Below are 115,343 nucleotides of genomic sequence, written 5' to 3' on the forward strand. Positions count from 1 at the left end.
TCGCCTGTTACGTCAGTTGTACGGAAGTAGAACTGTGGACGGTAACCTTTGAAGAAAGGAGTGTGACGGCCGCCTTCGTCTTTAGAAAGTACGTATACTTCAGACTCAAACTTAGTGTGTGGGTTGATAGAACCTTTCGCAGAAAGTACTTGACCACGTTCAACGTCATCACGCTTAGTACCACGTAGAAGTGCACCAACGTTCTCACCTGCACGACCTTCGTCAAGCAGTTTACGGAACATTTCAACACCAGTACAAGTAGTAAGAGTAGTCTCTTTGATACCAACGATTTCTACTTCGTCACCTACACGTAGGATACCGCGCTCGATACGACCAGTTACAACAGTACCACGACCTTGAATTGAGAATACATCTTCAATTGGTAGTAGGAACGGTTGGTCAACTGCACGCTCTGGCTCAGGAATGTAAGAATCTAGTGCTTCTGCAAGCTCAACGATCTTGTCTTCCCACTGCTTCTCGCCGTTTAGTGCGCCAAGTGCAGAACCTTGGATAACTGGTAGGTCATCACCTGGGAAGTCGTATTCAGAAAGAAGTTCACGAACTTCCATCTCAACTAGCTCAAGTAGCTCTTCGTCATCTACCATGTCACATTTGTTCATGAATACGATGATGTAAGGGATACCAACTTGACGACCAAGTAGGATGTGCTCACGAGTTTGAGGCATAGGGCCGTCAGTCGCAGCAACAACTAGGATACCGCCGTCCATTTGTGCAGCACCAGTGATCATGTTTTTAACATAATCCGCGTGTCCTGGACAGTCTACGTGTGCGTAGTGACGTGCTGGAGTGTCGTACTCAACGTGAGAAGTTGCGATTGTGATACCGCGCTCACGCTCTTCTGGAGCGTTATCGATAGATGCGAAATCTTTAGCAACACCGCCGTATACTTTTGCAAGAGTAGTACAGATAGCAGCAGTTAGAGTTGTTTTACCGTGGTCAACGTGGCCGATAGTACCAACGTTTACGTGCGGTTTCGTACGTTCAAATTTTTCTTTAGACACAATCGTGTTCCTTCCTAGTTATGATTCGCCACGTTCATTATTGAGCGAGACGCGCCAGAAATTGCTATTTTATGCGCCAACTCTCGTTAGCGCAATATTTGGACGCATTGTTCTTTCAAAAAATGAAAAAAAATGCCTTCCTTTTGTTTAACCACGCTCTGCAATGATTGCTTTTGCAACATTGTTAGGCACTTCAGCGTACTCACTAAACTCCATAGAGTAAGAAGCACGACCTTGTGTCGCAGAACGTAAATCAGTTGCGTAACCGAACATGACAGACAACGGAACTTGTGCACGAATTATCTTCAGGCCAGCTGTCCCCTCGTCCATACCTTCGATGATGCCGCGACGACGGTTAATATCGCCAACAACGTCACCCATCCAGTCTTCTGGAGTAGTTACTTCAACTTTCATCATAGGCTCAAGCAGAACCGGTTGCGCTTCAAGTGCACCCGTTCTGAAAGCCATAGAGGCAGCGATTGTAAACGCCATCTCACTTGAATCTGTTTCATGGTAAGAACCATCATATAGTGTAGCTTTGATATCCAAAACTGGATAGCCAGCAAGCACACCATTGTTCATCTGCTCTTCAACGCCTTTAGCAACTGAAGCGATAAACTCTTTCGGTACGATACCATTGGCAATTTCATCCACAAAGACAAAGCCTTCGCCAGCTTCTGATGGTTCTAGTTTCAGCCATACGTGACCGTACTGACCTTTACCACCATGTTCACGGATAAATTTACCTTCCGCTTTCGCTGTACCACGAATAGTCTCACGGTAAGCCACTTGCGGGTTACCAACGTTGCAGTTCACGCTAAATTCGCGCTTCATACGGTCAACGATGATATCTAAGTGTAGTTCACCCATACCAGAAATCAGAGTCTGGCCAGTTTCCGCATCCATATCAACGCGGAACGATGGGTCTTCCGCTGCTAGTTTACCTAGAGCGATAGTCATTTTGTCTTGATCAGCTTGAGAGCTTGGCTCTACAACGATCTGAATAACTGGATCTGGGAACTCCATGCGCTCAAGAACAATCTTATGGTTCTGGTCACAAAGGGTTTCACCAGTAGTCACATCTTTCAGGCCAATGATGGCTGCGATGTCACCTGCTCGTACTTCTTTTACTTCTTCACGCTTGTTTGAGTGCATTTGAACAATGCGACCTAAGCGTTCACGTTGTTTCTTCACAGAGTTATAAGCTGTTTTACCGCTTTCAACAACACCAGAGTAAACACGGATGAAAGTTAAAGTACCAACGAATGGGTCTGTTGCAATCTTAAATGCTAGCGCTGAGAACGGTTCTTTGTCGTCTGCGTGACGCTCTGCTTCGTTCTCATCTTCATCGATACCTTTAATTGCAGGTACATCGACTGGAGAAGGAAGGAAATCAACAACTGCATCTAGAACAGCTTGTACACCTTTGTTTTTGAATGCACTACCACAAGTAGCAAGTACGATTTCATTATTAAGGGTACGAGTACGAAGACCTTGTTTGATTTCAGCTTCTGTTAGTTCACCTTCTTCAAGGTACTTATCCATCAGCTCTTCATTTGCTTCTGCAGCAGCTTCAACAAGTTCTGTACGATATTCTTCAGCCATTTCTTGCATGTCTGCAGGAATATCTTCGTACGTGAAAGTCATGCCTTGGTCAGCTTCATTCCAGTTAATTGCCTTCATCTTGATAAGATCGACAACGCCTTGGAAGTTTTCTTCAGCACCAATGTTCAGTTGAATTGGAACAGGAGTTGCGCCTAAGCGGTCCTTGATCTGTTCAACTACGCGCAAGAAGTCAGCGCCGGTACGGTCCATTTTATTAACGAAAACCATACGTGGAACTTGGTACTTATCAGCTTGACGCCATACTGTCTCTGACTGAGGTTCAACACCAGATGAGCCACAGAACACAACAACTGCACCATCAAGCACACGCAGAGAACGTTCTACTTCGATTGTGAAGTCAACGTGTCCAGGAGTGTCGATGATGTTAATACGGTGGTCCGAGAACTGAGCTTCCATACCACGCCAAAACGTAGTGGTTGCTGCTGAAGTGATCGTAATACCGCGCTCTTGCTCTTGCTCCATCCAGTCCATGGTTGCTGCACCATCGTGAACTTCGCCGATTTTGTGAGAAAGACCGGTATAGAACAGAATACGTTCACTTGTGGTTGTTTTACCTGCATCTACGTGAGCAACGATACCGATATTACGGTATTGCTCTATAGGAGTTTTACGAGCCACGGTTGAATCCTCTTATTAGAGACTTAGGGACTATTGCTATGTCTAGATTAGGCGTTAAAAGCGATGCTTCGCTAAAAATTGCTTGCCCTAGAAATAGCAATAGTTCCTAGCATAAGCATAGGAACTAAAGAAGTGCTGCAAGGAACCTTGCAGCACTAAAAAGGTATTACCAACGGTAATGTGCGAACGCTTTGTTTGCGTCAGCCATGCGGTGAACGTCTTCACGTTTCTTAACCGCAGTACCTTTGTTCTCAGACGCGTCTAGCATTTCAGCAGCTAGGCGTTGAGCCATAGATTTTTCACCACGCTTACGCGCAGCTTCAACTACCCAACGCATAGCAAGAGCGTTACGGCGAACCGGACGAACTTCTACAGGTACTTGGTAAGTTGAACCACCTACACGGCGAGATTTAACTTCTACCGCTGGGCGAACATTTTCAAGAGCTTCTTCAAATACAGCTAAGTGGTCTTTACCAGACTTCTCAGCCATTGAATCTAGTGCAGTGTAAACGATTTTTTCTGCAGTAGATTTCTTTCCGTCAACCATAAGGATGTTAACGAATTTTGCCAGCAATTCAGATTTGAACTTAGGATCTGGAAGGATCTTACGCTGACCTATTACGCGACGACGTGGCATGGATATTCTCCGTTGTCTTCTTCAGGTTTTTTCCAAAACTTTTCAGAATAATAAATAAAATAGTGTTTGGCCTTACTTAACGATTTCTTTTTAAAAAAGAGAATCAATTAAGACTTAGGACGTTTCACACCGTACTTAGAACGACCTTGTTTACGGTCGTTAACGCCAGCACAGTCAAGTGCGCCGCGAACAGTGTGGTAACGAACACCCGGAAGGTCTTTTACACGACCGCCACGGATTAGTACAACACTGTGCTCTTGTAGGTTGTGGCCTTCACCGCCGATGTACGAAGTTACTTCGAAACCGTTAGTTAGACGTACACGACATACTTTACGTAGTGCCGAGTTAGGTTTTTTAGGTGTAGTAGTGTAAACACGAGTACATACACCACGTTTTTGTGGGCACGCTTCTAGTGCAGGCACGTTGCTTTTAACAACTTGCTTTACACGAGGTTTGCGAACCAACTGGTTAATAGTTGCCATTAACTAGCTCCTGAAATTTACTTGAAAGTAAGCTTTGTGAAAAATCTATCCCTAATCACAAGTCGTAATTAGGGACGCAAAATTCTATTCAGCAGTGGGAGGTGTGTCAAGAAATATACAGATCTTTTTTAGCCGTCTAGAGCTCAGGATGGTCTACTTTTAACCAAACTGATAAAACACAGCTACCAAGTGACTGATTTGTCGTTCAAAACCGTCAGTTTAACGAAGCCATCGAAGTCAACTTGATCAATGGTACTTGAGACAAGTAGTTGTAAACCTCGGCTATCGAGATCTGGTTTTAACACCGACACCTGCTCTACTGCGCAGATTTGAGTGAATAACTCATGATTGGGAAGGCAAACATACACCGCATCTTCCACCAAAAGATACTGATCTTGTGGCTGAGAATAGGTCAATGCGAGTTTAAGTTTGTCGACTGATTTTACAATATGAAGCATAGCGTCCCCTAGAAAGTCAGTATCTGTTGGCACTGAGCTAACTTCTGCGTTAACTCGTCGGCTTCAACGGTGGTCACATCGATCAGCAGGTTGTCTGCTGAAAGACCAAACTGACTCAGACTACGCTGACACACATACACCTGTTCGATGTCGTACAGGTCCATAAGTTTGAATGCAGAGATGTAGTCACGCGATAGTGTTTCGTCGGGCTGCTGCGCTTTGAGAAGCTGTGTCACGCCATCGCCAACAAAGAACACGGCAATGTCTTCACTATATGCGGACGCAGCAAGCAGGGCGTCTAACCCTTCTCTACCCGCAGCGGTCGTATGAGGGAAACTGTTAAATATAAAGGCTAACTTTCTCAAAACTGCACAACCCTATCTTGCGTTAGTAGCGCTTCCGATAAGCTCCCTAATCCGGCTTGAGTAAATCCAGTGGCTAGGTTAGAGGCACTTAGTTGATGTTGCTCTGCTTCTTCAGAGCTAATCACTCCGCGTCTTAGCGCAGCTGCCACACAGGTTTCAAGGCTAACATCGTGTTCATCAGCCAGCTTTTGCCAAGCAGAAGCTAAATCAAATTCATCGTTAGCCGGTACGGTAAGGTCTGAGCCGTTACTGACGCCATCTTGATAGAAGAACACACTGTGAAGTTTGTGGCCCTGTTTAATCAGAGCCACGGCAAACTGGTAGGCACTTCTTGCTGACTGTGAGCCATAGACTGGCCCATTCACTAGGAGTGTATAGCTTAGCAACCCTCTTCATCCTCTGTTTTACGTTGGCGGATGTATAGGTACACGGTGTGCTTAGAGATGTTCAGTCGCTCAGCAACGCGGTTGATCGCGTCTTTAATATCGAAAATACCTTTGTCGTACAGCTCCATCACGATCTGACGGTTCTTAGTATTGTTCGATACCGATTTGTCAGCGTTAATTTCTTCAATGGTGCGTTCAACCGTTTGGTCGACAAGTTCTTCAACGTCACTAGCGAAGTTAACCGATGATGCGGCTTCGTCTGCGTCTTGTGTAGGCATGAACGATTGCAGCACTTGTGAGAATGGCGCGTCTAGATTCACGTTAATACACAGTAGGCCAATCACTCGGTCTTCACCGTTGCGGATAGCAACCGTGATCGACTTCATCAACACTCCGCCTTTAGCGCGAGTGAAGTATGAACGTGAGAAGTTACGCTTAGAACCTTCAATATCTTTTAGCATCTTCAATGCAAGATCGGTGATCGGCGAGCCAACCTGACGACCTGTATTTTCGCCGTTGGCAATTTTAATCGCAGAAGTATTGAGGTCTTCTAAAGAGTGCAAAACGATTTCACAAAACGGACCAATAAGGCTCGCAATACCGTCAACAACGGCCTCATAAGATCTTAGAATGATTTTATCGTGTTCACTGAATGGCATAACGTGGACTGATTCCATTTCAAGTAACACATCTGCATTGACTGTTTCTGTAGTAGTCACTTATTCCTTACCTTCGTGTGAAAAATCAACAAATTTATGTAAGTTTATCAGAAAATTTTAATTGCACACCTAGCTAACATTGCAACTAGTGATTTAGAACAAGTTTAAAAATCAAATACTCATCTTCAAATCATAAAAAAAGCCTAACTCAAAGTTAGGCTTTTTATTCAATCAACGTATTTTAGTACGAGGCTTTTAACCGATATTACTGTGCAGGAGCTGCTTCAGCGTTATCGATGTTTAGTAGTTCTACTTCGAATACTAGCGTTGAGTTAGCAGGGATAGTCGGTGTGTCTTGCTCACCGTATGCTAGCTCTGGCGGGATAACGAACTTGTACTTAGAACCAACTTGCATCAGTTGTACGCCTTCAGTCCAGCCTGGGATTACGCGGTTAAGTGGGAATGTTGCTGGTTCACCACGGTCGTAAGAGCTGTCGAACTGAGTACCGTCTGTTAGCGTACCTTTGTAGTGAACTTGAACAGTATCAGTGTCTTTTGGAGAAGCGCCTTCGCCAGCTGTCATTACTTGGTAAAGTAGGCCAGATTCAGTTTGCTCTACGCCTTCAGTCTTTGCGAACTCAGCGCGGAAGTCATCACCTGCTTTCTTAGTTTCAGCTGATTTCTCTGCCGCTTGTGCTTGCATAGTTTCAGCAACACGCTTGTCTAGAGCTTCAAGAGCTGCGCGAGTTTCTTCTTCGTTCAGTGCAGTTTTCTCTGCGAATACGTCTTCGATACCTTGAAGAACCATATCTTTGTCTAGGTTAATACCTAGCTCGCTTGGCTTATCAATGCTTGTGCTTAGGTAGTTAGCGAAAGATACGCCGATTGCGTATGCCGCTTTGTCGTCTTCTGTTTTAAAGTTTACTGCTTCAACTTTAACTTCTTCAACCTGTGGAGCTTCTGCCTTTGGTTCTTCTTTCTGACAACCAACTGCTAGCATAACCGTTGCGGCAAGCAGTGATACTTTTAAAACTGATTTCATTGAATTCTCCAATTAATGGCCAAGCCATTGGTTATTGTGCACAAATCTAATGATTAGATTGGTGTGAATACGTTAGTTATAACAATATACTAGTCATATGTCTTTCGACACAAACCGGATTATTAGATGTGATGCGAATATTTTTCCACTCATTGCTATGTACAATTGTCATCGCCTTGTTAAATGGATGTTTTTTCTTCCAAGATGATGAGCAACGTTGGGAAATTGAACCCAATGGTGCCACCAGCTTTGCCCTTAGCAGAGATGGACGCTTCGCCCTGCTCTACTCTCAGAAAAAACAACTATTGCTTTGGGACCTTGCCGAAAACAAAGAGTTAGCTCAACTCGGCCCACAAGATCAATTAGAAAACCAAGTATCGCGTATCCGTATCTCGGACAATGGCCGCTTTGCCATTACCGCAAGCCAGATGAACTTCGCCGTTTGGGACCTCTCTTGGACTCAAGCACAAGGGCTTTGGTCTATCTCCGATGGCTTAATTCGCGATGTCGATATCTCTAGCAATGGTGAAAAAGTATTGCTTGGCCTGTCTAATGGCAAAGCGATCTATGTGGACTTAGTCACCGGACGCCGTCTTGAGTTCCTTGCTCACCGAGAAAAAGTTAATTCTGTTTCCCTTTCTTCCAATGGTCGCTACGCATTATCAGGTGGCAACGACTATAAAGCCTACCTGTGGGATACCGAGTCAGGCTTGGTATTACGCACCTTTGAGCATGAACAAAGAGTAGTACGAGTCACGCTACAACGCGATGGCGAGCTGGCTTTTACCTCTGATGGCGGCAATCAAGCGATGATTTGGGATCTTGAAACGGGCGAACCTCAAGCGCAATTGCAAAGCTGGTCTCGACAGTTGATTTTTTCGAGTGCTCGTTTTTCTGATGACGGCAGCATGTTGGTGACGGGCACGCCATCCAGCCAAGTGAGTGTGTGGAATACTCAGGATGGCAAACGAATTTCTCGCCACGATGCTGAGCCACTAAAAGATGCTCGCCCTCCTCGTGCGGTAGTGTATGATGCAGCCTTTGATGATAAGAACCGTGTGATATCGGGCACCTCTGCGGGCATTGCCCAAGCTTGGAATGTGGATTAAGAACGATGACAGAAAAGCGAGTTGAACAACTAGAAAGCCGCGTAAATGACCTAGAGTGTCAGCTAGCTTTCCAAGAACAGACCATTGAAGAACTCAATGAAGCGCTTAGCCAACAACAAATGTTAATCACGAGAATGCAAGATCAGATGAAGTTCGTGGTTGGCAAAGTAAAAAATATGGATGGCTCTAATCTAGCTGACGCATCAGAAGAGACGCCACCTCCACACTATTAAGTGCGGTTCAAAATAACCAATTAAATCTAACGACGCATATCGTTAGTTTCTCGTCCTCAATGTGTAAACACATTTCAGGACGGGACATAGAAAACTAAAAGGGCGACAGATACTTATCTGTCGCCCTTTTGTTTATTTCATCTCAGTGAATAAGCTAAAGCCAATTAAGCCGATACCAACTTAGTCGTCGGCATAAATCTTCACTTCAACACGACCTTGAGTATCAACGCTTGCACGATACATTCCTGAGCTGTTCATACCAAAATGTATATCGCCTTGGCCATCGATAGCGATCAAGCCACCTTCTCCACCCATGGTTTTCAATTCACCTTGAATGATCGTTTCACAAGCGGTGTGCACATCTTCTTTCAGATAACGCATTCGTGCTGCGACATCACTGGCGACCATTTTACGTAGGAAGAACTCACCCATCCCGGTTGTTGAGACGGCAACATTGCCATTTTCAGCGATGGTTCCTGCACCAATGATCGGAGAGTCACCCACACGACCGTATTTCTTATTGGTCACGCCACCGGTACTGGTTGCTGCCGCTAAGTTACCCGCTTGGTCTAATGCGACCGCACCAACCGTGCCGTACTTTTTATCGTCAGGGTATTTCTCAGCTTGCTGTTCATCATATTTCGCTTCAGACAGAGCAAAGATGCCTTTCTCTTTCATCGACTGAAGTTGGTCATAGCGGCGCTCAGTAAAGAAGTAGTCTTGCTCGGTAAAGGTGTAGTCATGCTCAAACGCAAACTTCTCGGCACCTTCACCAATCAGCAACACATGGTCGCTTTTCCGCATCACATCACGTGCAAGCTCAATTGGGTTTTTGATATGGCGAACGCCTGCAATAGCACCTGCATCCATTTCGCGGCCATGCATCACAGAAGCGTCCATCTCAACAAATTCATCATGCGTTAAAACAGAGCCCCTACCGGCATTAAAGTGCGGGCTGTCTTCCATCACCTTAACCGATGCCACTACCGCATCCAGAGCATCACCACCCGATTGCAATATTTGATAACCAGCCAAAACCGATTTTTCCAAAGCCTCGGTAATACCCGCTTTTAATTCATAGCTCATTTGCTCGCGCAAGATGGTTCCTGCACCACCATGAATGGCAATTGAAAAAGGCTGTGACATACAAACTCTCCACTGACGTCGTCTTATAATGTTGTGCTATCAATACCACATCCATGGTTCGATGTCTGATAACGAAAACCAAACTTTTACGAATGCTTAGATTTGCGGACACTTAGTTTGGTAGAGAAAAGCGAGGTCAAAAAGCGAGACTCCTAAACGCAAAAAGCCTCCACAAGGGAGGCTTTCAAGATTCTTAAACTAAACCGTTAATTCGGTATTAGTGAGAACCACAGCTACCGCCGCCGCAGCAGCCGTCTTTTTTCTCTTCACCGTGGTCATGGCCTTCGCCACCACAGCAACCGCCTTCGTGGTCATGATCGTGGTCGTGACCGCCACAGCCGCCTTCTTGGTGTACGTGACCGTGTTGAACTTCTTCTTCAGTCGCTTCACGAACCGCTACAACTTCAACGTCAAACGTTAGAGTTTGGCCAGCTAGCATGTGGTTACCATCAACAACAACTTCGTCGCCATCTACTTCAGTAACTTCAACTGGGATTGGACCTTGGTCAGTATCCGCTAGGAAACGCATGCCAACTTCGATTTGCTCAACACCTTGGAATACGTCAGCAGGAACACGTTGAACTAGTGCGTCGTTGTGTTCGCCGTATGCGTCTTCTGGAGTAACAGTTGCAGAGAACTTGTCGCCAGCTACTTTGCCTTCAAGCTCTTTTTCAAGACCTGTAATTAGGTTGTTGTGACCGTGAAGGTAATCTAGTGGAGCTTCTGCAGTTGATTGGTCAACTACTACGCCATCTTCAAGTTTCACTTGATATGCAACACTAACTACTACGTTCTTTTCAATTTTCATGAGAGCTCCAAGGAGGTTTGGACTAAGCTCGAACAGTTGAGCTTAGGAAAAATTCTGTACTGGGATATTATGGGGATCAATTAACGAAACTCAATCATTCTGGCTTAAAAATACCGATCATTTCTTGATTCGCGTGTTCAGATTTCTCTACAGTTTTCGGTTTACGCTGTTCTGTGAAGTCACAATCGACACATTCCACCAGCTCGATATTATTTTCAATCCACCAACGGAGTGTGTCTTGAGTACTGCAACTTGGGCAGCTTGCCCCTGCGATAAAGCGTTTTTTCTGTTTCACGTTCATATCCTTTACTACTCTGGATTCGCGGTTCTTCCCACTCACTTTATTGATAAGTTAAGCAGAGACCGCGTTTATTATTAGGTTAGTTCTATAGTCTGTTATTTCTATGCCCAAGCTCTATTTCTAAGCTCAAGCATGAGTTATCACTTCAAGCTACTGCCAATAGTTTCGAGATTGGTGATCGTTTTCCATCTCGTGTCCAAAGATCTCTTCAAGTTCTTTACGAGCCTCTTTCGCTCTTTGGGCTAACTCGGCATCTTCGTTATGCTGAGGCAGCAACTCTTTCAGCATACCATTATCCAACTTTCTAAAGTGTGCTTCTGCTCGCTTCGCTTTATATGGATGCATGCCAAGTTCAGTCAATGTTTGACGACCTAAATCCAATGCTCCAAGGAAGGTTTCACGCGAATAGTTACTCACACCGTGGTTAAGTAGTTGATACGCTTCAACACGGCTTCGTGCACGCGCCAAGATCTTTAAGCGTGGGAAGTGCTGCTTACATAAATCGACGGTTTTCATGATTTCATCTGGGGAGTCAGTACACAACACAATCGCCTCTGCTTTATCAGCACCGGCTGCGCGTAATAGCTCTAGGTGAGTCGAGTCTCCGTAAAACACCTTGTAGCCGAACTTTCTAAGGATGTGTATTTGGCTGGCATCACTTTCAAGGACAGTGATACGAATCTTGTTGGCATACATCAGACGACCAATGATCTGACCAAAACGACCAAAGCCCGCAATAATCACTCGAGGGCTGCGATCAACCACATCCGAAGACATCGCACTTTCACTGATTTGATTAAGCTGACGTGCAAAGAATCGGTCTTGCAGTTTAAGCATCAATGGCGTGGTCACCATAGAAAGGCTCACAACCACCAGTAAGAACGACACTTGTTCGCCACTTAAGATGCCTTGAGCACTCGCCGCAGTAAAAATAACGAAAGCGAACTCACCACCTTGGCTAAGGATCATCGCCATTCGGCTGCGTGCTTTAGCTTGAGTGCCGAAGATACGAGCCAGCGCATACAGCACCAAACCTTTCAATACGACTAGCGACGACACTGCAATAAGTATTGCGAATGGGCTTTCTGCCAGTAGACCTAGGTTTACCGCCATACCCACAGAGATAAAGAACAGACCAAGCAGTAAACCTTTGAATGGATCAATCGCGATCTCAAGCTCGTGTCGATATTCACTTTCAGCCAGAAGTACGCCCGCTAGGAAGGTACCTAATGCCATCGACAAGCCAATCCGTTGCATGATCACAGCAATACCAATCACAAGTAACAGCGCCGCGACGGTGAATAACTCACGCACACCACTCATCACTACGTATCGGAAAAGTGGTCTCAACAAGAAGTGGCCACCGACCAGTAGGCCAATCACGCCACCCAGCATCCACAGCATGTCAGCCCAGCTACCGCCGGTATTACCCGCAAGTAGAGGCAACATTGCTAGCATTGGAATAACAGCGATATCTTGGAAAAGCAGTACTGCAAAGCCCGACTGCCCGGCTTCTTTGCCGCCGAGCTCTCGCTCTTCAATAACACGCAAGGCAATCGCAGTCGAAGACAGCGCCAAACCCATACCTATCACGAGACTGGTTTGCCAGGTTAATCCAAATAGACAGGCGATGGCGGTAATAATCAAGGTGGTGATCAACACTTGCGCCCCCCCTAAGCCGAGAATAGGCGCCCGCATCTGCCACAGTTTTTTGGGGTTAAGCTCTAAACCAATAAGGAAGAGCAGCAGCACCACCCCGAACTCTGAGAAATGTAGAATGGCCTCTACGTCACTGATTAGGCCAAGCCCCCATGGACCAATAGCGACACCCGCTAATAAGTAACCTAATACTGAACCTAAGCCTGCTCGCTGCGCGATAGGAACCGCAACCACAGCCGCCGCTAAAAATATAGCGCTACTTTGTAGGAAATCATTAGTCAGAGCCATCATTCGCTCCTATATCTTGTAGCGGATCTCGCAACCAATTTCGATATTCTTCAGCGTGTTGGTAACGCGTCATATCCGAGACATTTCTAGCCCAATGTAAAACTAAAGGTGACATCCAGTGCATCTGGCACAAAGCGGCAGTTAGCTCAAACGGTTGCAAGATCTCTTGTAAGGGATACTTATTATAGCCTGCAGCACCAAACGCCTCTTCTTTACCACCCGTGGTGATAACACTGCGCCAATGCTTACCCTTAAGTGCACTTTGCTCACCAAACGCAAAGCCCTTGCCTAACACGCGATCAAACCACTCTTTTAACAATGAAGGGCAGGAATACATAAACAGAGGATGCTGAAACACGATCACATCGTATTGAAGGAGCAATTCATGCTCATAAGGCACATCGATAAAGAAGTCTGGGTAGATGGCGTAGAGATCATGAACTTTGACATGACCGAGCGACTCTACCTTCTTAACCATCATCTGATTAGCAATAGAGGTTTGCGGCTCTGGGTGCGCGTAGATGATCAACACCTTTGGCACGACTTTGTCTGTCGAGGGAGTATTACTCATTCCTTTGAAACATTCCTTTGAGGGCTAAACGGTGGCAAGGCCACAAGAATTTAAGCAAAAGTTATTAATATGTTATTGGCATCATAACGCAAATTGCATTGTGATCGACTTTTATCTGGTTTCAGCCTACTATGCAGGCGTCTGTTCACCTCTAATTTCTATGCTATTTCAATTATGATTACTTTCTCTGATATTCAATTGCTACGCGGCGGTAAGCCACTCCTCGACCAAGCATCTGCGACTTTTCACCCTGGCGACAAGATCGGTTTGGTTGGTAAAAACGGCTGTGGTAAATCTACGCTATTCGCCTTAATTAAGGACGAACTGTCTATTGATGCGGGCTCATTCAGCAAACCTGCCCATTGGGAAATGGCTTGGGTTGCTCAAGAAACCCCTGCATTAGAAAGAACAGCAATTGAATACGTGATTGATGGTGACCGTGAATACCGCGGCCTTGAAGATCAACTAGAGAAAGCTGAACAAGCCGACAATGGCACATTGGTAGCAGAGATCCACGGCAAGATTGAAACCATTGGTGGTTACAGCATAAAGGCACGTGCTGCCGAGTTACTGGATGGCCTAGGCTTTAGCCAAGAACAAATGACATGGAACCTGACTCAATTCTCAGGTGGTTGGCGTATGCGTTTGAACCTAGCGCAAGCCCTACTGTGTCGCAGTGACCTACTGCTACTCGATGAGCCTACCAACCACTTGGATTTAGACGCAGTAATGTGGCTCGAGCGTTGGTTACAAAGCTACCCTGGCACGCTAGTGCTTATCTCGCACGATAGAGACTTCTTAGACCCTATCGTCAACCGCATCGTGCACGTTGAAAACCAACAGCTCAATGAGTACACGGGTAACTACTCATCGTTCGAAACCCAACGAGCGCAAAAACTGATTCTGCAACAAGCGATGTACCAAAAGCAGCAGAAACAGATGTCTCACATGCAGAGTTACATTGACCGTTTCCGTTACAAAGCTTCAAAGGCTCGCCAAGCGCAAAGCCGTATTAAAGCGCTAGAGAAAATGGAACAAGTGCTGCCTGCTCAGTTTGATAATCCATTCAGCTTTGAATTTAGAGAACCAGACGCACTACCAAACCCAATCATGATGATGGATGAAGTATCAGCGGGCTATGATGACAATCTGATTCTAGAAAAGATTCGCTTGAACCTAGTACCGGGCAGTCGTATTGGTTTGCTTGGCCGAAATGGCGCTGGTAAATCAACACTGATTAAACTGCTTTCTGGCGAACTGAAACAGCAAGGCGGTGAACTGAGTTATTCGCAAGGCGTTAAGATTGGTTACTTTGCACAGCACCAGTTAGAAACGTTGCACCCAGAAGAAACACCGCTGCAGCACATGATGCAGATTGCCCCTAAACACACCGAGCAACAATTGCGTGATTACCTAGGTAGCTTCGGTTTCCAAGGTGAAAAAGCACTTGATAAAGTAGCACCCTTCTCAGGTGGTGAAAAAGCGCGTTTAGTTCTGGCGCTACTGGTATGGCAAAAACCAAACCTGTTGCTACTCGATGAACCAACCAACCACTTGGATCTCGACATGCGTCAAGCGCTGACTTTTGCCCTGCAGACATTTGAAGGCGCAATGGTTATCGTATCGCACGACCGTTACCTACTGCGTGCGACTACCGATGATTTATACCTTGTACACGACCGCCAAGTCGCACCGTTTGATGGTGACTTAAGCGATTACTACAAGTGGCTAACCGAACAGCAGAAAGTTGAGCGCAAAGAAGCACAAGCATTGGCACCAGCAAAAGACGGCGCCAACAGTGCAGCAGCGAAAAAAGAGCAGAAACGAAAAGAAGCCGAGTTCCGTAAACTGACGGCACCACTTCGTAAAAAGCTCACTCAATTTGAAAAGCAGATGGATAAATTAACGCAGGCTCTTGAAGAAGCCGAACAAGAATTATCCGACACTTCACTGTATGAAGCTGAAAATAAGGCTAAACTGAATAAAGTACTCGCTCTCCAAGCGAGCAGTAAGTCACAGCTAGAAGAAGTTGAAATGGATTGGATGTCCACTCAAGAAGAGCTTGAGCAGATGGAACAGGATATGGATAGCTTATGAGCCCAGAGCACGCCCCAATATCACTAACACTGGAACGACTATGGCAATTTAGCCTTCAGTATTACAGTGTGCGCGGTGTAAAGGATGCGTGCTTAGCTTTGCAAAACCAGTTCCACGGCAACGTCAATCTACTGCTGCTTCTCAAATGGCTTGATGAGCAGCAATTGTCTTTTGCTGAAGAAGAGTGGCATAAAGTTCAACAGTGTTTAAGCCGCTCTGAAACCCTGCTTCATAGCTATCGAGAGCTACGTAAACATCTCAAAGCACACGTTGTCGACTCTCTATACCGTGAAGCGCTAAAGTTTGAGTTACAGCTTGAAAAGCAACAACAGTCCGATCTGGTCGACTGTATAAACTCCCTACAACTGTACGCTAACCAGCAATCACCGCTCACTTTTCAGTACTGTCGTTTATTAGGGGCTGAAAACCTCTGCGACGCTTTTTCTGAACCAGCACCACAGCCCTAGCTCGTTCTCTTTCCCTTTTATTCAATCAAGATCCAAGCTTAACCTTGATATTATTCAAACGGTTACCCATAGTCTGTTTTTGTATCTCGTATAAGTGAAGCCTTGCGCTTATGCCGAGAATCAACCAAGCTCAAATAAAAACGTGGGCGTTTCGTTACAAACTCAACACGTTATCAAAACCCGTATAAAGAAGCATGGATCGTTTTTATGACAATATTTACCGCAGCTGCTGGTCTCTCTAATCCGCACTTACAAACCTTAGTACCACGGTTTATTAGGAAGCAGGCGCTGTTTCATCCTCACTGGCAAACCTTAGAAACACCCGATGGTGACTTTCTTGATCTTGCTTGGAGCGAATCACCAGACGGTGACACCTCAAATAAAAATGATCGCAGTAGCAAGCCGATATTCGTTCTATTCCACGGTTTAGAAGGTAGCTTTGAGAGCCCTTATGCCAATGGACTGATGAATGCGTTTGCTAAAGATGGTTGGTTGTCCGTGATGATGCACTTCAGAGGCTGCAGCGGAAAACCCAATCGCCTGGCTCGCGCTTACCATTCAGGTGAAGTCGAAGATGCGCGCTTTTTTCTAAGACACCTGCACGCCCAGTTTCCGAATAACCCTAAGGTTGCGGTTGGTATCTCTTTGGGCGGCAACATGCTGGCGAACTATTTGGCTGAGTACGCGGACGACCCATTGCTGTCGGCGGCGACGATTGTCTCTGCACCTTTTGACTTAGCTTGTTGCTCTAGTCGTATTGAGCGAGGTTTCTCAAAGCTCTATAAAAAGTACCTGCTCAACTCTCTCAAATCGAATGCCTTGAAAAAGATTAAGCTGTTGCAAGAAAAGCTCGGTATCACCGCCGAAACCATTAAGAAGATAGACAAGCTGTATGAGTTTGATGAACGGATTACTGCGCCTCTGCACGGGTTCAAGAATGCTCAGGACTACTATGCTCAGTGCTCAGCACTTCCTAAACTTAATAAGATTAAACTACCGACTCAGATCATCCATGCCAAAGACGATCCGTTTATGACAGACGACGTAATTCCAAAGTTCGTGTTACCTGACAACATCGACTATCGCCTGTTTCAAAAAGGCGGCCATGTGGGGTTCATTACCGGTAGCACGCTCAAACCAAGGTTTTGGTTAGAAGAAGCATTACCCGCCTACTATGAAAGTATTCAAGATTCGGCATAATGACCGAGCCTTTTTTAAGGACTAAGTAGTAGACGTCACTAAACACAGTAATCAACACATCAATAAACCTATTTATGAACATAAAAGAGAGAAGTATTTATGATCATCCCATGGCAAGACATTGCACCAGAAACACTGGAAAACCTCATCAAAGAGTTCGTGCTGCGTGAAGGCACAGACTACGGCGACGTAGAGGTTTCACTGCAAAACAAGATTGATCAAGTGAAACATCAATTAGCTTCAGGAGAAGTCAGCATTGTGTTTTCTGAGCTCCATGAAACCGTTGATATTCAAGTCACAAAACGCTTCTAAGCTGCGCTCATAAAGGAGCCGTGTTATAGTGGTAAACGATTGCTAACAAGTAAGTTACTCAAAAGACAAGGGTTGTCATGTCCGCTAAACATCCAATTATTGCGGTGACGGGTTCATCTGGAGCCGGCACCACCACCACCTCAGAAGCCTTCCGTAAAATGTTCAATATGATGGACGTGAAGGCCGCTTGGGTTGAAGGGGATAGTTTCCATCGCTTCACTCGCCCAGAGATGGATGTCGAGATCCGTAAAGCGCGCGAGCAAGGTAAGCACATCAGCTACTTTGGTCCTCAAGCCAACGACTTTGGTGCGCTAGAAGAGTTCTTCCGTAAATACGGTAACGAAGGTACAGGTAAAGTAAGAAGCTACCTACACACCTTCGATGAAGCCGTGCCTTACAATCAAATGCCGGGCACCTTCACGCCATGGCAAGAGATCCCTGAAAACTCCGATGTGATGTTTTACGAAGGCCTGCACGGCGGTGTGGTTGATGGCGACATTAACGTTTCTCAACACGTCGATTTGCTGATTGGCATGGTACCTATCGTAAACCTAGAGTGGATTCAAAAATTCGTTCGTGACACCCGCGATCGTGGCCACTCACGCGAAGCCGTAATGGACTCGATTGTTCGTTCGATGGATGATTACCTTAACTACATTACCCCGCAATTTTCGCGCACTCACATCAACTTTCAGCGTGTTCCAACCGTAGATACATCTAACCCTCTCAACGCCAAAGGGATTCCAAGTTTAGACGAAAGCTTCGTTGTTATACGTTTGCGCGGCATCAAAAACGTCGATTTCCCTTACCTTTTAGCTATGATTGATGGCTCATTTATGTCTCGCCACAACACGCTTGTGGTACCAGGAGGGAAGATGAGTTTTGCTATGGAGCTCATTGTAAGGCCGATCCTACAACAACTCATCGAAACCGGAAAAATTGGTTAACAGAGCACCATTCTGGTTGATTACTTTTCATACCGTGATCATGTGCACAATTTTGCGTAAAAAATCGTAGCTTGGTCACGATTAAAATCAAGAAATAGTACCTGAAAAAGGATACTATTCTTAAACGAAACACAAGATAGCTTGCAGCGCTCAACGAGTGCTCTTATCCTACAAGTCAATCCAGGCTTAGCTAAAATACGGAAAGCGGCAAGCATACCCTGCAGAGGAAGTGAGATATTATGGTTCTAGGTAAACCTCAAACCGATCCAACATTAGAGTGGTTCCTTTCACACTGTCATATTCATAAGTACCCATCAAAAAGTACTTTGATTCATGCTGGTGAAAAGGCAGAAACCTTGTACTACATTGTTAAAGGTTCTGTGGCAGTTCTTATCAAAGACGAAGAAGGTAAGGAAATGATTCTTTCTTACCTAAACCAAGGCGACTTCATCGGTGAGCTAGGCTTATTCGAAGAAGACCAAGAGCGTACAGCTTGGGTTCGTGCAAAATCTCCTTGTGAAGTAGCTGAAATTTCTTTCAAGAAATTCCGTCAACTTATCCAAGTGAACCCAGACATCCTAATGCGTCTATCAGCGCAAATGGCAAACCGTCTACAAGTAACTAGCCAAAAAGTTGGTGACTTAGCGTTCCTTGACGTAACTGGTCGTATCGCACAAACGCTACTAAACCTAGCAAAACAACCAGATGCAATGACTCACCCTGACGGCATGCAAATCAAGATCACTCGCCAAGAGATTGGCCAGATCGTTGGTTGTTCTCGTGAGACAGTTGGTCGTATCTTGAAGATGCTAGAAGAGCAGAACCTAATTTCTGCACACGGTAAAACTATCGTGGTATATGGCACTCGTTAATCTCGATTAACTGAGCCTAAAATTTGAAAGCCACCAAATGCAAATTTGGTGGCTTTTTTGTTTTCTAAAGATCTACAAAGAAAATACGAATGAAACACCTACAGCTTCGAAGCGCAAACACTCTCGAAGCGAAGCCTATCTGCATCTTTAGGGTAAAGTCCGTACTCGTATCTTTCTTTAACCGTTAGTGCTTTCGAAGATCTTGTCAGCCGATGCTGCCACAAAACCGGTATAAAGCTCACCATTAGCCATCGCATAACGCTTAGCGAACTCATAGAAGCCTCCAGGAATCATCTCATTGCCCTCAACAAATGAAACTGGGACTTTATCTGCCATTGTTGATGATTGCTCTAATAAGACCTCTGGAGAGCCTTTAACCTGGCCACCAGATGCATTGATCGTGAAGCCTGATTCGCTCAAATAATCATTCACTGCCTGCACTTCATCAAAAGCATCGAGTTGATTAACGCTCACTGTAAAGTGGTTGGCACCGTAACCATGAGCTGCGAGCCAAGACGCGTATTCACTCTCTTTTGCAAGCACTTGGAAATCTGCGAAGCTCAAGTCCCATAGACGACCACCAAACAAGAATTCATGGCCTTGAAGCTTGCTTACGTCGACTTGCTCAACCAATTTAGCAACGATCTGTTGTAAGTCACTTGAACACTCTTCGACCTTCAACTCACTAATGAACACTTTAGGTTGATTTGGATCTGGGTGCTCGTAATGCTTCGCGACTAGCTTCTTACTCTCAAACAAGTAATCGCCACACGCTTTATAACCTAGCTCAAGGAAAGGCTTAGCCAATGTTTCAATACCTAGCGGAGCAACATTGAAAGTACGCAGTGCAATGTGATCATTAATCAGAGCTTCGTCTTCTTTCAGCAAGTGATGTACTTTCTCAGCCGATGGACAAAGCCTGTGAATGTAATCGTCCCAAAGTGATTTAAAGAGTAGATCGGGCGTCATGGTGACTCCTTGTCAGAGGTTCTAGCAAGCTAGTAATTTGGATTAGAGAGGGAGAGGCTGGACACAGAGTCAGCAGCCATCAGCCTGTGACATACTTGTTCTATTATTATCTACCGCCCAATCTAGGTGTCGGACGTGATGTAAAAAGGAAGCGATAACGCCGCTTCCTTATTACACAATTAACCAATGAATCTGTTATTCATGAACCTAGAGATCATAAGCTTGTGATTCATCAAGTTATAGCTTAAAAGCCAAAACTACAGCTCAATACCTGGGCTAAACGTAGCTGGCAGTTGAGTCTCACCACCTTCCATTGACGCCATTGGGTAAGCACAGTAGTCAGCGGCATAGTACGCACTTGGACGCAGGTTACCTGAAGCACCCGGACCACCAAATGGTGCATCACCACTTGCGCCTGTTAGCTGGCGATTACGGTTAACAATGCCCGCACGGATATGGTCAACGAAGTATTCCCACTCTGAATCGTCTGTTGAAACTAAGCCTGCAGACAAACCAAAACGTGTGTCATTAGCCAGTTCAACCGCTTGCTCTAGTGACTGGTAACGAACCACTTGCAGTAATGGACCGAAGTACTCTTCATCTGGCAGTTCAGCAATGTTGGTTGCATCGATAATGCCCGGAGAAACAAACGCCGCTTGACCCGCTTTTGCTTCAACTAGGCTTACACCACCTAGCGATTGCAGATTAGCTTGCGCATCCAGAATGAACTTAGCCGCCGCTTCAGAGATTTGTGGTCCCATGAAGGGTGCTGGCTCAGCGAATGGCTGATCGACACGAATCTTCAAGGTCGCAGCAACGAGCTTATCCAGCAGTTGATCGCCCTTCTCGCCAACAGGCACATACAAGCGACGCGCACATGTACAACGTTGGCCCGCACTGATGAAGGCCGACTGGATAATGGTATAAACCGTCGCGTCAGCATCACCAAATTGGTCAGTGATCACCATAGGGTTGTTGCCGCCCATCTCTAGCGCCAACATTTTGCCCGGTTGACCAGCAAACTGACGGTGAAGGATATGACCGGTATTAGCACTGCCCGTAAATAGCACGCCATCAAGACCTTTAGTATCAGCCAGTGCGATACCGGTTTCTTTAGCGCCTTGCACTAGGTTAATCACGCCAGCTGGAAGGCCTGCTTCTTGCCACAGTTTCATCGCAAACTCACCCGTCCAAGGTGTCTGCTCTGACGGCTTAAATACCACGGTATTACCCGATAGCAATGCCGGAACAATATGACCGTTAGGCAGATGACCAGGGAAGTTGTAAGGACCAAATACCGCCATTACGCCTAATGGGCGATGACGCAGTACGATTTGGTTGCCTGCGGCTTCACGTGAAGCTTCACCCGTACGTTCGTGGTAAGCGCGAATAGAGATAGCGATTTTACCCGCCATCGCACCCGCTTCAGTGCGAGTTTCCCAAATCGGTTTACCCGTCTCTTTTGCAATAATCTGTGCAATTTCTTCGCTGTTCTCTTTTACTTTCTCAGCAAAGTTCAACACGATCGCTTCACGCTCTGCAAAGCTCAATTTTTTCCAAACCAAGAAAGCGTCACGCGCCGCTGCTACTGCAGATTCAACCTGTGCTGGTGTTGCACTATCGCCTTGCCACACGACTTCATTATTGTATGGGCTTACTGATGTCATGGCGTCGCCTTGACCTGCCACCCACTGTCCTGCTATCCACTGAGTCATACTTCTATCCTTAAAATCTTCGACAGATAATCGCCGCTCTTATTGAGCCAACATGCGAACGAATTCGCCTTCTTTTACTTCAAGAGCGCTTGCTACTTCAGATGATAAAATCACTGTGTCGCTTGCTTGGTCATACGCGCCTTTCGCGGCTACTGCGCGGAAGTTCTCAAACGAGGTATTACCAATTAGGAAGTCTTTAGAGCTTGAATGCTCTGCAATTGTCACTTGAGCTCGAATCGCATGACGCACTGATTCGATATTTCTTAGATCACACTCAACCGTTGGTCCCGCATCAAAGATGTCGACATAGCCACGGTTGGTGAAACCTTCACGTTCCAGCAACTTAAGTGCAGGGCGCGTATTGTCATGAACCTCTCCAATCACCGCCTGAGCTTCTTTGCTCAGCAAGTTCACATAGATAGGTAACTTCGGCATTAGGTCAGCAATGAAGCCTTTCTTACCAATACCCGTTAGGTAATCGGCGAGCGTAAAATCAATCGAGAAGAAATGCTCTTGCAGCCACTGCCAGAAAGGAGAGTTACCTTCCGCATCCGATACACCACGCATCTCAGCAAAAATCGTTTTCGAGAAACGCTCTGGGTGCTCTGACATGATCAAGAAGCGACACTTAGACATCAAACGACCATTCAATCCACCACGGAAAGCCGGGCGCAAGAACAGTGTGCAGATTTCACTGCATCCGGTGTAGTTATTGCCAAAAGTCAGCAGCTTAACGACGTTATTCACGCCAAGCTTTTGCGATGAGTGAACCACTTTACTGATGTGGTAAGAGTAAAAGGGAACATCCCAGCCAATTGAGGCTTCGATGCCTGTCGTGCCTGCGACTTCTCCCGTTTCAGTGTCGAAGCCAACCATTAGGTAGCCTTCATCACCAGGTTCAGTCACGTCTTGTTTAGCAAAGCTGTATTCAGAATGAGTAATACGGTTGGTTAACAGTTCTTCGTTAACCGGAAGAGATGTGAATCCGTGACCAGATTCAACCGCGCAGGTATGCAGCGCATCGTAATCAGATAATTTTATTGGGCGAACAACTAGCATCAATATTCCCTCCAGATGCAAAACAGGCCCAAAACGAGAATCTTGGGCCTTTAGCAGTACGTCATGGGATCGCTCTAATGGCGATCATTCCTATGACGCCGCTCAGGCTAAACTAGCGTAGCGATTGCTTTGTCTAGTTTTGATAAACCTTCTTCAATTTCTTGTGTAGTGATAACCAGTGATGGAGTAAAACGAACCACGTTTGCACCCGCAACCAGTACCATCAAGCCTTGTTCGCCTGCTGCTACTAATACATCACGAGCACGACCTTGCCATGCTTCATTAAGTGCAGCACCTAGCAATAGGCCTTTACCGCGAACTTCACTGAATATTTGGTATTTGTCGTTAATCTTAGCTAAACCATCACGGAACATTGCTTCACGTTCTTTCACGCCAGCTAGCGTTTCCGGTTGGCTAACGACATCAACAACCGCTTCTGCAACGGCACACGCCAGTGGGTTGCCACCGTAAGTAGAACCGTGCGTACCGACTTTTAGGTGCGTCGCGAGTTCGGTGGTCGTTAGCATTGCGCCGATTGGGAAACCGCCACCTAGTGATTTCGCTGTACTTAGGATATCTGGTGTCACACCTAGGCCTTGGTAAGCGTAAAAGTTACCCGTACGGCCATTACCTGTTTGCACTTCATCAAAGATAAGCAGCGCATTGTGTTTGTCACACAGCTCACGAACTGTGTTCACGAACTCAGATGTTGGAGAGATGATACCGCCCTCGCCTTGCAGAGGTTCCATCATGATTGCACATGTGCGATCTGATATGTGCGCTTCTAGCGCGGCAATATCGTTGTAAGGCAGGTGAGTTACATCGCCCGGTTTAGGACCGAAGCCATCAGAGTAAGCCTCTTGACCACCCACAGTTACGGTAAAGAAAGTACGACCGTGGAAACCTTGTTTGAATGCAATGATTTCAGACTTCTCAGGACCGTGAACATCCGCTGCCCAACGACGAGCTAGCTTAAGTGCTGCTTCGTTCGCTTCTGCACCAGAGTTCGCAAAGAATACTTTTTCTGCAAAACATACGTCAGTTAGCTTCTTCGCTAGACGCAGTGCAGGTTCGTTAGTCATTACATTACTTAGGTGCCAAATCTTGTTTGCTTGCTCGGTAACAGCATTAACCATTGCTGGGTGACAGTGACCCAAACAGCTCACAGCGATACCACCAGCAAAGTCGATATACTCTCGGCCTTGTTGGTCCCAAACGCGTGCGCCTTCCCCTTTTACTGGGATCATTTCCATTGGGTTATAACAAGGCACCATCACCTCATTAAACAGACTACGTTCTACTTTATTTTCCACTGTCATCGTACATTCCTTCTCGATACCGCAAGCTTCGCAAATAAGCGTAATGGTTCATAAGTGAGACAAAGATATTTTGTCTCGCCATAATCCCGCCGCAGCATTATATTTACATTTAATTAACCTTTTCAATAGTAGATTATTCTTTAGCCATCCCTTACAACCAGCTAAACGTCACTACCTATGACTATTTATGCATCAATTAATCTGTTTTATGAAGCTTTTTTTACCTAAACGTATAACCAGCAACAGCAAAGCCTTACTGGCATTGCGGTATATTGGGTTCGAGACGAAATAACGCGAATAATTTTGCATAGGCTAAAAACTTAGCCTGACGAGGGAGAAATGTTATAAAAAGTGATCGGCGTCAGAGGGATGAAGACGCGTAGCGCCCGAATTTAAACGCTTAACGGGTAATGGAATACGTTAAACTGGCTTATTTAGACGGAGAAAGAGTCAAATTTAAACACTCAGCGTGCTAGGAAGTTAGCGAGAAGCTGGTGTCCTTGCTCTGTTTTAATCGATTCAGGGTGAAATTGGACGGCATCAATCGGCAAGGTTTTGTGTTGATAACCCATGATCTCATCCATGCTACCATCTTCAAATTCCGTCCAAGACGTCAGCTCAAAACAGTCTGGTAATGTGCCGTTTTTCACCACTAAAGAGTGGTAACGAGTCACAGTCAGAGGGTTATTGAGACCTTGAAAAACACTCTTCCCGTTATGACGAATAGGCGAGGTTTTACCGTGCATCACTTGTCTGGCTCTCACCACTTCACCACCAAAGACTTGAGCAATGGCTTGATGACCAAGACACACACCTAAGATCGGCAGCTTACCAACGAAGTGTTCAATCACCTGCAGCGAAATTCCCGCATCATCGGGCGTACATGGGCCCGGCGAGATAACAAGATGGCTAGGATTTAGCGCTTCGATGCCCGCAATATCAATCTCATCGTTGCGAACAACTTTTACAGTTCCCCCTAACTCACAGAAATACTGATACAAGTTATAGGTAAAAGAGTCGTAGTTATCGATGATAAGTAACATGGGTCGAAATCGTTTGCTAAATACTAAAGGATTGGGAGATATAGGGGCGGTATTGTGCAATACTCATAGCGAAAGGCAAGTGGAAACTGCATTTCGCCAATAATTAAGGCCAACCTAAGTTGACCTTAATTGTTTACAGATAGCGTTAAGTTATCTGAATTGGCTTACTTGTATGGCAAGCCAATCTATTTGTGATTGAGCTACTTACGACGACGCCACATTGCTAAGCCAAATAGTGACATAAGAGCACCGAAGCCAAATGAACCGCCTACTCTTAGCTCAAGAACGGCAGGATCATGATCCGATGAACGGAAGTGATCTTGGTACTTAGGTAGGTCACCTTTGTACTCTTCGTTGTAGTCAAACAACGTCGACTCACCACCATTGATGTGCCAATCGGTAGCATCGACAACCCTATCTTTCAGGCTTTCGCTGATCAGCAGGTGGTCTAGAGCGCCAACTTCATCATTGTATGAGTAGCTCCAGCTGTCTGGGTGCTTTTGAGCCACAGCATTGATATAACCGTAGTTCTTCGTAATCACCGCACCGCTATCACCAAACTGCTCAACACCATCAATGTAGGTATTACGAGCTGCTTTGATCTGCTTGCCGTATTTCTCTTCCGAGTAATCGGTTAGCACCAGCATTGGATCTTCCATGCCGTACGAGTTCATATCACCCAGGATCACTTTGTGACCTTTGATGCCATCGAGCGCTTCACCTAATGCAACCGCCGCAGCAACACGGAAGTTCTCACATGAACCTTGCTTATCGGCATCAACGCCGCCTTGGCCGCCTTGGCCGCCCTGCTCAATCGGAGCAGCATCTTCCCAACACTTAGAGCCTTTCGATTTAAAGTGGTTGATCGCTACGGTGAGTTTCTCTTTGGTGCCTTTAACTTTAAAGGTTGGCGCCAATGAGTCACGTTGGTAGTTCTTACCGTCTTCAATCACCTTGCCTGAATCGTCTAACACCTCTGGTGCTTGTTGGCTTGGCATCGCGATAACACGGCTGTCTTTAAGCTTAACCACCTTCTTACGGTAGATAACACCCGTTGTGATAACGTCAGTACCAATAGAGTCCATCTCGTCGGTTACGCCGTCTTCGTTCGAGTCGACAGCCACAAAGGTATAACGGTCTTTCTTACGCTCAATGCGATCATTCAGTTGGTTTACAAGTTGCTGAATGGCAGAGCCTTCACCAAAGCCATTGTTCTCAATTTCCATCAAGCCAATGATGTCTGCATCTAAGCGAAGAATCGCGTTCACAATCTTCTCTTGCTGCATCTCAAACTCAGTGATGGTGTTCGCGCCACGGTTATTGCCGTGCTGATTCGCGTCGCCACCAAATGGAGAGTTGAAGTAGTTCAATACGTTGAAGGTCGCAATACGTAGGTCGCCTTCATCCATGTCTGGTTTGTCGGTACGCGGATCGTTACGCACATAGTTTTCAGCCGAGATCTGGTTAGTCGCAATTAAACGGTACTCACCGTAGCTGTAAGTCAGCACGCCTTCTAGGCCAACAATGGTGTCATCAATGCGGATGTAATCTTCTGTTGAACCATCTTGGTCGATATCAGTGCGGCCAAAATCTGGGTAGAAAGGGACTTGTCCATCAGCCGCTTTTTGATCGGTTTCAACGAAAAGACGGCGGTCTGCGTTGTCTTCAGTTTGCTGCTTCGCTTCGTCAGATCCCGCGGCGAAAAGCTGGTTCGGCTGCATGTTAATACGCTCATGCGCCAGTACCATGTTGTTACGACGACCTGCGTAGTCATAACCAAAGGTACGCGTCACACGCATATCAAGCGCTTCGGTTGTTTTCACCAACATGCCTTCGTAGCGTTCAAGCGTTGCAGCGAAATTCTCGTCACTGTCTAGCACTTCAATCGCCGTAGCTTCAGGTGCCTGCTGCTCGCCCTGTTTTAGCCATTGGTTGTTTTCTACTTTCAGCTGAGTGTGGCTGTAGTATTCTTGAACCTTGCCTTTCACACACACTACATCACCGGCTACTAGCTCTGAGCTCGACTGGTTGATATGAATAAATAGACCCTCAGAAGTGCTTGAGTTGAAATCATCCTCAAGTGCTTGCAGGTAGAAGCCTTTAGTTAGGCCTGTTGTTACCGCACTTACCACACCTTTTACGAAATATTCATCGTCGGTGATGTATGGGTAGCCATCGATGAATGGCGATGTAGCGCCCTCACCTTGGATTTCTTGAATGGTGGTGAATACTGGGTCAGAGCCATCTTGTGTACAAGTGAACGCTTCTGGCAGTTCAACGCTGTCTAGTGAACCTAGGCCTTCAATGCTGTCTTTTGGTAGCGATACCCATTGTGAAGCATCAAACGTCGCAGAAGGTGTTTGTGTCGCACGAACCAAAGTAACATCTTTGCCCCAGTCCACATCGCCCATCAAACCAACAACATCATGTACCGAGCCGTCTGAATTCAAGATAGCCAGCGGGTCGTCACCATTATGATTGGCGATAGAGGCATTAATGATGTCAGCTTGAGCTTTAATCTCATCACTCGCACTAGAATGTGCGACCACGAGTACTTCACCGGGTGCTAAAACGTGTCCATCTAAAGGTAAAGTGGCACCCCATGATCCGTTGCCATTGGCAGATTTCGCCAATGAGTAACCATCTAAACTAATGCTGCTATCGCCACTATTGGCAATCTCAACCGCTTTGTTATAGCTGCCGCCTTCCACATATTGTGAAATAAACAAATCAGCGTGTGCGCTTGTAGTTAACAAGCTACCAATTGCCACTGCTAGCAATGAAGGTTTGTGTAAAAGAGCCATCCGTTTCACCTGAGTTCATCGAGTTATAGTCACTGCCATCTATGGGCAGTCATGTATTTTGTGGTAACTATCAGGTTTATTTATGAAAGGAATAAGTCAGTTGGCAAGAAAATGAGGAACTTATCACTTTGGAATCATCAATTGTTTGGCACGTTATATATTTCCAACATATATAGAAACGAGTGTAATTTTATAAAGCTTGAGGGTACCAAATAAGATCATCTGCACAGCATTACAGCGATGGATATGCTAGCTAAATACTGGGTAAATTATCAATTCAAACAAGGGGGTTTCGAGGAAGGCAAATGGAATGGGCATGAAAAAGCCCAAAGTAAACAACAGCTACTTTGGGCTCAAATTCTCAAGCGAGTTGTGTTAGTTCACCCTATGGGCGAGTAACAAAACCTACTGCTTCGTATGCTTTTTTCAGTGTCACTGCAGCACGTTCAGAGGCTTTTTCAGCACCGGCTTTCATTACTGCGTCCATGTAGGCACGGTCAGCACGGATACGGTGATATTCAGCTTGAATCGGCTCAAGCATCTCAACCAATGCTGCGCCTACGTCTTTCTTGAACGGACCGTACATTTCAACGCCTTGGTACTGCGCTTCGATCTCTTCGAACGTTTTACCTGTCGCTGCAGAGTACAGACCCATTAGGTTAGAGATACCCGCTTTGTTTTCCCAATCGTGAGCAATGCGTGGTGGTGTTTCTGCATCGGTTTGCGCTTTGTTGATCTTCTTGATGATCGACTTAGGCTCTTCTAGCAGAGTAATCACGTTCTTACGGTTGTCGTCCGACTTAGACATCTTCTTCGTCGCGTCTTGCAGGCTCATTACACGTGCATTCACTGTTGGAATGTAAGGTTCTGGTACTTGGAAGATTGGCGTTTCAGGACCGTAGATGTTGTTGAAGCGAGTTGCGATATCACGCGCTAGCTCTAGGTGTTGTTTCTGGTCGCTACCTACAGGTACTTGGTGAGCACCGTAAAGCAGGATGTCTGCAGCCATCAACACTGGGTAGTCGTATAGGCCTACGTTTACGTCGTTTGAGTGACGTGCAGACTTATCTTTAAACTGAGTCATACGGCTCAGTTCACCCATTTGTGTGTAACAGTTAAGAAGCCAACCAAGTTGAGCATGCTCTGGTACGTGTGACTGAACAAATAGCGTGCTCTTCTTTGGATCAACACCGACAGCAAGACAGATTGCTAGTGCGTCTAGAGTCGCTTCATGCAGTGCTTTCGGATCTTGGCGAACCGTAATTGCGTGAAGGTCTACAACACAGTATTGGCAATCGTAATCATCTTGCATCTGTTGCCATTGACGTAGAGCACCCAAGTAGTTACCGATACTTAGTTCACCAGATGGTTGAACACCACTCAATACGATGGGCTTGCTCATGGTTTTAATTCCTTTGCTTATTCGCTAAGTTTATTGAACGCTTAGCTTCTTAACTTAAATATAGAAAAGCCGCACAGCTCTTCTGTACGGCTCATCCAGTGTACTCATTGATAAGTATTTTGCTAGTAGGTTAGCTAACTTTTGTCCGCTTTATGCTGAAACTAGAACGACATCTAGTAATTGCGCGACGTTATCCGCGACATAGTCAGGGTTTGATGCTGAAATCGGCTCGCCGTGGTTATAACCGTAAGTCAGACCAAACGAGTGACAACCTGCATTCTTAGCCGCTTTAATGTCGTTGCTTGAATCGCCAACCATCAACATCTCTTCCGCTTTTACATTGTGCTTTTCTAGCAACCAGTTCAGCGCGACTGGGTTCGGTTTTTTCTCTGGGAAAGAGTCGCCACCCAACACATCAACAAAGTACTTATCAATACCGTGTTGCGCCAGAACGTCTGGTACAAACTTCGAAGGCTTGTTAGTGACCAATGCCATAGTAAAGCCCGCTTTGTGCAGCTCTGCCAGCGTCTCTTTTACTGATGGGTAAAGGTGGCTCAGCTTATGACCGCCCTGCTCGTAGAAATCATCGAACAAGATACGCGCTTTTTTCAGCAGCTCTGGCTCTAAGCTTGGGTCAACAGTTAGGTTGCGACTAAGCGAACGACCGATAAGAACATCAGCACCATTACCTACGTAGTCGCGAACTTGTTCTTCGCTCACTGAAGGGAAACCCAACTCCTGACAAGCTTGGTCAGCAGCAACGGCCAAATCAGGCACGCTGTCTAACAAGGTTCCATCCAAATCAAAGGCGATCAGTTTTATTGAGCTTAATGACATCTTACTTTCCTATTTATTATGTTCGTCTTATGAGTTGAGCTATAAGACGTAAAAAAGGGGCAAATTAGCCCCTTAATATTCAATCTATCTGTAGTTTTACGATTATGCGTTTACTTTTGCAAGCTCTGCACGCATCTCATCAATCACTTCTTTGTAATCTGGTTGATTGAAGATAGCTGAACCCGCAACGAACATATCTGCGCCCGCTTCTGCGATTTCACGGATGTTATCAACCTTCACGCCGCCATCAATCTCTAGGCGAATGTCACGGCCTGACTCATCAATCAGCTTACGAACAGCACGCAGTTTATCTAGCGTATGAGGAATGAAAGATTGACCACCGAAGCCTGGGTTCACAGACATCAGTAGAATCATGTCTACTTTGTCCATGATGTAATCTAGGCAAGAAAGCGGCGTTGCAGGGTTCAGTACTATACCCGCTTTACAGCCGTGCTCTTTGATTAGCTGTAGAGTGCGATCGATGTGCTCTGACGCTTCAACGTGGAAGGTAATCATTGATGCACCTGCTTTAGCAAACTCAGGCACGATGCTGTCTACTGGCTTAACCATCAGGTGAACATCGATAGGAGCAGTAATACCGTAGTCGCGCAGAGCTTTACAGATAGGCGCGCCAAAAGTCAGGTTAGGTACGTAGTGGTTGTCCATCACATCGAAGTGCACAACATCAGCACCAGCTGCGAGTACTTTTTCTACGTCTTCACCAAGACGAGCAAAATCTGCAGACAAAATCGATGGAGCGATTAGAAAATCTTTCATACCAAACCTCTTAAGAGTGAGTAAATTGCGAATATCACCGCCTTGGTGACATCTCATACACAAATACAAGACTCAATCCCAAGACTATTTGGTGTGCAATTCTACCTAAGCACCTAAGCAGATCCTAGCAGTTCGAAAGATTAGTTTAAGAAAGTATCCGTTGGTCACTCAATTTAATGAGTTTGGCGGATATTCTGACCATTACTGTTCCGCTGATGCGTGCTGCTGGTTTTTCTCTTTATGGAAAAGCGCCAATAGCTCATCAACTTTATTACGGCCAGCGCCATTGCGGCTGATGGTACGTTTCACCTTAACCACGTTCAACTCCGCACCATGATATAAGCGACGAGTTAATGTCGTATCGTGGTTTGAAATCAAAACAGGAATACCGCGTTCCATCGCTGCTTTTTCAGCAACATCCGCCAGTGCAGCTTGGTCATCTAAGCTAAAGCCATTACCTGCGTAAGAGGTAAAGTTAGCCGTGTTCGACAGCGGTGCGTATGGAGGATCGCAGTAAACCACACAACCTTTACGCGCGCGGCTAAAGGTTTCATGGTATCCCTCACAGACGAAGGTGGCCTTTTTCGCTTTCTCGGCAAAAAACTCCAGCTCAGCTTCTGGGAAGTAAGGTTTTTTATAAGAACCAAATGGAACGTTAAAACCGCCCTTCTTGTTGTAACGACACAGGCCATTGAAGCCGAATCGGTTCATATACAAGAAAGCCAACGAACGATACATGACGTTATCTGTACCATTGAACTCAGCGCGAATATCTAAGAAGGCTTCTTTGCGGTTGTTCTCAGGACAGAACCAGCGCTTCGCTTCCGTGATATAAGTTTCAGGATCGGTTTTAAGTAGGTTGTACAGGTTGATAAGATCGGGATTGATATCTGCAAGCAGGTACTGCTCAAAGTCAGTATTCAGAAATACTGAGCCGGCACCGACAAACGGTTCTACCAATTTACGAGCAGGTGGCAGGTGACGTTGGATGTCTTCAACTAGGCCATATTTACCACCAGCCCATTTTAGAAAGGCACGCTGCTTTTTCATTTACTGCTCTATCTATCAACTCAAAAATAAGGCTGCGGAATGTAACATATTTTGAGGCTAAGCTCAGGGTTATTTCGCACGTTCTATCTCTCGATGTACTTGATTCATCGATTTTGCCCAAGGTTCCAACTGTTGAAGTGGTTTTGATAACGCACTTACCGCGTCTCTCGCCACTTGAATCGTTGGGTAATCTTGATAAGTGATAATAAACCACTTGGTGTCGTTGCGAAGTGTTGGGTAAATACGAACCTTGTTCTCAAGGTCATACTCTTCAATGAAAGATTGGACGTCTTCCAATGAGGTCATCGCACTCAACTGTAGGGTATAAGCTCGCGGCGAGATAGCTTGTAACTCTTCGCGAGAAAATGAGAAGGTGATTTTCTTAGTCGGTGGCGTGGACTGGGTTAGGTCTGCTGCTTCATCGGCTGAAGGCTGTGACTCCACTTTGTCTGCATCTGACTGCGAACTCACCGCGGCAGCTGTGTTTTCTTCAACAGCAGCATCAATCGCACTGGTATCAGCACTTTCAGGTTTATCATCAAGCAAGGCATCAACCACATCAGAGGTGATTACGACACGCTGCTGATCTTGTTCGACTTCCCCAACACTCGCGGTATCTTCAACGACAGTAGGCGGCAAAGATGAGCTATCGTCGTCAGCGCCTTGGTAACTCATGTCAGCTTCGGTTTCAGAATCTACCATTCCGTCGATACCAGCTTGCTCGGTACCACTTTCCACTTCAAAAGTTGGGATAGCTGTCTGTTCAATCGGTGCGATAAGCGACTGCGCTTTATCGTCTGGTGTTGGCTGACTGAACATCCACCAATAGCCGCCACCAATTAAAACCAACAACAAGGCCACCACAATCGCGATATTGATCGGTGAGCCAATAATTGAGCGAATAATAATCCTTTTTTCCACTTTCAATTCTCCTAAAGCCATTAACTCACCGGGCAGAGGTTGCGCTTTACTAAACGCACGTCGCACGCGAGTTTCAGACTCATCATCAACATATCTAATCACCAGTGATTCAAAGAAATGTTCAGCTTCTGGTTGCGAAAGGTCATCGATCTCAAGATCGATAGGCTTGTGTTGTTGACCGTAACTCAAACGCGTTAACAACGTATCTAAGTGGCCAGGTTCCGAGAAGAGAACGATATTGATCGTCCATTGAGGGTTTGATTGAGCTTCTAGTACCAACATCCATAATTCGGATACCAATAGCTCAGAAAGTCGTTGGGCATCATCAACGACGATAACCACACTGCACGGCTCTCCATCCAGTAACCTTGTCAGGCTATCTGATAAAGAATCATGTTGATTAAACAGCGGGTCAGAAACAATTTGGCTAAGAATAAGTGCGCGACGTTGTTGATCGTCCTGGCTTGGATGACAAAGCAGTAAACACTGATTTTTTTCTGTCGACCATGCTTCAAGATAACGCTGAGCCAACCAAGATCGGCCAGAGCCAACTTTACCAGCAACCGTCACAAGATTTGAACCAAAGTTAGTCAAAAGCTGTAAGCGCTCTAGCAGCTCAACTTGAGACTCTAACTCCAATACTCTTAATTCATGAGCCAAACTCATTGGGGATCCCTACTGATAAGATCGATCAGTAAAACGCTTCAGTTGCCTAGAGTTTAGTTAGGCAACCTCACAACCAAATTTAAAGAGTACGGCAGAAATCGATCGCTTGTTTAATGATGTCTTGAGGCACATCAGCAACCACTTCAGCAGTACCAATACTTGTTGGTAATACCAAACGTAACTGACCAGACAGCACTTTTTTATCGCGCATCATATGCTTCATAAAGTCTTCAAAAGACATGCTTTCTGGCGTATGGATTGGTAGTTTCGCATTCTTGAGTATAGAAATAATTCGCTCAAGTTGCTGCTGAGAGATCAGCCCCTGTAATTGAGCTGTTTTAGCTGCCATTACAGTGCCTGACGACACAGCTTCACCATGTAGCCAATTACCATAGCCTAGTTCTGCTTCAATCGCATGACCAAATGTATGACCTAGGTTCAATAACGCTCTGATTCCTGACTCTTTTTCATCTAGAGCCACCACTTCAGCCTTAATTGCACAACAACGAGCAATCGCGGTGATCAGTGCTTCTTCATCAAGTTGACAAAGTTTCTCTAGATTCTGCTCCAACCAATCAAAGAAGGCTTCATCGTAAATGATGCCGTATTTGATCACCTCAGCAATGCCCGCTGCAAACTCACGCTCTGGAAGCGTTGATAAACAGTTGGTATCGATGATCACAGATTTCGGTTGGTAAAAAGCGCCGATCATATTCTTACCAAGAGGATGGTTTACTGCGGTTTTACCACCAACAGAAGAGTCCACTTGAGAAAGAAGGGTCGTCGGGATTTGAATGAAATCAATACCACGTTGGTAACAAGAGGCAGCAAAACCGACCAAGTCACCGATTACACCACCACCTAAAGCAATCACCACCACATCGCGGCTGTAATTTCCTTCAAGCATGTAGCTCATCACTGAATTGAACGTTTCAAGGGTTTTGTACTGTTCACCGTCTGGCAGCTCGAGAAGAGATGTCTGACAGCCGACTTGATCCAATAGCGATAAAATTTTATCAGCATAAAGAGGCGCTACTGTCACATTACTGATAACAACAACTTTCTGCTTACCTGATAAAAAAGAAAGGTACGCCGGGTCTTCAAATAACCCGGCGCCAATAGAGATAGGGTAGCTACGCTCAGCTAGATTGACCGTAATCCGTTCCATGGGTTTGCTCTCCGAAAAAATGAACTTAACGTTCTTCTAGCATTTTTACGATCTGGTTGGCTACCACTTTTGCACTTTGGTCGTCAGTACGAACTGTGTAGTCCGCCACTTCTTCGTATAGTGCGTTGCGAGATACAGCTAGATCTTCTAGCACATCACGCGGGTTGTCTGTTTGAAGTAGAGGGCGTTTCTTGTCGCGGTTAGTGCGAGCAAGTTGCTTTTCAATTGTTGTCTCTAGGTATACAACAATGCCTCGTGCAGATAGACGGTTACGGTTTTCTTTGCTCAACACTGAACCACCACCTGTCGCAAGAACAATACCTTGTTCTTCTGTCAGATCATTGATTACAGATTCTTCGCGCTTACGGAAACCTTCTTCGCCCTCAACATCAAAAACCCATGCGATGTCTGCGCCAGTGCGCTCTTCGATCACAGTGTCAGAGTCTAGAAACTCCATATGAAGTTGGGAAGCTAGGTGTCTACCAATTGTACTTTTGCCGGCGCCCATTGGGCCAACAAGAAAAATATTGCGTTTCTCAGCCATGTTTTTAGCAGTAATTTACAACGTTAATTCAATGACATCGCCACAAGGTAGGTCAGTACAAGTACTGAAATTAAAAGGCCCGTGGCACCGATTCCTCACAGATAATTCGTGATAAGACCCGAAATTATCAAGGTTAGGTGCCACTAATGCAACTTTATTTTTAATCTAATTGTTCATTACTGAATCACAACTTTGGGTGTGACAAAAATAAGTAGTTCACTTTTACCCACATTTTCATAGCTGCGACGGAACAATGCGCCCAAAACTGGCAGGTCCCCCAACAGAGGAACTTTATCCACTGTACTGCTCACGCTGTGCTGAAATATCCCGCCAAGCACGACAGTTTCACCATTATTAACAAGCACTTGCGTACCTATTCTTTGCGTATCAATGGCGACCGCTTCACCGGTTCCAGTTTTTACCACTTGCCCTGGCCTATCTTGAGTCACGCTCAAATCCAATACCAAACGATTATCGGGCGTGATCTGCGGTGTCACCTTAAGACTCAACACGGCTTTCTTAAATGCAACCGACGTAGCGCCACTTGAAGATGACTCTAAGTAAGGAATTTCAGTACCTTGCTCAATATAAGCCGGCTTTTTATTGGTGGTGATTAAGCGTGGACTAGAAATGATTTCAGCTTTTGACTCTTGTTGCAGTGCCGACAGTTCAAGATCGAGTAAGGTATCTGAACCCAGTTTGGCCACCTGAAACGCAATACTCGAGGCGTTCGGCGATGTTGCCCCTAAATTGACGTTGAGATAGTCATCAATCACGCTGCTGCCGCTATCGTCGTCATACGGCGTAATCGCTGATGGGTGGTTACCTTCGATTGAGCCACCAACGGTGAAGCTTCCGTTGGTTGAGGAAACGCCCCAGCGCACGCCAAGCTCATCAAGATTACCCTCAGTAACCGTGACAATACGTGCCTCTATCTGTACCTGCTTCACGGGAATGTCTAACGATTCAATGATGCCTCGGATCACGGCAATGTTTTCTTCCAATTCACGAATGAGCAGTGAGTTGGTGCGCTCATCAATGGTAATCGAACCACGATCGGACAACATGCTGACCGCACCTTCACCTCCAATCATGTCAGCGATATCGGTGGCTTTAGCAAAGTTAATCTTGATGATTTCCGATTTAAGCTCCCCTAACTCCTCTTCTAAGCGCGATTTCTCTAACGCTTGTTGCTCTCGAAGGTCGAGCTCCGCTTTCGGCGCGACCAAGATAACATTGCCATCAACACGCTTATCCAAGCCTTTAACTTGCAAGATAATGTCGAGAACTTGCTGCCAAGGTACGCCATCTAAGCGTAACGTCAGGTTTCCGGCTACCGAATCAGACACCACGAGATTGAAGTCGTTGTAATCGGCAATCAGTTGCAGGACATTTCGTACCGGGATATCCTGGAAGTTAATCGATATCAGCTTGCCCTCTTTCTCTAGAACGCTTTTTTCTTTGGTCGCTTCATCGAGCACCGGTTTGCTGATCACCACCTCAATAAAGCGCCCCTTTAGGTTGTATTCATACTGATAGTCATTGCTAATCGTCGCTAGAAGCCGAGTGCTTGGTGTCTCTTTATAGACTTCAATGCCTTCAACCAAGGTAGCGAAATCCTTCACATCCAGCAGGTAGAGCTTGTCATCATCAACTTGAGTATTGATTAGCTCGATACTTAACCCTTCCTGAGCTCGTTGAACATCCACCACTGCTGTGCTGGTCGCCAGCTCAATAATGATGACGGCGTCTTTATCCTTATTGACCCTAAAATCAATATTCTCCAATTTGTTAGGTAAGCTCTCGGCATGGCTGAGCACGCTAACAACCAACATCACAGACACAGCAAAACCTTGTAGAGCCTTGCTCACTAATCCACTTATTCCTTTAATCATATTTACATCTCATATCCACATCATGTGACATTGGTTTACTTCAGAGCCAGCCTAACGTTGCGCTTATGCCAACAACCTAAGCCATCTGGAAGAGTTTCATTAATCTGAACGTATTGGCTCGTCACCTTAGTAACTCGGCCATTGTTTAAGCCGATAAACTGGCCTTTCTTGACATTTACCACGTTGCCTTTGGGTGTTTGCACTAAGCCAAACACGCTTGAGCCACTGCCCATCACGCCTCTTAAACGAAGCTTACTCAGCGGGTACTTCTCTAACTTGCCATTACGAGAACGGGCGCTGGGTTGCCAACAGTCTTTCTTAACCAAGGGTTGGTTTTGCACAATGGCTTCTTTAGGCAGTTCAAAGGGAGGACGCAAAGATCGGCGCTGATAAGTCGCCGCCGTGAATTCAGTTGCTGGGACAAGTTGCTCGACATCTTTTCTCGCCTTGGCTTCAACCTGCGCCACAAAATCTTGCAGTGAGTCTTGATTAGCTTTGCAGCCTGACAACGCAAGCATCAATACGATTGAGTAAAACGCGCTATTGGGTTTCATCATTAACCTCCGATTTAAACTGGTAGGTATAAGCTCGAACCCTAAAGTGCAGCGTGCTACTTTCTTGACTGACTCGCTGCCAATTCACATCATCAAAGCTAATAATACGCGGCAGCTTGGCGATGGCAGCAGAGAAGTCACCAATCTCGTGATAGTCACCTGTCAGCTCTATATTGAGAGGCAATCGATAGAGAAACTCTTTATTCTGCTTTTGCCCCCAATCAATTCGCGTGAAGGTCAGCGCGTTATCTAAGCCGAGCTCATTCACTGAGGCCAGCATGCTGGCCAACTCCTTTTGAACTGGTAGCTGCTCTAATAGATAATCGTAGCGACTGGTTAGCTCATCCAACTGGCTCTGCAACTTAGGCAAGGCTGCAACCTTATTCGCCTTTATCCTCAAGGTCGTTTTTAAGGTCTGCTCCTGTTGCTTCATCTGTTTCAGTTCCTCGTCGAGCGGCAGCAGATACAGCCAAGTGCCAACACCTTGGATTAACACCATCAACACCAGAATCACGAGAAGCTGAGGCAACAATGGCCATTCGGTGATCTCATCAACATCGAGATCTTGCAAGCTCATCCTGTTTTGCCTACTAATCCTATTTTGAAGGTTAGCCATGATGCGCCCCCTTATCTTTTCTGCTCGCGGTTGTGTTTTCTAAAGACACAGGGCTAAACACAAAAGAGACCTTGAAGGTCTGAAACTCTTTATTGAAGCGCTTGCGGTTATGAACGATAGAGTGCATCTCGACCCCTTTCAAAGAATCTGAACGTTCGAGGTTGTCCAACATGGTGGCGAGACGAGCAGTGCTGTCGCTGATGCCCGACATTTCAATCTCCTGACCATTCATCTTTATCTTGTCGACATAGACACCCTCTGGAATCAGCTCCGGCATCAAGTTCATGAAGTCGGTGGTCTTATTACGGCCAAGCTGCAGCGACTCAACCACATCAAGTCGAGTCAGAATGGCTTTGTGTTCTTGCTCTGCGACTTTTAACGACTGAATTTGTCGGTCGAGCTCAGCAATGTACTGATTGAGGTAATTGAGGCGAGCTTGCTGCTTGGCTTGTTGATCGTGAAAATAGTGACCAACCGCCCATTGCCCTATAAGCGCAATGATGACGCCAAGAATGACCAGATGGATAAAACGCTTCTTGTGCTGAGCACGAATCTCATCACGCCACGGCAGCAGGTTAATTTGATGCAACATGCTTCTCTCCCTGCCACTTGAGCCCACTCATCGCCATACCCGCCGCGATACCAAAGTGTTGCCAGTCAATCGGCAGTCGGCGTCTCTTGGCGACCTTATTCTCAAATAAAGACAAAGGATTCAATGACTCGCAGCTCAACTGAAAATGGCGTTCTAGCTCTTCGGTTACCATAGGGATGCTGGCGCCCTCGCCCATCAACCAAATCCCTGAGATAGGTTGCTGCGCATTTCCCGATGAATAGAGCTGCAATTGACGCTTGAGCTTCTCAATCAGGTTAACAATGAATTGATGTGTCTCTTCCATAGTACCGAACACGCTCTCGATATCACTCGGGTCATCTGAGCTGCGAAGATCTTGAGTGCCAAAGGCGATGTCTTTATAGAAAGGCGCCGAATTCTGCGGGATAACCCCTAGCGAGGTTTGGTCGATTCCAACATCCACTAGCAACCAGTTTTTCTTATCGGGATACAGGCGCGAGGCCAATTGCCAGATATTAAGTAGCCCATGCGCCTGTGTATCCACCACCACAGGTTTGAAGCCAGCCTTGGTTAATGCATCCGCTCGGCTATCCACAACTTCTTTACGAGTGGCGTATACCTGATAACTGCTTGTCGAACCTTTACCAAATCGTTTGTCTTCCAGCTTTACAAAATCTAAACTCAGCTCCTCGATAGGAAAGGGAGATTGATGGGCGAAGGTTTGATAGATAGAAAACTCTTTTTCTCTGTCTTCTAACTCACTCTCTATTTGCAGTACTTTGCTGATTACCGTGTTATCAGGTACCGAAATGGCGACGTTGCGACAGCCAAAAGGCAGTCCTTTCCTAAGTTCTTTAAGTTTCTTAACAGTTTTCTGATACTCCAAAGTATGGTTAGCTGTAAAAATGTCGTCCGAAATCGGCAGCTCTTTGTATCCCACTAGGGCATACAACTCCCCCACGGGTTTTAGTACCACGGCTTTGATGCTGTGATGATTTATATCTATACCTGTAATTAATGATGAACCCATGTGACCTAGCTCCTGAAGTGCCAAGCATTTCGTTGATTATCTAGGGGTTGTGATTATTAGTTAAATAAGCGTTAATAAACGAAAGCTAAGTTTTTAGCCTAGAGTACAAGGGTTTGCTGCTTATCAGCCTTAACTAATCAGGGATTATCCGGTGAAGTTCATAAAGCGATTATTCATATTTACATTGATTTGCATGATTCTTGGAGTCAGTACAATTTTCGGGTTTTATTTTTACGTAAAACCAGAGTTGCCTGATGTTGCCACTTTGCGCGACGTAGAACTCCAAACGCCGATGCAAGTCTTCAGTCAAGACGGTAAGCTGATCTCTCAATTTGGTGAAAAGCGTCGTAATCCAGTCACTTATGACGAGATTCCTCGCCACTTAGTTGAGGCTCTGATTGCCACCGAAGATAGCCGTTTCTATGAACACCCAGGTATTGACCCAATCGGTATCACACGTGCAGCACTCGTGGTTGCAATGTCGGGTTCAGCCAAACAAGGTGCTAGTACCATTACTCAGCAGCTTGCGCGTAACTTCTTCTTATCTAATGAGAAAAAGATTATGCGTAAGATCAAAGAGATCTTCATTGCGATCCACATTGAGCAACTTCTTAGTAAAGAAGAGATCATGGAGCTTTACGTCAACAAGATCTTCCTTGGTCACCGTTCGTATGGTTTTGGCGCGGCAGCACGTGTTTACTTCGGTAAAGATCTTCCTGATCTCACGCTGAGTGAAATTGCGACCCTTGCGGGTATGCCAAAAGCACCTTCGACAATGAACCCTATTTACTCTGTTGAGCGCGCGACTAACCGTCGTAACGTTGTATTGCGTCGTATGTTAGACGAGAAATACATCACTCAAGCAGAGTTCGATGACGCTCGTAGCGAAGAGCTTATCTCGAAATACCACGGTGCAGAGATCGAACTGAGCGCGCCATATGTTGCTGAAGTTGCACGTGCTTGGATGGTAGAACGCTATGGTGAAGAAGCTTATACATCAGGCATGAAGGTCTACACGACCGTTGATTCGAAACTGCAAAAAGCAGCGAACCAAGCCGCAATTAAGAACCTACTTGGCTACGATGAGCGTCACGGCTACCGTGGTGCTGAAAAAGTATTGTGGCAGACTGCGCAATCAGCGTGGGATCAAGAACAAATCGTTAAACACCTTAAGTCTCAACCAACCTATGGTGACCTAGTCCCTGCTGTTGTTACCGCGGTTGATTCGAAAAGTGCTCAAATTTGGGTTAAGAACCAAGGTGAAGGCACTATCGAATGGCAAGGCATGAACTGGGCGCGTAAATTCCTAACGGATAACCGCCAAGGACCAGCGCCTTCTCAAGCGAAAGAAATTCTGGCGGTTGGTGAACAAATCTGGGTTCGCCATGAAGCCGTTACCGGCGATGAAGTCTCTGAAGAGCCGACAGAAGAGTCAGCGACTGCAGAATCAGAAACACCGATTGTATGGCGACTAAGCCAAGTACCGAATGCGAACACAGCATTTGTTGCAATGAACCCGAACAACGGCGCGGTATTGTCGATGGTCGGTGGCTTTAACTTTGTCCACAACAAGTTCAACCGTGCAACGCAATCTATTCGTCAGGTGGGTTCTGGTATCAAACCCTTTATCTACTCAGCAGCGATTGAGAAAGGCTTAACGCTAGCCTCACTGATCAACGATGCACCGATTAACCAATGGGATAAGAGCCAAGGTACCGCATGGCGACCAAAGAACTCGCCACCGACTTACGTGGGTCCAACTCGTTTACGTATTGGCTTAGCTCAGTCTAAAAACGTAATGGCGGTACGTGTACTGCGCGAAGTAGGCCTAGATGATACTCGTAACTACCTAACTCGATTTGGTTTTGATATTGACGAAGTGCCTCGTTCAGAGACCATTGCTCTGGGTGCGGGTAGCTTAACGCCAATGAAAGTAGCTCAAGGTTACTCAGTATTCGCTAATGGCGGCTACTACGTTGAACCTTTCTACATCAGTCGCATTGAGACACCATTTGGTGAGACTGAATTTGAAGCGACACCAAAAGTGGTTTGTAAAGACGATTGCCAACAGCAAATGACCTCAGACCCAATGGCTGATGAGTTTGCAGAGCAAGATGTGGATGCCAAAGTACAATACGCACCTCAAGTTATCTCTGAACAGAACGCATTCCTTGTTCGTGAAATGATGTACAGCAACATCTGGGGTGGCGGTGATTGGAGCGCTGGCACTGGTTGGAACGGTACTGGTTGGCGTGCACAACCGTTGAAGCGTCGTGACATTGGCGGAAAAACGGGTACCACCAACGATTCTAAAGATACTTGGTACAGCGGCTACGGCCCTGGCATGGTGGCTACGGTATGGGTTGGTTTTGATAACCACAACCGAAACCTAGGCCGTACTAAAGCGAACTCGAACCTTGGTAAAAATCAGATTACTGGTGCAGAAGCTGGCGCGAAAACAGCAGAACCTGCATGGGTTGATTTTATGGGTACGGCGTTAGCGGGTGTTCCTGCTGAGCGTAAAGAAATTCCGGAGAACATCGTCCGTGTTCGAATCGACCGTGAAACTGGCTTACTGACCAACAAGTTCGATAGCTCATCAATGTTCGAGTACTTCGAGAAAGGCACAGAGCCAACCGAGTACATCACTGAACGTTTCAATGATGACATCTACTCAACCTCATCAGGTGAAGCAGTAGAAGAACTGTTCTAACTAAGGTTTGTAGAACCTAGTAACATGAACCAACAAAAAGGGTTGATATGCATTCATATCAACCCTTTTTTTATATCTATATCTGACCAGACTAGGCTCTAAATTCAAGCGCTAAGCCGTCTTCTCCAGTTGAGTTCGAATCGTCTCAGCCAATTGCTCGAAACGTCCCTTCAATGGAGAGCCCGGACGGTAGGCAACAACAATGCGACGTGAAGGTGTTGGATTCACAGCAGGTACGTAACACACACCGTCTTTCTGCTTCTCTTTCGGCACCGATAGCTGAGGAAGCAAGGTAATCCCCGCCCCCGCCGCGACCATGTTACGCAGCGTTTCTAAGCTGGTTGCCTTAAAGCGCTCATCATCTTTGGCGCCCGCAGCAAAACAGAAGCCCAAGGCTTGGTCTCTCAAACAGTGACCGTCACCTAGCGCAAGTACGGTTTGTCCATTTAGCTGCAGCATATCGACAGTGTCTTGCTGAGCCCACTCGTGGTCACATGGAACGGCAACACTTAACGGCTCGTCATACACATCGATCTCTTTGAACACCGCCGTTTCATCAACCGCAGCCAGTACTAAGCAATCAAGCTTGCCATCTTCAAGTTGGCTCACTAACTGATGGGTCTGAGCTTCATGCAGGTAAAGCTCAAGATCTGGGAAGCTCTCTTTAAGATGAGGAACAATCTTAGGCAAGATGTAAGGACCCACGGTTGGAATAAAACCAATGTGCATTGGCCCCGTCATCGCTTCACCGTGTCCACTCGCCATATCTTTAAAAGTTTTCACTTCATTGAGAATACGCTTGGCTTGTTCAACAAGTTGTAACCCTGATTCTGTAAATATTACCTTCCTTGGACTACGCTCGGTTAACTGAAGTCCAATTTCATCTTCGAGTTTGCGTATTTGACCGCTTAGTGTCGGCTGACTGACAAAGCACGCTTCTGCCGCTTTTCGGAAGTGTTTATGCTCTGCGAGCGCCACCAAGTATTCAAAGTCACGAATATTCATGATCAGTCTCTTACCTCAGGTTTTAATAAGAACAAGGGGTTTCATAGAAACATTTAAAAGAAAAATGCTCTTGATAGAATTTACCTATCAAAACCATAACATCAAACGATTAGAGCTATCAAAGAATTTATCTAATAATGGGCTCAACAAAACGAAACAGAGCAACGAAAAACGTTAAGCTCTAATAGAACAAAATTAAAAATACTATTTAAGGAAATCAATATGTTTGCATCTAAAGAAGGTCAATCAATCCCTCAAGTAACATTCCCAACTCGCCAAGGCGATGCATGGGTTAACGTAACGACAGAAGAGCTTTTCAAAGACAAGACAGTTATCGTATTCAGCCTACCAGGCGCGTTTACGCCAACATGTTCTTCAAGCCACCTACCTCGTTACAACGAACTACATTCAGTGTTCAAAGAAAACGGCGTTGATGACATCCTTTGTGTTTCTGTAAACGACACGTTCGTAATGAACGCATGGAAAGCAGACCAAGAAGCGGAAAACATCACATTCATCCCTGATGGTAACGGTGATTTCACAGACGGCATGGGTATGCTAGTTGAGAAAAACGACATCGGCTTCGGCAAACGTTCATGGCGCTACAGCATGCTGGTTAAAAACGGCGTGGTAGAAAAAATGTTCATCGAAGAAGACGTACCAGGCGACCCGTTCAAGGTTTCTGATGCAGACACTATGCTGAACTACCTTGCTCCTGAGCACAAAGAGCAAGAGTCAATCACAGTATTCACTAAGCCAGGCTGTCCTTTCTGTATGAAAGCAAAACAGAACCTAATCGACAAAGGTCTGAACTACGAAGAAGTGGTTCTAGGTAAAGATGCAACAACAGTAAGCCTACGTGCAATCTCTGGTCGCACTACCGTTCCTCAAGTATTCATCGGTGGCAAACACATCGGTGGTAGTGAAGAACTAGAAACTTTCCTAGGCTAATCGCTTCATCGCCGATATAGGCTTAGAAGTATCAGCTAACCCACCCTCTTGTGGGTTAGCTATTCCAAACACTCTTATCTGAGTTTTGGGAAAAAGAATATAGCTGGTGACTCGCCTGTCTTTTACTAACCTATAGTTAGCAATAAAAGCAGAGTCACAAGCTAAACCTAATAAAACAGAATCACAAAACTGACCCGCAATCCTGACTCTCAAAAAATCATCAGAGTTGGAGGGGTTCGTTCAAACCAAATTTAGCCATTGCGAGAAAATTATTATGAAACAAGTCAATGTAGATGTAGCAGTTATCGGGGGCGGTACGGCAGGTTTAGGTTCTTACCGCGCTGCAAAAGCACACACTGACAGTGTCGTGATGATTGAAGGTGGCCCTTACGGTACAACCTGTGCTCGCGTTGGTTGTATGCCATCTAAACTGCTTATTGCAGCTGCAGAAAGCGTACACCAAATCGAGAAAGCTCCGGCTTTTGGCGTTCACCCACAAGGCGATATCGTGATTAACGGTCGTGAAGTGATGGAGCGAGTGAAGTTTGAGCGTGACCGTTTTGTTGGTTTTGTTTTAGAAGGCGTTGATGAAATCCCAGAGCAAGACAAGATCTCTGGTTACGCAAAATTCTTAGACGATAACACGCTACAAATTGATGACCACACGGTTGTCACCGCTAAGCGTATTGTTATCGCGACCGGTTCTCGCCCTGCATACCCTGCCGTTTGGAATGAGCTTGGCGATCGCCTGATCATTAACGACGACGTGTTCAGCTGGGATGATTTACCAGAATCGGTTGCGGTATTTGGCCCTGGTGTTATTGGTCTTGAGCTTGGTCAGTCACTGCACCGCTTAGGTGTGAAGACCAAACTGTTCGGTTTGGGTGGTCAAGTTGGCCCAGTAACTGATCCAGAGATCATGACTTATGCAGATAAAGCTTTCAATGAAGAGTTCTATCTCGATGCCGACGTGAAAATCGAAAGCATGAAGCGCATTACCACTGAATCGGGTGAGCCACGTGTCGAAATCCAGTTCATCAATAAACAAGGTGAATTAGAAACTAACGTCGTTGAATACGTACTAGCAGCAACAGGTCGTCGCCCTAACACTGACAAGCTTGGCTTAGAGAATACCTCTCTAGAGCTTGATGAACGTGGTGTGCCAATCGCAGACCACTACACGCTACAAACATCACTACCATCAATATTTATCGCTGGTGATGCGAGTAACCAACTGCCTCTACTGCATGAAGCAGCAGACCAAGCTCGTATTGCGGGTGACAATGCAGGTCGCTTCCCAGAGATTCGTGCAGGCCTACGCCGCTCTAAAATCTCGGCAGTATTCTCTGACCCGCAAATCGCGATGGTTGGTGAAACCTACAAAGAGATCACCACACGCTTGGGCACATGTGGCTGTTTCGCAACGGGTGAAGTGTCTTTCGAAAACCAAGGTCGTTCTCGAGTGATGCTGCGCAACAAAGGTATTCTGCACGTATACGGCGAGCAAGGTACAGGCCGCTTCCTTGGTGCTGAGATGATGGGACCAAACGCAGAACACTTGGCTCACTTGTTAGCATGGGCACACCAGAACAAGATGACGGTTTCTGAGATGCTAGACATGCCGTTCTACCACCCAGTAATCGAAGAGGGTGTACGAACTGCCCTACGTGACCTGAATGCGAAACTGCACCTAGGCCCAGAGATGGTGAAACACTGCCTAGATTGTGGCCCGGGCTGTTAATCTCAGACTAGCGCCAGTCAATTAGCAGTTAACAAACGTTAGATACTAAAAAGGAAAGCCATTGGCTTTCCTTTTTGTTTTTGGCAACGAGTAAACTATAGATTCCCGATTACGCTCCTTCGTCGCTCTCGGGAATGACAGCAATTTTCATACACGTCTAGGCGAAGCTAACCAGAATAACGGTGCTTTTCAAAACGCGTCTAAACTGAAGCAAATCAAAGTGACGCATCAGCTAAACCAAAACTAAACTCGTCATTCCAGAACCGAGGGACGAGGTATCTGGAATCTCTTGAAGCCATTGCGTCACTAAAAGCTTTAAGCAATTACTTCTCAGCAGCAATCACAGAGATCTCAACAAGTAGCGCTTCGCGAGCCATGTCGCCAGTCACACATGCGCGAGCTGGAGCGTGACCTTCTGGTACCCATGCATCCCACACTGCATTCATTTCTTGGAAGTCTTTCATGTCTTTCAAGTAAATCGTTGCTGACAGCATGTGCTCTTTGTCGCTGCCTGCTTGCTCAAGTAGCGCTTCTACTTTATCTAACATGGTTTGAGTTTGTTCAGTGATGTCTTTAGTTGCATCAGCACAAACTTGGCCACATAGGTAGATAGTACCGTTGTGTTTAACAATACGGCTCATACGTTGCTTGGTTTCTTGGCGCTCAATCATCGACTTTCTCTCTCTGTGTCACCGTGATCCAATATCTTGTGACGTGTTATTATCAGGGCAACAAGCATAACGCGAATCAAACCCAAGATGACATGCATTCATTGCAATAAAAGTGAAAAAATCCGTAACAAACTCGGTCGCTGCCAGCGTTGCATGAATCAGCTGATGGTGTTGTCGATTTTGAGTTGGGGAGTATGGTGGCTGTTTTTCAGAGAAGACCCAAAAACCATCAATGCCATCGCGTTGATGATGGCCGCTTTCGCGTTCAGTGGCTTGCTGTCGTTGCATTGGATAATGAAGTTTGTGGTGCTGCCTTTAAGGAACAAAAAGCGTTAACAGAGAGACGTTGCTCGATAAGCGATAAAGGCTAGGTGCCCAATTAAATGACCCGACCTAGCAAGCCATCATCATTTCCCGAACAGCAGATAGAAAAAAGCCCCAGAACCAATCGATTCTAGGGCTTTCTTAGAAAATTCTAAGAAAAAGCAGTGGTACTTTAATAGACCGGGCTTTTCTTAGTTTGTTCCCAAAAAAGATCAGATTTTTGATCTTTTTTTTAGGAGCTATAAAATCAATGCCTTATGCAACATTAACCTTAGCAATTATCTGCTCTACCAAGTTCACTTCCAATGCCACTTCATCACACGCATGTTGACGAGGACACTGGTCACAATCTTTCAGTACCTTCTCAGGCAGCAGAGATTTCGATGTTGGTAAGAAATCATGCTTCATAAAGAACTCTGGAGTACGAGTCAGCACAAACACCTTCTTGATGGCCATTTGTCGCGCTTTCTCAACCAAGTGCTGCACAATTGCGGTACCCTGCCCTTGACCTTGCCAGCCAGCTTCGACACCCAGTGAACGGATTTCCGCTAGGCCAGAGTCATACACATAGAGTGATGCACAACCTGTCACCTCACCATGATGCTCTGCGACCGCAAACGAGCCAATATCACGCACCAGTTCATTACGAGAACGAGGTAGGTTTTCACCCATGTTCGCCCAGTAAGCGACCATACCTTCCAACGCTTCAATATCGGTCAGACGAGCAGGACGAACCTTGACGATGGACGTATCACGCTGTGATAAACGTTTCTCAGCTTGGTCAACCGCGTAAGCCACTTGCTGTGGAGATACACCGCCTAGCGCGCTACGTTTTTCAAGACACGATTCAATGGTCAGGATGTCATACACATCTTCCTCAATCACCTCAGAGAACTCTTTCATCTCTGCGATGGTTAATTCTTCTAATGCACAGCCTTTAGCAATCGCCGCCACTACCGTCACACCAACAATATGGTGAGCTTCACGGAAAGGAATCCCTTTCGCTACTAGGTAATCAGCCAATTCAGTTGAGTTCGCGTAGCCTTGTTTCGCGGCTTCAAGTGTACGTTCGCCGTTCACTTTAATGCCGTCAAAACAGAGTGCTGCCATTTCCATACAATCATTCCAAGTATCTAAAGCGTCGAACAGACCTTCTTTATCTTCTTGCATGTCTTTGTTGTACGCCAAAGGCAGAGCTTTTACTGTCATCATCATTGCCGCTAATGAACCGTAAACACGGCCAGTTTTGCCACGGATAAGCTCTAGCGCATCTGGGTTTTTCTTTTGTGGCATCAGAGATGAACCTGACGTCACGGTATCCGCTAACTCGATGAAGTTTGATTCACCTGAGTTGTAGAAAATCATATCTTCTGCAAGACGCGAAAGGTGAAGCATAGAGATAGAAGCAATCGACATTAGCTCCATCACATGGTCGCGGTCAGAAACTGAATCTAGAGAGTTGCGCGTTGCACGACGGAAACCTAAGTTGTGAGCTAACTCTTCACGGTCCATCGGGTAAGCTGTTCCAGCAAGGGCACCAGAACCCAGCGGACATGTGTCTAGACGCTTAATCGCATCATTCAAACGTGAATAATCACGCTCAAGCATTTCAACGTAAGCCAAGCACCAGTGAGCAAAAGTTACCGGCTGAGCACGTTGTAAGTGAGTGTAGCCAGGAAGCACGGTTTCTTGATGCTGAGAAGCAACGTTCACCATTTGGCTTTGTAGGCGATCCAATGCCAGTAGCAGTTGGTTACCTTGCTGACGACACCATAGTTTCAGGTCTGTCGCCACTTGGTCGTTACGAGAACGGCCAGTGTGAAGTTTTTTGCCCAAGTCACCGACTTTGCCGATAAGTTGCTGCTCAACCCAGCTGTGAATATCTTCTGCATCAGAACGTAGAATCTGTTCAGGATCTTCCATCACCTCAAGTTTTAGCTCATTCAGCGCTAACTCAAGCTTCTGTTGCTCTTCTTCTGTTAATACGTTGACCGACAGTAGAGCTTTAGACCAGGCAATTGAGCCCACAATGTCTTGCTCAGCCAATCGGTAATCAAAACGAAGAGAATCGTTAAAATCTTTGAACCGGGTGTCTGCTGCTTGGGTAAATCTACCGCCCCATAATGCCATTGTGTATCTCCTAATTGCACAGTGCTCACTGTTTTTGCAAATGATAATTCTGATTAAGATTCAGTATTTTTCTGATGGTTTAAACTTACGGCAATTCAAAATGAAAATAAAGTATTAATTCATTATTTTCACATATTTATTCACCAACAGTTCAATCCATTGATTATTTTTAGCGTGGAGCGCGAATTATATGCCATCCGATAGGAAAAACCGAAGCTGATTTATTAGGCAAATAGAAAGTAAAAAGCCCACTCACTAATCAATAGTGAATGGGCTTTGCATAATAATGTCTGTTTACTAACCTTCAATCTTTCATCAAAGGCTAGATCACTAACTCATTGTTAGGATTACTTTTGGCTATTCAAAGCACGGATACGGCTTGATAGCGAGTAAAGGCGGATGAAGCCTTCAGCATGGCTTTGGTCGTAAACTTCATCTTCACCAAAGGTTGCAAACTCTTCTGAGTACAGGCTGTTGTCAGAACGCTTCTGAGTCACCGTTGCATGGCCTTTGTAAAGCTTGATAACCACTTCACCATTCACGTCTTGTGCTAGCTCTTCTGTCGCGGCAAGGATTGACTTACATAGTGGAGTGAACCAACGACCATCGTATACAAGGTGAGAAGCCTTAACACCGAGCTCTTCACGGAATTCGAATGCCGCTTTATCAAGAACCAGTTGCTCTACTGCACGCAGTGCTTCCATCATGATTGTGCCACCCGGAGTTTCGTAACAACCACGAGACTTCATGCCAACAAGACGGTTCTCTACGATATCGATACGACCAACACCGTGCTTAGCACCTTTCTCGTTTAGGTAAACCAGTGCGTTGTATGGCGTCATTGTTTCGCCATCAACCGCAACCACTTCGCCTTTTTCAACTTTAAGCGTCACTGTTTCAGATTCGTTTGGCGCTTGCTCAGGGTCTACAGTCCAAGCCCAGCAATCTTCGTTAGGTGCATTCCATGTGTTTTCTAGAACGCCGCCTTCTGTTGAGATGTGCCATGCGTTTGCATCACGCGAGTAAATCTTAGTAAGAGAAGCCGTACAAGGGATGTTACGCTCAGCCAGGTAATCTAGACACTCTTCACGACTCACTAGATCCCATTCACGCCATGGTGCAATTACGTGTAGATCAGGTGCTAGTGCAGCAAATGCGCCTTCAAAACGAACTTGGTCATTACCTTTACCAGTACAGCCGTGACACAGTGCGTCTGCACCTACTTTACGTGCGACTTCAACCTGTGCTTTCGCGATGATTGGACGCGCCATCGACGTACCTAGTAGGTATTTACCTTCGTAGTAAGCGCCCGTTTTCAGCGTTGGGTAGATGTAGTCAGCAACCATCTCTTCTTTAAGGTCTGCGATGTAACACTCAGATGCACCAGAAGCTTTTGCTTTCTCTTCGATACCAATCAACTCTTCGTCGCCTTGACCAACATCCGCAACAAACGCAACCACTTCACAGTCATAGTTCTCTTTCAACCATGGAATGATTACTGATGTGTCTAGACCGCCAGAGTAGGCTACTACAACTTTCTTTACGTTAACTTTGCTCATTTTCTTTCTCCTAGTTTCCATACTGCACATGGCGGTCAGCGTTGGAAATGACTTCATAATTATATGTTTATTTAATTTGTCTAAATTCTTTAAGTAGTGACTCGTTGTGAGACCTACTGAGGTAAAAACTGTGTTCCTATGCTTTTACCTGAAAACAGTTGTGTTAGCTTTTCTGGGTATCGCCAAGTGGCAACTTCGATTGGTCGTCCAAGGTCGTTAGCGGCTTCTAGTGCGGCTTGAACCTTAACGATCATGCCGTCGGTAATCACTTTGCCTGTAATAAGGTCATCAGCTTGTTGTTGATTAAGGCTTGGAATGAGGTGACCTTTGCCATCCAACACACCACTTACATCAGAAAGCAGTACCAGTTCAGCATCAAGCGCGCCTGCAACGGCAACCGCAGCTTGGTCGGCATTGACGTTCATCAGTTGGCCTTGCTCAGTCAGACCAATCGAGCTAATGATAGGCAGTGCGCCCGCATTAAGAATCGCTTGCAGAACGGTTGAGTCGCCCGGCTCCGCTTTTCCTACCGCCCCCAGTTCAGGGTTCAGTTCGCTCACTTTGCATAAACCACCGTCTGCTAGGCTTAAACCAACGGCATTGATACCGTCTTTAATCGCCTGACCTTGAAGTAATTTATTCGCCGTGCCCGCTAATGCACCAGCGATCACTGGGATCTGATCATAAGGAGTAACACGTAGCCCTTCTTTCTTAACGGTTTCGAGGTTCAACTTATTCATCAAATCATCAACAAGGTAACCGCCGCCGTGAACAATCACGATTGGTCGTTGTGCCTGTTGTTGGTAAGCAGAGATAGCACCAAATAACTTGCTAAGTGTTTCACCACAAGATAGCGCAGCGCCACCTAACTTGATGATTAATGGTTGATTATTAAGGCTCATATCTAGATTTCCTTACACTAACGCAGTTAATGGCGCAAAACCATAACGTAAATTCAAACACTGCATCGCTTGGCTAGATGCACCCTTTAATAAGTTATCAATCGCTGAAACAACGATGATGTGATGACCTTGAACCTTCCAACCTAAGTCGCAGAAAGGCGTCTGCTCTACATCTTGAATTCTTGGCAGTGTCTCTTCGAGAAGTCTCACTGCAGGTTTACCTTGGTAAGCTTGCTCGAAGGCATCTTGTATCTGTTGTTCTGTCACGCCTTCAGCCAATTTCATGGTAATGGTTGCCAAAATGCCACGCTTAAAGTTGCCGAGGTGCGGGGTAAAAATCACATCACATCCTAAATGTGCAGCCATTTCAGGTTGATGACGGTGATTGAATACACCATAAGCTTGCAAGCTCACTTCGCAGAAGCTGTTGACCATCGTCGCCTTGCGGCCTGCACCAGTCACACCGCTGGTTGCGTTAATCACTGGCCATTGGTTTTCATCCAGTAACTTGGCTTCAACCAAAGGCTTAATCGCCAGTTGTGATGCGGTTGGGTAACAACCCGCGACAGCGACAAGCTGAGCTTCTTTAATTTCTTGTTCGTTCCACTCAGCTAAACCGTAAGCCGCTTTGTCTAGCCATTGTTCGTGTTGATGTTCAAAACCGTAAAACTCTTGATAGAAGTTTTCGCCTTTAACTCTGAATGCACCCGATAGGTCGAAGACTTGGCAATCGTTCTCTAGAAAAATTGGCGCTAGGTCGTGACTGACTTCGTGTGCCGTTGCTAAGAAAATCACATCAGATTGTTTAGCTACTTCTTCCGGATTTGTTAAAGGTTGTACTGGCATATCAATCAAGCCAGCTAACTTACCGTGCAGTGCCGCAATAGGTTTACCTGCGTCTACACTATTGGCTGAGACATATAAACCTGATAGCGTGAGCTCAGGGTGTCTGTTTATCATTAGAGCCAGTTCTGCTCCTGTGTAGCCGCTTGCGCCAATGATCGTGGTTTTCAACATCTCAACACATCCATTTTTGAGGTAAGTTACATTTCAAATTTGACTATTCATACTTAATTTTTAGCTTTATTTGATTTCTTATGCATTAAATATGATTTAATATGTGTTTTACCGACTTATGGTTTTCCTGTCAATAGTAGAAGTGAAGTTATTATGCAATTACCGAGTTTTCTTGAGGTCTACAAAGGCCTAATTTCCACAGACTCTATTAGCTCGACCGATCCAAGCTGGGATCATGGCAACGAGAAAGTGATCGAAAAAATGGCTCAATGGTTTAAAGACGTAGGCTTTAGCGTTGAAGTCGTGGAAGTCGAACCCGGCAAGCATAATATGGTCGCTAAGATGGGATCGGGCGAAGGTGGCTTGCTACTCGCAGGACACAGCGACACAGTGCCATTTGATGAAGGACGTTGGAACTTCGACCCTCACGCACTAACAGAGCACAACAATCGCTTCTATGGGTTAGGCACGGCCGATATGAAAGGCTTTTTCGCTTTCGTTTATGAAGCGGCAAAGAAGATGGATTGGAGCAAACAGACCAAGCCGCTATATGTATTGGCAACCTGTGACGAAGAGACCACCATGCTGGGTGCGCGTCATTTCACTGAAAATGCACCGTTTAAACCGGATTACTGCATTATTGGTGAGCCAACCAGCCTTGTGCCGATTCGTGGCCATAAAGGCCATGTTGCTAACGCTGTGCGAGTAACGGGTAAATCAGGTCACTCTTCTGATCCTGCATTAGGTGTCAACGCCATCGAGATCATGCATGAAGTGTTGTTCGCTTTAATGCAACTGCGTGACAAGCTAGTCAAAGAGTATCACCACCCGGGTTTCGCAATTCCAAGCCCCACTCTAAACCTTGGCCATATTCACGGTGGCGACAGCGCGAACCGTATCTGTGGTTGCTGTGAGCTGCACTACGATGTACGTCCTTTACCGGGTATCAGCTTAGATGGTTTGGATAACATGCTGCGCAGCGCACTCAAAGAAGTAGAAGCAAAATGGCCGGGCAGAATTGAGATTACGCCACTGCACGAACCTATCCCGGGTTACGAGTGCCAACATGACCATCCATTTATCGGTGGCATGGAATCAGTTTGCGAAACTGAATCACAAACCGTGAACTACTGTACAGAAGCACCTTTCCTTCAAGAACTTTGCCCAACCTTAGTGCTGGGTCCAGGCTCAATCGACCAAGCTCACCAACCAGATGAGTTCCTAAGCTTCGATTTTATCGATCCAACGATTGATGTTCTGAGTAAGTCGATCCGCAAATATTGTTTCTAGTTATTACTTTTCTTCCAATATTTTCGTATAAAAGCTACCCGAAAAGGTGGCTTTTATTCTGTTATCCCAGACACAGCCTGATCTTGTAATTAAATTTCACTTTAATTCCGAACTATTGGGAAATTTACTTCTCCCGCATTTCGAAAACTAATAATTGCAAACTTAGAATGCTTTATTTGACTAGATACAGCACTTTTCGCTAGATTGTGTACTTAACAAGGAACAATGGATGTAATTTTTTTACGAGGCAGGATGACAATGAACGAGAAATACGCCGCTCTCAAGAGTAACGTAAGCATGCTGGGACGCTTGCTAGGTAACACAATCCAAGATGCACATGGTGACGTTATCTTAGAGAAAGTGGAGACTATCCGTAAACTTTCCAAATCCGCCCGCGCAGGCAACAAAGCTGACCGTGACAGCCTAGTTGAAGAAATCAAAAACCTGCCGAACGAACAACTCACTCCTGTTGCTCGTGCATTTAACCAATTTCTCAACCTCACCAACATGGCAGAGCAGTACCACACCATCTCTCGCCACTGTGAGGAGCATGTTTGCGAACCAGACGTGCTGCAATCTCTATTTTCCAAATTAAACCAGAATGACATCAGCAAGCTAGATGCGGCTCAAGCCGTTCGCGACCTGAACATTGAACTCGTTCTGACTGCACACCCAACAGAAATCACTCGTCGCACCATGATCAACAAATTGGTTAAGATCAACGAGTGTCTGTCTAAATTAGAATTAAGCGACCTATCACACAAAGAGCGCGTGAAAACAGAACGTCGCCTAGAGCAACTTATCGCTCAAGGTTGGCACTCAGATGTGATTCGTCAGCAACGCCCTACGCCACTTGATGAAGCGAAATGGGGCTTTGCGGTTGTTGAAAACTCACTTTGGGAAGCTGTACCAGATTTCCTACGTGAAATGGACGGCCGACTAAAAGGCTACCTTGGTGAAGGTCTACCAATTGATGCGCGCCCGGTACACTTCTCATCTTGGATGGGCGGTGATCGCGATGGTAACCCATTCGTAACGCACACCATCACCAAAGAAGTACTGCGCCTATCTCGCTGGAAAGCCGCTGACCTTTACCTAGGTGACGTAAACGAGCTGATTACCGAACTATCGATGACTAAGTGTAATGATGCCGTTCGTGAACTAGCGGGTGATGAGCATGAAGCTTACCGAGCAATCCTAAAGAGCCTACGTACTCTGCTGAACAACACGTTAGAAGTGCTGGATGCAAAACTGCATGATGCTGAAGTACCGAAGAAAGAAACACTACAGAACATCGAGCAACTTTGGACACCGCTTTACGCGTGTTACCAATCGCTGCACGAATGTGGCATGGGCGTAATCGCAGACGGTTCTCTACTTGATACCTTGCGCCGCCTAAAAGCATTCGGTGTACACTTAGTGCGTCTCGATGTTCGTCAAGAAAGTACACGTCACTCAGATGTGCTGTCTGAACTGACTCGCTACCTAGGCATTGGCGACTACGACCAGTGGAGCGAGCAAGACAAGATTGCTTTCTTAACCAATGAATTAAGCTCTAAGCGCCCACTACTTCCTCGTGATTGGGAGCCATCTGAACAGGTTAAAGAGGTTTTAGACACCTGTAAGGTCATCGCTGCTCAACCTCGTGAAGCCTTCGGCGCTTACGTGATTTCTATGGCTCGTACTGCATCGGATGTACTGGCTGTTCACTTGCTGCTGCAAGAGTGTGGTTGCCCGTATCGCATGGACGTGTGTCCACTGTTCGAAACGCTAGACGACTTGAACAACTCAGAAGCAGTGATGAAACAGCTAATGAGCATCGACTTGTACCGTGGCTTTATCCAGAATCACCAAATGGTGATGATCGGATACTCTGACTCAGCGAAAGATGCGGGCGTAATGTCTGCAGGTTGGGCTCAATACGATGCAATGGACAAACTGGTTAAGGTTTGTGATGAAGAAGGCATTGAACTGACTCTATTCCACGGTCGTGGCGGTACGGTTGGTCGTGGTGGTGCTCCGGCGCACGCTGCTCTTCTTTCTCAGCCACCTAAGAGCTTGAAAGGCGGTTTACGTGTAACAGAGCAAGGCGAAATGATCCGCTTTAAACTTGGCTTACCAGACGTTGCTGTAAACAGCTTCAACCTTTACGCAAGCGCGATTCTAGAGGCGAACCTTCTGCCGCCACCTGAGCCAAAACAAGAGTGGCGCGACCTAATGGAAGTGCTATCTCAAGTATCTTGTGAGGCTTACCGCAACGTGGTTCGTGGCGAAGAGAAATTCGTACCTTACTTCCGTCAAGCGACACCTGAACTGGAGCTAGGTAAACTGCCTCTTGGCTCTCGCCCTGCGAAACGTAACCCGAACGGCGGCGTAGAAAGCCTACGTGCGATTCCATGGATCTTCTCTTGGAGCCAAAACCGTTTGGTACTGCCTGCATGGTTAGGCGCTGGTGAAGCGATTCAGTACTCTGTAGATCAAGGCCATCAAGCCCTGCTCGAAGAGATGTGTCGCGAGTGGCCGTTCTTCTCTACCCGTCTCGGTATGTTGGAAATGGTGTACTCGAAGTGCAACATGGAAATCGCTAAGTACTACGACCAACGCCTTGTTGACGAAGAGCTATTACCATTAGGTGAGTTACTGCGTGAACAGCTGCAAAAAGACATCAAAGCCGTGCTAAATGTTGAGAACAACGAGAACCTAATGCAGAGCGACCCTTGGGGACTTGAGTCAATCCGCCTACGTAACATCTACGTTGAGCCACTAAACATGCTTCAAGCTGAACTGCTTTACCGTACTCGTAAGTGTGAAACACCACCAGCAGAGCTTGAAGAAGCGCTAATGGTGACGATTGCAGGCATTGCAGCAGGCATGCGAAACACTGGTTAATTAGTGATTCCTACCATTCAACAGACAAAAGGTCGCCTAGTGCGACCTTTTTATTTCACAAAATAAGCAATACTGAGTTTTTTGTCAGTTTTTTGGGTTATTTTGTCCATGTATTCTACTTTATGCTTATTATTTAGATATACTACTGCTCCGCTGCGGAAACACTCCAAAAAATAATCTGCAGCATCTTGACCAATAAACTGGTCAACCTAGGTGATAAACGGCTTTGTAAGGTGACATAACCAACCGATGAGTTGGTGCTACTTAGACATAACCAATATAACGTGCCATTAGAAGCACACTTGTTGTTTAAGTATTTGTTTACTGTTTACCATTTGGATTTCAGACATGTCATTACCACACGTAATTCTAACCGTTTTAAGTACACGCGATGCTACTGGTTACGATATCACAAAAGAATTCTCCGCAAGCATTGGTTACTTCTGGAAAGCTAGCCATCAACAAGTTTACCGCGAGCTAAATAAAATGGCTCAGAACGACCAGGTAACTTGCGTGCTTGAGCCTCAAGAAGGCAAACCTGATCGTAAAGTTTACTCTATCACTGATGCTGGCCGTGGCGCGCTAGGTGAATGGTTTGAACAACCAACTGCACACCCAACCGTTCGTGACGAGTTCTCAGCTAAGCTAATGGCTTGTGCTGTACAACCTTCTGACGCTTACCGTGTACAACTTGCTGAGCTAGTAGAAGAGTCTCGCAAACTGGTTTCTCACTACCGTGAAATCGAAGCAGCTTACTACGCAACGCCATCGACACTAGACAAGCAAGCACGCCTTGAGCGTCTAACACTTCGTCGTAACCTACTTATCCGTGAAGCATGGATTGTATGGGCTGAAGAAGTACTGCTTGAACTTGGCGCTCTAGCTTAAGTTAAGCTAGAAAAGCAAAAGGCTTGAACTCTATGAGTCCAAGCCTTTTTTGTATCTATAGGATTTGAAATGTTACTGCCAGAGGCTTTTTACAAGTGCTTAGGCTTTACTTCTTAGACTTTTCTTACAGCGCAGCGACTTGCGGACGAACACCTAGCGTATGGCAAAGTGCATAAGTCATTTCTGCACGGTTTAGCGTGTAGAAGTGGAAATCTTTCACACCTTCACGGCTCAGTGTACGAACCATATCAATTGCTTGGCTAGCACCAACAAGCTGACGAGTCGTTGGATCATCATCCAAACCTTCAAACTGCTTCGCCATCCAGCCCGGTACTTTTACGTTGTTCATCGCAGCAAAGCGAGATGCTTGCTTGAAGTTAGAAACCGGCAGAATGCCCGGTACAATCTCAACATCAACGCCAGCCGCTACACAGCGGTCACGAAAGCGTAGGTAGCTCTCTACATCAAAGAAGAACTGAGTGATGGCACGGTTGGCACCCGCATCCACTTTACGCTTTAGGTTAATAAGATCAGATTGAGCGCTTTTTGCTTCAGGGTGAACCTCAGGGAATGCCGCTACTGAGATATCAAAATCGTGGCGAGATTTAAGTAGCTCGACTAGGTCAGATGCGTACATCTCTGGCGCGCCGCCGCCTGCTGGAATATCACCACGTAGCGCAACAATACTCTCGATACCATTTGCCCAGTAATCGTCGGCAATTTGAATCAGCTCTTCACGGCTTGCATCAATACACGTTAGGTGCGGTGCAGCCACTAGGCCGGTTTGGTTTTTAATTTCTTTAATGATTGAGTGGGTACGGTCACGTTCACCCGAGTTTGCACCGTAAGTTACCGATACAAATTTTGGTTGAAGTGTTTTAAGGCGGTGAACAGAGTTCCACAGGGTCTCTTCCATCTTCTCACTGCTCGGTGGAAAAAACTCAAATGACACATTGATGTTGTCAGAAAGCTCAGCGATATTCTGATTTAAAGCGTCGATATGACTAGCGTGTGTGTATCCCATCTTACTCTCCCTGTGGCAAAAGCAACCACTAAAAACTCAAATCCTTAAACGACGTTTAGACGTCTATATGTCTGTAGAATGTATTGAATACGATTTAATGTCAACAGATCCATTATGAATTTTTCTCAAGTAGATCGTGAGTAAAACTCAAGTCGTTAGATGGGTCGCAAAGCAGAAATAATGTAGAAAAAAGGCTGAAAAACACATCGTGCTTTCAGCCTTATTTATCTTAGTGAATAGTATGCCATTTAGACACTAAACCAACCGATCTGAGTATCAGAACAGGCTAGACATTCTGTTTAAATCAGATTGAATTGCACCTGCCGTTACTTCACGACCGGCACCTGGGCCACGAATAACCAATGGATTATCTTTGTACCATTTGCTCTCAATCGCAAAGATGTTGTCGCAAGGCAACAAGTTCGCCAGAGCATGTTCTTTAGACAGTGCTTCAACGCCTACGGTTGCCTTACCGTTCTTCTCCAAACGCGCTACGTAACGCAGAACTTTCTGTTGAGAGTGCGCTTTCTCTAAACGCTCAGCCAGCTCTTCGCTCAGTACAGAAGCTTTGTCGAAGAAGTCATCCACAGATAGATCTTGCAGCTCTGCAGGTACGAGCGATTCCACTTTTACGTTTTCAGGTTCGATATCCAAACCAGATTCACGCGCCAGAATCACCAGCTTACGCATCACGTCTGAGCCATCTAGGTCAGCACGAGGGTCAGGTTCCGTAAGGCCTTGTTGCCATGCTAAGTCAACCAACTCGCTGAACGGCACGGTGCCATCAAACTGTTGGAACAACCAAGACAACGTGCCCGAGAAAATGCCAGACAACGCAATGATGTCATCGCCACTTTCACGTAGGTCACGTACCGTGTGGTTAATCGGCAATCCAGCACCCACTGTCGCGTTGTACAACCAATGACGGCTGATCTTAGCGAAAGCATCTTGTACTTGATGGTAATACTCGCTCGATGCAGAACCTGCCACCTTGTTCGCCGAGATTAGGTGAATACCTTGTTGTGCGATTTGCAGATACTTTGCTGCAAGCACTGGGCTCGCAGTCACATCCAGAACCACTGCTTCGTCATAACCTTGAATAGAGCCCAAACGCTCTAACCAGTCGTTACCATTGTTAGCAATAGCTTCGTCGTCAAAGCGCTTACCTACCGAAGTCGCATCAATGCCTTGATCGTCGAACCAATAGGTTTGGCTATCAACCACGGCAACCAATTCAAAGTTCATTCCACGGCGCTTTTCAAGTTCCGCTTTTTGCTCAGCAAACAGGCTTAACCAGCTTGAACCAATATTGCCCTTACCACACAAGGCAATCGCAACACGCTTCTGCGCTTGGAACAGTTGAGAATGAATGCCTTTCACTAGACTTGATGTTTCACTCTTACGAATCACAGCCACCAAGCTTAAGCCTGAGTTCGCTTCTGAGATGAACTCAACCGGCGAGCTCTTAAGCTGCTGGTAGAAACCGTAGCAATGATTAGGGTTCTTAGTCACACCCGCACCCACTGCAGCAATCAGAGAGAAACCTTCTTTTAGCTTAATCTCAGCTTCAATCGCATGGTCTTGGAGATATTCTAATGCACCACCAGCGATCTCTTCTGTGTAGGCAAGACGCAAACAGTGTTGATCCGGTTCAAGCTCATAAGCAAGCGGCTCAAGTTGAGCACGCTTAAGCCCTTCAAGCACTTCACTCTCTAGACGGTCGAAATCATGGCCGTGACCAAAGGTCAGTTGCACGATAAGCACTTCATCCAAAGAGGTAATGATTTTTGCGCCACGACCCGATGCCAGTACACGCTCGATCTGTGTAGAGCCCGCCTCCGGCTGATAGCTGCAGCGTAAGCTGAGATCCATCGCACTTTGAGCCACAGGCTGTAGCGTTCGGCTGTGAAGCACTGGAGCGGCAAGACGAGCCAATTCGCTGGCTTCATCAAGGCGAAGTAGAGGCAATAGACACGCATCTGAAACCAGACGAGGGTCAGCGCTGTAAACGCCTGCCACATCACTCCAAATCGTCACGCGTTCAACTTCAGCCAAAGCACCAATCACGGTTGCTGAGTAATCCGAACCGTTACGGCCAAGCAATACCGTTTCACCCTCGCAGTTCTGAGCCATAAAGCCCGTAATCACCACGCGGCAATGTGCATGCTGCGCCAAGGCTTCTTTGATCAGAGGGTAAGAACGTGCGCGGTCGACTTCAGGCTGAGCGCCCACTTCTGCACGTAAAAAAGCACGCGCATCTTGAGCAACGGCTTGTAAATCATGCTGGCACAACAAAGCCGCGAGTAGACGTGAAGACCAAACCTCACCGTGTCCAAGCACTTTTGCTTTTTGTGCTTCGCTCAAGGGAGCCGTTAGCTCACCCAAAGCGGTAAATTCTTGTTGAATGGTTGAAGTAAGTTGTGCGGCTGATTCACCCTCAAGCAGTGCTTCAATCAGATCGAGTTGGAACTGACGAAGTGCTTGTAGGCATTCATGGGCAATACGACCATCTTTGTCGAGCGCTTCAACAAATTCAATCAAACGGTTGGTTGTTTTGCCTGCTGCCGATACCACCACCAAATCAGATGCTGATGAGTATTCTCTAAGAATGTTGACCACGCGTTGGTAACATTCAGGATTCGCTAAACTGCTGCCACCAAATTTATGTAGCTGGCGAAAGGTTGCCATTATTAACCCTCCCCTTCAGCGATAAAGCGCTGTGTTCTTTCAAACGCTTGCTTGAGGTCATCGATTAGGTCTTCTGCATCTTCAAGGCCAACAGATAGACGCAGTAGTTGCTGAGAAACACCCGCTTCTGCTAAGGCTTCTTCACCCATCGCGCGGTGAGTCATCGACGCAGGGTGACAAATCAGGCTTTCAACACCGCCCAATGATTCTGCCAAAGAAAACAGCTCTAACTTATCAACAAAGTATTTAAGCGCCTCGAATGAGCCCGCAAACTCAAAACTGAGCATGGAACCAAAGCCCGATTGCTGTTTCTTCGCGATATCATGACCCGGATGTTCAGGAAGGCTTGGGTGGTAAATAGTGCCAACAAGATCTTGTTGCTGCAGAGACGCTAGAATTTCACGTGAGCTTTCTTCGTGAACTCGCATACGCGCACCTAGCGTACGAATACCACGTAAAGTCATGTAGCTATCAAATGGTGTGCCGGTCGCACCAATACAGTTGCCCCACCATGCTAACTCTTCAGCGTGTTCTTCTGTCTTAGTGACCACAACGCCACCAATAACATCTGAGTGTCCATTGATGTACTTAGTGGTTGAGTGGATAACAAAATCAGCACCCAGCTCTAAAGGCTTTTGGAACACAGGTGTCAAAAACGTGTTGTCGACAGCAACCAGAGCACCAACCTCTTTCGCTTTACGGCAAGTTTCTGCAATATCAACCACGCGAACCAGTGGATTCGATGGGGTTTCAATTAAGATCAACTTTGGCTTAAGCGCGAGCGCCGCATCCAGCGCTGCTTGATCCGATTGATCAACGAACAGAACTTTGAAGTCACCTTTTAGCGAGCGAGTGTTAAACAGACGGTAAGTACCGCCGTAGCAATCGTGCGGTGCAATAATAAGATCATCGCCGCCTAAGAAAGCCGAAACCCATAAGTTAAGCGCCGAAGTACCACAGTTAGTCACAACCGCGCCTTTGCCTGATTCAAGCTCAAACAGTGCCGTCTCTAATAAACCGCGGTTTGGGTTACCAGAACGGGTGTAATCGTACTTTGGCACTTCACCAAAAGCGGGAAACCCATAGTTAGTCGAAAGATAAATGGGTGGGACAACGGCATGGTGTTGCGTGTCTGACTCGATACCAGTACGTACTGCGATTGTTGCTGGCTTCCGGCTGCTCATAGGTGCTTCCTTACAAGTTTTGCGTCTGAGAATCACAGCGGCTTGTCGGCATTTTGCGGCTGTGTTAGATATATGTTATTCACTTTACTTTCATAAACGTGAGACGTCAACACTTCTAGACGTCTATATGTCTTTGCTTATGGCAGTAAATCCCGCTAAAATCACCACTATTAATTTATTCTAACAACTAAAGTGATGAAGGTACGCAATGGCCGACTGGAATGGTGAATACATAAGCCCATATGCTGAGCATGGAAAGAAAAGCGAACAAGTAAAGAAAATTACAGTTTCTATCCCTCTAAAAGTGTTAAAGGTTCTTACTGACGAGCGTACTCGCCGCCAGATTAATAACCTACGCCATGCAACAAACAGTGAGCTACTGTGCGAAGCCTTTCTACATGCGTACACAGGCCAACCACTACCAACGGATGAAGACCTTCGTAAAGACCGCCCAGACGATATTCCTGCTGAAGTGAAAAAGCTGATGACAGAGATGGGTATCGAGTTCGAAGCGTTTGACGAAGAATAAAAACAACTCAGTCACTGCCTTCATTATTGATTCGCTCTAGCTGAACCTTATTTATCACATCGCGCATAGCTTTTTATGATTGCGCTGTGAATGATAGACATAAAAAAACCGACTCCAGATGAGTCGGTTTTTTATTATTCTTTTTGGCTCAATAGAGCAACAGCTATTAAGCCATATAGTTAGCAGGCATCTCGATACGAGCTACGCCAGATTCAACAGCCGCTTCCGCAACTGCTCGTGCTACGCGAGGAAGTAGACGTGGGTCCATTGGCTTAGGAATGATGTAACCCTTACCGAACTCCAGTGCAGTCTCGCCCGCAGCTGCTAGTACTTCAGCTGGAACTTCTTCTTTCGCCAGTTCACGAATCGCTTTAACCGCCGCTAGCTTCATTTCGTCATTAATTTCGCTCGCACGCACGTCTAGTGCACCACGGAAAATGAATGGGAAACAAAGTACGTTGTTTACTTGGTTAGGGTAATCACTGCGGCCTGTACCCATGATTAGGTCAGAACGAACTTCGTGTGCAAGCTCAGGCTTGATCTCTGGATCTGGGTTTGAACATGCAAACACAACAGGCTTATCAGCCATCAGCGTTAGTGCTTCAGCAGGCAGTAGATTCGGCCCCGATACACCCAAGAACAGGTCAGCGCCTTCGATAACATCTTCAAGCGTACGCTTATCAGTGTTATTTGCGAACAGCTCTTTGTATTCGTTTAGGTCATCACGACGAGTATGGATCACACCTTTACGGTCAAGCATGTAGATTTTTTCACGCTGAGCGCCACACTTAATCAGTAGTTCCATACAAGCAACCGCCGCTGCGCCAGCACCTAAACAAACGATCTTACACTCTTCAAGTTTCTTACCTTGAAGCTCGATCGCATTCAGCATACCCGCTGCCGTTACAATCGCAGTACCGTGTTGGTCATCGTGGAATACCGGAACATCACAACGTTCAATCAGGCGACGTTCAATCTCAAAACAGTCTGGTGCTTTGATGTCTTCCAGGTTAATACCGCCGAATGTATCTGCGATATTCGCAACTGTATCAACGAACTCATCGATTGTGCGGTGTTTTACTTCAATATCGATAGAATCTAAACCAGCAAAACGCTTAAACAGGAGCGCTTTGCCTTCCATAACAGGTTTAGAAGCAATAGGGCCAAGGTTACCTAGGCCAAGAATCGCTGTACCGTTAGAGATAACTGCAACCATGTTGCCTTTACCTGTGTACTTATAAACGTTATCAACGTTCTGTGCGATCTCGCGAACAGGCTCAGCCACGCCTGGGCTGTATGCAAGTGCTAGGTCTTCTGCAGAGTTTGCAGGCTTCGTCAGTTCTACGGCAATTTTGCCTGGAATTGGGAACTCATGGTAATCAAGAGCTTGCTGACGGAATTGTTCTTGAGGTGATAATTCTTGAGAGGATTGAGCTTGGCTGCTGTCTTCAGACATAGGTGTAGGTTCCTAGGATATTATTATTTGGGGGATCTTGTTCATGTTAATGGATGTACTTCAAAGTTCCTAGGTGGTTGAAGCCTCTGTCTCATTAAAAAACGAGATTTCACTACTAATAAGACCAGTGAGCAGTTGAAATTACTATCGCTTGTTGAACTTTCGTGCTGAATTTTGGTGCAGAGAGATACGCAAGGAATTACCCTGCAATAAAAAGGTAGGCAACTTATCGTTAGACGGGATTGAAGCTTGAATGAAAGTCAGTGCTTTCTCAAATTGCAGGCAACAAAAAAGGACACCGAAGTGTCCTTTTTCATGTCTAAATAGCGAGAATTACTTCTTGCTAGAAAGAGCACCGAAACGCTTGTTGAAGCGATCAACACGGCCGCCAGTATCTACGATACGTTGCTTACCAGTGTAGAACGGGTGACATTTGTCACATACGTCTAGGTGGATTGATTCTTTTGCTAGCGTTGAGTTGAACTCAAATGTGTTGCCGCAAGAACAAGTTGCAGTAACTGCTTTGTATTCTGGGTGGATTCCAGCTTTCATGGGATAACCTCAAGTAGGCCGTGTCGCTATACGATTCTAAGCCGCACACCACACGTAGTTTAAAAAAGAAATAAAGACACCGCATCGACACAAAAGAGTGATGAAGCCATACCTTTAAGGCGCAGTATAGTAATGAATCTATAAAGCAGGATCAACCGATTTGATACATTTTTCACCAATTCTCTCTTTATTTCCTTTATCGGCCTGAGATTTCGGGCTGTCGTTGTCGGTATACGCTAACTCGCCACCTTCATCCAAACTGCTTCTCGAATTTAACCGCCTTATCCTTTAGACTGTTCGCTCTCGTCAACTCAGATAAAGCCGTCCCTTTATGCGTCCAATGATTGCCCGTGTGGCACTGCCGGTTCCACTCGACAAGCAGTTCGATTACAAGATTCCAAACCACCTATTTCCGATTATTGGTGGACGAGTCTCTGTGCCTTTTGGACGACAAACCTTAACCGGCATTGTCACGGCTCTGGTTAACGAATCTGAATTCGAGCTAGACAAGCTCAAACCGATTAAAGCCTTGTTAGATAATCAGCCTGTTTGGCCGGAATCTGTCTATTCACTATTAATGTGGTGCAGTCAGTTTTATCAGTACCCTCTTGGCGAAACCTTTGTTAACGCCCTTCCGAGCGCTCTAAGAAAAGGCAAAGCCGCCGACTTCGCGACGCTGGTTGAGTGGCAGTTAACGCCATCAGGCAAAGACCAACTGATGCAAGGTTTTGGTCGCGCGGTCAAGCAAGCCAAAGTGATGCACATGCTTGAACACGGCCCGGTTCCTCATCAAGAGTTCATTGATGAAGAAGTTGGCAGCGCCGTACTCAAAACGCTAGAAGAGAAAGGCTGGATTGAATCGGTAGAGAAAAAGCCAACGCGTCAGCCGTGGCCAGTTGATCTTGAAAACGACCAAGACAAGCCTAAGCTCAATGCCGAACAAGCCATCGCGATTGCGACCGTAAATAGCCAAACCGACTTTGGTTGCTTCCTGTTAGAGGGCGTTACTGGCTCAGGTAAGACCGAGGTTTACCTTAATATGATTAAGCCGATTCTCGACCAAGGTAAACAAGCGTTAGTGCTCGTGCCCGAGATTGGCCTCACCCCTCAAACGATTAACCGCTTTAAGCGACGCTTTAATGTACCTGTTGAGGTTATCCACTCAGGTTTAAACGATTCTGAGCGACTGAATGCTTGGTTATCGGCGCGCGATAAAATAGCGGGCATCGTGATTGGTACCCGTTCGGCTCTGTTCACGCCGTTTGCTGACCTAGGTATTATCATTGTCGATGAAGAACACGACGCGTCTTATAAACAGCAAGATAGCCTGCGCTACCACGCTCGTGATGTGGCGATCATGCGTGCGCACAAAGCGCAGATTCCAGTTGTGTTAGGCTCGGCGACTCCGGCCTTTGAGACGCTGCACAACGCTCAGATCGGCAAATACAGTTATCTCACCCTGACTTCACGTGCGGGTGTCGCACTGCCGACCACCAATAAGGTGTTGGACGTTAAAGGTGAATATCTAGAAAGTGGTTTGTCTGCGTCGTTAATTGCAGAGATGCAAAGACACCTCAAAGCTGGCAACCAAGTGATGCTATTCCTCAATCGCCGAGGTTTTTCTCCCGCATTGATGTGTCACGATTGTGGTTGGACAGCCGAGTGTAAACGTTGCGATGCTTACTACACCTATCACCAATACAGCAATGAGATGCGCTGCCACCACTGTGGTTCTCAGCAGCATATCGTGCACAATTGCCAAGGCTGTGGATCTGCAAACTTAGTGACAGTGGGTGTAGGGACCGAGCAGTTAGAAGCTCAACTTGGTCAACTATTCCCTGAATACAAAACCATTCGTATTGACCGCGACAGCACCCGCCGTAAAGGCAGCTTAGAAAGCGCACTCGAGTCGATTCGTAAGGGTGAATTCCAAATTCTTATCGGCACGCAGATGCTCGCTAAGGGTCACCATTTCCCTGACGTGACACTTGTGGCGTTATTAGATGTGGATGGCTCTTTATATAGCAGTGACTTCCGAGCGTCTGAACGTCTTGCCCAGCTATTCATCCAAGTCGCGGGACGAGCAGGACGAGCAAGCAAACCCGGTGAGGTGATCTTACAGACTCACCACCCAGAACATGGGTTGCTGCAAGCCTTGCTACACAAAGACTACAACCACTTTGCTCAGACGGCGCTGGCAGAACGTAAGCAGGCAATGTTACCGCCTTATACCTTTATGACACTGTTTAGAGCAGAAACCAATGACACACGCTTGGTGGAAGAGTTCTTGCGTCAGGTTCGTCACACATTGGAATCGCACCCGCTGTTTGATCAATATTGCATGGTGTTAGGACCAACTCCGGCTCCGCTGGCTAAGCGAGCGGGCAAATCGCGCTGGCAGTTAATCTTACAAACTCAGACCCGCTCGTTAATGCAGAAGCTATTAATGAGTGCCAAGCCGGCCATCAATATGTTACCCGCTGCGAAAAAAGTTCGCTGGTCACTCGATATTGAGCCGCAAGATTTGAGTTAAACCCACTTGGGTTAAAACTAATGATAAGTTTGTTCACAAATATTTCATATTTCTCGTGAGCAACTTCACACTAGTCATGTGATTTTTGTTAATCTAGCCGTAACTTTACACGGATTAAACGAATAAAATATTGCAATAAAAAAAGTGTTAGCAACACTTTCATAATATCTATTCGATTACATTTATTATTCACGCCTTAGATGCTTAGGCGGCAAAGGAACTTAAAAGAGGGTTTAATTTATGGCGACAATGAAGGATGTTGCCCAGCTAGCAGGCGTCTCAACAGCCACGGTATCACGTGCATTGATGAACCCTGAGAAAGTCTCAGTTTCGACTCGCAAACGAGTGGAAACAGCAGTACTTGAAGCTGGATACTCACCCAATACATTAGCTAGAAACTTACGTCGCAACGAATCAAAAACCATCATCACTATTGTTCCTGATATCTGTGACCCTTATTTCGCCGAGATCATTCGTGGTATCGAAGATGCCGCAGTAGAAAATGATTACCTTGTTCTACTGGGTGATAGCGGCCAGCAAAAGAAGCGCGAGTCTTCGTTTGTTAACTTAGTTTTCACCAAACAAGCCGACGGCATGTTGCTGCTGGGTACTGACCATCCGTTTGATGTCAGCAAACCTGAACAAAAGAATTTACCGCCGATGGTAATGGCGTGTGAGTTTGCCCCTGAGCTTGAACTGCCTACGGTACACATCGATAACCTGACCTCTGCCTTTGAAGCGGTGAACTACCTAGCTCAGTTAGGTCATAAGCGTATTGCTCAAATTTCAGGACCAGTATCGGCAACACTGTGTAAGTTCCGCCAACAAGGCTACCAGCAAGCGCTGCGTCGCGCCGGAGTCTCAATGAATCCAGCCTATAGCACGGTCGGTGACTTCACCTTTGAAGCGGGCGCTCAAGCGGTTCGTCAATTACTGGCACTTCCTGAACAACCTACAGCTATCTTCTGTCACAACGATGCGATGGCGATTGGTGCGATTCAAGAAACGAAGAAGCTGGGCTTGCGCGTTCCTCAAGACCTATCGATTGTCGGCTTCGATGACATCCAATTCGCTCAATACTGCGATCCACCGCTAACCACCATTTCTCAGCCTCGTTATGAGATTGGACGCCAAGCGATGTTGATGATGCTTGATCTATTAAAAGGCAACGATGTGCAAGCAGGTTCGCGTCTGCTTGAAGCTAAATTAGTGGTTCGAGGCAGTACAGCGCCACCTCGAATATAACCCTTAGAAATACCCTTATAAATCTGCGGCACATTTTGATGTGCCGCTTCCATTTCTGCACTATTATCCTCGCGCAATCTGGATTACCATGAGGGCAGAATCAGCAACTATTGAATTGTCTTGTGGCTAATAGAGATTATGTAAAGCGCGGTCGTGGCACGAAAAAACCGACCAAAAAACAAGCCCCTCGCCGTAAACCTTGGCGCAGTGGTCTTTTGGCGATCCTCCTTGCCGGTGGTTTTGGTTACGGACTTTACCTATTGAGTAATGATCCTGAGCCGCCTGCACCAACGCCTGTGGCAACCAAACCAAAACCTAAGCCAAAACCAGCGAAAGTGATTCCGCCGCCTCCTGAAGAGAAGTGGGACTACGTTGAAACGCTGCCAAGCCGCGAGATTGAAGTAAAAGCCAAAGAGCAACAGATCTCTAAGATCCCTTACATCATGCAGTGTGGCGCTTACAAAACCTCGTCGCAGGCAGAAGCACGTAAGTTGGATATTGCCTTCCAAGGTATCTCAAGTGAGATCCGCAAGAAAGATGGCAGTAGCTGGTACCGTGTGGTTTTAGGGCCATACAAGTTGAAGCGTGACGCAGAACGCGATCGCCATAAGCTGCAACGAGCGAAAATTGAACCTTGCGCTATTTGGAAAGACGGGTCTTAATCAACTCAATATATAATAGGGGGAAGAGGATTCCCCCTATTGCTGTTTGAAAGCGTTCAATAGTTCATCGCACAAGCAATACCAGTATGTTAATCAAAAGAGTGCGTTTTAACGAAACTGAGGTACTTGTTCGTAGTACTCAAGCCCAAAGTCAGTCAGGTAGACCTGCTCCTTATTTATCTCGATGTAACCAAAAAAATCCAAGTGCGCTAAAACGTTAGGAAATGGACGTTTAAGAAAAACGTTAACCGAGTTTTTTAGATGTTCTGTTGAACACTCGCCCGCCTCCTGATACATCAGATGATGCAGTATAGACAGCTCATCCAGATCCATATCTCTATTAAAAAAACTGATATTGTCACTATTCATCACACTACTCCTTATGCAGTGAATACCACTGATTAGTGAACATCATTCCTTATAAATCAAACAAAAAGTGTTAACCATTTCACGTTAGAAATTTGTTTTATCTTTTTTTATATTTATCACAAACTATTAACCCACCAACCCTTGCCACACATAGGCTCAACAGGTAATGGATATTTGAAATAACTGGTAACATTTAGTTTTTTTGATATGGCATACTATTAAAAGTGGCACTTGAATTCATGATAGTGGAGCCACATATAAGTAGTAACCATAAATAATAATCAAAAGAGGTCGACTCGTGACTACCATTGTATCTGTACGTCGTAATAATAAAGTCGTCATCGCGGGTGATGGACAAGTATCTCTGGGCAATACAGTAATGAAGGGCAACGCCCGTAAAGTACGTCGCCTATACAACAACAAAGTACTGGCCGGTTTTGCTGGCGGTACGGCTGATGCTTTCACGCTATTCGAAAAATTTGAAAGCAAGCTGCAAATGCACCAAGGCCATCTCACCAAAGCGGCAGTTGAGCTAGCGAAGGATTGGCGAAGCGACCGTGCTCTACGTAAGTTAGAAGCACTGTTAGCAGTAGCGGATGAGACCGCTTCACTGATCATCACAGGTAACGGTGACGTAGTTCAACCTGAGAACGACCTGATTGCGATCGGTTCGGGCGGAAACTTCGCTCAAGCAGCCGCTACTGCACTATTAGAAAATACTGATTTAGATGCGCGTGAAATCGCAGAGAAGTCGCTGAACATTGCAGGCGACATCTGTGTCTTCACCAACCATCACCACACTATTGAAGAACTAGAAAGCACCGTTGAGCTGCCAAAGCCAGAGTAACGACCGCTTCCATCAATAACGTTGTATTCAACAGTGATTAAAGAATTAAGGAAAAACCATGTCTGAGATGACTCCTCGCGAAATTGTTCACGAACTCAATCGCCACATTATCGGCCAAGACAACGCTAAGCGCTCAGTGGCTATCGCTCTTCGTAACCGCTGGCGCCGTATGCAGCTTGAAGAAAGCCTACGTGTTGAAGTATCACCAAAAAACATCCTGATGATTGGCCCAACGGGTGTAGGTAAAACTGAAATCGCTCGCCGCCTAGCGAAATTAGCAAACGCGCCTTTCATCAAGGTAGAAGCGACTAAGTTCACCGAAGTGGGTTACGTTGGTAAAGAAGTTGAAACCATCATCCGTGATCTAACGGACGTTGCGATCAAGATGACGCACCAACAAGCGATGGAAAAAGTACAATACCGCGCTGAAGAACAAGCTGAAGAACGCATTCTTGATGCCCTTCTACCACCAGCGCGTGATGCTTGGGGTCAGAACGAGCAATCAACTGAAGACACAACCTCTTCAAACACTCGTCAGATTTTCCGCAAGAAACTGCGTGAAGGTAAGCTAGATGACAAAGAGATTGAAGTTGATGTAGCCGCACCGCAAATGGGCGTTGAAATCATGTCACCTCCAGGCATGGAAGAGATGACAAACCAGCTGCAAGGCATGTTCCAAAACCTAGCGGGCGACACCAAGAAAAAGCGTAAGATGAAAATCAAAGACGCATTCAAAGCACTGACGGAAGAAGAAGCTGCGAAGCTTGTGAACCAAGAAGAGCTGAAAGAGAACGCGATCTTCAACGCTGAAAACAACGGCATCGTATTCATCGATGAGATCGACAAAATCTGTAAGCGTGGCGACAGTTCAGGCCCAGATGTATCTCGCGAAGGTGTTCAGCGTGACCTACTGCCTCTTATCGAAGGCAGCACAGTATCAACCAAGCACGGTATGGTTAAAACTGACCACATCTTGTTTATCACATCAGGCGCATTCCAAGTGGCTAAGCCATCTGACCTGATCCCTGAGCTACAAGGTCGTCTACCAATCCGCGTAGAACTTGAAGCACTATCAGCACATGACTTCAAACGCATCCTAACTGAGCCAAAAGCATCTCTAACAGAGCAATACATTGCCCTAATGAAAACAGAAGATGTCAACATTGAGTTCACTGAAGATGGCATCAACCAGATTGCGGACGCAGCATGGCGCGTAAACGAAACCACTGAGAACATCGGTGCGCGTCGTCTACACACAGTGATGGAGCGTCTAATGGATGAGATTTCATTCGAAGCAACAGACAAAGCTGGCAGCAAGCTAGTGATTGATGAAGCTTACGTAACATCGAAACTTGGCGAATTCGTTGAAGACGAAGACCTAAGCCGCTTCATCCTGTAGCACACCAAACTCTAACTTATTGCTCTATCTCAAAGAAATAGCAGCTAATAAGCGAATTCAAGGCCCACTTTCGAGTGGGCTTTTTATTACCCGAAAAATGGGCGTATACTCAAATCACAGTATGAAACGAAGACTTACAAAGAATTAGACCTACGATGAAACAATCTCTACTGATCTGGCTTGATGCCGCACGACCAAAAACTCTGCCTCTCGCACTTGTCTCTATTCTTACAGGAAGTAGTTTAGCGTTCGCCGGTGGTCAGTTTTCTTTATCGATAGCCCTACTGGCATTTTTAACCGCCACCCTATTACAGATTTTATCGAACCTAGCCAATGACTATGGCGACGCCGTAAAAGGCACAGACAACGAAAATCGTCTGGGGCCAACACGTGCCATGCAATCTGGCGCGGTAACAGCGAAAACCATGAAGCAAGCGATCATCCTCAACATCGTGTTTACTATGGTCGCTGGGCTGATTCTTATTTTTCATGCCTTAACCTCGATTGAAAGTATCTTATCTTTCATTGCGTTAGGCATATTAGCCATTGTTGCTGCCATCGCTTATACCGTCGGTAATAAGCCTTATGGCTATATTGGCCTTGGCGACTTATCGGTATTTATCTTCTTCGGTTTATTAGGTGTTTCAGGGACTTACTTCTTGCACACTGGCCATGTTGAACCAAGCCTATTCCTTCCGGCATTGGGCTGTGGCTTGATGGCGGTTGCGGTACTCAATATCAACAACATGCGTGATATCGAAAACGACAGCGAATGTGGTAAGCGCACCATGGCGGTTCGCCTAGGACAACGCAAAGCCAAACACTATCATTTTGCTCTGCTTGGCCTCGCCCTTGCGTCTTTCGCTATCTACCTGCTTATTCAAGAAAAGCCGGTCTGGATCAGCCTGCCGTTTTTGCTGAGCATTATTATTGTTTACAAGCATGGCAAAGCCGTTTGGGAAACCGAAAAGCCAGCGCAAATTGCACCAATGATGCCCGTGATTGTGAAATGCTCACTGGTCACTAACCTATTGTTTGCAGGGGTTGTCGTAGCTCAAACTCTATTGAGTTAAATGAGACTAATCATTGCAAAGGGATCAAGCGCCGATATACTCAAAGTAAGCTCATTGTTCAAAAGGTATACTAATGGAATACAACACTTCAGCACTGTGCGACATATATTTGGATCAAGTTGATGTCGTGGAGCCAATGTTCAGCAACTTCGGTGGACGTGCATCCTTCGCAGGACAGATCACGACATTAAAGTGTTTTGAAGACAACGCTTTGATTCGCTCTGTACTAGAGCAAGACGGTCTGGGGCGTGTGTTGTTAATCGATGGGGGCGGCTCACTACGTAAAGCGCTGATCGATGCTGAGATAGCCCTACTTGCCGAAGACAATGAGTGGGAAGGGATTGTGGTTTACGGGTGCGTTCGTGAAGTCGATGAGCTTGAAGACATGAACCTAGGTATCCAAGCCTTGGCTTCTATCCCTGTTGGTGCGAGCCAAGAAGGTGTCGGTGAATTAGACGTTCCAGTGAACTTTGGCAGCGTGACCTTCTTACCTGAAGATTACCTCTACGCAGACAACACTGGCATCATTCTTTCTGCCGAACCTCTAGATGTAGAACTCGATTTGGATGTCGAGGAAGAAGACGTCGAGTAACTCTCACTCAGCTTCAAATAATAAAACAAATCATAAGAACACAAACAAAAACGCCCGCTACTGAGTAGCGGGCGTTTTTTTAAATCTGAAGAGTCGATTACTCTACTTCATCCATTTTACCAAGAAGGTTACGGATGCGATCTTGCCATGCTGAATGCTCTTCCTGCATTTGCTGAGTTTTTTGCTCTAGCTCGTGACGGCTTGCTTTAAGCTCACCAGCTTCTGTTGCTAGTGCTTGTTTCTCTTCTTTAAGCTCTTCCACTTCCATTTGAAGAAGTGCAATTGTATCTACTGCTGTTTGAATTTTTGCTTCTAGCTGCTCTAGTACTTCAAAAGACATTCTGGCCTACCTTTAAGTTATCCGTTTGATGGTGAAGGTTCACTCCACTTATTTCCCCATTCTACTCAGCAGAGCAAGGATAAACACTCAATATATTCGATATTTTGCGCCATTCGATGAAAAAAACAGCACTTTTTACCGAATATTGACGTGAACGATTACCGCCACAACGGCAAACCGATTATTTTGATGAATAATAACTGTTTTCCACTGCGAATTGATCGAGAGCAATCTCCAAAAAACAAAAAGGCAAACGTTTCCTTTGGGATATGGTAAAATTCGCCGCGAAATTTCTATTCCCCCTTTGAAAATTTTGGAGTCCGCATGAAACGCGATTTAGCAATGTCATTCTCTCGTGTCACAGAAGGTGCAGCACTAGCTGGTTACAAGTGGCTTGGCCGTGGCGATAAAAACGCTGCAGATGGCGCTGCTGTAGAAGTAATGCGTAGCCTATTAAACAAAACCGAAATTAGCGGTGAGATTGTTATCGGCGAAGGTGAAATCGATGATGCACCTATGCTATACATCGGCGAAAACGTAGGTGTGGGCGGCGACGCTGTCGACATCGCAGTTGACCCAATTGAAGGGACACGCATGACAGCAATGGGCCAATCAAATGCATTGGCTGTATTGGCTGCGGGCGAAAAAGGCAGCTTCCTTAAAGCGCCTGATATGTACATGGAAAAGTTGGTTGTTGGCCCTGGCGCTAAAGGCGTGATTGACCTAGAACTGCCACTAACAGAAAACCTAGAAAACATCGCTAAAGCACTAGGTAAAACACTTGATACTCTAGTCGTAACCACGCTTGCTAAGCCTCGTCATGATCAAGTCATCGCCGACATGCAAGCAATGGGCGTTCGTGTATTTGCTGTGCCAGACGGTGATGTTGCGGCTTCTATCTTAACCTGTATGCCAGACAGTGAAGTAGACGTCATGTACTGCATCGGCGGCGCACCTGAAGGTGTGGTCTCGGCGGCGGTAATTCGCGCACTCGACGGCGACATGCACGGTCGTCTTCTACCTCGCCACGAAGTGAAAGGCGACACAGAAGAGAACCGCAAGCACGGTGAACTTGAACTTGAGCGCTGCGCAGAAATGGGCGTAACGGCGGATATCGTGTTGAAGATGGAAGACATGGCACGCAGCGACAACGTTGTATTCTCAGCAACAGGCATCACTAAGGGTGACTTGCTAGAAGGTATTTCTCGTCAAGGTAATATCGCAACCACAGAAACCCTGCTGATCCGTGGCCGCTGCCGTACAATTCGCCGCATCAAATCTATCCACTACCTAGAGCGTAAAGATCCAGAAGTAGTAGGTCATATCCTGTAAGCCTAAATTCGGTGAAACAGAATATTCCAAGGCTGATACCTAGTATCAGCCTTTTGTTTTATTAGCGCACCAGAATCTGACCATGGCAGCCAATAGAGTAAAACGCTATCTATAGAGTAAATTATCATCAATATAGTAAATGGTTTGCTTTATAAACACCTTGCCTCATAATAGTAAGGTTCATTAGGTAGGGATAGTATGAAAACAAGCGACAGAATCTTACAGACCATTAAGCGTCAAGGCGCGGTAACCGCGAAACAACTGTCAGAAGAATTTGGCATGACGACAATGGGGGCAAGGCAACATCTGCAAAGCCTGGAAGATGACGGTATTCTTGCGTTTCATGATGTGAAAGTGAAAGTGGGTCGCCCGACTCGCCACTGGTCCCTGACTCAACAAGGTCATAACCAATTTTCAGACCGACATGGTGAACTCACCATTCAAGTGATTGATGCTGTCGAGAATCTATTTGGTAAAGAAGGGCTGGCTAAGGTTGCTGCCGAGCGTGAACAACACACTCTTAAGCAGTATCAAACTGCGCTGTCTGGCTGTGATTCACTCATCAGCAAGCTTAAAAAACTCACCCAGCTTCGTGAAGACGAAGGCTACATGGCTGAGCTTCAAGAGCATGATGATCACTACATCTTGATTGAGAACCACTGCCCTATCTGTAAGGCTGCAACTCGCTGCCCTAGCCTGTGCCAATCTGAGCTCAACGTGTTTACTGAGTTACTAAAAGATGAGTGTCACGTGAGCCGTACAGAGCACATCATTGCTGGCGAACGACGCTGCACTTACACCTTAACACCCGCCCTTTGATTGCAAAGGTAATCGGCTAATACCGTCTCAATATTGAGAAAATACAAATAGATTAAAATTTGTACAGATTTCTTTCTTAAGCTTAGAGCATATGAAACACGCTTAATGCTAAGGAAGGAATGATGGCGCATCCACAACCCGCTCAAAAACTGCCACCCTTTGATGAACTTGTCCAACTCGCGAAAAGCGACCCGAAAGCATTCAATCAATTCAAACACGAGATGTGCGAACAGATGATTTGTTCGGCTTCAGACGTGATGCAAGACCGACTTCGTGCGCAGCAAAGTCACATCGACTTAGTGGTTAGCCGTTGTAAAAACCCACACCACGCCAATGTCGTACTCATGCAAGAGCTGCGCTGTCAGGTCTGTAAGTTCCAAGATGCACTCGAAGGGCGCTGCGGCTTTGAAGAATCTCTGCCTGAAAATGTCGTGCCTTTTAAGCCGAATACCGAACCTAAAATGTACTGAAATTAGCAAAGCACTAAAAAGAAAAAGGGAGCGTAATGCCCCCTTCTTATTGGTTCGCTGTTCAATATTTACATGGGTCTTCGCCGTAGTCATTACGGCCTTCTGTACCTTTCAACAAACCACACTCAATCAGAATCCAGAAACCACACACTAATGCCGCGACGGTTGCCGCCATATGAATTGCCGATACCGGCTCTGTCGTCGTTGCAACCATTGGCGAAGCTAAACGACCCAATACTAATGGCACATTCAATAGTAGCCAGTAATTAGACTTATTGCGGTCGTGCCAGCGCTTAGCGGTTACCGCAAGGTCTGGGATCACAAGCATCAATAGGATGATTGGTAGCAGGATATAAGAGTAAGCAGGGAACAACACAGAGATACCTGAAGCAAAACCGGTAATCGCTATGTAGTAGAAAACATTCCAAATCCAGTAAGTCTTACGACCAATTCTCCCCTTGAAAGAGAGCAGTAATTCTTTCATCGACATCTTAAATACTCAAATTTATACGCCGCTAAAAGTCAGCAGCAATGGTTAGTTTATTACTTTTTGAAAGCAACTTTTATCCATATCACGAATATTCACCGTTAAGCTTCTTACATGACTTGCTTGTTCTTGCAGGATCTGCATTAACGATCGTGACAATTCTCGCTTTTGCTCTTCCGTTCGTCCCGAAAGTAACTCAAAGCTGATATGAATAAAGTCTACACTATCTTCCTCATCACCGACCAACCAATTATGGCAACGCAGTGAACGAGATTTCACTGATGGCACATCAAACAAGCCACATGTGAGAGCGACTTGGTGGAGATCTTCCAGTAAGCCTTGGATATTTACTCGCTCATCCACTGAATTGGAGTACTCTAGAACTAGATTCGGCATTGTTACTTCCTGTTGTTAACGCAATCGTTTGTCCCTTAATAACAACTAACGATGAAAAATCCGAGAAGTTAGCTATTATTCTGTCTGCCGGATCACTGATATATGCTCAAAATCTACTCTGACCATTGAGTAAGATCCAAGAAAGTCATGACCACAGTCATGATCTGTTGATATTAATCTGTTATATTATTTCGTAATAAAGTTTACTTTTTTACATTCGATTTATTTAAATACTTTGGAGATATTCCTATGCGTCATCCTGTAGTTATGGGTAACTGGAAACTAAACGGCAGCAAAGAAATGGTTGTTGATCTACTAAACGGTCTTAACGCTGAACTTGAAGGCGTAACAGGCGTAGACGTAGCAGTTGCTCCACCAGCACTTTTCGTTGATCTTGCTGAGCGTACGCTTACTGAAGCGGGCAGCGCGATCATCCTAGGTGCTCAAAACTCTGACCTAAACAACAGCGGTGCATTCACTGGCGACATGTCTCCAGCAATGCTTAAAGAGTTCGGCGCATCTCACATCATCATCGGTCACTCTGAGCGTCGTGAATACCACAACGAATCAGATGAGTTCGTAGCTAAGAAATTCGCATTCCTAAAAGAGAACGGCCTAACTCCAGTTCTTTGTATCGGTGAATCTGAAGCACAAAACGAAGCAGGCGAAACTGTTGCAGTATGTGCTCGTCAACTTGACGCTGTTATCAACACTCAAGGTGTTGAAGCTCTTGAAGGCGCTATCATCGCTTACGAACCAATCTGGGCTATCGGTACTGGTAAAGCAGCTACAGCTGAAGATGCACAGCGCATCCACGCTCAAATCCGTGCACACATCGCAGAGAAATCTGAAGAAGTTGCTAAGAAAGTTGTTATCCAATACGGCGGTTCTGTTAAGCCAGAAAACGCAGCAGCTTACTTCGCACAACCAGACATCGACGGTGCTCTAGTTGGCGGCGCAGCTCTAGACGCGAAAAGCTTCGCAGCTATCGCTAAAGCAGCAGCTGAAGCAAAAGCTTAATTTAAACTTCACCGTTTAAATTAAATGAAAGGTCAACTTAGGTTGGCCTTTTTTGATCTCGCTCGAAAACCGCCACTCCCAACCTCTTTTTTGCACTGAGCTCTTTGTAACTTAATAACATTCCGGTTTATTAGACTGCGTTATGAAGATTTATACACAAGCTCATCTAAACACATTTCGAAAACAGCTCCGAAACAACATGCCTCAACCAGAACGCAAGCTATGGTTTTATATACGGAACAAGCAGCTTGGTATTAAGTTTCGCAGACAACATAGCATCGGAAAGTACGTCGTGGATTTCTTCAGCTGTGAACTAAAACTGGCCATTGAGATAGATGGTAATAGCCACTTTTCAGAACAAGCACAGGCTTACGATCATCAGCGTACACGAGACTTAAACAAGATTGGAATCAAGGTGCTTCGCTTTACCAATAATGAAGTTAATCAGAATCTTGAAGAAGTTTTGGTGAAAATCATGAATTCAATCCCCAAATAAACTTCTGTGTACACATCCCCCTCTAACTCCCCCTTATTTCAACATTTTCGATTACCCTGCCGATCTAAGGTAAAGGGGGAGAACTTTCTTTGTTCACTTAGGTTCCTAGGCTTACTGAAACCATAAAATGTTCAATAAATCGCTAATAGGAAAGCTTACGTTAATCGCTAAAATTTGTTGTAGTCGGTATATGCTCCAACAACTACGGAACGGTTCCTCCCCTTTCCAATGAAAGCTAAAGGGATCTAGAAACCTGACATAAGGGGAGGCTAGGAGGGGATTTTACAATGAATCTAAAGAACGGCAGGCACAAAAAAACCGCTGAATAATCAGCGGTTTTTAAATTCTTTAAGCGAACGCTAAGCGTGGCTTAGAACAACTCTTCTGCAACGCGGAACAGCTCAGAACGGTCTGGGTTCTGCATGTTCTCGATACAATCGATGATGTCGTGGTGAACAAGTTCTTCTTTCTCGATACCCACACAACGACCACCGTGACCTTCTTGAAGAAGGTGAACAGCGTAGTTACCCATGCGAGAAGCCAATACACGGTCAAATGCAGTAGGACGACCACCACGTTGGATGTGACCAAGAACCGTTGCACGAGTTTCACGACCTGTTGAAGATTCAATCTCTTTAGCCAGTTCGTTAGCATCCATCATTAGCTCAGTTAGAGCGATGATTGCGTGCTTCTTACCTTTCGCAATGCCATCTTGGATGTTGCTGATAAGCTGTTCTTTATCTAGGCCAGTCTCTGGAGTAATGATGTACTCACAACCACCCGCGATTGCTGACATAAGCGTAAGATCACCACAGTGACGGCCCATGATTTCAACAATAGAAATACGTTGGTGAGAAGAAGACGTGTCACGTAGACGGTCAATTGAATCAATAACAGTGTTAAGCGCTGTTAGGTAACCGATTGTGTAGTCAGTACCCGCGATATCGTTATCGATTGTGCCTGGAAGACCGATACATGGGTAACCCATTTCAGTCAGCTTCTTAGCACCCATGTAAGAACCGTCACCACCGATAACAACAAGTGCTTCGATACCGTGCTTCTTAAGGTTCTCAATGCCTTTCTCACGAACAGCAACGTCTTTAAATTCAGGGAAACGTGCAGAACCTAAGAAAGTACCACCACGGTTGATCACGTCAGATACGCTTGAACGGTCAAGCTTTTCGATACGGTCTTCAACAAGGCCTTGGTAGCCATCGTAAATACCGTAAACTTCAATGCCAACTGATAACGCAGTACGAACAACGCCGCGAACTGCTGCGTTCATACCTGGAGCGTCACCACCACTGGTCAAAACACCGATCTTCTTAATCATGCTCACCCTCGATTTTTGGGAATCTATTATTCAATTCTTGTTCTTGCTGATTGTATATCAACAAGATTTTAAATCTATATTTGTGCGTTATGTTACATTTCCTCAACAGGAATAGCACTCAAATCGCGTAAAATTATGTAACATTTCTACTTCTGTAAGAGTATTACAGTTTTACTCAATAACTTTGTTGATTCACATCAGAATCAACATTAATTGTTACTAAGGTGGTTTTTGAATCACCTAACAGTTAGTAATTTTTACTCACTTTAGTTCAAAAGCCACTCACTTACCATTTGCCCGCTGATTTTTAGCACGCATTACCACGAGTGGAATTTCTGCTGCTTCTCTGGTCCAAATACGACCGAATACGGGTCTTGGTGAATTAATACATCAGCATCAGGGAACACGGAGATAAGCTTAGCCTCTACTTCGTCAGAAATGCGATGCGCTTCAATAAGTGGGATATTATCTTCCAATTCTAGATGCAGTTGGATGAAGCGTATTGGCCCCGAGCGACGCGTTCGTAATTGATGCACACCCAACACGCCTTCCACGCTCAATGATGTCTCTTTAATCTGTTTCAGCTCATCATCTGGCAGCTTATGATCAAGCAGAGACTGAACCGCTTCCATCGCCATTTGATAAGCGCTGTACAGAATGTAGATACCGATACCGACCGCGAATACTGAGTCCGCCTGACCAATCCCAAACCAGCTCAATGCCAGTGCCAGCATGATCGCAGCGTTCATATAAAGGTCTGATTGATAGTGCAGAGAGTCGGCCGCAATAGCTTGGCTGCCTGTTTTGTTGACCACATGCTTTTGGAATCGAACCAAACCGAAGGTCATCACCATCGCAAATAAGCTGACATAGATACCAATCTCTGGAGAATTCAGTTCATGAGGTCGGAAGAAGCGCTCAATACCATTGAGAATAAGGAAACATGCAGAGCCTGAAATAAACATTGCCTGCGCTAATGCAGCTAGAGATTCAGCCTTACCATGACCAAAGGTGTGCTCTTTGTCGGCAGGCTGCAGAGAGTAACGAACCACGATAAGGTTAACGACAGAGGCCGCGATATCCAGCATTGAATCCACGACGGAAGCCAACAGACTCACGGAACCTGTCACCCACCAAGCTGCGACTTTCACTATCAATAAAATAGTGGCGATGGTGGTGGCTGCCCAAGCGGCGAGCGTAACTAAACGTGCGTATTCTTGTTTCATAACTTGGCTATAAAGTGACTGATAGCACAAAGTATAACCTGCAAACCACCAATTGAATATGACAGCCATGATGTAAAACATTCATTTTTAAGGATCAAAAAAAGCGACACTCGGCCGCTTCTTTCTAAACACTTTCATTCAACGCTGATTTTTCAAGCAATGAATTACTTGTCTTTGTTCATGCGTTTTCCCATTTTGTCAGCACACTTAGTCATGCGCTCTTGTTGGATTTCTTTCAGTTGAGTCTTTTGCTCAGCCGTTAGTACGCTCATCATTTGGTGTTGCTTCTTAAGCATTGCTACGCGACGCTCAGTTTGCTTCTCAACCATTTGGCTTGCTAGGTCGTTTGCTGCTGCTTCGTCAAAGTTGTCAGCAAGTACCAATGCTTGAACCTTTTCGTGATGCGCTTTCATTTGCGCCATTTTTGCCGTTTTGTTTGCACCGCGCTTTGCTTTCATCTCAGCACGGTCTGCTTCACGCATCTCTTTTAACTGTTCTTTTTGAGCGTCGGTTAGGTCTAGTTGGCGCATTACTTTTTTATCGAAACCGCCACACTTGTCGTGCATACCTTTGTGGTCACCTTTATCACCACCACCGTAAGCATACGCGCTTGCTGTACCAAAAATAAGTGGAAGTGCCGCAGCTGCTAGTACAAGTTTCTTAGTCATTTTCATAATTGTTGCCTCAATTCGGTATAATAAGTCATGTGTTGCGTCTGTTTCTCAGCGCTTAGATATAGATTAGTCTTTCCCTCGTAAAGTGACGTTTAGAAAGCGTAAAGAATCGTAAAGAGTGAAAGTTGACGAATAATTAGCAGTATTATTAACGTGTAAATAACCAATTAAGGCTTCCCAATGGCGAACATTCTTCTTATTGATGACGACACCGAGTTAACCAGCTTACTCAAAGACATTCTGAGCTTTGAGGGCTTCACTGTTTCCGAAGCCAATGATGGCTATGCAGGACTTGAAGCTATCAATGATGAGATTGACCTGATTCTTTTAGATGTGATGATGCCGCGTCTTAATGGCATGGAAACACTAAAGAAACTGAGAGAAAATTGGGAAACACCCGTGCTAATGCTGACCGCAAAAGGCGAAGAGATCGACCGTGTGATTGGTCTTGAACTTGGCGCGGATGATTACCTGCCTAAACCTTTCAGTGACCGAGAGTTGTTAGCTCGTATTCGAGCTATCTTGCGTCGTACTCAAACCAACACCGCACCTAAGGCGGCCAGTGATAGAGTTCAATATCAAGACATCGAAGTCTTCCCGGGCAAACAAGAAGCCTACTGCAATGGGGAGCTCATCGACCTCACCACAACCGAGTTCGCCCTACTGAGTCACCTTATCCAAAACCCAGGGCAAGTGATCACCAAAGAAGCATTGAGTTTGGATGTGCTGGGTAAAAGGCTCGCAGCGTTTGACCGCGCGATAGACATGCACATCTCTAATCTACGTAAGAAGATTCCTGAGCGCACTGACGGCAAATCACGTATCAAAACCTTACGAGGCCGTGGCTACTTATTGGTAGAGGAAGATTAATGCGTATACCTAAAATCACCAGCTTATATGGACGTATCTTTGCTATCTTTTGGTTCACCATGTTACTGGTGCTTTTGTCGGTACTGTCACTTCCCCATTTAGACCCTCGAGTCGCGCGCGATGTGCCCGCAGATCACCTCGATAAACTCGAGCGTATCGCTAAAATCACAGAGAAACGCTACGCCAAAGAACCTAATCTGGGCAAGATTGTCTTCCAACTGGAGGCGCCACGCAGCCGCAAGGATTCTAGAGCTCGCATCTACCTGACCGATCTTGAGGGCGCAGTCCTTACCTCGAAAAGGCATTCAGACTATAAGCTAAAGGCGATTCGTAACTTTGTTACCTCGATTGATAACCCTGAGATACCGAAGCAAAAACTCTACGGACACTACATGGTCGCAGGGCCAGTGCCAATTACTCTCGCTGGTGAAGAGTTGCTGATGTATGCCGGAGTGAAGTGGAACCAACCACCGCCATTCTTACTGCGCCTGTTTGATAGACCTCTGCAGCTATTGCTTGCCGTGATGTTGGCGAGTACCCCGCTATTACTTTGGTTAGCTTGGGCACTGAGTCAACCCGCTCGCAGGCTAGAACGCGCGGCACAACGCGTGGCGAAAGGTCAATTCGAGGTCGATCCAACACTCGAAAAAGGTACTTCAGAGTTCAGACAAGCTGGTGAAAGCTTTAACCAGATGGTAGAAGCGGTAAACCAGATGATTTCGGGGCAACAACGCCTGCTCTCTGATATCTCACACGAGCTCCGCTCGCCACTGACACGTCTTCGCATGGCCAATGCACTGGCGATTCGTAAACAAGGCGAGAGCCAAGAGTTAGAACGCATTGATACCGAAGCACAGCGTTTGGAACAGATGATCAGTGAGCTGCTAACGCTATCTCGTATGCAGGTCGACAGCCATATTACTCGTGAGGTTCAGCCTATCTCGAGCCTATGGGAAGAGATCTTAAAAGACGCAGAGTTTGAAGCCGAACAGATGGGCAAACAACTGACGTTCTCGGAGATCCCAGAACGCTCTATTTCGGGGAACCCTAAACTGCTGATGAGTGCGCTAGACAACATTACACGCAATGCCATCTACTACGGTAAAGACCAAGTGGATGTACAGTTCCATGTGGTTCAAGATCAGCTAACAATTTGCGTCAATGATAATGGTGATGGTGTTCCAGAGGATGAACTCGATTCTATCTTCAGACCTTTCTACCGTGTCTCAACAGCGCGTGACAGAAACTCTGGCGGCACAGGGCTTGGATTAACCATTACTGAAAGTGCGATTCGCCAACACAGCGGAACCATCACCGCAACCCGCAGCCAGCTCGGTGGATTACAACTCGAAATCACCCTGCCTATCTTACCGGTGTAATACCCCCACAAAGATCGCAGTTGATAATGATTGTCATTATGGTAAATCCTCTAATTAAGGAGGATTTACCATGTCGCACACTTTCCCTGCTTTACCCTACGCTTACGATGCCCTAGAGCCTTACATTGACGCTAAGACAATGGAAGTGCATTACAGCAAGCACCATAGAACCTACTACGATAAGTTTGTTGCGGCGGTGTCTGGCAGCGAGCTAGAACAGCAATCTCTGACCGAGATCTTTGCCAACATATCTCAGCACAGCCCTGACGTGCGTAACAATGGTGGTGGCTACTACAATCACATCTTGTATTGGAATTGCATGTCGCAAGACGGTGGTGGTGAACCTACGGGCGAGCTTGGTGAGGCTATCAAGAGTACCTTCGGTGATTTCGAGACATTCCAAGATCAGTTCGCCCAAGCGGCGATCAATACCTTTGGCTCCGGCTTTGCTTGGCTAGTGGTAGAGCAAGGGCAACTGAAGATCATCTCAACCTCGAACCAAGATAATCCGTGGATGGATACCGTGGCGAGTGATGGCGAACCGATTCTCGCGCTCGATGTTTGGGAACACGCCTACTACATCAGCTACCAAAACCGTCGTCCTGATTACATCAATGCATGGTGGAACGTGGTGAATTGGAATGCCGTATCTGAAAACTACGCGCAAGCACTAACGAACCAAGCGTAAGCGAATGGTGACGGTGGCGAACTGTACTCACTCAGCTTGCCACCGTATACTCGGGCTATCTTTGATTACTCTTGTGAACCAACATGTTTGATATCGCTCTATACGAACCAGAAATTGCACCCAATACGGGTAACATCATCCGCCTATGTGCTAACTGCGGTGCAAACCTGCACCTGATTGAACCGCTTGGCTTTGATTTTGAAGAGAAGAAGGTTCGTCGTGCTGGCTTGGATTACCACGACCTTGCGCGAGTTAAGCGTCACAAGAACCTAGAAGCTTTCCTTGAGTATCTTGAGAATGAACGCGAGGGTGACTTCCGCATCTTTGCCTGCACCACTAAAACGACAGGTCACCACGTTGATGCAAAATTCCAACAAGGTGATGTGTTGATGTTTGGCCCAGAGACTCGCGGGCTGCCTGCTGAATTCATCGAAAGTATGCCAATGGAACAACGCATTCGTATTCCAATGATGCCAGACGCGCGCAGCCTGAACCTGTCTAACGCAGTGGCAATCATTGCTTTTGAAGCATGGCGACAAATGGGTTTTGAAGGCGCGGTATAACCGAACACTCAAGCTTATCTGTTATCTGTTATCTGTTATCTGTTATCTGTTATCTGTTATCTGTTATCGATAGTAAACAGTAAGTAACAGCTAGCGACAGACAATAAAAAAGGCTCTTACCATTATCACTTTCTTGCGAAGGATAAAGGTAAGAGCCTTTTCTGTTTTCCCTCTATATAAAGAGAGAAAAAATTAATTAGTTTAAGCGGTTACGATCGTTGTCGTCGTCTTTCTTCTCAAACTCACCTTCAAAGGTGTTGCCGTCTTTTGATTGGTCAGATGGATCGCGATTGAATGGGTCTTGTCCAAATGGGCTCTGGCCAAAACCAGCTTGTCCACCGGCATGGAAACCACCAGACATGTTGGTCACCACCATTTTTTCCATCATTTTCTTGGCAATCATCGCTCTTGGTGCTGGCAATAATACCAACATACCGAGTGCGTCCGTCATAAAACCCGGAGTCAGCAGCAATACACCGGCAACTGCAAGCATCACGCCTTCAAGAATCTGTTGTGCTGGCATTTCGCCTTGTTGCAAACGACCTTGCACAGACATAAGTGTCTGAATGCCTTGGCTACGAACCAGCGATGCACCCACAAATGCAGTGATCAAAACCAACGCAATAGTTGGCCACAATCCTAAGAAGCCACCAACTTGAATAAATAGCCCAATCTCAATGATGGGTACGAAGATAAATAGTAATAATAAGATAGGAAACACACGCCCTCCTTTGTTACTTGCAGTTTACGCTGAAAGCCCTAACAATCTCAAATTTATCCTGTAAATAAGCGTGTTTATTGACCAAGAATAACTTTGCAAAATATTGACGAAACAAAACCGAAAAAGGTGATCCACTTAATATTTTTATGCGCTAAGTACAGTATCATGTGCCACATAAGTCAGGACGGATTTATCAGCCCAATATTCTAGCGAACGGAGTATTTGCACACAGAATAGGCTAATAACTAACTATATAATCAGAATAATTCTCTAAGGATCCTGTTATGGCTACTCAATCAGAAGCTCAAGTTGAAGCTCCTCAAGCTACTCGTCTCGAAGAAGATCTATTAGGTCAACGTCATGTTCCGGCTGATGCTTACTACGGCATCCACACTCTACGCGCAGTTGAAAACTTCAACATCTCAAATGTAACGATCTCAGATGTACCTGAATTCGTTCGCGGTATGGTGATGACTAAGAAAGCAGCGGCTTTAGCAAACAAAGAGTTAGGTGTAATTCCAAGCGAAGTGGCTAAATACATCATCCAAGCTTGTGACCTAATTCTAGACACGGGTAAGTGCATGGATCAGTTCCCATCGGACGTTTTCCAAGGTGGTGCTGGTACTTCTGTAAACATGAACGCAAACGAAGTTGTTGCGAACGTGGCTCTTGAACTTATGGGCAAAGAAAAAGGCCAATACGAGTTCATCAACCCGAACGACCATGTAAACCGCAGCCAATCTACAAACTGTGCTTACCCAACTGGCTTCCGTATCTCTGTTTACAACAGCGTTCGTAAACTGATTGATGCGATCGAATACCTAAAAGGTGCATTCGAGCTTAAGAGCCAAGAATTCAACACGATTTTGAAGATGGGTCGTACTCAGCTTCAAGACGCAGTTCCAATGACGGTTGGCCAAGAGTTCCACGCTTGGGCTGTAACCATCAATGAAGAAATCAAAAACCTAGAATACACTTCAAAACTACTGCTTGAAGTAAACCTAGGCGCAACGGCTATCGGTACAGGTCTGAACGCAGCACCGGGTTACCAAGGCCTAGCAGTGAAACACCTAGCAGAAGTAACAGGCCTAGAGTGTGTAGCGGCTGAAGATTTAATCGAAGCAACGTCTGACTGTGGCGCATACGTAATGACGCACGGCGCACTTAAGCGTCTAGCAGTTAAGCTATCTAAGATCTGTAACGACTTGCGTCTACTTTCTTCAGGTCCACGTACTGGTTTGAACGAGCTAAACCTACCTGAACTGCAAGCAGGTTCTTCAATCATGCCTGCTAAAGTAAACCCAGTTGTACCTGAAGTAGTAAACCAAGTTTGCTTCAAAGTTCTAGGTAACGACAACACGGTTTCTTTCGCTGCGGAAGGTGGTCAACTTCAACTGAACGTAATGGAACCTGTTATTGCACAAAGCATGTTTGAGTCTCTAGACATTCTGACAAACGCTTGTGTGAACCTGCGCGACAAGTGTGTAGACGGCATTACGGTAAACAAAGAAGTATGTGAAGCGCACGTATTTAACTCTATCGGTATCGTCACTTACCTAAACCCATACATTGGCCACCACGAAGGTGACATTGTTGGTAAGATCTGTGCAGAAACAGGTAAGAGTGTTCGTGATGTAGTTCTAGAACGCGGTTTATTGACCGAAGAAGAACTTGATGACATTTTCTCTGTTGAAAATTTGATGCATCCTCAGTATAAAGCGAAGCGCTACGAATAAAGTTAGCGAGAAAGGGTTCCAAACGGAGCCCTTTTTTAGGCTCCAATACGGTTAACCATGATTATTTTGTGGATTTCCGTTGGTTGCGCTTTTGCCAAATTGAATCTAAACCATAGAACTATTATGTGAACATTCCAGCGGCGAATGTTCACATAATAAAATCTAAATGAGGTGTTACTTATGATTGCAGTAGAACTGTTTGTCGTCCTGCTCTTTATCTTTTTGGGGGCCAGAATTGGCGGTATCGGTATTGGTTTTGCCGGTGGTGCTGGTGTTATTGCCCTTTCACTTATTCTTGGCGTTCCAACAAGCCAATCTTTCATCCCGATCGACGTAATCTTGATCATCATGTCAGTTATCACCGCAATTGCTGCAATGCAAGTTGCTGGCGGTATGGACTGGTTGGTACAAATTGCCGAAAACTTTTTGCGTAAACACCCTGAACGCATCACCTTTTACGCGCCGATTGTGACCTTTGTAATGACATTAATGGCGGGTACTGGTCACACAGCATTCTCTACGCTTCCTGTTATTGCAGAAGTAGCGAAAGGCCAAGGTGTTCGTCCTTCTCGTCCACTGTCTATCGCAGTTGTCGCTTCTCAAATTGCTATCACAGCTTCGCCAATCTCGGCTGCAGTTGTGGCTTTCGCAGCAATGTTGGCACCATTTGGTGTTGATTACCTAACGCTATTGATGGTTTGTATCCCAACAACCTTCATCGCTTGTATGGTTGGTGCGGTTGTTGCTAACTACATGGGTAGCGAATTGAAAGACGATCCTGTTTATCAAGAACGTCTAGAGAAAGGTCTAATCAAGCTAGCAACAGAAGAGAAACGCGAAATTCTACCTACAGCGAAGAAAGCAACGTACATCTTCCTAGCTGCAATTGGTTTCGTGGTTTGTTACGCAGCGGCTATCTCTAGCTCTGTTGGCCTAATTGAAAACCCGGCGCTAGGTCGTAACGAAGCGATCATGTCTGTAATGCTGGCAGCAGCAGCGGCTATCGTGATGTTCACTAAGATTGATGCAGCGAAGATTTCTTCAGCACCAACGTTCCGTTCTGGTATGACGGCATGTGTATGTGTACTTGGTGTGGCTTGGTTAGGTTCAACGTTTGTAAACGCACACGTTGCTGAAATCAAAGACGTAGCAGGCGCTCTACTGGCTGACTACCCATGGATGCTGGCTCTTGTTCTGTTCTTCGCTTCTATGCTGCTTTACTCTCAAGGCGCAACAACAGTTGCACTGATGCCTGCAGCACTAGCGATTGGCGTAGCACCACTAACAGCCGTTGCTTCTTTTGCTGCGGTAAGTGCGCTGTTCGTACTTCCAACTTACCCTACGCTACTAGCAGCGGTTGAGATGGATGACACAGGCTCAACGCGTATCGGTAACTACGTATTCAACCACCCATTCTTCATTCCAGGTGTGGTAACAATCAGTACTGCGGTAGCACTCGGCTTCGCATTCGGCGGTCTGTTTATCTAACATTCGCTGGTGATTGAACATTTAAAAGGAAGCTTCGGCTTCCTTTTTTGTTTTCTGCTCAATGTGTTATTTGATACGCATCAAATAACCATTATAAACTTTAAAAACCGCCTAAAAATAAAGTTTGAATAAAATTCCAAGATTATTCTGCCTAATCATAAACAACACCTACCAAATCAATCTCCTTCCACTTCCAGTTAATCCAAAACGAATATTAATCCAAGCTAACTAACCAAAAAACCTTGACGATTTTCTGCCATTTTTTAGCCCTTTTATTAGCCATTATTTTTGTGAACAGCACCAAACTTAAATACCGGAGTAAGGAATAAAATAACCGCAGCTAAATTAAATCTAACTTCATTTGGATTAGTAAATATAAAAACAACCTTAATTTAAAGTCAGCAACTTTATATCGTTGAGTGCTTTATAAGTGTCCGTGTATTTACAATCTATAAATCATTAGTCGCTAATTCACATCACTTCTATTTAAGATGATGTAAGGAGATAGCCATGACAACTCAAACGATACCAAGCGAGAAAAAAAAGGGCGGCTTCTTTGCCAACTTTAAATTCCCTTCTGCCTACACCATTCTATTTATTCTGATTGCGTTCGTCGCACTGCTTACCTGGATTGTTCCAGCAGGCCAATACGACCGTGCAATGAATGAAGAGCTAGGCCGAGAAGTACCCGTAACCGGAACCTATCAAGCGGTAGAAGGTAACCCTCAAGGCGTGATTGATGTACTGCTCGCGCCTATTGACGGCTTCTATGACCACAATAGCTATGAAGCGGCGGCTATCGACGTTTCGCTGTTCATCTTAATCATTGGTGGCTTCTTAGGGCTAGTAACCAAAACGGGTGCCATTGATGCCGGTATCGAGCGCGTCACCGCCCGCTTAGAAGGGCGAGAAGAGTTGATGATACCAATACTGATGGCGCTATTTGCCGCAGGTGGTACCGTCTACGGCATGGCGGAAGAATCACTGCCCTTCTATACATTGCTAGTGCCGGTAATGATGGCAGCTCGCTTTGACCCTCTTGTTGCCGCTGCGACCGTACTGCTTGGTGCAGGTATTGGGGTGCTGGGTTCAACGATTAACCCATTCGCAACCGTGATCGCTGCCAACGCCTCTGGTATTCCATTTACAGACGGTATCGTGTTGCGCATTGCGATGTTGATTATTGGTTGGGGTATTTGTGTTGCCTACGTAATGCGTTACGCAAGAATGGTTCAAGCCGATCCAACAACATCAATTGTCTACGACAAATACGAAGAGAACAAAGCGCACTTCTTAGGTAATGCGAGCGGCGAAAAACTTGAATTCACCGCGACTCGCAAACTGATTCTGACCATTTTTGGTGGCTCGTTCGCTGTAATGATTTATGGTGTATCCGTTGCTGGATGGTGGATGGCTGAGATCTCAGCGATGTTCTTAGCAGCAACCATCATCGTTGGTATTGTGGCTCGCATGAGCGAAGAAGAGTTTACCACCAGCTTCATTGATGGTGCCCGCGACCTACTTGGCGTTGCGCTCATCATAGGTATTGCACGTGGTATCGTAGTGGTGATGGACCGCGGTATGATCACCGATACCATTCTCTTCTCAGCAGAACAGATGGTAACGGGGCTTTCTTCGGTTATCTTCATTAACGTGATGTTCTTCTTAGAGATTCTACTGTCGTTCTTAGTGCCATCGACCTCTGGCTTAGCGGTACTGACCATGCCAATCATGGCACCACTGGCCGACTTTGCTGGCGTAGGTCGTGACTTGGTTATCACTGCGTACCAATCTGCATCTGGCTTGGTGAACCTAATCACCCCAACCTCCGCGGTGGTGATGGGTGGTTTGGCGATTGCTCGTGTCCCTTACGTGCGCTGGGTTAAATGGGTGATGCCACTAGTCGGTATATTGATGGTGTTCTGCATTGTTGTACTGAGTATTGGTGCGCTGATCTAACTAACAGCACTTCACTCCTTTCTCATCCAAAGCCGCTTCTCACAGCGGCTTTTTTATTGTTCCCTCTCAATGTAACCCTCTGCCACTGAAACAGCTCCTCAAAGCCATACACGCGATATTCAAGGTTCTTCTGTTCGTAGCCAAGCTCAACCAAACTCAAAGCACTCGCAATAGAAGAATCAATCCTACTTTTAAACATCTAATTTTCTTGATGAAATAACACTCTATTTTCAACCATGATGTTTAAACAAATAGTTAGTCACTTATTATCGTTAATTATATTTAAAGTAATTAATAGCCTAATAAACAGACGAGGATTAATGCCCTTTTCTATCAAAAAACACACTTAAAAAGCCGATTTTAAAATGTGATCGCAACAGCTTTATTCGCATTTACTTTGTTAATAAACAATTAATTCCACATCCAAAATTAAATATCTAAATAAAAACACTGCATACTTCCAAGCTAAGTACACTCTTATCAATAAAACTATTCTGCATATAATCTCTCGTAAATTAGATTCTAGTAAGTTTCGTCAAAAAAGCGTGCATAAAGTTCCCTAACTGCTAACTATTTAGAATGTATTATTCATAACTGAAAGTGCATAAAGTTTGTTAAAACCCTTAATTTCAAAGGGCTGCGGGATAAAAAACGATTTGTGATAGATCTCTAAGAATACCTGACTAGCAGGCGTAATATTAATTCCAGACAAGAGATATGAATAAATAATTCATTCTTCTCAACTGAAAATAAATAATTACTCTTAGCGATAAAAGTAATTCAAATATATAAGAGAGAGACGATCATGAGTAAGTTCTATGTAGGTTCTGAAATAGGTCAATTACGCCGCGTTCTAGTTCACCGTCCAAGACGCGCACTGACTCACCTAACACCCTCTAACTGTCACGATTTACTATTTGATGACGTACTGGCTGTTGAACGTGCTGGTAAAGAGCATGACGCATTTACTCAAACGCTGCGTGATCAAGGTGTTGAAGTTCTTCTTCTTACTGACCTACTAGCAGACACGCTAGCAGTGCCAGAAGCGAAAGATTGGCTTTTGAATCATCAAGTTTCTGATTACCGCTTAGGCAAAACCTTTGCTAACGATGTGCGCTGCTACTTGGGCGACTTACCAAACCTAGAACTAGCAAAAATCCTAACGGGTGGTCTGTCTTACGCTGAGATGCCAATGAAATCATCTTCAATGATGCAAGGCATGCACGCACCAACCGACTTCATTATCGAACCGCTACCAAACCACCTATTTACTCGTGACACATCTTGCTGGGTATACGGTGGCGTATCCATCAACCCGATGGCGAAACCTGCTCGTCAACGTGAAACCAACCACGTTCGCGCTATTTACCGCTGGCACCCAACATTTGCTGGCCAAGACTTCATTAAGTACTTCGGCGATGAAGAAAACATCAGCTACGACAACTCAACCATTGAAGGCGGTGACGTTCTTGTAATCGGTCGCGGCACGGTTCTTATCGGTATGTCTGAGCGTACAACAGCACAAGGTGTTGAGCACTTAGCATCTAGCCTATTCAAACACGGTCAAGCGAAACAAGTTATCGCAATGCAGCTACCAAAACACCGCTCTTGCATGCACTTAGACACCGTTATGACGCACATGAACGAAGATACGTTCTCTGTTTACCCGGAAGTGGTGAGTAAAGACGTACAGTGCTGGAACCTAACTGGTGATGAGTCTGGCGCAGTGAAAGTGAAAGAAGAAGGCTACTTCGTAACAGCTATCGAAAAAGCACTTGGCGTAGACAAGCTAAACCTAATCACGACCGGTGGTGACAACTTCCATGCAGAACGTGAACAGTGGAACGATGCAAACAACGTTCTAACGGTTAAACCTGGCGTTGTGATTGGCTACGAAGGCAACACCTACACCAATGAAAAATACGATAAAGCAGGCATCACAGTTCTTCCTATCCCTGGAGATGAACTTGGCCGCGGTCGCGGTGGCGCACGCTGCATGAGCTGCCCAATTGAGCGTGATGGTATCTAATCACTAAGACGAAAACGGCCAAGTTGAATGATCTTAAATAATCTCAGCTTGGCCAAAATGAGAGAACACAATTATGACTAAGCAAACTGTTGTTGTTGCACTCGGCGGTAATGCCCTACTTCGTCGCGGTGAGCCGTTAGAAGCCGATGTTCAACGCCGTAATATTGAAACAGCGGTTAAAACCATCTCTGAAATCGCGAAAGTGTACAACGTGGTTCTAGTACATGGTAATGGCCCACAAGTTGGTTTACTGGCTCTGCAAGGTTTGGAATACAAAAAAGTAAACCCGTATCCGCTAGATGTATTGGGCAGTGAGACTCAAGGCATGATCGGCTACATGCTGATGCAAGAGTTCAAGAACTATCTACCTAACCGCAACATCTCGTGCATGTTGACGCAAATGACCGTTGATCCAAACGATCCTGCATTCGCCGATCCAACGAAGCCGATTGGCCCGATCTACGAAGAAGCGGAAGCGCGTGAATTGGCGGAGAAATTCCACTGGATCGTCAAACCAGACGGCCAACACTTCCGTCGCGTTGTGCCAAGCCCACGCCCTACCGGCATTGTTGAACACGAAGCGATCACTCAGCTTATCGATGCAGGCCACCTCGTGATCTGTACTGGCGGCGGCGGCATCCCAGTGAAAAAAGAGAATGGCAAATTAGTCGGTGTGGAAGCTGTTATCGACAAAGACATGTCTGCGGCTTTCTTAGCGAAACAACTGGATGCGGATGCGCTACTGATTCTGACCGATGCAGACGCTGTGTACCTGGATTGGGGCAAACCGACTCAACACGCACTGCGCAGCACCACACCAAGTGAACTGGCGAAATTCGAATTTGATGCAGGCTCTATGGGACCAAAAATTGAAGCATCGTGCGAATTCATTCAGCAAGGCGGCAAAGTCGTCGGTATTGGTGCACTCGAAGATGGTTTGCAAATCCTGCAAGGCTTGGCGGGCACCAACATCACCAAAGATTAATCTACTCGCGAGCTTTTCAAACCTTGCGAGAAAACTGAATCACCGTTTGAACTGAAATTAATACACAAAAATTGAATCGCGCTTTCTTGAATTTTCTTTCCCTGTAACAAGAAAGCGCCTAAATCTAAGAAGGAATACATCATGGCTTTTAACCTACGCAATCGTAACTTCCTAAAACTACTAGATTTCACTCCACGCGAAATTCAACACTTATTAGATCTTTCTATGGAGCTAAAAAAAGCGAAGTACAACGGTTACGAACAGCCAACACTAACTGGCAAAAACATTGCGCTTATCTTTGAGAAAACCTCAACTCGTACTCGCTGTGCATTCGAAGTAGCGGCATTCGACCAAGGCGCTCGCGTGTCTTACTTAGGCCCATCTGGCTCTCAAATTGGCCACAAAGAATCAATGAAAGATACCGCTCGCGTTCTTGGCCGTATGTACGATGGCATTGAATACCGCGGCTTCGGTCAAGAGATTGTTGAAGAGCTAGGCGCTTACGCTGGAGTTCCAGTATGGAATGGTCTGACTGACGAATTCCACCCTACACAAATTCTTGCTGACTTCCTAACCATGACGGAATACGGCCGTGGTAAACAACTGCATGAAATCAGCTTTGCTTACCTAGGTGATGCTCGCAACAACATGGGTAACTCTCTGATGGTTGGCGCAGCGAAAATGGGCATGGACATTCGCCTTGTTGCTCCAAAACAGTTCTGGCCACAAGAAGAACTATTGGCTCAGTGTCGTGAAATCGCAGAGCACACAGGTGGCAAAATTACACTGACTGAAGATGTTCAAGAAGGCGTGCAAGGTTGTGACTTCCTGTACACCGACGTTTGGGTATCTATGGGCGAAGCGAAAGAAGCATGGGCTGAGCGTATCAACCTAATGATGCCTTACCAAGTGAACATGGAAATGCTGAAAGCAACGGGTAACCCACATGTGAAATTCATGCACTGTCTGCCAGCTTTCCATGGCGAAGATACCACGGTAGGCAAACAACTTGCGGCTGAATATCCACAGCTAAAAGACGGTGTGGAAGTGACTGATGAGGTAGTTGAGTCTGAATACTCTATCGTGTTCGATGAAGCTGAAAACCGCATGCACACCATCAAAGCAGTAATGGTTGCAACACTAGGCAGTTAATTACCTAAACAGCTAAGAATCGAAACAACTAAGAAGTTAAGCACTCACTTGTTCGCGAGACATTGACAAGTTAAGTGTAATGACAGGGAAATGCGGGCGGCGAACTTGGGATTTAGCCCTTGGATAAAGCCCGCATTTTTTTTCATGTACTTGAGGGCATTATCGCCCCAAAAACCCTGAGATTTTCTGTTTCAACAAGGGCTTAAATCAAAGCAAAATGTAGAGGTTATTTCGCATAAAAATCCATTAAATGAATACTTTACAGAAAGTATTGCATGCCGTTTTTATCTGAGTATAATCCTCCGCAATTTGTCTTAAGAGAGCAAAAAATGAACTGCAATTCTGTCGCACATGATTGTCAAACTACACGCCAAAGAGTGGCGGTGGTGTCATTTTTATTTTGCTCTATTGATCGTTTCGAAGCCTCCTATTTTTAGGGGGCTTTTTTTTTGTCCGCAATTTGACTGTATGCATAGAAGGAAGACCCGTTATGGCGCATTCGTTATTTAACAAGCACATCATCTCCATTCCAGAGCTCTCTCGTGATGAACTGGAGCTTATCGTCGATACTGCAGCAAGACTCAAAGCAGAGCCAAATCCAGAGCTGCTGAAAAATAAGGTGGTGGCGAGCTGCTTCTTTGAGCCTTCAACTCGAACTCGCCTTTCATTTGAAACTGCAGTTCAACGCCTAGGTGGCACGGTCATCGGTTTTGATAATGGCGGTAACACATCGCTGGCTAAAAAAGGCGAAACACTTGCCGATTCAGTGCAGGTTATTTCATCCTACGTCGATGCCTTTGTAATGCGTCACCCACAAGAAGGGGCAGCACGTTTAGCGTCTGAATTTTCTAACGGTGTGCCGGTAGTAAACGGCGGCGACGGTGCTAACCAGCACCCGACGCAAACCTTGCTGGACCTATTCTCGATTTACGAAACACAAGGCACGCTCGATAACCTCAATGTGGCGTTCGTCGGCGACCTAAAATATGGCCGTACCGTGCACTCATTGACCCAAGCACTATCGAAATTCAATAGCGTGCGTTTCTTCTTTATCGCGCCAGAAGTCTTAGAGATGCCAGATTACATCTGTGAAGAATTGGAAGAGATGGGCATCCAATACAGCACTCACAGCAGCATTGAAGAAGTCGTGCCGGAACTGGATGTTCTGTACATGACTCGCGTGCAGAAAGAGCGCTTTGATGCGTCGGAATACGCACACATGAAATCGGCTTACATCCTCACCGCCGATACATTGAAAGACGCTCGTCAAAACATGAAGGTACTTCACCCGCTGCCACGCGTCGACGAAATCACCACCGACGTTGATAAAACGCCACACGCTTACTACTTCGAACAAGCTGAAAACGGTGTATACGCTCGCGAAGCCCTATTGGCCCTAGTTCTTAACGACACTTTATAAGCAGGAGAAACAGTCATGGTTAAACAAACTCAGCTACAAGTAGAAGCGATCCGTAACGGCAGCGTGATTGACCACATCCCTGCTCACCTTGGTATCAAAATCCTTAAACTGTTTAAGCTACACAAGACAGAACAGCGCATCACTATGGGCTTAAACCTGCCATCATCGGCACTTGGCCATAAAGATCTAATCAAGATTGAGAACATCTTCCTGACCAAGGAACAAGCCAACCAATTGGCTCTTTATGCTCCGCAGGCAACGGTCAATCAGATTGAAGAGTATAAAGTGGTTAATAAGCTAACCCTTGTGCTGCCAGAGCAAATCCACAGTGTCTACTCTTGCCCGAATAGCAACTGTATTTCGCACGGTGAACCTGTCGAAAGCAGCTTTAAAGTGCAGCTAAAACAGGAAAACGTGCAGCTAAAATGTCACTACTGTGAAAAAGTATTCTCTCGCGAGATCATGAGTGAAATTCGCTAACCCTTAGCGCCATTATCACGGTCTCCAAAGCACCCTAATACCGATGGATATTTATGCCAAACTTGGAATAAATATCCATTTAACAAAAGAATAAAACTCCAAAATAAAAGCAATTAACTAGAATTTTATTTGGTGATCCCCTTCAAAAAGATAACTATCCTTTAGTGGTAGACTCAATGGGTAGACGATCATACATCACGCATACCTTCCCTCTTTATTTCGGGATTCATCGGTAAGCCCTATTTAACAATCGTACTCTACGGCTTTGGGAGTACGCTCGGCGCTATGGACAAGCGATAACCACATGTTGACCTTAAGGAGTTGTTCATGAACCCAATCACTGAGCACGGTTGCTTGTATTCAGCTGAAGATAAAACACTGACTGCAGCGTGCAAACGCTTACTACAACAACAAAGCTTCTCGACCCAGAATCAACTGCGCGAGAAACTCGTCGACATTGGCTATACAGGTATCAGCCAATCGACTGTCTCTCGCATTTTGTCACAGCTTGGCGTTGTCAAAATTCAGAATGCCTGTGGTAAAAAGGTTTACTGCATCACGGTTGAAAGCGCGCCTGTGCGTGTCGATGCCTCTATCTCATCACAAATCGAATTAATTACTCACAACCAAGCGATGGTGATCGTAAAAACAAACCCTGGTTGTGCACAGTTGGTCGCAAGATTAGTCGATATCGACCCACATACCGAGATTATCGGTACGGTTGGCGGCAATGACACCGTGCTTATTATTCCAAAAGATACGATGAATATTGATGCTTGCGAACAAGTAGTAAAAGCACGCTTGGGTGTAGCTTAAATGTCTCTTTTACAAAGGCAAGTCACTCAAGTTGAATTGCAGCTCCCCACTCGATTACCCAATAAAATCGCTATCCCGCCTTAGGGGATATTTGTTTGCCGATGAAACTAATAGCAAACTATTACGGTCTGATTGAGTTAAGATACCTTCAACTCCATTTTGATGACTAAATAGTATGCGACGACTTGCCACATTACTTTTTGTTTGTGTTTCCCTATTCACCCAGCCTGCGTGGGCGCTATTTGGGAACGACAACGCCGAGCCAAGCTTCGGAGGCAATAACAATGGTTTTGTCCCTGTAGACCAAGCTTTCCCTTTCAATTACTACCAGCAAGACGACAAAGTCCTTCTCGACTGGCAAGTAAAAGAGGGCTACTACCTCTATCAACATAGCCTCTCGTTCACCGGGCAAAATCTCGCTATCGGTAATGTTGAATTAGAAGATGGTAAGCCGCACCAAGATGAATTCTTCGGTGAGGTGAGCATTTATACTCAGCCGTTATTCGTGCAAGTTCCTCTGCAGAGTTACCAAGATGGCTCACAGCTGATCGTTAAGTATCAAGGCTGTGCGGACGCAGGGTTCTGCTACCCACCAGAGACTCGTATCATCGACATTGAACCTTTCACAGCAACAGGTTCTGCTAATTCGCAAGGTAGTGACTCACAAGCTTCATCTTCTGCTGGCAACGAAACCGATGTTTCTACGCAACCAACATCTCCGAAAGCAGACGTTGTAAGTAACACGACTCAACAGCCAAATGCCCCTGTTTCAAAAGAAGCAGGCTTAGCCGATAAGCTCGGTGACAGTTGGTGGACCCCTCTATTATTCTTAGCACTCGGTGTTGGTTTAGCCTTTACGCCGTGTGTGCTGCCTATGTATCCGATTCTAACGGGTATCGTTTTAGGTGGTGGCAAACTCAGCCAAGGTCGCGCGCTGATGCTGTCCTTTATTTACGTGCAAGGCATGGCGTTAACCTACACCTTATTAGGTTTAGTGGTTGCTTCAGCAGGCATGCAGTTCCAAGCCGCTATGCAGCACCCTTACGTGCTGATCGCGCTGAGTGTTCTGTTCGTGGCGTTGGCAATGTCGATGTTTGGCGTTTATAACCTGCAACTACCAAGCAGCATTCAAACTTGGCTCAACAATCAAAGCAATAAGCAGCAAGGTGGCAATACCTTGGGCGTATTCGCAATGGGCGCTATCTCTGGCTTGGTGTGTTCACCTTGTACCACGGCGCCATTGTCAGGCGCGCTGCTGTATGTGGCTCAGAGTGGCGACCTATTTACCGGTGCGATTGCTCTGTATGCATTAGCCATGGGTATGGGTATTCCGCTGATTTTAGTTGCGGTATTTGGTAATAAGCTATTGCCTAAAGCGGGCAGCTGGATGGACAAGGTGAAGATCGTATTCGGCTTTATCTTGCTGGCAGCACCTATCTTCCTGCTAGAGCGCATCATTCCTGAATTGTGGGCAACCGTGCTTTGGTCTGGCCTTGGCTTCATCGCCTTTGGTTGGCTGTACCATAGCAAGAATGCACTGCCATTCGGCGGCTGGAAGCAGAGTGCGGTAGGCATCATCGCGATGCTTGGCTTGTTTGCTTCGGCACAGCCTGCATTGAACTATTGGTTTGCGGAGAAGAGCGTAACGGTAGAACAACAGCACATCCAATTTGCACGCATCAACACGGTTGAAGAGCTAGAAATCCAGCTCATCGAAGCGAAGAAACTCGGTAAGCCTGTGATGCTCGACTTCTACGCCGATTGGTGTGTGGCGTGTAAAGAGTTCGAGAAGTACACCTTCCATCAAGCTGATGTGGAAAACAAGCTTTCTGACTTTGTACTGCTACAAGCCGATGTAACGAGAAACATGCCTCAAGACATTGAACTGCTTAAACAATTACAGGTACTTGGCTTACCGACGATTGAGTTCTGGGATGGCGAGGGTAACCATGTTCCAAATGCTCGTGTAACCGGTTTTATGCCTGCTGATGTATTCTTAAAACACATGCAAAACCACCAGCTATAACGGCAATATTCACTAAAATATAAGCCGAATCGAAAGCCGCACCGCCCCTCCGTAACGAGATGGCAGTGCGGCTTTTTTGCTATTCAGAGTAACGCTTTCTTATTCCGGGGATAAAAGTCGATATGGTTCAGACTTTTAATGCATAGATATTGTCCACATACTCAATCAGGATGATAATAAATATTAACTAAATTGTTAAAAGTATGAACGTCATGGACTCGACCTATACCATCATCATTGCTGATGACCACCCTCTCTTTCGCAACGCCCTGTTTCAGTCAGTTCATATGGCGATCAGTGGTGCGAACCTGCTTGAGGCCGATTCTCTCGATGCCTTACTGACTCTGCTAAAGAAAGAAGGCGAGCCGGATCTATTACTGCTCGATCTGAAAATGCCGGGCGCCAATGGCATGTCAGGCTTAATTCAACTGCGCGCTGAATACCCAGATCTACCGATTGTGGTGGTTTCTGCCAGTGAAGATGCCAGCGTGGTCACTCAGGTGAAGAGCCACGGTGCGTTTGGCTTTATTCCTAAGTCGAGTGATATGCGTGAGTTGGTGAGTGCACTGAATCAAGTGCTGAATGGCGACCCGTTCTTCCCTGAAGGGCTTATCACCAATAATGCAGCGTGTAGCGACCTTGCAGAAAAGATTTCCACACTGACGCCTCAGCAATACAAGGTATTAGGGATGCTTTCTGACGGCTTGCTTAACAAGCAAATCGCGTATGAATTGAATGTTTCGGAAGCGACCATCAAAGCACATATGACGGCCATCTTCCGTAAACTGGATGTGAAAAATCGTACTCAAGCGGTTATCTTGCTACAAGAAGTCCACAATTAAGCTTCACTGATATCCTCTTCTAAAGTCGTCTTAGGTAAACATAAACCCAACCTGACGACTTTATGATCATCTATCTCTGCAACCACCCAAGTGATGTCATGCCACTCAAAGCTATCACCCAATACAGAGTGTGCGCCAAGCTCTTGAGCAACCAATTGTTTTAGCGTCATTTCTCGCTCTTCTTCCGAGCCAAGTTCAATACCATAACAATCACTCACTGCCGCAACTGATAGCTCAACATCCAAGAAGAAGTCACCAAAGAATCGTGCCGCCTCTTCTGCTAGAGGCGCCTCACTGAACAACGAACTTAAGCTGTCCAAATCTTTGTCTTGACCAAGCACACATAAGATATCGTTCGCCTCTAACACGGTGCTGCCTGATGGGTGAAGCATGGCATCTTGTCGAAACACTGCCGCAATGCGCGTCCCTTCTGGCATAGATAAGCGTTTAAGCGGCTCGCCGACACACCACTTCTCGTCTTTCAATTTGTAAACAAACATCTCCCACTCACTGGTCGGATAAATCTCCATGCCGGTACGAGAAATTGGGGTTGGTGTCGGTGGTAAGGTCACCTGAGCCAACCTCGCAACTTTCATCAAGCTGCCGCCTTGAACAATCAGCGACACCATAACCACGAAGAACGCGATGTTGAAGTAAAGCTGAGCATTAGGCAGGCCAGCCATCATCGGGAACACCGCCAGAATGATCGGTACCGCGCCGCGTAGACCGACCCAAGAAACAAACCAACGTTCCTTGGTGGTAAAGCTTCTGAACGGCAGCAAACCCAACCAAACCGACAGCGGACGAGCAAACAAAATCATACCGAAGGCCAGTGCCAGCGCAGGCAGAGCAATGTCCATCAACGTTGATGGCGTCACCAATAAACCCAATACCAAGAACATCACGATCTGGCTTAGCCACGTCATGCCATCAAGAACATTAAGAATCGAGTGTCGCGAGCGCGTCGGACGATTACCAATGAACAAGCCCACTAGGTAAATCGATAAGATGCCGCTGCCGCCAAGCATGTTAGAGAACGCAAACAGAGCCACGCCCCCACTGAGTACCAGAATGGAATAAAGGCCATCAGCCAATTGTACTCGATTGATTAAGCTCCATAGAACCCAGCCGCCGCCAATACCAACAAGAGTACCGATACCAAACTGCATCGCAAAACTTTGCAGTAGGAAGTTCATCCCCATCTCAGCGTCAGGGTTACCTAACAGCGCAATTAAGGTCACCGTCAGGAAGACCGCCATTGGGTCGTTAGTGCCCGATTCGATCTCTAGGGTTGAACCAACACGCTCATTGAGACTCTGTCCTTTCAGCAAAGAGAATACCGCTGCCGCATCGGTTGAACCAACAATCGCCCCGACCAAGATGCCCTGCATTAATGACAAGTCAAACAGCCAAGCCGCCATTAATCCGGTTAAGGTTGCTGTACATGCGACACCTATCGTCGCCAGCGAGAGCGAAGGCCAGAAAGCGACCTTGAAGCTCGCCACCTTGGTTCGCATACCGCCATCCAACAGAATCACGGCAAGCGCAAGGTTACTCACCAAGTAGGTCAGTGAGTAATCATCGAAATGAATATTACCGGGTCCATCTTCACCCGCTAACATACCAACGAACAAAAAGATCAAAAGAATAGGAACGCCCAATCGAGAGGACACTTGTGAGAAAAGCACGCTGATGGCGATGAGTACGGCACCAGTCAAGAATAAGTGGTTAATGGTTATTGCGTCCAATTCGTTCCCCCAAAGAATAAAACTCAAGATATAAGCATGTTGATCTTCTGCCGTTTAGCAAGGCACGGTCGGTGAAAGTGCCGTTGTTACTATAACAAACTTATGTTTCGCTTCGTGTCATAAGCAGGGCTAAATACCGTTTCTCGGTCATTTAGTTGTTAAATTTTATGACTCGCAGTCTAATTCATCCCTTTTTGTTAGACCTTTGGCTAATTTAACAACATTGTAACATCACATTTTTCTATGGTTATGTCTCCTAGCTCCCATATTTCAGTACATTAGCGCTAATACCATCCCGACTAAAGTTGCACAGATCCCTTGACTTATCCTTGCTACATTCTAAATCGTAACATTACGTTAACACGCTATTTTACAAAACGGTTTCACAAAAACAGTTTCTACGAAAACGGAATAAAGGAGAAGGCAATGGCGTTCGAATCTACGGAACATGCTCAAGCCTACTGGAAGGAAAACTTGGGAATTATGGGAACACTGCTCGCGGTCTGGTTTGCGGTGTCTTACGGCGCTGGCATCTTATTTGTGGATGCCCTCAATACCGTTCAGTTTGGCGGGTTCAAGCTAGGATTTTGGTTCGCTCAGCAAGGTTCGATATACACCTTCGTGGCGCTGATATTTATTTACGTTGTCCGCATGAATGCGCTCGACAAAAAATACAACGTACAGGAAGACTAGAGGCTAGAACATGGATATTCAAACTTGGACGTTTATTCTCGTCGGTATTACTTTCGCGGTATATATCGGCATCGCAATCTGGGCTCGTGCAGGGTCTACTAGTGAGTTCTACGTTGCTGGCGGTGGTGTACACCCAGTAGCAAACGGCATGGCGACCGCCGCTGACTGGATGTCGGCAGCATCATTCATCTCAATGGCAGGTATCATCTCATTCGTTGGTTACGACGGTGCGGTTTACCTAATGGGTTGGACAGGTGGTTATGTACTACTTGCGCTATGTTTAGCACCTTACCTACGTAAGTTCGGTCAGTTTACGGTTCCTGATTTCATCGGTGAGCGTTACTACTCGAAAACGGCACGTATGGTAGCGGTATTCTGTGCAATCTTCGTATCGTTTACGTACGTTGCAGGCCAGATGCGTGGTGTGGGCGTTGTATTCTCTCGTTTCCTAGAAGTTGATATTAACCTAGGCATCATCATTGGTATGGGTATTGTGTTCTTCTACGCAGTACTAGGTGGCATGAAAGGCATCACTTATACGCAGGTAGCTCAATTCTGTGTCCTCATTTTCGCCTTCCTTGTTCCAGCAATCTTTACCTCAATCATGATGACAGGTAACCCACTTCCACAAGTTGGTATGGGCTCTACGCTATCAGGCACAGATGTTTACCTTCTTGATAAACTGGATGGACTGACCGAAGAACTCGGATTTACCGCCTATACCGAAGGTAACAAGAGCATGGTAGATGTATTCTTCATCTGTGCGGCTCTAATGGTCGGTACTGCGGGTCTTCCACACGTAATCATTCGTTTCTTCACGGTACCAAAAGTACGTGATGCTCGTATCTCAGCGGGTTGGGCACTACTGTTCATCTCATTGCTATACACAACAGCACCAGGCGTTGCAGCATTCGCTCGTGTAAACATGATCGAAACAATCAACGGCCCTGACATGCAAGGTGTCGCTGCAGCGGACGCACCAAGCTGGTATAAAAACTGGGAAAGCACTGGCCTAGTAGGTTGGGAAGATAAGAACGGCGATGGCAAAATGTTCTACTCGGGCGATGAGCGCAACGAGATGAAGATTAACCGTGACATCATCGTACTAGCTTCTCCAGAGCTAGCGAAACTACCAAACTGGGTTGTAGCACTGCTTGCAGCCGGTGGCCTAGCAGCCGCACTATCAACAGCCGCGGGTCTACTATTGGTCATCTCAACGTCGATTTCACATGACTTGTTGAAGAAAGGCTTCAGACCAAACATGACCGACAAGCAGGAGCTGTTAGCCGCTCGTCTGGCAGCCATGGTCGCGATTGTCGGTGCCGGTTACTTAGGTATTAACCCACCAGGCTTTGTAGCACAGGTAGTAGCGTTTGCCTTCGGCTTAGCCGCAGCATCCTTCTTCCCAGCGATTATCCTAGGTATCTTCTACAAGAAGATGAACAAGGAAGGCGCAATTGCAGGTATGTTGTCAGGTATTGCCTTCACAGCAAGCTACATCATCTACTTCAAGTTCATTAACCCAGCAGCAAGCACACCTGAAAACTGGTGGTTTGGTATCAGCCCAGAAGGCATCGGTACGCTAGGTATGTGTCTAAACTTCGTAGTATCGATTGCTGTAAACAAAGTAACTGCTGAAGTACCACAAGATGTACAAGATATGGTTGAGAACATCCGTTACCCGAAAGGTGCAGGTGAAGCTCACGACCACTAAGCACGACCATTAAACAAAGATGTTTAGCAAAAAATGAATCAGTACTTACATTGTAGGGATTAGGTACTGACTCCAGAAAGCCGATACTTCGTGTATCGGCTTTTTCTTTTTCTGCTCACTTTATAAAAAGATAAACAAAGGGTTGTTTTTAAAATTTTATTTGATAATAATTATCATTAACATCTAATAAAGAGATGCAGATGATGATGAAAGAGCAGCAGGTTCTCTATTCGAGATTTTACAAAGCACAGGATCGCTTTGCTTCATTAGAACAAGTTCAAGGCCATGAGCCGTTTGTAATTCGAGAGTATATCGAGTGTGCACTGACGCTTTCGGCTTACTATGAAAAGCATGCCGCTCAAGAAAACATCTTGTTGTGCGAGCTGTATCTACGCCAAGTTTTCTTTCATTTGATTGAAGCGATTGAGTCTCCTCAGCGCAGTTTCGCCTTTCGTCATATCTGCCTAGACTCTATTCACTCACCACTATTTTATTTGAAGCGCCACTACTGCCAGCAACCTCAAGGCCAAGCGCGTTTTTTGAATCTCAGCGAAACACTACAACAAGTCCAAGCCCCACTTGGCTAACAAGGATAGAACATGACCCTACAATTTCGGATTGAAAAAGACAGCATGGGCGAAGTGAAAGTCCCTGCCGATGCGCTATACCAAGCACAAACTCAGCGTGCAGCGGATAACTTCGCGTTTAGCTCTCACAAGATGCCGACCAGTTTTATTCAAGCACTGGCGTTAATTAAACAGGCAGCGGCAGATACCAATGCTCAGTTAGGTCTACTGGAAGGTGATATTGCCAACGCGATAGCCGAAGCCAGCCAAGAGATCATTGAGGGTAAACACCTCGATCAATTCCCTATCGATGTCTACCAAACCGGTTCAGGTACCAGTTCCAACATGAATGCCAATGAAGTGATTGCTACGCTTGCCTCAAGAAGCTTGCAAGGCGACGTGAACCCCAATGATCACGTCAACATGGGCCAAAGCAGTAACGATGTGGTGCCAACCGCAATTCAAGTGAGCGTTGCTTTGATGGCTGAAAATAAGCTATTACCTGCATTAACTCACCTTTCTGAAGCACTCACTATCAAGCAACAGGAACTTGCAGAGGTCGTGAAGACCGGCCGCACTCATCTAATGGATGCGATGCCAATGACCTTTGCTCAAGAGCTTGGTGGTTGGAAGTTCCAGATAGAACACGCTAAGCAAGCAATAGAGAACACCCTGCCCGCTATCAAGGCTTTAGCACAAGGTGGTACTGCGGTTGGAACAGGGATCAATGCTGACCCACGCTTTGCCGATAAGTTTGCGAGTAACCTGTCTCAATCGACAAAGATCAGTTTTAGCTCGAGTGAAAACTTCTTTTTTAACCTCAGCAGTCAAGACGCGATCGTTGCGCTGTCAGGTCAGCTCAAAACGGCAGCAGTTGCGATCATGAAGATCTCAAACGATCTTCGCTGGATGAACTCTGGGCCGTTGGCTGGCTTAGGGGAAATTGAATTACAGGCTCTACAACCAGGCTCATCGATCATGCCTGGCAAGGTAAATCCTGTGATTCCAGAAGCTGCAGCTATGGCGGCGGCGCAAGTCATTGGCAACGACACCACCATTACCGTAGCCGGACAATCAGGTAACTTCCAACTTAATGTGATGCTGCCAGTGATTGCTCATAACGTGTTGGAAAGTATTGAGTTATTGGCTAATAGCTCTGTCGCATTGGCAGATAAAGCCATCGCGACCTTCACGGTACGCCAAGACAATCTCGATTTGGCACTGTCAAAGAACCCAATCCTAGTGACCGCACTTAACCCTGTGATTGGCTACTTGAAGGCGGCTGATATTGCCAAGAAAGCTTACAAAGAAGGCTTACCAATTCTGGATGTCGCAGAAAGAGAAACCGATCTTAGCCGAGAAGAGCTCAGTAAACTGCTTGATCCAACCACACTGACACAAGGTGGCATTGCTGGTTAGTTATTAAATTAACAAGCGAATCGGCGTTCGCAAAAAAAACAGAGACAAAAAAGGCCTCATCTGAGGCCTTTTCACTATCCGCTCACGAACGTACTAATCCGAGCCTGTTAACCCAAACTAGCTCACTCGATTCAAGACCGCTCTTAACTTAAGTGGCTTCACTGGCTTGGCAATAAAGCGAAAGCTGTTGGCCTTTATCGCTGCCAACATGTCATCGGTTCTATCGGCACTAATGATGACCCCTTCAAAAGAGTCTCCGAGGCGCAAGCGACACTGCTGCAGGACTTCGAGACCCGTTCTGCCATTATCTAAACGGTAATCAGAGAAAATCACATCAGGTAGCCAACCCTCATCTAGGCACTGCAAGCTTTCGACCAAATCAACCGCCGTCTTAACCTCACAGCCCCAACGTCCGATCAGGTTTTCCATACCGACTAAGATTTCTCGTTCATTATCGACACACAATATCTTGAGATGTTCGATGTCGCTGGTCGCCATTGGCGTCGAAGCTTGCACAACTGGAGCCACTTTTTCCGCTCTAGCTAAGGTGATGGAAAAGACACTGCCTTGCCCCGGCCATGAGCGCATCGAAATTTGATGGCCAAGCACATGAGCAATACCTTTCGAGATAGCCAGCCCTAACCCCAATCCTTGATCGGCTCGTACTTGGCTGCCACGAGTAAACTCTTCAAAGATTTCTTGTTGCTTGTCTTCATCGATACCGGTTCCATTATCCCACACATCAATTCGAACCTGTCCATTCACTCTTCTCGCACCCAGTACCACTTTCCCTTCCGGGTTATAGCGGAACGCATTGGTCAAAAAGTTCTGAATCACACGCCTCAACAGCTTAGGGTCTGAATGAATGAACAATGACGACGGAATCATCTTAAACTCAATTTTCTGTTGTCTCGCTAGAGCGCTAAATTCCGCGTTCAAATTGGTTAATACGTCATGCACGGCAATCGCGTGAATGTTGGTTTCTAACTTTCCGGACTCCAATCGAGAGATATCCAGCAAGTCACCAATCAAATCTTCTGCGGCGCCAAGTGCACTCTCGATGTGAGATGACAATTGCTTCACCTCTTGCTCTTTTGCCACCTCAGACAGTGACGAAGCAAATAGACGTGCGGCATTGAGCGGCTGCATCAAATCGTGGCTTACCGCGGCTAGAAAACGACTCTTAGATTGTGATTCTTGATCCGAAATCTGCGTGGCTTTTACCAAGCGATGGTTCAGTTTTTCGAGTTCTTGAGTTCGCTCATGCACTCTCGATTCCAAACTTTCGTTGGCATCTTTTAGCGCTTGCTCTGCTTGTCGGAATACCGTGATGTCGGTAAAGCTCATCACAAAGCCACCACTTGGCATCGGGTTACCTTGCACTTCAATCACTCGACCATCAGGACGAATGCGAGAAGAGGTATGTCGAGTGCCTTGCTCCAAATGATAAACACGGCGACGCACATGATCTTCAGGGTCACCCGGACCACACAAACCTTGCTGAGCATTATGGCGAATCACATCGGAGATCGGCCTGCCCACTTGTATCAAACCAGCAGGGAACTCAAACAATTCTAGATAGCGCTGATTCCACGCCACCAGCCTCATTTGTTTGTCGATTACTGCGATGCCTTGGCCAATATGTTCAATCGCGCCTTGCAGTAAACCACGGCTGAAGTCGTACAGTTCCGAAGCTTCATCCACGATGGTCGCGACTTCTTCAAGCTGCATGTTTCTTCCCTGTAAAGCGGAAGTAAGTACTAACTTAGCAGACGAAGCACCGAATACTCCGGCGAGCACGCGCTCTGCGTGTCGAATCAGACTTGCAGGCGCTTGTTGATTAGGAAGCAGCGGCTGACCGTGTTGTTGCCAATAGCTGTGTAAGGCACTTTTGGCACGCTTACGGCCTACAAAACGCGACGCCAGCATCTCTAATTCAGCGACCGTCACTCGGTTCTGGTAAAGGCTGATATTCTCGTTTTCAGGCAGCGGCGTGCCAACAAATGCTGCTGATTGTAAGCGCTCACTTAGGCTTGGGCGAGTCGTCATCGAAACCACGGCATAGCACAAGGTATTAAGTACAATACTCAGCACAATGCCCCAGTTTGAACTGCTGATATTCCAGCTACTGAGCAGTTCTGGCGGCGTGATAATCCACAGTAAAAGGTTACTTTCACTGTCGCCAGCCAACATGCTGGTTTGGCTCATCAAGGTAATCAGCCAAATCAACGAGCCCACCATTAAGCCGACATACACGCCCTTGCGGTTACCCGGGCGCCAGTACAAACCACCAATAAGTGCTGGCGCGAATTGAGCAATCGCAGCAAAGGAAAGAAAGCCAATCGCTGACAGTGAATGGATGGTATCGAGCGCCTGATAAAACAGCCAAGCACCCAGTAACAGCAGTAAAATTAGCCCGCGGCGAATCACCAATAGCAGGCCAGAAAAGTGTCGATGGGTTCTTTGAGTTAGGCGCATACGGCGCAGTAACAATGGCATCACTAAATCATTCGACACCATGATCGCCAAGGCGATGGTCGACACTATCACCATGCCACTTGCCGCAGACGTACCACCAAGGAAAGCCAGCAAGGCAATGTGATTAGCGCCTTCTGACATTGGCACACTGATCACATAGGTATCCGCTGGCATACCAGTAAGTAGTCCTTGTCCTGCCCAAGCAATTGGCAGCACGAACAGTCCCATCAAAATCAGGTAAAGCGGAAACAACCAACGAGCGGTATGCAGGTCTTGAGGACGTTCGTTCTCTACCACCATGGTATGGAACTGGCGTGGCAGACAGACAATCGCCAACATGGTCAAAACGGTATGAATAATTAAGGTCGGAATATTGGGTGATTCGTAGGTGGAAGCCGCCACATCAAGCAAGTCGATCTTGTCGCTGCTCATCGCCAGATACATGATGAATAGGCCAACGATCAGGAATGCCGCGAGCTTAACGATGGATTCAAACGCCACCGCCATCATCATGCCACGGTGATGCTCTGTGTTATCAATGTGTCTTGTACCAAACAGCATGGTGAAAATAGCCAAAGCACCGACCACAAACCAAGACACATGATAGTCCTGATAACCGAAGTCAGCCGCTAGGTTGGGTGCAACAATATCCAACCCCATGGTAATACCACGCAGTTGCAGAGCAATATAAGGAAGGATACCAACCACGGCGATAACCGTCACCGCCACCGCTAAGCCCTGAGATTTTCCATAACGAGCCGCGATAAAGTCGGCAATGGAGGTGATATGTTCCCGCTTCGCAATCAGGATCAGCCGCGCCAAGATCCGCCAGCCTAGTGTAAAGACTAGAATCGGGGCGAGGTAAATGGGTAAAAAAGACCAAGGGTTGTTACTCGCCTGCCCGACCGTTCCATAGAAGGTCCAAGAGGTACAATACACGGCAATCGAAAGGCTATAGATCCACGGGCGCCAACGCGATAGCCAACGAACCTGCCTGTCTCCATACCAAGCGATCAGAAATAACACGCCCAAGTAGGCTAAAGAGACTGGAATTACTATCCATCCTTGCATTGAAAACCCTTTTTTCATCCATAAAAAAACCTCTCCATAAGGGAGAGGTTTCATTTAACTAAGGATGGGTGATTAACTCAATCGCATCGCTTAAATTCTGTGCTTTAGACTCTAATTATCAGCATTTGCTGTGAGATTCTGACTGTTCCGAATCTGATTGATTAATCTCAACCACTGAACTTCTTTCATCCAACTTAATGAACAGAGCAAGTGCACCCATAGCAGCCATGCCCCAGAAGATATTTGCGCCCCAAAGCTCATAACCCCAACCACTTAAGGTGGTCATCAGTGCAATAAAGGCACCTAATGGAATCGCGTTATACAGGGCTTGTAGCGCAACCATCTTGTTTTGTTCTTCAGATTGGATGTATTGAATCGCGGCGATGTGTGCCATGGCAAAGGTCACACCGTGCAGCAACTGCACCATCACCAGTGCAAAAATCGCCGTGGTTGATGCGGTTATACCCCAACGCGCCATCACCCCAATAGCCGCGACGACAAACAAAGTACGCAGTGACCAGCCTGAGAATAATCGCTTACTCAGAGCAAATACGGCCACTTCAGCAACAACACCTAAACTCCACAAATAACCGATGATAGCTTCTGAGTGACCCGCTTCTTTCCAATAAATCGCACTAAAACTGTAGTAAGCCGCATGACTACCTTGCAGCAGCGCCATCAAGGCTAAAAACTTTACCACTGACGACTCACGCAGCAGTTCACCTAGTTTTGGTCGCGCCGCTTGTTGCTCAGATTGTGTTACTGGCATCACATTGGGGTTTCTCATCGCAAGAATCAATGACAGCAACACACCGGCAAGCGCAGTATACAAAATCATGTCAGTGCCGAATTGTGCCACCAAATAGCCAACAACCGTTGAACCTGCGATAAAGGCAATTGATCCCCAAAGACGAGTTCGGCCGTAGTCGAGCATTTTCAAACGACTGTAATGGTTAGCCATCGCATCAGAAAGAGGAATGATCGGCCCACAACAGAGGTTAAACAGTACCGTTGCCAACAACATCAGTATAAAGCTGCCACCGGTGAAGAAGTGGAAACCGACAAACAGCAGCGCAGCGAAACTCAAACAGCGTAGCGCTGGCATCAAGTGTTCCACTTTATGGATACGCGGCGTAATCACTAAGTTGGCCACACAACGAGTCGCAAAGCCGATACCAATCAATACGCCAATATCACCAGCAGACACGCCTTGGTCTTCAAACCACAACGCCCAAAATGGCAAATACACGCCATACGCAAAAAAGAAACCAAGAAAATACTGAGAGATCCAGCCATAGGGTGAAGGGCTAAACATAAATGACCTATAAAGTGTGCGGAAAAAGGCAGCACCAATTATGCCTATCTCGCATACGATGAAAAAGGGAATTATTACTGGGATAGTATTCCCATATTCAATGGGTCTGGATATCGCATTTCAACAAGAGATTTCACGCTCATCAATACTCATACTCGCATTTAGACTAAAGTCGTCTGGAGCTTCGCTGGTATTTTGTCAGACTGATTAAAGACTCCCATTTCTTCTTGTGATGCTTATGCCTGACAAATTTAATATGCAGCACCCGCCCTTCGATAGCCTGTCCGACGCCGAACAGTTGAAGCTTCGCTCTTCATTAGACGTGGTGTATTACCGCTCTCAAGAAGTGATACTGGAAGCTGAAAGGCCGAGCCGACACCTGCATATTTTGATCAAAGGAGCTGTTGAAGAGCGCGCGAGCAGTGATGGTGAGATTTACGCACACTATGCCAATGACGATATTTTTGATGTCCGCAGCCAGTTTGAACCCCACACCAAACACCAATATATCGCACTCGAAGATACATTAAGTTATCTGCTGCCCACCGATATTTTTCTTGAGCTTTACCACGCCAATGGCCAATTCGCTGCCTACTTTGATAGCAACCTATCAACACGAAAAGCTTTGATAGAAGCCGCCCAGCAGCAACAGAATCTTGCCGAGTTTATATTAACCAAAGTGGATGACTCTATCTATCACCCACCACTGATACTTGAACCAAACCAACCGATCAACCAAGTCACTCAAACCCTTAAAGAACAAGGGTTAGACTCGGCCCTAGTCCATTTGGAACATAATGATCCAAAAGCTTTTGGATCATCATGTTCCTTGCCGTATGGAATCGTCACTCGAACCAATTTATTGCATGCTGTGATGCTCGATAATTTCACACTGGATGCGCCTGTCGGTGAGATCGCAACGTTTCCGGTGATGCACGTGAACCAAGGCGATTTCTTATTTAACGCCATGATTACCATGACCAGAAATCGAGTAAAAAGGTTGATGGTTTGTGATGGTAAAAATGCGGTCGGCATGGTGGATATGACACAGATTCTCAGTGCATTCTCCACACACTCCCACGTTCTTACTTTGCGTATTGCGCGCGCCACCAGCGTTGAAGAATTGGCAATGGCATCCAACAAACAACGTCAACTGGTCGAGAGCTTGCTCAGTAATGGGATTCGCACACGCTTTATCATGGAGCTGATTTCTGCGGTCAACGAACAGATCATAGAGAAGGCTTTTGAGTTGGTGATCCCACCTGCACTGCATAATCATTGCTGCCTAATCGTGTTGGGTTCTGAGGGGCGTGGAGAGCAAATTCTCAAAACCGATCAAGACAACGCTCTGATTATTCAAGATGGTTTGGAATGGCATCAATGCCAAAGTGCCATGAACGACCTCACCCATACCCTTCAACAATTGGGTTACCCACTGTGCCCGGGCAACGTAATGGTCAACAATCCGAAATGGGTGCATTCAGAACAAGAGTGGAAACAAACCCTCACCCATTGGGTAAAAAAAGCCACGCCAGACACCGTGATGGATATCGCGATCATGGCAGATGCACACGCAGTAGCGGGGAATAGAGAGTTATTAAAACCTGTAAAGCAGCACCTCAGTGATTTAATGCTCGGACAAGAATTGATTCTGACGGAGTTCTGCCGCCCGGCGCTGAACTTCTCAGTTCCCCTGACCCTGTTTGGTAATGTGAAGCAATCTAAGTCCGGACTCGATATCAAACAAGGCGGTATTTTCCCTATCGTGCATGGTGTGAGAGCGCTTTGCCTAGAACATGGTGTCACGGTCAACAACACCTTCGAACGCATTGAGCAGCTGGTCAGCAAGAAAGTATTAGAGCAAAGTACTGCCGATAATCTCAGTGAAGCACTCAAGCAATTCTTTAAGTGGCGCTTAGCCCAAAGGCTTTCTCAGCAGCACAGCAGCAACAAGATTAACGTCAAACTGATGGAACGAGCAGACAGGGATCTGCTTCGTCATAGCCTGCACGTGGTGAAGAAATTCAAGCAATGGCTCGGCTACCACTATCAGATACGGGATTAGGCATTGAACGATGAATAGGTTGGTTCGCTATTACTGGCATCACAAGCTC

The 115,343-nt window shown here is 46.0% G+C and carries 104 protein-coding genes (1 of these 104 running past the window's edge); 50 read left to right on the forward strand and 54 right to left on the reverse strand.

Features of this window, described 5'->3' with window-relative positions:
* From tuf to fkpA, 9 genes are all read right to left on the reverse strand, one after another.
* Positions 1–1,022: elongation factor Tu (gene tuf, locus AB4585_RS14060; RefSeq protein ID WP_136977515.1), on the reverse strand; the 1,022-nt coding region annotated here is incomplete at its 3' end.
* 147 nt (positions 1,023–1,169) lie between these two features.
* Positions 1,170–3,266, reverse strand: a complete 2,097-nt coding sequence (gene fusA / locus AB4585_RS14065; RefSeq protein WP_017061101.1) for an elongation factor G — start codon at positions 3,264–3,266, stop codon at positions 1,170–1,172.
* A gap of 166 nt (positions 3,267–3,432) precedes the next feature.
* Complete coding sequence (gene rpsG, locus AB4585_RS14070) at positions 3,433–3,903, reverse strand: 30S ribosomal protein S7 (RefSeq protein ID WP_010435163.1); 471 nt, start codon at positions 3,901–3,903, stop codon at positions 3,433–3,435.
* 107 nt (positions 3,904–4,010) lie between these two features.
* Complete coding sequence (rpsL, locus tag AB4585_RS14075; protein WP_004737194.1) at positions 4,011–4,385, reverse strand: 30S ribosomal protein S12; 375 nt, start codon at positions 4,383–4,385, stop codon at positions 4,011–4,013.
* A gap of 182 nt (positions 4,386–4,567) precedes the next feature.
* Positions 4,568–4,843, reverse strand: coding sequence for a sulfurtransferase complex subunit TusB (gene tusB, locus AB4585_RS14080; RefSeq protein WP_017063711.1), 276 nt, complete (start codon positions 4,841–4,843; stop codon positions 4,568–4,570).
* Between the two features lie 8 nt (positions 4,844–4,851).
* The gene (gene tusC / locus AB4585_RS14085; RefSeq protein WP_017063710.1) at positions 4,852–5,208 is read right to left on the reverse strand and encodes a sulfurtransferase complex subunit TusC; all 357 of its coding nucleotides are present in this window, start codon (positions 5,206–5,208) and stop codon (positions 4,852–4,854) included.
* A complete protein-coding gene (gene tusD, locus AB4585_RS14090; protein ID WP_017063709.1) occupies positions 5,205–5,594 on the reverse strand; it encodes a sulfurtransferase complex subunit TusD in 390 nt (129 codons plus the stop codon). The genes tusC and tusD overlap by 4 nt, the downstream gene beginning before the upstream one ends.
* Positions 5,588–6,313 (reverse strand): transcriptional regulator, encoded by a 726-nt coding sequence (locus tag AB4585_RS14095; protein WP_004729851.1) that lies wholly within the window; start codon positions 6,311–6,313, stop codon positions 5,588–5,590. Before AB4585_RS14095 ends, tusD begins: the two co-directional genes overlap by 7 nt.
* A 205-nt stretch (positions 6,314–6,518) precedes the next feature.
* Positions 6,519–7,295 carry an FKBP-type peptidyl-prolyl cis-trans isomerase gene (gene fkpA / locus AB4585_RS14100; protein ID WP_017068826.1) on the reverse strand — a complete coding sequence of 259 codons (777 nt, stop codon included), beginning with the start codon at positions 7,293–7,295 and terminating at the stop codon, positions 6,519–6,521.
* Positions 7,296–7,426: 131 nt separating this feature from the next.
* On the opposite strand from fkpA, the gene AB4585_RS14105 reads away from it, so the two are divergent.
* Together AB4585_RS14105 and AB4585_RS14110 are read left to right on the forward strand one after the other, a co-directional pair.
* A complete protein-coding gene (locus AB4585_RS14105; RefSeq protein ID WP_372170120.1) occupies positions 7,427–8,404 on the forward strand; it encodes a WD40 repeat domain-containing protein in 978 nt (325 codons plus the stop codon).
* 5 nt (positions 8,405–8,409) lie between these two features.
* Positions 8,410–8,637, forward strand: coding sequence for a SlyX family protein (locus tag AB4585_RS14110; RefSeq protein ID WP_009848930.1), 228 nt, complete (start codon positions 8,410–8,412; stop codon positions 8,635–8,637).
* A gap of 180 nt (positions 8,638–8,817) precedes the next feature.
* Here the strand turns inward: AB4585_RS14110 and AB4585_RS14115 are convergent, their stop codons facing one another.
* The 5 genes from AB4585_RS14115 to kefG all read right to left on the reverse strand — a co-directional run bounded on the left by AB4585_RS14115 (position 8,818) and on the right by kefG (position 13,410).
* Positions 8,818–9,783 (reverse strand): isoaspartyl peptidase/L-asparaginase family protein, encoded by a 966-nt coding sequence (locus tag AB4585_RS14115; protein ID WP_017061107.1) that lies wholly within the window; start codon positions 9,781–9,783, stop codon positions 8,818–8,820.
* Positions 9,784–10,000: 217 nt separating this feature from the next.
* The gene (gene slyD / locus AB4585_RS14120; protein WP_017061108.1) at positions 10,001–10,591 is read right to left on the reverse strand and encodes a peptidylprolyl isomerase; all 591 of its coding nucleotides are present in this window, start codon (positions 10,589–10,591) and stop codon (positions 10,001–10,003) included.
* A gap of 94 nt (positions 10,592–10,685) precedes the next feature.
* A complete protein-coding gene (locus AB4585_RS14125) occupies positions 10,686–10,886 on the reverse strand; it encodes a YheV family putative zinc ribbon protein (RefSeq protein WP_019825339.1) in 201 nt (66 codons plus the stop codon).
* A gap of 156 nt (positions 10,887–11,042) precedes the next feature.
* Positions 11,043–12,839, reverse strand: a complete 1,797-nt coding sequence (gene kefB, locus AB4585_RS14130; protein ID WP_017068828.1) for a glutathione-regulated potassium-efflux system protein KefB — start codon at positions 12,837–12,839, stop codon at positions 11,043–11,045.
* Positions 12,826–13,410, reverse strand: coding sequence for a glutathione-regulated potassium-efflux system ancillary protein KefG (gene kefG / locus AB4585_RS14135; RefSeq protein ID WP_017071307.1), 585 nt, complete (start codon positions 13,408–13,410; stop codon positions 12,826–12,828). Before kefG ends, kefB begins: the two co-directional genes overlap by 14 nt.
* Positions 13,411–13,584: 174 nt before the next feature.
* Here kefG and AB4585_RS14140 point away from each other — a divergent pair, with 174 nt between their 5' ends.
* From AB4585_RS14140 to crp, 6 genes are all read left to right on the forward strand, one after another.
* On the forward strand, positions 13,585–15,507 hold the full coding sequence (locus AB4585_RS14140; RefSeq protein ID WP_017061112.1) for an ABC transporter ATP-binding protein: 1,923 nt from the start codon (positions 13,585–13,587) through the stop codon (positions 15,505–15,507).
* Positions 15,504–15,974 (forward strand): TIGR02444 family protein, encoded by a 471-nt coding sequence (locus AB4585_RS14145; protein WP_017066206.1) that lies wholly within the window; start codon positions 15,504–15,506, stop codon positions 15,972–15,974. Before AB4585_RS14140 ends, AB4585_RS14145 begins: the two co-directional genes overlap by 4 nt.
* Positions 15,975–16,181: 207 nt before the next feature.
* Positions 16,182–17,174, forward strand: a complete 993-nt coding sequence (locus tag AB4585_RS14150) for a hydrolase (RefSeq protein ID WP_372170082.1) — start codon at positions 16,182–16,184, stop codon at positions 17,172–17,174.
* A gap of 99 nt (positions 17,175–17,273) precedes the next feature.
* A complete protein-coding gene (locus tag AB4585_RS14155) occupies positions 17,274–17,486 on the forward strand; it encodes a YheU family protein (RefSeq protein ID WP_010435208.1) in 213 nt (70 codons plus the stop codon).
* 77 nt (positions 17,487–17,563) lie between these two features.
* Entirely contained in the window at positions 17,564–18,433 is an 870-nt protein-coding gene (locus AB4585_RS14160) for a phosphoribulokinase (RefSeq protein WP_010435210.1), read from the forward strand.
* 239 nt (positions 18,434–18,672) lie between these two features.
* Positions 18,673–19,305, forward strand: coding sequence for a cAMP-activated global transcriptional regulator CRP (crp, locus tag AB4585_RS14165; protein ID WP_004729651.1), 633 nt, complete (start codon positions 18,673–18,675; stop codon positions 19,303–19,305).
* A gap of 177 nt (positions 19,306–19,482) precedes the next feature.
* Here the strand turns inward: crp and AB4585_RS14170 are convergent, their stop codons facing one another.
* The 18 genes from AB4585_RS14170 to pilM all read right to left on the reverse strand — a co-directional run bounded on the left by AB4585_RS14170 (position 19,483) and on the right by pilM (position 40,245).
* Complete coding sequence (locus AB4585_RS14170) at positions 19,483–20,274, reverse strand: DUF1338 domain-containing protein (RefSeq protein WP_010435216.1); 792 nt, start codon at positions 20,272–20,274, stop codon at positions 19,483–19,485.
* A 257-nt stretch (positions 20,275–20,531) separates the two neighbouring features.
* Positions 20,532–21,989: a succinylglutamate-semialdehyde dehydrogenase gene (astD, locus tag AB4585_RS14175; protein ID WP_372170084.1), complete on the reverse strand. Its 1,458-nt coding sequence runs from the start codon at positions 21,987–21,989 to the stop codon at positions 20,532–20,534.
* 39 nt (positions 21,990–22,028) lie between these two features.
* Complete coding sequence (gene astA / locus AB4585_RS14180; protein WP_372170086.1) at positions 22,029–23,048, reverse strand: arginine N-succinyltransferase; 1,020 nt, start codon at positions 23,046–23,048, stop codon at positions 22,029–22,031.
* A gap of 107 nt (positions 23,049–23,155) precedes the next feature.
* Positions 23,156–24,367, reverse strand: a complete 1,212-nt coding sequence (locus AB4585_RS14185) for an aspartate aminotransferase family protein (protein ID WP_372170088.1) — start codon at positions 24,365–24,367, stop codon at positions 23,156–23,158.
* A 464-nt stretch (positions 24,368–24,831) separates the two neighbouring features.
* Positions 24,832–25,410: an aminodeoxychorismate/anthranilate synthase component II gene (locus AB4585_RS14190; RefSeq protein ID WP_171313449.1), complete on the reverse strand. Its 579-nt coding sequence runs from the start codon at positions 25,408–25,410 to the stop codon at positions 24,832–24,834.
* Positions 25,411–25,610: 200 nt separating this feature from the next.
* Complete coding sequence (locus tag AB4585_RS14195; RefSeq protein WP_372170089.1) at positions 25,611–28,214, reverse strand: ExeM/NucH family extracellular endonuclease; 2,604 nt, start codon at positions 28,212–28,214, stop codon at positions 25,611–25,613.
* A gap of 385 nt (positions 28,215–28,599) precedes the next feature.
* A complete protein-coding gene (gene trpS, locus AB4585_RS14200) occupies positions 28,600–29,616 on the reverse strand; it encodes a tryptophan--tRNA ligase (protein WP_016796005.1) in 1,017 nt (338 codons plus the stop codon).
* 150 nt (positions 29,617–29,766) lie between these two features.
* Positions 29,767–30,453: a phosphoglycolate phosphatase gene (locus AB4585_RS14205; RefSeq protein ID WP_061033626.1), complete on the reverse strand. Its 687-nt coding sequence runs from the start codon at positions 30,451–30,453 to the stop codon at positions 29,767–29,769.
* A gap of 102 nt (positions 30,454–30,555) precedes the next feature.
* Positions 30,556–31,230, reverse strand: a complete 675-nt coding sequence (gene rpe / locus AB4585_RS14210; RefSeq protein WP_372170092.1) for a ribulose-phosphate 3-epimerase — start codon at positions 31,228–31,230, stop codon at positions 30,556–30,558.
* A 201-nt stretch (positions 31,231–31,431) separates the two neighbouring features.
* Entirely contained in the window at positions 31,432–32,280 is an 849-nt protein-coding gene (locus tag AB4585_RS14215) for a Dam family site-specific DNA-(adenine-N6)-methyltransferase (protein WP_048605377.1), read from the reverse strand.
* A gap of 69 nt (positions 32,281–32,349) precedes the next feature.
* Complete coding sequence (locus AB4585_RS14220) at positions 32,350–33,867, reverse strand: SPOR domain-containing protein (RefSeq protein WP_372170094.1); 1,518 nt, start codon at positions 33,865–33,867, stop codon at positions 32,350–32,352.
* Positions 33,868–33,946: 79 nt separating this feature from the next.
* A complete protein-coding gene (aroB, locus tag AB4585_RS14225; protein WP_372170097.1) occupies positions 33,947–35,035 on the reverse strand; it encodes a 3-dehydroquinate synthase in 1,089 nt (362 codons plus the stop codon).
* A gap of 25 nt (positions 35,036–35,060) precedes the next feature.
* Positions 35,061–35,579 carry a shikimate kinase AroK gene (gene aroK, locus AB4585_RS14230; RefSeq protein WP_017061125.1) on the reverse strand — a complete coding sequence of 173 codons (519 nt, stop codon included), beginning with the start codon at positions 35,577–35,579 and terminating at the stop codon, positions 35,061–35,063.
* A 176-nt stretch (positions 35,580–35,755) separates the two neighbouring features.
* The gene (locus AB4585_RS14235; protein ID WP_032545762.1) at positions 35,756–37,474 is read right to left on the reverse strand and encodes a type IV pilus secretin PilQ; all 1,719 of its coding nucleotides are present in this window, start codon (positions 37,472–37,474) and stop codon (positions 35,756–35,758) included.
* A 35-nt stretch (positions 37,475–37,509) separates the two neighbouring features.
* Positions 37,510–38,028: a pilus assembly protein PilP gene (locus AB4585_RS14240; protein ID WP_017063694.1), complete on the reverse strand. Its 519-nt coding sequence runs from the start codon at positions 38,026–38,028 to the stop codon at positions 37,510–37,512.
* Positions 38,015–38,644: a type 4a pilus biogenesis protein PilO gene (locus tag AB4585_RS14245; protein ID WP_372148396.1), complete on the reverse strand. Its 630-nt coding sequence runs from the start codon at positions 38,642–38,644 to the stop codon at positions 38,015–38,017. Before AB4585_RS14245 ends, AB4585_RS14240 begins: the two co-directional genes overlap by 14 nt.
* The gene (locus AB4585_RS14250; RefSeq protein ID WP_017061129.1) at positions 38,637–39,236 is read right to left on the reverse strand and encodes a PilN domain-containing protein; all 600 of its coding nucleotides are present in this window, start codon (positions 39,234–39,236) and stop codon (positions 38,637–38,639) included. Before AB4585_RS14250 ends, AB4585_RS14245 begins: the two co-directional genes overlap by 8 nt.
* Entirely contained in the window at positions 39,220–40,245 is a 1,026-nt protein-coding gene (pilM, locus tag AB4585_RS14255; protein WP_017061130.1) for a type IV pilus assembly protein PilM, read from the reverse strand. Before pilM ends, AB4585_RS14250 begins: the two co-directional genes overlap by 17 nt.
* Before the next feature lie 151 nt (positions 40,246–40,396).
* Between pilM and AB4585_RS14260 the strand changes: the two genes are divergently transcribed.
* The gene (locus tag AB4585_RS14260; RefSeq protein ID WP_032546261.1) at positions 40,397–42,958 is read left to right on the forward strand and encodes a penicillin-binding protein 1A; all 2,562 of its coding nucleotides are present in this window, start codon (positions 40,397–40,399) and stop codon (positions 42,956–42,958) included.
* A 111-nt stretch (positions 42,959–43,069) separates the two neighbouring features.
* Here the strand turns inward: AB4585_RS14260 and oxyR are convergent, their stop codons facing one another.
* Positions 43,070–43,963 (reverse strand): DNA-binding transcriptional regulator OxyR, encoded by an 894-nt coding sequence (oxyR, locus tag AB4585_RS14265; RefSeq protein ID WP_017061132.1) that lies wholly within the window; start codon positions 43,961–43,963, stop codon positions 43,070–43,072.
* Here oxyR and AB4585_RS14270 point away from each other — a divergent pair.
* The 3 genes from AB4585_RS14270 (at position 43,962) to AB4585_RS14280 (ending at position 46,655) form a co-directional block, all read left to right on the forward strand.
* Positions 43,962–44,141, forward strand: a complete 180-nt coding sequence (locus AB4585_RS14270; RefSeq protein ID WP_017068839.1) for a hypothetical protein — start codon at positions 43,962–43,964, stop codon at positions 44,139–44,141. The two genes, oxyR and AB4585_RS14270, sit on opposite strands and share 2 nt — an antisense overlap.
* A 44-nt stretch (positions 44,142–44,185) precedes the next feature.
* Positions 44,186–44,914, forward strand: coding sequence for a glutathione peroxidase (locus AB4585_RS14275; protein ID WP_017061133.1), 729 nt, complete (start codon positions 44,186–44,188; stop codon positions 44,912–44,914).
* A 274-nt stretch (positions 44,915–45,188) separates the two neighbouring features.
* Positions 45,189–46,655, forward strand: a complete 1,467-nt coding sequence (locus AB4585_RS14280) for a dihydrolipoyl dehydrogenase (RefSeq protein WP_372154435.1) — start codon at positions 45,189–45,191, stop codon at positions 46,653–46,655.
* 323 nt (positions 46,656–46,978) lie between these two features.
* Here the strand turns inward: AB4585_RS14280 and AB4585_RS14285 are convergent, their stop codons facing one another.
* Positions 46,979–47,326, reverse strand: a complete 348-nt coding sequence (locus tag AB4585_RS14285; RefSeq protein ID WP_004729674.1) for a RidA family protein — start codon at positions 47,324–47,326, stop codon at positions 46,979–46,981.
* An 87-nt stretch (positions 47,327–47,413) separates the two neighbouring features.
* Here AB4585_RS14285 and AB4585_RS14290 point away from each other — a divergent pair, with 87 nt between their 5' ends.
* Entirely contained in the window at positions 47,414–47,662 is a 249-nt protein-coding gene (locus tag AB4585_RS14290; protein ID WP_050642919.1) for a DUF3624 domain-containing protein, read from the forward strand.
* A 243-nt stretch (positions 47,663–47,905) separates the two neighbouring features.
* Here AB4585_RS14290 and argH read toward each other — a convergent pair whose 3' ends face one another.
* The 4 genes from argH to argC form a co-directional block, all read right to left on the reverse strand.
* A complete protein-coding gene (gene argH, locus AB4585_RS14295) occupies positions 47,906–49,780 on the reverse strand; it encodes an argininosuccinate lyase (protein ID WP_017061136.1) in 1,875 nt (624 codons plus the stop codon).
* Between the two features lie 347 nt (positions 49,781–50,127).
* Complete coding sequence (locus tag AB4585_RS14300; RefSeq protein WP_017061137.1) at positions 50,128–51,339, reverse strand: argininosuccinate synthase; 1,212 nt, start codon at positions 51,337–51,339, stop codon at positions 50,128–50,130.
* A 113-nt stretch (positions 51,340–51,452) separates the two neighbouring features.
* Positions 51,453–52,241, reverse strand: coding sequence for an acetylglutamate kinase (argB, locus tag AB4585_RS14305; protein WP_017061138.1), 789 nt, complete (start codon positions 52,239–52,241; stop codon positions 51,453–51,455).
* 12 nt (positions 52,242–52,253) lie between these two features.
* Positions 52,254–53,258 (reverse strand): N-acetyl-gamma-glutamyl-phosphate reductase, encoded by a 1,005-nt coding sequence (gene argC / locus AB4585_RS14310; protein ID WP_017061139.1) that lies wholly within the window; start codon positions 53,256–53,258, stop codon positions 52,254–52,256.
* Between the two features lie 153 nt (positions 53,259–53,411).
* On the opposite strand from argC, the gene argE reads away from it, so the two are divergent.
* From argE to AB4585_RS14325, 3 genes are all read left to right on the forward strand, one after another.
* On the forward strand, positions 53,412–54,548 hold the full coding sequence (gene argE / locus AB4585_RS14315) for an acetylornithine deacetylase (protein ID WP_009848891.1): 1,137 nt from the start codon (positions 53,412–53,414) through the stop codon (positions 54,546–54,548).
* 252 nt (positions 54,549–54,800) lie between these two features.
* Positions 54,801–57,437, forward strand: a complete 2,637-nt coding sequence (gene ppc / locus AB4585_RS14320; RefSeq protein ID WP_372111371.1) for a phosphoenolpyruvate carboxylase — start codon at positions 54,801–54,803, stop codon at positions 57,435–57,437.
* A gap of 348 nt (positions 57,438–57,785) precedes the next feature.
* Positions 57,786–58,325, forward strand: a complete 540-nt coding sequence (locus tag AB4585_RS14325; protein WP_017061141.1) for a PadR family transcriptional regulator — start codon at positions 57,786–57,788, stop codon at positions 58,323–58,325.
* A gap of 124 nt (positions 58,326–58,449) precedes the next feature.
* Here AB4585_RS14325 and metF read toward each other — a convergent pair whose 3' ends face one another.
* The 3 genes from metF to AB4585_RS14340 all read right to left on the reverse strand — a co-directional run bounded on the left by metF (position 58,450) and on the right by AB4585_RS14340 (position 63,221).
* Positions 58,450–59,349 (reverse strand): methylenetetrahydrofolate reductase, encoded by a 900-nt coding sequence (gene metF / locus AB4585_RS14330; RefSeq protein WP_004729683.1) that lies wholly within the window; start codon positions 59,347–59,349, stop codon positions 58,450–58,452.
* A 276-nt stretch (positions 59,350–59,625) separates the two neighbouring features.
* Complete coding sequence (locus AB4585_RS14335) at positions 59,626–62,037, reverse strand: bifunctional aspartate kinase/homoserine dehydrogenase II (protein WP_017063682.1); 2,412 nt, start codon at positions 62,035–62,037, stop codon at positions 59,626–59,628.
* 2 nt (positions 62,038–62,039) lie between these two features.
* Positions 62,040–63,221 (reverse strand): O-succinylhomoserine (thiol)-lyase, encoded by a 1,182-nt coding sequence (locus AB4585_RS14340; protein WP_017063681.1) that lies wholly within the window; start codon positions 63,219–63,221, stop codon positions 62,040–62,042.
* Positions 63,222–63,429: 208 nt separating this feature from the next.
* On the opposite strand from AB4585_RS14340, the gene metJ reads away from it, so the two are divergent.
* Entirely contained in the window at positions 63,430–63,750 is a 321-nt protein-coding gene (gene metJ, locus AB4585_RS14345) for a met regulon transcriptional regulator MetJ (RefSeq protein ID WP_004415993.1), read from the forward strand.
* Positions 63,751–63,916: 166 nt separating this feature from the next.
* Here the strand turns inward: metJ and AB4585_RS14350 are convergent, their stop codons facing one another.
* Positions 63,917–65,206 carry a malic enzyme-like NAD(P)-binding protein gene (locus AB4585_RS14350; RefSeq protein WP_017061144.1) on the reverse strand — a complete coding sequence of 430 codons (1,290 nt, stop codon included), beginning with the start codon at positions 65,204–65,206 and terminating at the stop codon, positions 63,917–63,919.
* A gap of 333 nt (positions 65,207–65,539) precedes the next feature.
* Positions 65,540–65,758, reverse strand: coding sequence for a 50S ribosomal protein L31 (rpmE, locus tag AB4585_RS14355; RefSeq protein WP_004737142.1), 219 nt, complete (start codon positions 65,756–65,758; stop codon positions 65,540–65,542).
* Between the two features lie 331 nt (positions 65,759–66,089).
* Between rpmE and priA the strand changes: the two genes are divergently transcribed.
* The 3 genes from priA to AB4585_RS14370 all read left to right on the forward strand — a co-directional run bounded on the left by priA (position 66,090) and on the right by AB4585_RS14370 (position 70,198).
* The gene (gene priA, locus AB4585_RS14360; protein WP_372154432.1) at positions 66,090–68,291 is read left to right on the forward strand and encodes a primosomal protein N'; all 2,202 of its coding nucleotides are present in this window, start codon (positions 66,090–66,092) and stop codon (positions 68,289–68,291) included.
* Positions 68,292–68,531: 240 nt separating this feature from the next.
* Positions 68,532–69,536, forward strand: coding sequence for a DNA-binding transcriptional regulator CytR (gene cytR, locus AB4585_RS14365; protein ID WP_017061147.1), 1,005 nt, complete (start codon positions 68,532–68,534; stop codon positions 69,534–69,536).
* 122 nt (positions 69,537–69,658) lie between these two features.
* Positions 69,659–70,198: an SPOR domain-containing protein gene (locus AB4585_RS14370; RefSeq protein WP_017061148.1), complete on the forward strand. Its 540-nt coding sequence runs from the start codon at positions 69,659–69,661 to the stop codon at positions 70,196–70,198.
* A gap of 108 nt (positions 70,199–70,306) precedes the next feature.
* On the opposite strand, the gene AB4585_RS14375 is transcribed toward AB4585_RS14370, so the two are convergent.
* Positions 70,307–70,567, reverse strand: coding sequence for a hypothetical protein (locus tag AB4585_RS14375; protein WP_017061149.1), 261 nt, complete (start codon positions 70,565–70,567; stop codon positions 70,307–70,309).
* Between the two features lie 298 nt (positions 70,568–70,865).
* Here AB4585_RS14375 and hslV point away from each other — a divergent pair, with 298 nt between their 5' ends.
* From hslV to rraA, 4 genes are all read left to right on the forward strand, one after another.
* A complete protein-coding gene (gene hslV, locus AB4585_RS14380) occupies positions 70,866–71,414 on the forward strand; it encodes an ATP-dependent protease subunit HslV (RefSeq protein ID WP_004729692.1) in 549 nt (182 codons plus the stop codon).
* A 58-nt stretch (positions 71,415–71,472) separates the two neighbouring features.
* Positions 71,473–72,813: an HslU--HslV peptidase ATPase subunit gene (gene hslU / locus AB4585_RS14385; RefSeq protein ID WP_017061150.1), complete on the forward strand. Its 1,341-nt coding sequence runs from the start codon at positions 71,473–71,475 to the stop codon at positions 72,811–72,813.
* A gap of 155 nt (positions 72,814–72,968) precedes the next feature.
* A complete protein-coding gene (locus AB4585_RS14390; protein WP_017061151.1) occupies positions 72,969–73,886 on the forward strand; it encodes a 1,4-dihydroxy-2-naphthoate polyprenyltransferase in 918 nt (305 codons plus the stop codon).
* Positions 73,887–73,959: 73 nt separating this feature from the next.
* Positions 73,960–74,478 (forward strand): ribonuclease E activity regulator RraA, encoded by a 519-nt coding sequence (gene rraA, locus AB4585_RS14395; protein ID WP_017061152.1) that lies wholly within the window; start codon positions 73,960–73,962, stop codon positions 74,476–74,478.
* A 97-nt stretch (positions 74,479–74,575) separates the two neighbouring features.
* Here rraA and zapB read toward each other — a convergent pair whose 3' ends face one another.
* The gene (gene zapB / locus AB4585_RS14400) at positions 74,576–74,818 is read right to left on the reverse strand and encodes a cell division protein ZapB (protein WP_008219652.1); all 243 of its coding nucleotides are present in this window, start codon (positions 74,816–74,818) and stop codon (positions 74,576–74,578) included.
* Between the two features lie 324 nt (positions 74,819–75,142).
* On the opposite strand from zapB, the gene glpX reads away from it, so the two are divergent.
* The 3 genes from glpX to AB4585_RS14415 all read left to right on the forward strand — a co-directional run bounded on the left by glpX (position 75,143) and on the right by AB4585_RS14415 (position 77,439).
* Complete coding sequence (glpX, locus tag AB4585_RS14405) at positions 75,143–76,150, forward strand: class II fructose-bisphosphatase (protein WP_372154431.1); 1,008 nt, start codon at positions 75,143–75,145, stop codon at positions 76,148–76,150.
* A 198-nt stretch (positions 76,151–76,348) separates the two neighbouring features.
* Positions 76,349–76,969 (forward strand): metalloregulator ArsR/SmtB family transcription factor, encoded by a 621-nt coding sequence (locus tag AB4585_RS14410; RefSeq protein ID WP_017063674.1) that lies wholly within the window; start codon positions 76,349–76,351, stop codon positions 76,967–76,969.
* A 122-nt stretch (positions 76,970–77,091) separates the two neighbouring features.
* Positions 77,092–77,439 carry a DUF3135 domain-containing protein gene (locus AB4585_RS14415; RefSeq protein WP_017061155.1) on the forward strand — a complete coding sequence of 116 codons (348 nt, stop codon included), beginning with the start codon at positions 77,092–77,094 and terminating at the stop codon, positions 77,437–77,439.
* Positions 77,440–77,500: 61 nt separating this feature from the next.
* Here the strand turns inward: AB4585_RS14415 and AB4585_RS14420 are convergent, their stop codons facing one another.
* Positions 77,501–77,929, reverse strand: coding sequence for a DUF805 domain-containing protein (locus tag AB4585_RS14420; RefSeq protein ID WP_372154430.1), 429 nt, complete (start codon positions 77,927–77,929; stop codon positions 77,501–77,503).
* Positions 77,930–77,974: 45 nt separating this feature from the next.
* On the reverse strand, positions 77,975–78,322 hold the full coding sequence (locus tag AB4585_RS14425) for a 5-carboxymethyl-2-hydroxymuconate Delta-isomerase (protein ID WP_017061157.1): 348 nt from the start codon (positions 78,320–78,322) through the stop codon (positions 77,975–77,977).
* Positions 78,323–78,571: 249 nt separating this feature from the next.
* Between AB4585_RS14425 and tpiA the strand changes: the two genes are divergently transcribed.
* Together tpiA and AB4585_RS14435 are read left to right on the forward strand one after the other, a co-directional pair.
* Positions 78,572–79,342 carry a triose-phosphate isomerase gene (tpiA, locus tag AB4585_RS14430; RefSeq protein ID WP_017061158.1) on the forward strand — a complete coding sequence of 257 codons (771 nt, stop codon included), beginning with the start codon at positions 78,572–78,574 and terminating at the stop codon, positions 79,340–79,342.
* A gap of 142 nt (positions 79,343–79,484) precedes the next feature.
* Positions 79,485–79,838, forward strand: a complete 354-nt coding sequence (locus tag AB4585_RS14435; protein WP_017061159.1) for an endonuclease domain-containing protein — start codon at positions 79,485–79,487, stop codon at positions 79,836–79,838.
* Between the two features lie 370 nt (positions 79,839–80,208).
* On the opposite strand, the gene pfkA is transcribed toward AB4585_RS14435, so the two are convergent.
* The 3 genes from pfkA to AB4585_RS14450 all read right to left on the reverse strand — a co-directional run bounded on the left by pfkA (position 80,209) and on the right by AB4585_RS14450 (position 83,071).
* On the reverse strand, positions 80,209–81,171 hold the full coding sequence (gene pfkA, locus AB4585_RS14440) for a 6-phosphofructokinase (RefSeq protein WP_017061160.1): 963 nt from the start codon (positions 81,169–81,171) through the stop codon (positions 80,209–80,211).
* 317 nt (positions 81,172–81,488) lie between these two features.
* Positions 81,489–82,397: a CDF family cation-efflux transporter FieF gene (gene fieF, locus AB4585_RS14445; RefSeq protein ID WP_029235400.1), complete on the reverse strand. Its 909-nt coding sequence runs from the start codon at positions 82,395–82,397 to the stop codon at positions 81,489–81,491.
* A gap of 164 nt (positions 82,398–82,561) precedes the next feature.
* Complete coding sequence (locus AB4585_RS14450; RefSeq protein ID WP_017063671.1) at positions 82,562–83,071, reverse strand: CpxP family protein; 510 nt, start codon at positions 83,069–83,071, stop codon at positions 82,562–82,564.
* A gap of 180 nt (positions 83,072–83,251) precedes the next feature.
* On the opposite strand from AB4585_RS14450, the gene AB4585_RS14455 reads away from it, so the two are divergent.
* From AB4585_RS14455 to trmL, 4 genes are all read left to right on the forward strand, one after another.
* Positions 83,252–83,941: a response regulator gene (locus AB4585_RS14455; RefSeq protein ID WP_017061163.1), complete on the forward strand. Its 690-nt coding sequence runs from the start codon at positions 83,252–83,254 to the stop codon at positions 83,939–83,941.
* On the forward strand, positions 83,941–85,320 hold the full coding sequence (cpxA, locus tag AB4585_RS14460) for an envelope stress sensor histidine kinase CpxA (RefSeq protein WP_017068848.1): 1,380 nt from the start codon (positions 83,941–83,943) through the stop codon (positions 85,318–85,320). The genes AB4585_RS14455 and cpxA overlap by 1 nt, the downstream gene beginning before the upstream one ends.
* Positions 85,321–85,390: 70 nt before the next feature.
* Entirely contained in the window at positions 85,391–86,008 is a 618-nt protein-coding gene (locus AB4585_RS14465; protein WP_102320305.1) for a superoxide dismutase, read from the forward strand.
* A gap of 83 nt (positions 86,009–86,091) precedes the next feature.
* Positions 86,092–86,571 (forward strand): tRNA (uridine(34)/cytosine(34)/5-carboxymethylaminomethyluridine(34)-2'-O)-methyltransferase TrmL, encoded by a 480-nt coding sequence (trmL, locus tag AB4585_RS14470; RefSeq protein ID WP_009844716.1) that lies wholly within the window; start codon positions 86,092–86,094, stop codon positions 86,569–86,571.
* Between the two features lie 196 nt (positions 86,572–86,767).
* Here the strand turns inward: trmL and AB4585_RS14475 are convergent, their stop codons facing one another.
* Positions 86,768–87,292: an FxsA family protein gene (locus AB4585_RS14475; RefSeq protein WP_012604974.1), complete on the reverse strand. Its 525-nt coding sequence runs from the start codon at positions 87,290–87,292 to the stop codon at positions 86,768–86,770.
* A gap of 284 nt (positions 87,293–87,576) precedes the next feature.
* Here AB4585_RS14475 and aspA point away from each other — a divergent pair, with 284 nt between their 5' ends.
* The 11 genes from aspA (at position 87,577) to AB4585_RS14530 (ending at position 102,225) form a co-directional block, all read left to right on the forward strand.
* Positions 87,577–89,028: an aspartate ammonia-lyase gene (gene aspA / locus AB4585_RS14480; protein WP_017063668.1), complete on the forward strand. Its 1,452-nt coding sequence runs from the start codon at positions 87,577–87,579 to the stop codon at positions 89,026–89,028.
* Positions 89,029–89,208: 180 nt separating this feature from the next.
* Positions 89,209–90,516: an anaerobic C4-dicarboxylate transporter gene (locus AB4585_RS14485; protein WP_017061168.1), complete on the forward strand. Its 1,308-nt coding sequence runs from the start codon at positions 89,209–89,211 to the stop codon at positions 90,514–90,516.
* A 510-nt stretch (positions 90,517–91,026) separates the two neighbouring features.
* On the forward strand, positions 91,027–92,475 hold the full coding sequence (locus tag AB4585_RS14490) for a YfcC family protein (RefSeq protein WP_017062726.1): 1,449 nt from the start codon (positions 91,027–91,029) through the stop codon (positions 92,473–92,475).
* 805 nt (positions 92,476–93,280) lie between these two features.
* A complete protein-coding gene (gene arcA / locus AB4585_RS14495) occupies positions 93,281–94,504 on the forward strand; it encodes an arginine deiminase (RefSeq protein WP_017062724.1) in 1,224 nt (407 codons plus the stop codon).
* Positions 94,505–94,577: 73 nt separating this feature from the next.
* Positions 94,578–95,489 (forward strand): carbamate kinase, encoded by a 912-nt coding sequence (arcC, locus tag AB4585_RS14500; protein WP_017062723.1) that lies wholly within the window; start codon positions 94,578–94,580, stop codon positions 95,487–95,489.
* Between the two features lie 141 nt (positions 95,490–95,630).
* Positions 95,631–96,641, forward strand: coding sequence for an ornithine carbamoyltransferase (locus tag AB4585_RS14505; RefSeq protein WP_017062722.1), 1,011 nt, complete (start codon positions 95,631–95,633; stop codon positions 96,639–96,641).
* 490 nt (positions 96,642–97,131) lie between these two features.
* Positions 97,132–98,061 carry an aspartate carbamoyltransferase gene (gene pyrB, locus AB4585_RS14510; RefSeq protein WP_372170102.1) on the forward strand — a complete coding sequence of 310 codons (930 nt, stop codon included), beginning with the start codon at positions 97,132–97,134 and terminating at the stop codon, positions 98,059–98,061.
* Between the two features lie 15 nt (positions 98,062–98,076).
* Entirely contained in the window at positions 98,077–98,541 is a 465-nt protein-coding gene (gene pyrI, locus AB4585_RS14515) for an aspartate carbamoyltransferase regulatory subunit (RefSeq protein WP_017062720.1), read from the forward strand.
* Positions 98,542–98,868: 327 nt separating this feature from the next.
* Positions 98,869–99,357, forward strand: coding sequence for an arginine repressor (locus AB4585_RS14520; protein ID WP_248638902.1), 489 nt, complete (start codon positions 98,869–98,871; stop codon positions 99,355–99,357).
* A gap of 175 nt (positions 99,358–99,532) precedes the next feature.
* Positions 99,533–101,383, forward strand: coding sequence for a protein-disulfide reductase DsbD (locus tag AB4585_RS14525; protein ID WP_017066562.1), 1,851 nt, complete (start codon positions 99,533–99,535; stop codon positions 101,381–101,383).
* Positions 101,384–101,595: 212 nt separating this feature from the next.
* Positions 101,596–102,225 (forward strand): response regulator transcription factor, encoded by a 630-nt coding sequence (locus AB4585_RS14530; RefSeq protein ID WP_017062717.1) that lies wholly within the window; start codon positions 101,596–101,598, stop codon positions 102,223–102,225.
* Here AB4585_RS14530 and AB4585_RS14535 read toward each other — a convergent pair.
* Positions 102,222–103,973, reverse strand: a complete 1,752-nt coding sequence (locus AB4585_RS14535) for a potassium/proton antiporter (protein WP_372170105.1) — start codon at positions 103,971–103,973, stop codon at positions 102,222–102,224. The genes AB4585_RS14530 and AB4585_RS14535 overlap by 4 nt on opposite strands.
* Positions 103,974–104,399: 426 nt before the next feature.
* Between AB4585_RS14535 and AB4585_RS14540 the strand changes: the two genes are divergently transcribed.
* From AB4585_RS14540 to AB4585_RS14555, 4 genes are all read left to right on the forward strand, one after another.
* Positions 104,400–104,666 carry a DUF4212 domain-containing protein gene (locus tag AB4585_RS14540; RefSeq protein WP_010435433.1) on the forward strand — a complete coding sequence of 89 codons (267 nt, stop codon included), beginning with the start codon at positions 104,400–104,402 and terminating at the stop codon, positions 104,664–104,666.
* 10 nt (positions 104,667–104,676) lie between these two features.
* On the forward strand, positions 104,677–106,380 hold the full coding sequence (locus tag AB4585_RS14545; protein ID WP_017062715.1) for a sodium:solute symporter family protein: 1,704 nt from the start codon (positions 104,677–104,679) through the stop codon (positions 106,378–106,380).
* 200 nt (positions 106,381–106,580) lie between these two features.
* Positions 106,581–106,967, forward strand: a complete 387-nt coding sequence (locus AB4585_RS14550) for a hypothetical protein (RefSeq protein WP_372170107.1) — start codon at positions 106,581–106,583, stop codon at positions 106,965–106,967.
* A gap of 12 nt (positions 106,968–106,979) precedes the next feature.
* Positions 106,980–108,365, forward strand: a complete 1,386-nt coding sequence (locus AB4585_RS14555) for a lyase family protein (protein ID WP_017063661.1) — start codon at positions 106,980–106,982, stop codon at positions 108,363–108,365.
* 117 nt (positions 108,366–108,482) lie between these two features.
* Here AB4585_RS14555 and AB4585_RS14560 read toward each other — a convergent pair whose 3' ends face one another.
* Complete coding sequence (locus tag AB4585_RS14560; RefSeq protein WP_032545914.1) at positions 108,483–111,914, reverse strand: PAS domain-containing hybrid sensor histidine kinase/response regulator; 3,432 nt, start codon at positions 111,912–111,914, stop codon at positions 108,483–108,485.
* Between the two features lie 118 nt (positions 111,915–112,032).
* Complete coding sequence (locus AB4585_RS14565; RefSeq protein ID WP_017062710.1) at positions 112,033–113,229, reverse strand: 3-phenylpropionate MFS transporter; 1,197 nt, start codon at positions 113,227–113,229, stop codon at positions 112,033–112,035.
* Between the two features lie 232 nt (positions 113,230–113,461).
* Between AB4585_RS14565 and AB4585_RS14570 the strand changes: the two genes are divergently transcribed.
* Both AB4585_RS14570 and AB4585_RS14575 read left to right on the forward strand, forming a co-directional pair.
* Positions 113,462–115,294 carry a DUF294 nucleotidyltransferase-like domain-containing protein gene (locus tag AB4585_RS14570; protein ID WP_017071170.1) on the forward strand — a complete coding sequence of 611 codons (1,833 nt, stop codon included), beginning with the start codon at positions 113,462–113,464 and terminating at the stop codon, positions 115,292–115,294.
* 10 nt (positions 115,295–115,304) lie between these two features.
* Positions 115,305–115,343, forward strand: the 5' end (the start) of a protein-coding gene (locus tag AB4585_RS14575) for a 3'-5' exonuclease (protein WP_017062708.1). The gene runs 594 nt beyond the window's last position; the window shows 39 of its 633 coding nt (coding positions 1–39); it begins with the start codon at positions 115,305–115,307; its stop codon lies beyond the right edge, outside the window.

The sequence above is a fragment of the Vibrio sp. 10N.222.49.C9 genome (assembly GCF_041474985.1).
Lineage (GTDB): Bacteria > Pseudomonadota > Gammaproteobacteria > Enterobacterales > Vibrionaceae > Vibrio > Vibrio crassostreae_C.

Bases quoted from the DNA above. Each gene is read 5' to 3' on its own strand.
- AB4585_RS14235 (WP_032545762.1), bottom strand. From the start codon at position 37,474: ATGATTAAAGGAATAAGTGGATTAGTGAGCAAGGCTCTACAAGGTTTT.
- AB4585_RS14490 (WP_017062726.1), top strand. From the start codon at position 91,027: ATGACAACTCAAACGATACCAAGCGAGAAAAAAAAGGGCGGCTTCTTT.
- metJ (WP_004415993.1), top strand. From the start codon at position 63,430: ATGGCCGACTGGAATGGTGAATACATAAGCCCATATGCTGAGCATGGA.
- AB4585_RS14350 (WP_017061144.1), bottom strand. From the start codon at position 65,206: ATGTCTGAAGACAGCAGCCAAGCTCAATCCTCTCAAGAATTATCACCT.
- AB4585_RS14185 (WP_372170088.1), bottom strand. From the start codon at position 24,367: ATGACAGTGGAAAATAAAGTAGAACGTAGTCTGTTTAATGAGGTGATG.
- aroB (WP_372170097.1), bottom strand. From the start codon at position 35,035: ATGGAACGGATTACGGTCAATCTAGCTGAGCGTAGCTACCCTATCTCT.
- aspA (WP_017063668.1), top strand. From the start codon at position 87,577: ATGGCTACTCAATCAGAAGCTCAAGTTGAAGCTCCTCAAGCTACTCGT.
- AB4585_RS14465 (WP_102320305.1), top strand. From the start codon at position 85,391: ATGTCGCACACTTTCCCTGCTTTACCCTACGCTTACGATGCCCTAGAG.
- AB4585_RS14335 (WP_017063682.1), bottom strand. From the start codon at position 62,037: ATGGCAACCTTTCGCCAGCTACATAAATTTGGTGGCAGCAGTTTAGCG.
- cpxA (WP_017068848.1), top strand. From the start codon at position 83,941: ATGCGTATACCTAAAATCACCAGCTTATATGGACGTATCTTTGCTATC.
- crp (WP_004729651.1), top strand. From the start codon at position 18,673: ATGGTTCTAGGTAAACCTCAAACCGATCCAACATTAGAGTGGTTCCTT.
- hslU (WP_017061150.1), top strand. From the start codon at position 71,473: ATGTCTGAGATGACTCCTCGCGAAATTGTTCACGAACTCAATCGCCAC.
- AB4585_RS14560 (WP_032545914.1), bottom strand. From the start codon at position 111,914: ATGCAAGGATGGATAGTAATTCCAGTCTCTTTAGCCTACTTGGGCGTG.
- metF (WP_004729683.1), bottom strand. From the start codon at position 59,349: ATGGGATACACACACGCTAGTCATATCGACGCTTTAAATCAGAATATC.
- AB4585_RS14250 (WP_017061129.1), bottom strand. From the start codon at position 39,236: ATGTTGCATCAAATTAACCTGCTGCCGTGGCGTGATGAGATTCGTGCT.
- rpsG (WP_010435163.1), bottom strand. From the start codon at position 3,903: ATGCCACGTCGTCGCGTAATAGGTCAGCGTAAGATCCTTCCAGATCCT.
- AB4585_RS14160 (WP_010435210.1), top strand. From the start codon at position 17,564: ATGTCCGCTAAACATCCAATTATTGCGGTGACGGGTTCATCTGGAGCC.
- tusB (WP_017063711.1), bottom strand. From the start codon at position 4,843: ATGCTTCATATTGTAAAATCAGTCGACAAACTTAAACTCGCATTGACC.
- fkpA (WP_017068826.1), bottom strand. From the start codon at position 7,295: ATGAAATCAGTTTTAAAAGTATCACTGCTTGCCGCAACGGTTATGCTA.
- pyrI (WP_017062720.1), top strand. From the start codon at position 98,077: ATGGTTAAACAAACTCAGCTACAAGTAGAAGCGATCCGTAACGGCAGC.
- AB4585_RS14435 (WP_017061159.1), top strand. From the start codon at position 79,485: ATGAAGATTTATACACAAGCTCATCTAAACACATTTCGAAAACAGCTC.
- AB4585_RS14190 (WP_171313449.1), bottom strand. From the start codon at position 25,410: ATGTTACTTATCATCGATAACTACGACTCTTTTACCTATAACTTGTAT.
- AB4585_RS14455 (WP_017061163.1), top strand. From the start codon at position 83,252: ATGGCGAACATTCTTCTTATTGATGACGACACCGAGTTAACCAGCTTA.
- AB4585_RS14415 (WP_017061155.1), top strand. From the start codon at position 77,092: ATGGCGCATCCACAACCCGCTCAAAAACTGCCACCCTTTGATGAACTT.
- AB4585_RS14110 (WP_009848930.1), top strand. From the start codon at position 8,410: ATGACAGAAAAGCGAGTTGAACAACTAGAAAGCCGCGTAAATGACCTA.
- AB4585_RS14245 (WP_372148396.1), bottom strand. From the start codon at position 38,644: ATGGCTAACCTTCAAAATAGGATTAGTAGGCAAAACAGGATGAGCTTG.
- AB4585_RS14155 (WP_010435208.1), top strand. From the start codon at position 17,274: ATGATCATCCCATGGCAAGACATTGCACCAGAAACACTGGAAAACCTC.
- argB (WP_017061138.1), bottom strand. From the start codon at position 52,241: ATGAGCCTTAATAATCAACCATTAATCATCAAGTTAGGTGGCGCTGCG.
- AB4585_RS14145 (WP_017066206.1), top strand. From the start codon at position 15,504: ATGAGCCCAGAGCACGCCCCAATATCACTAACACTGGAACGACTATGG.
- slyD (WP_017061108.1), bottom strand. From the start codon at position 10,591: ATGAAAATTGAAAAGAACGTAGTAGTTAGTGTTGCATATCAAGTGAAA.
- AB4585_RS14275 (WP_017061133.1), top strand. From the start codon at position 44,186: ATGTTTGCATCTAAAGAAGGTCAATCAATCCCTCAAGTAACATTCCCA.
- AB4585_RS14425 (WP_017061157.1), bottom strand. From the start codon at position 78,322: ATGCCGAATCTAGTTCTAGAGTACTCCAATTCAGTGGATGAGCGAGTA.
- argE (WP_009848891.1), top strand. From the start codon at position 53,412: ATGCAATTACCGAGTTTTCTTGAGGTCTACAAAGGCCTAATTTCCACA.
- AB4585_RS14280 (WP_372154435.1), top strand. From the start codon at position 45,189: ATGAAACAAGTCAATGTAGATGTAGCAGTTATCGGGGGCGGTACGGCA.
- AB4585_RS14325 (WP_017061141.1), top strand. From the start codon at position 57,786: ATGTCATTACCACACGTAATTCTAACCGTTTTAAGTACACGCGATGCT.
- AB4585_RS14270 (WP_017068839.1), top strand. From the start codon at position 43,962: ATGATCAGTCTCTTACCTCAGGTTTTAATAAGAACAAGGGGTTTCATA.
- aroK (WP_017061125.1), bottom strand. From the start codon at position 35,579: ATGGCTGAGAAACGCAATATTTTTCTTGTTGGCCCAATGGGCGCCGGC.
- zapB (WP_008219652.1), bottom strand. From the start codon at position 74,818: ATGTCTTTTGAAGTACTAGAGCAGCTAGAAGCAAAAATTCAAACAGCA.
- AB4585_RS14105 (WP_372170120.1), top strand. From the start codon at position 7,427: ATGCGAATATTTTTCCACTCATTGCTATGTACAATTGTCATCGCCTTG.
- rpmE (WP_004737142.1), bottom strand. From the start codon at position 65,758: ATGAAAGCTGGAATCCACCCAGAATACAAAGCAGTTACTGCAACTTGT.
- AB4585_RS14565 (WP_017062710.1), bottom strand. From the start codon at position 113,229: ATGTTTAGCCCTTCACCCTATGGCTGGATCTCTCAGTATTTTCTTGGT.
- rpe (WP_372170092.1), bottom strand. From the start codon at position 31,230: ATGAAAGATTTTCTAATCGCTCCATCGATTTTGTCTGCAGATTTTGCT.
- argH (WP_017061136.1), bottom strand. From the start codon at position 49,780: ATGGCATTATGGGGCGGTAGATTTACCCAAGCAGCAGACACCCGGTTC.
- AB4585_RS14195 (WP_372170089.1), bottom strand. From the start codon at position 28,214: ATGGCTCTTTTACACAAACCTTCATTGCTAGCAGTGGCAATTGGTAGC.
- AB4585_RS14540 (WP_010435433.1), top strand. From the start codon at position 104,400: ATGGCGTTCGAATCTACGGAACATGCTCAAGCCTACTGGAAGGAAAAC.
- AB4585_RS14375 (WP_017061149.1), bottom strand. From the start codon at position 70,567: ATGAATAGTGACAATATCAGTTTTTTTAATAGAGATATGGATCTGGAT.
- rraA (WP_017061152.1), top strand. From the start codon at position 73,960: ATGGAATACAACACTTCAGCACTGTGCGACATATATTTGGATCAAGTT.
- AB4585_RS14220 (WP_372170094.1), bottom strand. From the start codon at position 33,867: ATGAGTTTGGCTCATGAATTAAGAGTATTGGAGTTAGAGTCTCAAGTT.
- AB4585_RS14520 (WP_248638902.1), top strand. From the start codon at position 98,869: ATGAACCCAATCACTGAGCACGGTTGCTTGTATTCAGCTGAAGATAAA.
- astD (WP_372170084.1), bottom strand. From the start codon at position 21,989: ATGACTCAGTGGATAGCAGGACAGTGGGTGGCAGGTCAAGGCGACGCC.
- AB4585_RS14570 (WP_017071170.1), top strand. From the start codon at position 113,462: ATGCTTATGCCTGACAAATTTAATATGCAGCACCCGCCCTTCGATAGC.
- pfkA (WP_017061160.1), bottom strand. From the start codon at position 81,171: ATGATTAAGAAGATCGGTGTTTTGACCAGTGGTGGTGACGCTCCAGGT.
- AB4585_RS14390 (WP_017061151.1), top strand. From the start codon at position 72,969: ATGAAACAATCTCTACTGATCTGGCTTGATGCCGCACGACCAAAAACT.
- ppc (WP_372111371.1), top strand. From the start codon at position 54,801: ATGACAATGAACGAGAAATACGCCGCTCTCAAGAGTAACGTAAGCATG.
- AB4585_RS14285 (WP_004729674.1), bottom strand. From the start codon at position 47,326: ATGATTGAGCGCCAAGAAACCAAGCAACGTATGAGCCGTATTGTTAAA.
- AB4585_RS14525 (WP_017066562.1), top strand. From the start codon at position 99,533: ATGCGACGACTTGCCACATTACTTTTTGTTTGTGTTTCCCTATTCACC.
- priA (WP_372154432.1), top strand. From the start codon at position 66,090: ATGCGTCCAATGATTGCCCGTGTGGCACTGCCGGTTCCACTCGACAAG.
- kefB (WP_017068828.1), bottom strand. From the start codon at position 12,839: ATGGCTCTGACTAATGATTTCCTACAAAGTAGCGCTATATTTTTAGCG.
- AB4585_RS14485 (WP_017061168.1), top strand. From the start codon at position 89,209: ATGATTGCAGTAGAACTGTTTGTCGTCCTGCTCTTTATCTTTTTGGGG.
- AB4585_RS14240 (WP_017063694.1), bottom strand. From the start codon at position 38,028: ATGAAACCCAATAGCGCGTTTTACTCAATCGTATTGATGCTTGCGTTG.
- cytR (WP_017061147.1), top strand. From the start codon at position 68,532: ATGGCGACAATGAAGGATGTTGCCCAGCTAGCAGGCGTCTCAACAGCC.
- AB4585_RS14410 (WP_017063674.1), top strand. From the start codon at position 76,349: ATGAAAACAAGCGACAGAATCTTACAGACCATTAAGCGTCAAGGCGCG.
- kefG (WP_017071307.1), bottom strand. From the start codon at position 13,410: ATGAGTAATACTCCCTCGACAGACAAAGTCGTGCCAAAGGTGTTGATC.
- pyrB (WP_372170102.1), top strand. From the start codon at position 97,132: ATGGCGCATTCGTTATTTAACAAGCACATCATCTCCATTCCAGAGCTC.
- oxyR (WP_017061132.1), bottom strand. From the start codon at position 43,963: ATGAATATTCGTGACTTTGAATACTTGGTGGCGCTCGCAGAGCATAAA.
- rpsL (WP_004737194.1), bottom strand. From the start codon at position 4,385: ATGGCAACTATTAACCAGTTGGTTCGCAAACCTCGTGTAAAGCAAGTT.
- tpiA (WP_017061158.1), top strand. From the start codon at position 78,572: ATGCGTCATCCTGTAGTTATGGGTAACTGGAAACTAAACGGCAGCAAA.
- AB4585_RS14340 (WP_017063681.1), bottom strand. From the start codon at position 63,221: ATGAGCAGCCGGAAGCCAGCAACAATCGCAGTACGTACTGGTATCGAG.
- AB4585_RS14550 (WP_372170107.1), top strand. From the start codon at position 106,581: ATGATGATGAAAGAGCAGCAGGTTCTCTATTCGAGATTTTACAAAGCA.
- AB4585_RS14150 (WP_372170082.1), top strand. From the start codon at position 16,182: ATGACAATATTTACCGCAGCTGCTGGTCTCTCTAATCCGCACTTACAA.
- AB4585_RS14140 (WP_017061112.1), top strand. From the start codon at position 13,585: ATGATTACTTTCTCTGATATTCAATTGCTACGCGGCGGTAAGCCACTC.
- pilM (WP_017061130.1), bottom strand. From the start codon at position 40,245: ATGGGTTCATCATTAATTACAGGTATAGATATAAATCATCACAGCATC.
- AB4585_RS14505 (WP_017062722.1), top strand. From the start codon at position 95,631: ATGGCTTTTAACCTACGCAATCGTAACTTCCTAAAACTACTAGATTTC.
- glpX (WP_372154431.1), top strand. From the start codon at position 75,143: ATGAAACGCGATTTAGCAATGTCATTCTCTCGTGTCACAGAAGGTGCA.
- argC (WP_017061139.1), bottom strand. From the start codon at position 53,258: ATGTTGAAAACCACGATCATTGGCGCAAGCGGCTACACAGGAGCAGAA.
- AB4585_RS14530 (WP_017062717.1), top strand. From the start codon at position 101,596: ATGGACTCGACCTATACCATCATCATTGCTGATGACCACCCTCTCTTT.
- AB4585_RS14300 (WP_017061137.1), bottom strand. From the start codon at position 51,339: ATGAGCAAAGTTAACGTAAAGAAAGTTGTAGTAGCCTACTCTGGCGGT.
- trpS (WP_016796005.1), bottom strand. From the start codon at position 29,616: ATGAGCAAGCCCATCGTATTGAGTGGTGTTCAACCATCTGGTGAACTA.
- AB4585_RS14170 (WP_010435216.1), bottom strand. From the start codon at position 20,274: ATGACGCCCGATCTACTCTTTAAATCACTTTGGGACGATTACATTCAC.
- AB4585_RS14555 (WP_017063661.1), top strand. From the start codon at position 106,980: ATGACCCTACAATTTCGGATTGAAAAAGACAGCATGGGCGAAGTGAAA.
- arcC (WP_017062723.1), top strand. From the start codon at position 94,578: ATGACTAAGCAAACTGTTGTTGTTGCACTCGGCGGTAATGCCCTACTT.
- arcA (WP_017062724.1), top strand. From the start codon at position 93,281: ATGAGTAAGTTCTATGTAGGTTCTGAAATAGGTCAATTACGCCGCGTT.
- AB4585_RS14545 (WP_017062715.1), top strand. From the start codon at position 104,677: ATGGATATTCAAACTTGGACGTTTATTCTCGTCGGTATTACTTTCGCG.
- AB4585_RS14215 (WP_048605377.1), bottom strand. From the start codon at position 32,280: ATGAAAAAGCAGCGTGCCTTTCTAAAATGGGCTGGTGGTAAATATGGC.
- fieF (WP_029235400.1), bottom strand. From the start codon at position 82,397: ATGAAACAAGAATACGCACGTTTAGTTACGCTCGCCGCTTGGGCAGCC.
- AB4585_RS14115 (WP_017061107.1), bottom strand. From the start codon at position 9,783: ATGTCACAGCCTTTTTCAATTGCCATTCATGGTGGTGCAGGAACCATC.
- astA (WP_372170086.1), bottom strand. From the start codon at position 23,048: ATGCTAGTTGTTCGCCCAATAAAATTATCTGATTACGATGCGCTGCAT.
- trmL (WP_009844716.1), top strand. From the start codon at position 86,092: ATGTTTGATATCGCTCTATACGAACCAGAAATTGCACCCAATACGGGT.
- AB4585_RS14420 (WP_372154430.1), bottom strand. From the start codon at position 77,929: ATGTCGATGAAAGAATTACTGCTCTCTTTCAAGGGGAGAATTGGTCGT.
- AB4585_RS14450 (WP_017063671.1), bottom strand. From the start codon at position 83,071: ATGAAAATGACTAAGAAACTTGTACTAGCAGCTGCGGCACTTCCACTT.
- AB4585_RS14205 (WP_061033626.1), bottom strand. From the start codon at position 30,453: ATGTCATTAAGCTCAATAAAACTGATCGCCTTTGATTTGGATGGAACC.
- AB4585_RS14290 (WP_050642919.1), top strand. From the start codon at position 47,414: ATGACATGCATTCATTGCAATAAAAGTGAAAAAATCCGTAACAAACTC.